The organism is Desulforapulum autotrophicum HRM2 (genome assembly GCF_000020365.1).
Lineage (GTDB): Bacteria > Desulfobacterota > Desulfobacteria > Desulfobacterales > Desulfobacteraceae > Desulforapulum > Desulforapulum autotrophicum.
In genome coordinates this window covers 5012068-5127410 of sequence record NC_012108.1, presented here as the reverse complement: position 1 = coordinate 5127410, position 115343 = coordinate 5012068, and the positions used below count along the sequence as shown (strand labels likewise).

Here is a 115343-nt window from a genome sequence, read left to right as displayed (position 1 = left end):
TTTGTCCTCATGTTCTTTGGGGTTCCCATTGGTACAGCCCTTGGCATCTCGGCCGTGGCCACCATCTACACCTTTGATCTTGGCATTGAGATGCTCGGGGTGAACTTTTCATCGGGAATAGCCTCTTTTCCCCTGCTGGCTATTCCTTTTTTTGTACTGGCCGGTGTCATACTTGACAAGGCCGGGCTTGCCAAAACCATTGCCGAATTCTTTGAACTGCTGGTGGGTAAAGCCACTGGTGGCCTTGCCATTGTTGCCGTGTGTACCTGCATGTTCTGGGGTGCCCTTTCAGGGTCCGGCCCTGCCACCACGGCTGCAGTGGGTCTGATTCTTTTTGTCCCCATGGTTCGCCATGGGTACGATAAAAGCTTTGCCGGTGCCCTGATTGCCAATGCAGCCGATCTTTCCATCATTATTCCCCCGAGCATTGCCTTTATCATCTATGGAAACATCACAAATGTCTCGGTGAGCGCGCTCTTTGTTGCGGGTATCGTACCGGGAATTCTCACGGGTCTCGGAACCATTATCGTTGCCTTTTGGGTCTCAAAAAAACGGGGATACCGGGGCAATACCCGGCGGGCGCCCGTGGGTGAAATTTTTGCAGCCCTTCGCCGGTCGATCTGGGCCCTTCTTGCCCCTGTCATCGTTCTTGGCGGCATCTATTCTGGAATCTTCACCCCCACGGAAGCGGCCGTGGTGGCGGTCTTCTACAGCCTGTTCGTGGCAGTATTCGTCTACCGATCCATTTCCTGGAATGATTTTCTCCACCTCCTGGTGGATGCATCGGTCACCAGCAGCGTCATCATGTTTCTGGTTGTGTTTGCCGGGATTTTTACCTGGGCCGCATCGGTGATCGGCATTGTGGATCGGGCCGCCGCGTTGATCCTGCACCTTTCCCCCAACGCCCTGGTGATGATCGTTCTCATCAACTTTCTGCTCCTTGGCCTTGGCATGGTCCTTGATGCCATCTCCATTTCCTATCTGATCATGCCGATTCTCATGCCCGTGCTTGTTGCCTTTAAGATCGATCCCCTCTGGTATGGGGTAATCTTTATTTCGGCACTGGCCATTGGCCAGGCAACCCCCCCGGTGGGCGTAAACCTTTTCACTGCAGCCAACCTTACCGGCGAGTCGGTTGATTCCATTGCACGTCAGGCCATTCCGTTCATCGTCATGGATGTGATCGTTTTGATCCTCCTTTCATTGTTTCCAGAGCTTTCCCTTTACCTTCCCGTGAAAGCCGGGTTATATACTCCCCAATAACCGTCATGGCCAAAACGAAGCATGAAACTCGACAATAGTAGGCAGGCGGGAACGGGTGTTGCTCTGAACGGATTAAATGGCAACGGTGGATACGAGGTCCAAGGAGTTGCCATTTCCCTCGGAGCAGGCCATGGACGGCCTGCGAGAATGAGAGAAGGGTAACACCCGTTTCCGCCTGCCGGTTGAAACGAGTTTTATATAAACGGCACGGCCGGAGCGAGTTATGGCTCCGGCCTCAACGAATTTTGAAACGCCTTCATTGACAATGCTTTGACGGGTGTTTTAAATAAAAAAGGAGATTCAGATGGTTTTATTTCGATTTATTCCATACGCCCTTGTCCTGGTTCTGACCATGGTCTGTCAGGTCCAGGCAATGGCACCGGAACCCATGACCGTGTTCGTGAGTATTGAACCCCAGGCCTATTTTGTGGAACGTATCGCAGGAGATCGGGTGGCAGTGGAGGTGCTTGTGCCGCCGGGTAAGAGCCCTGCCATTTATTCCCCCAACCCCTCCCAGATGGCAAAGCTTGCCGAGGCCGGGCTTTTTTTCACCATTGGCGTGCCCTTTGAGCGGTCGTTCATGCCCAAGATTAAAGGAGCCATCAAGGGATTGACCATCGTTGACACCACACAGGGGATTGCATTGAGGCAGTTCGCTGGTGGCGGAACAGACCCCCATGTGTGGATGAATCCCATTCTTGTGAAACGGCAGGCGGAAAATATTTGCAATGCCCTTTGTCAGGTACTTCCGGAATCATCCGACGATTTCAGGGCCAATCTTCAACTATTCCAGGCTGATCTTGACCACCTTGACCAGAACATTGCAACGGCCCTTGGGCCCGTGGCCGGTGAAACCATTTTTGTGTTTCACCCCGTGTTCGGCTATTTTGCAGACCAGTACGGGCTGATCCAGATGGCCGTTGAGGTTGAAGGAAAGGCCCCAAAGGGGAGGGCCCTGGCAGACTTTATCAAACAGGCCCGGGCCGAAAAGGCACGGGTGATCTTTGTCCAGCCCCAGTTTGATACCCGAACGGCAGACAAGATCGCAACGGCCGTCAACGGTGTGGTCATTCCCCTGGATCCTCTGGCCCGGGATTATATCAACAATTTGACGGAAATGGCTCAGACTATAAAAAGAGCATTTAACCAGGGAACCCATGACTGAAGCACAGAAAACGAGAAGAGAAAAGCGTCGGAAAAAACAGGGCAAGGTGTGCCATTGCTGCGGCAAAACCGTCATGTTCTGCTGGACATGCAGGTGCGGTTTTGCCATCTGTCAGGACTGCATGTACGAAAATCAGTGGGGTATGACCTGCAACGGCATCACCTGGGAGTGCCCTGACTGCAGTGCCCAGAACGGGTTCGGCAACCAGTGACGCCTGGCTGAAATTCCTTTGAACAGGAATCGCCGGAACCGCAATTTAAAAGCCGCCAGTTCCAAATATTCTTGGGATTGGCGGCTTTTTAACGGGGTTTTTTATTTTGTCCTGATGCGGACCGAGTTTGCATGGGCTCCAAGCCCCTCAATATTGGCCAGGACCATCACATCCTGGGCCTCACGGTCAAAGGCCTCCTTTGAATAATTGATCAGGCTGGTTCGTTTGGTGAAATTATCCACGCCCAGGGCCGATGAGAACCTGGCCGTACCGGCAGTGGGCAGCACATGGTTAGGCCCTGCAATGTAATCTCCCATGGGCTCCGGGGTGTAGGGGCCAAGGAAAACAGCGCCTGCGTTTTTGATCTTTCCCACCTGGTCAAAGGGGTTATCAACAATGAGTTCCAGGTGCTCAGGGGCAAGGCGGTTGGCAAGGGCGATTGCCGTATCAATGTCTGGAACCTTCATGATGGCACCAAAGTCATCAATGGACCGCTGGGCGATCTGTCTGCGGCCCAGGGCTTTGACCTGGATCTCCAGGGCCGCCTTTGTCCGGGTTGCCATTTCCATGGAATCGGTGACAAGGATGGCCGACGCCATGGGGTCGTGCTCGGCCTGGGAAAGAAGGTCGGCCGCAATATGGTCTGGATTGGCACCCTTGTCTGCAATAATAAGGATCTCGCTCGGACCCGCTATCATATCAATGCCGACAATTCCTGACACGATTTTTTTGGCCAGGGTGACAAAGATGTTACCTGGTCCCACGATCACATCCACCTTGGGCACGGATTCGGTGCCAAAGGCAAGGGCAGCAATGGCCCAGGCGCTTCCGGCCTTAAAGATGGCGTTGATTCCCACCCGGTCTGCCGCAACCAGCATGTAGGGGTTTATCTTGCCGTTTTCCATGGGCGGTGTCATGAGACAGCATGATTTTACGCCTGCCACCCTGGCAGGAATGCCCCCCATGAGAACGGAACTGACCAGGGGGGTTTTTCCGCCCTTTGCCCCGGGGGCATAAATGCCGGCCGCATCCACAGGGTTAACCATCTGGCCGACCATGACCCCGTTTCTGGGGGTGTCGATCCACGAATTCTGGCGTTGCCTTGAGTGGAAAGTTCCAAGTTGGTCCACGGCCCGGTCAAGGGCCCTTGAAAAATCAGAATCCACCAGGGTCTTTGCCTCTTCGATCTCCTGCTGGCTGACCTTCAGGGTGTCACGGGTCACCTGGGAAGAGTCAAATTGATTGGTGTATTCGACCAGGGCCTGGTCTCCCCTTGTTCTGACATCTTCGATATAGGCTTCAACGGCCCTCTGGTTTTCAGGGGTAAATCCAAGGCCCCGCTTCAGGGTGTCACAAATACGTTGTTCCCCCTCAGGGGAGGGGTAGGTGTAAATTTTCATCTCATATTTCCCTATGGTCTCTGGTTTCAGCTCTTTGTCAATTCGTTTATAAAGGCGTTGGATGATTCAATGGCCGTATTCATCTCCTGGATCAGTCGGTTGATGCGTTGTTCAAGGGATTTGAACTCATACTGCAGAGAACCGATGGCCTGGGCATTGAGGTTGTGCTTAAGGAACAGGACATTGTCCCTGAAGGTGATAAGCACAGGGGTCATGCTTTTCTCGGCCTTGTGCATGACCGCCAGCATTGAGCGGTAACGGGATCGTGTCCGGTTGAGCTGCTGCTGGCTTGAACGGCGAAGCTCCGGGTTCTGGTAAAGCTCAAGTTCCGATTTCCATTCATCAAACAGGGCCTGGGCAACGTCCTCGACCTTGTCGATACGGTCAGTTACTTCGACTGCAGCCCTGTCACTCTCTTCATAGGCGGAATTGAGCCGGTCATAGGCGACCTTAAGGTCACTCTCTTTGAGCTGGACCACTGACCCGAACTGTTCCAGGGCGCTTTTGAACTGCTCCTGGGCATCGGCCTGGGAGTCCCTGGCCCGTTCCACCCGGTCAACCAGGATATCGCGTTTGTGGACCCCTATTTTTTCCATGGTCTTATAATAGGTGCCAGAGCACGCGCAAAGGACCAGTGAACAAACAACCAGTACAAGCATGATTGCCGGAATAGAGGGATAATGGTCTGGACTTGCTTGTCTCTCCATGATTTCTCCTTTTTCTTATATGAAACACTCGTCAAAGCATTGTCAATGAAGGGGTTTCAAATTTTGTTGTGGCCGGAGGTTATACTTTGCTCCGGTCGTGCCGGTTATACCAGGATTTTCCAGCAGCGGTGGATGGTTTTGTTCTTGTGCTGATAATCTTCTGGAATGGTTTTGGCTGTTATTTCAAGGGTCTCTTGTACAGGGAGTGTTCCCATGCGGGGAGAAAAATTCTGGTGGTTGGTTGAAAAAAAGAGGGTTGCTCCGGGTCTCATTACCTTGACCACTGCTAAAAGCAGCTGTGGGTGGTCCCTTGATATGTCGAATTCCTCGTTGTTGTCCCTTGATGTGGAAAACGATGGGGGATCCACAACGGCAAGGTCAAAGGTCTGGTTGTTGTCTGCTGCCTGCTTTAAGAAGTCAAAGGTCGGTGCCTGGACCAAAACATTGGTTTCAGACCCAAGGCCGTTAAGTGCCATGTTCTCCCCTGCCCAGGAGATGGCCGTGTCGGAACGATCCACGGACAGGGTTGACCTTGCCCCCCCCTTTGCTGCATAGCAGGAGAACGAGCCCGTGTAGCAGTACAGGTTCAGAAAATCCTTGCCTGCAGCCATTTGCCTGACCATCTGGCGGGTGTTTCTGTGGTCTGAAAAAAGGCCTGTGTCCACATAGTCAGAGGGGTTGATGAAAAATTTTAAATCCCGCTCGTTCATGACGATTCTGGCATTGGTCTGATCGAGTCGTTCATACCGTTTTCCGTCCATTTTGCCCACCCGTCGTTCTTTGAGGTGGACGTTTTCCATGGGAACGTCAAGGGCCTGGGCAAGAGCCTCTGCCATCATGGGCAGCCATTGGGGAACCGAGTGCTGTCGGGTGTATTCGGCAATTACAAGGTGCCCAGCATACCAGTCGACAACTGCCCGGATTTCAGGTATTTCCCAGTCGTAGAGTCTGAAAATTTCGATGTTTTGCCGCTTAAACCGTTTGCTAAGGTGCTTGAACCGTTTTTTTACCCTGTTGGCAAGCATCTCTGCCTGGTGTTTTTGTTTTTCCGTTGATGCTGAATCTGCCATGCTTTCCGGTTGCCCCCTGCACTGTAACCTGTTCATAAAAATCGTAATTATAGCGGTTTGCAGGGGTACAAGTCAAGTCAATGCCAATCTCTTGTTGCTTTTCTCTTTTGATATTTATATCGTGTTCCATCGACTAGGATTAAAAGGAGAAAAGCGGGATGGTTAAAAAAATACATTTGCCTGGTTTCATCCAGATACTTCTGCTTTTATTTTTTTGTGCCAGTTGCGGTGGCGGGGGCGGTGGTGGCGCTACCGAACAAGGTGCTGAAGATGGTTCGATTGTGAATCCCTCTCCTGTTGCTTTTAGCGTGGGTGGAAAAATTGTCATATCTTCGGGTAACCTTATGGACTCGGATACCAATGACCCCAACTCTTCTGTTAAAGAAAACAATACATTCGAAACTGCCCAATCTATATCCTCCCCATCCACCCTTGGTGGATACGTTAATGAACCCTTAAAGGGGGCCACGGGCACCTCCTTTGTCCTGGGCGATCGGTCGGACATCTATGTTGTTTCTTTTACAGGCAACGAAATCATAAGCCTTTCCTTTGCCGATTCCTTGATTAATGACCTGGATCTTTACCTTTACAACGCGCTTTTTGAGATTGTTGACAGCTCAAAGGACGTTGTCGGCATTGAGACCCTCAAGGTCAATGTTCCAGGTACCTACTATATTCGGGTCTATGCCCACAGTGGCGCCTCTGCCTATGTGCTGACCCTGGGCAATGATCTTGTACCTATTTCAAATTCGCAAATGATTTTATCCCAGAAGTTTATGCCGGGTGAGGCCATTGTTGGTTTTAAACAGTCAACGGATGCGGCTGATTCCCTGTCTGTTCAGGAGACCCATGGCGGGGTGGTCCCTGTGCTGTTGAGGCTTGACAGTCCCAGCACTTATTCCATCAGCAGTCTTGCATCCCAGGTTGAAGAAATAACATCTGATACGGCTGCCCTGATTCCGGGTGCCTCTGAATCCCTTGTGGAAAAAGACAGAACCTTGAACTTGCTGAAAGCATTGAAGAGGAGGGAGGATGTGGACTATGCTGAGCCCAACTTCATCAGAAAACCCTCTGTGGTCACCCCGTCTGACCCCTATTATGTCCGCCAGTGGAACTACCCCCTCATCAATCTGCCCAATGCCTGGGGAACGACCACCGGGGACAGCGATGTCATTGTGGCCGTTATGGATACCGGGGTTCTTTTGAATCATCCTGACATGGTCGATCGCCTGACCCCTGGGTATGACTTTATCTCCAGCCCTGCCAATGGTTTGGACGGTGACGGTATTGACGATGATCCAGATGATCCCGGGGGTCAGGGTAACGGTACGACAAGCAGTTTCCACGGTACCCATGTGGCCGGAACCATTGGCGCCGCCACAAACAACAGCCTGGGAGTTGCAGGGATTTCCTGGAACACCATGATTATGCCCCTGAGGGTTATTGGCCGGGACGGGGGAACCTCCTATGATATTGTCCAGGCATTGCGGTATGCCGCAGGTCTTGAAAACGATTCAGGGCTTTTCCTCCAGCAACGGGCAGATATTATCAACATGAGTTTTGGCTCCACAGGTTATTCCCAGTCAGAACAGAATATCATCAACACCCTGACGGGTATGGGGACAATACTGGTTGCTGCCGCAGGCAATGATTCCTCCTCCCAGCCGGTCTATCCGGCTGCCTATTCGGGTGTGGTCGCAGTCGGTGCTGTTACCCTTGAAAAAAAGGCTGCCTGGTATACCAACTATGGATCATGGATTGACATTTCAGCGCCCGGGGGCGACACCTCAACAGATATCAATGGTGACGGATTTCCTGACGGGGTATTGAGCACTGGGGGTGATGATTCTTCTGAAAGCATCCGGTTCCTGTATACCTTTTTGCAGGGAACCTCCATGGCAGTCCCCCATGTGGCAGGGGTGTTTGCCCTTATGAAATCCATTTATCCGGGGCTTGATATGGATACGGTAATTGACCTTCTTGAAGAGATGCGCCTGACCGATGACACAGGATCTCCGGGACGGGATGATTTCCATGGCAATGGCCTTGTGAATGCCCAGAAATGTCTGTCTGCCGCCATTGAGCTTGCCCAGGGCGTCCAGACCCTTGACCCGCCGGTTCTTGCGGCAACCCCGGGTGCCATTAACTTTGGTGCCACTGCCAACACCATGACATTGACCATTGCCAATGGCGGAGACGGAGATCTCTGGATGGATGAGCCGGTTTCAAGCCTGTTCTGGCTTACCATCACAAGGGACCAGACCGATACCGCAAATCTTGGCACCTATCTTGTCACGGTGGACCGCTCCTTGCTGAACGAAGGTACCTCATATTCAGGTACCATAACCTTGACCTCAACGGCCAACACCCTTTCCATACCGGTAACGGTTTATCAACCATCCCAGGCATCCACGGGTATGGATCTTGGCACCCACTATATTCAGATGGTAAATACGGAAACAGACCAGGTTTTTCAGGTTGTGGCAAATGCAGAAAACGGTGAATATCCATTCTTGTTTACCGGGTTGCCGGCAGGTGCCTACCGCTTATATGCCGGCAATGATCCGGATAATGACGGATATATTCTTGGGAGCTGGGAAGCGGCCGGAGGATATAAAACAGTTGACGCTCCGACCCTGATCCATGTGAACCGTGATATCTCAGGGATTGAATTTTTTACAGGGTACAATTTTGTAATTTCTGCAGACAGTCAGGCATTGTCTTCAAACACGGGACGGACACAGGAGACAAAGAGAGTGTTACAATCTGAAGAATGAAAGATGGTCCTTACAGCTATTGTTTACCACAAAGGCTTGCCAGGATCAGGAGATGATTGAACTGCAAGCTCGTCCTTCCCTGTGACAGCCGGTCTGATCCAGACGGCGAGGGTGTTGCTGTAAAACATCTTAAGCACCGCAGGCTTTCCCCCCAATTTTTGACGGATTTCCTCCAGGAAGTGTTCTGATTCATAGCCCTTGCGGAAGGTGGTGTTGCAACCAGTCTTGATCAGGTAGCCGTCTTTGTACCTTCCAATGATATCATACTTGTTTTCCACGGGCCAGACGCCCTGCACCGTGAGGTAGGCCTTCCCTCCTGGTTTGAGGCAACGTTCAATGCAGCGGTAGACCCCATTGCGTTCGTCGGGGGGCAGGATGTTAAGGACATAGCTTGCGACTATCACGTCATAGACGGCATCCAGTACCTGCTCATCGGGGTAAAAGTTGGGGTCATAGTCGGCCACCTTGCGGGCTCCTGCTGCAAGCAGGTCTTCCCGGGCCACATATTCCCTACCCACCCCCAGGTGCAGAACCGTTCGGTCAATCACCAGGCCCTCTTTGCAAAGCAGGCGAATCGGCTGGGACGACTGTTTGGTGTGGGCAAGCGCCGTCAGTTTGGAGGCGGTGATCATGGGCGAAAGATCTTTTGCCTTGATCTGCTCCAGGTCGGTTTCCAGGGCCTGCTCCAGCTTTTCCAGGGGTACGGACCATCGGCCCGTGTCCGTGGAGAATGTGCATTTACGGGCTTTTGATGCATGCACCGTATACGAGCCGTCCCTACCAAGGACGATGTTCCATCCTGCTTTGATCATCCTTTCCGAAAGTTTCATGGCGTGTCGTTGATCTCCTCCGTAAAAGAAACTCCTGTCGAAACATCATTGTGAAAGTTTCGACTTTTGAGCCCTCTTTGGTTTCCCTGACTGGAACATTGTAAACCAAAGGGGGGTAGGATTTTTGCCCTTTCAGGCGTTAAGAAGCGCAGGCTGTTTGAGGACTTTAGCCCGCAGTTCCTGCGCTTTAGTCTGGAAGGGCAAAAATCCTCCCGACGTTTACCGTTCCGGTCAGGGTAACCAAAGGGGGCGGAATGGTACTCTCGCCTTCCCCGTATCCTCGTGTTTCTATATTCGTTGTGGCCGAATGCAAATACCTCGATTCGGCCGTGCCGGGCTCGTTAAAGACCGAAGATTAAATAATCCCATGTATTTTCCTGTACAAATTCAGGGTTGCTACCTATACTCAAATTTAAAAATTTTCATCCGATGTCCAAGCTGAAACCGGAATTAAATATACCATATTCGTCCGCAGAACCAAATGAGTGTGAAGGAGAAAAAATGGAAACAGTTGCTGTTGTAGGCGCCAGCCCTTTGAAAGACAGGTACTCAAACAAGGCCATAAATATGCTGAACGAATACGGACACACCCCTGTGCCCATCGCCTTTAAACATAAAACCATTGAAGGTGAAACCGTTTACCAGGGCCTTTCGGATATTCCCCATCCTATTGATACCGTGACCATGTACGTGGGGGTGCCCCGCCAGGAAAAAATTATCAAAGACATTTTGGCCCTTAAACCCAAGCGGGTAATTTTTAACCCAAATACGGAAAATCCGGCGGTATACGACCGGCTCAGATCTGCAGGCATTCAAGTACAGGAGGCCTGCACCCTGGTGCTGCTCAAAACAAATCAATATTGATAGATTCTTTGGTATTACCCAAGGTGCAACCCATCAAACCAAGTAGTGCCTGACTGAAAACTCTTGTTTGGATGGCTCGAAGAGGAGCTATGCTCACAAACTTGCCAAGATGCAAGGCGCGAGCAAGGCTGAAACCATTTTTTCAGCAGAGAGAAAGGTGAACCCTGCCTTTTCAATCCGTTCGTGGGACTCTTTTTTGACCCCGGGATGAAGGAAAGTCTGACCCTGAATACAGGGTTACAACGTTTACATGACCCGATTACAGGAACTTTTCAGAATGGTGACAGGCCACCTGACGGCCGGCAAGTTCCCGCAACTTTGGTGATACTTTTTTGCAAAGATCTGTCATGTGGGCGCATCGGCGGTGGAAGGTGCAGCCCGGTGGCGGATCAAGGGGAGAGGGCAGTTCACCGACGAGCTTTATCTGCTTGCGGCGGGTGTCGGGATTGACCTGGGGAGTGGCTGCAAGTAGTGCCATGGTGTAGGGATGCAGGGGATGTTCAAAGATCGACTCTTTTTCTCCCTGTTCAACAGGTCTGCCCAGGTACATCACCATGAGATCGTCCGAGATCAGTCGCACCACGGAAAGATCGTGGGAGATGAAAAGATAGGCCAGGTTCATCTCCTCCTGGAGGTCCATGAGCAGGTTTAGCACCTGGGCCTGGACCGATACGTCCAGGGCAGAAACCGGCTCGTCCGCAACAACAATCGAAGGGTGGAGCATCAGGGACCGGGCCACGGCGATTCTCTGGCGCTGGCCGCCTGAAAACATGTGGGGATAACGGTCGTACTGTTCAGGGCTCAATCCCACCTTGGCCATGATGGCAATGGCCTTGTCCTTTCGTTCAGACGCGGAAAAGGGGGTGTTTATCTTCAGGGGTTCCTCCAGGATGGTGCCGATTTTTTTCCTTGGGTTGAGGGATCCGTAGGGGTCCTGGAACACCATTTGAACCTGGGTTCTCAGCCGTTTTCTCTCTTTGGGGGTGCTCAGAATGGCATTGCTGTCGTTGATCTCAAAATATCCGGCCGTGGGACGTTCGATCATGGTGATCAGTCGGGCCAGGGTGGATTTGCCGCACCCGGATTCACCCACAACGGCAAAGGTCTTTCCGGCCTTGATGGAGAACGAGGCCCCATCCAGAGCCTTGAGGGTTTCCCTTTTTTTTATGAACCCGCCAGTTTTAACCGTATAGTATCGTTTCAGGTCCTTTGCCGTGACCACTGTCCTATCTTTCATGTTGGGGTACTCCGTTTAGCAGGGGGAAATGGCAGCGAAAAGCGGATTGTCCCTCGTGGGTTAATTTCGGAATTTCAGCTGCACAGCGCTGGGTGGCATGTCTGCACCTTGGGTGGAACAAACAGCCGGTGGGCCGGTCATATTTACCTGGGACCACCCCGGGGATGGTGGGAAGCCTTCGTGCATGGACGTTTCTTTCGGGAAGTGCGTTTAACAGGGCTTCGGTATAGGGATGCCGGGGCCGGTTAAAGATGTTGTCCGAGGTGTTTTTTTCAACCACCTGCCCGGCATACATGACCACCACATCCTCCACGGTTTCGGCAATTACAGCCATGTCATGGGTAATGAGAACAAGGGCCATGTTGTTCTTTTTCTGGAGACTGAGGAGCAGATCCAGGATCTGGGCCTGTATGGTGACGTCAAGGGCGGTGGTGGGTTCGTCCGCAATGAGAAGGGTGGGGTTGCAGGCAATGGCCATGGCGATCATCACCCGCTGGCTCATGCCGCCTGAGAGCTGGTGGGGAAAACTTTTGAGCCGTTCCTTGGGAGCAGGGATTCCCACCAGGTCCAGGAGTTCAACCGCCCGTTCCCTGCGGCTCTGGCGGGTGCCTCCTTCGTGGACCTTGAGGGCTTCGGTGAGCTGGAACTCAACGGTAAAGCAGGGGTTGAGGCTTGTCATGGGTTCCTGGAAGATCATGGCAATATCCTTGCCCGTGATTTTCCGGCGTGTTTTCTTTGGCATGGCCAGGAGATCATTGCCCTTAAAGGCAAGGGTTTCAGCCTTGATGATGCCGGGATAGGGGATGAGACCCATGAGGGCAAGCTGGCTCACGCTCTTGCCGGAACCCGATTCTCCCACAATGCCGACAACCTTTCCGGCCTCCACCGTTAAATCCACATCGTCCACGGCCTTGAATCCGTCAAAATCAACGGAGAGGTTTTTTATTTCCAGGATCGTTTCCATAGGTCTCTCTTGCTTCCTTGTTTTACCGTTTCATTTTCGGGTCCATGGCGTCCCTGAGTCCGTCGCCTGCCAGGTTGAATGCCAGTACGGTTAAAAGAATGGTCAGGCCCGGAAAGGTGACCACCCACCATGCCCGCTGGATGAACTGCAGGGCATTGGCCAGCATGGCTCCCCATTCAGGCGTGGGCGGCTGGGCCCCCATGCCGAGAAACCCAAGGGCTGCAGCGTCGAGGATGGCCGTGGAAAAACCAAGGGTTGCCTGGACAATGAGCGGCGCCATGCAGTTGGGCAAAATGACGATGAACATCATTCTAAATGCACTGGCCCCGCAGATCCTTGAGGCCGTGACGTAATCAAGGTTTTTTTCCGACATGACCGATGCCCGGGTGAGCCTGACATAATGGGGCAGCACCACAATGGCAATGGCAAGTATGGCGTTTCTGAGACTCGGGCCGAGGATGGCCACAATGGCCATGGCCAGAAGCAGGCTTGGAAGGGCCAGCATGATGTCCATGAGCCGCATGATACAGACCTCGTAATATCCGCCAAAATAGCCCGAGGTAATGCCAAGGACAATGCCGGTGGCAAGGGAAATGGTCACAACGATGCAGCCCACAAACAGGCTCAGCCTTGCCCCGTGGATAAGGCGGGAGAGGATGCAGCGGCCCACATCATCGGTTCCCAGGATGAATTTCAGGCTTCCCCCGTCCATCCAGCAGGGGGGCTGGAGAATGGCGTCTCGGAACTGGTCAAAGGGGTTGTGGGGGGCAAGGACATTGGCAAAAACAGCCGTTAAAATGGCAAGAACGATGAAATAGAGGCCCACAACAGCACCCTTGTTCTCTGAAAAGTATTTCCAGAACTCCTTGAGGGGGTGGGGCATTGTCACCGGGTTGTCAGTTGCTGGAATGGTTTGGCTCATCTCTTTTGTGTCCTAATCGTTTGGGTATGGTCAGATGTTGCTGCCTATCGGGTGTGGCGGATACGGGGATTAACGATTCCGTACAGGAGGTCTACCCCGAGGTTCACAAGGATGATCAAAGTGGCAATGATTAAAATACCGCCCTGGATGGCTGGATAATCCCGGCGATTGATGGATTCCACAATCCATTTCCCAACCCCTGGCCAGGCAAAGATGGTTTCGGTGAGGATGGCACCGGCCAGAAGCACCCCTGTTTGAAGACCAATGACGGTGATGACTGGGATCAGGGCGTTTCTAAGGGCGTGGACCATGACCACCCGGAACGGTGATAGGCCTTTGGCCTTTGCTGTTCGTACATAGTCTGCCTGGAGGACCTCGAGCATGGACGACCGGGTCATGCGGGCAATCACGGCAAGGGGGATGGTGCCAAGGACAATCGATGGCAGAATCAGGTGGCTGAAGGCGGATTTAAAGGCTCCTGGCTCGTTGGAGCGAAGGGTGTCGATGAGCATGAAGCCTGTATCCGTGTCGATCCAGAACAGGGCCGACAGCCTTCCCGACACCGGGGTCCAGCCCAGTTTGACCGAGAAGAACAGAATCAGCAGCAAACCCCACCAGAAGATGGGCATGGAATAGCCGGTCAGGGAAACCCCCATGACCGTGTGGTCAATGGGGGAACCCCTTTTTACCCCGGCAATGATGCCGGCCGGAAGTCCGAACAAGATGGCAATGACCATGGCGCACAACGAAAGCTCCAGGGTGGCCGGAAAAAGGGTCATGAACTCTTCCAGAATCGGGCGTTTGGTGACAAACGAACGCCCCAGATCCCCATGGAACACCCCGTTGATGTATTTCAGGTATTGAACGGCCAACGGGCGGTCAAGGCCCATTTCAGCCTTGAGTTTGGCATGTCGTTGGGCAGAGATGCCCCGTTCTCCTGCCCTGAGCTCAACAGGATCACCCGGGATGAGATGAATCAGGGAAAAGGTGAGCAGGGTGACGCCGATAAATGCGGGAAAAACGTAGAAAAACCGTCTTAATAAAAATTGAATCATGGCAGCGGAATCTCACCTTTAGAAGCGGCGGCACGGGTGCTGCCCGCACCGCCTGGATTGATCAAATAAAATGGATGGTTACTCTTTAAGGTCCACCCCGTAGAAGATATGACCGCCAAAGGGGTCGATTTTGTAGTTGACGACCTTCTGGCTCATGGGTTCGAAAACCACGGAATGGGCAATGGTCACCCAGGGTGCCTGCTCCTTGAATACCACCTGGGCCTCTTCATAGAGACGGGTTCTTTCGGCCGGGTCAGCCGTTATCTTGGCCTTTTGGATAAGGTCTTCAAAGGGTTTGTAGCACCACATGGCCCTGTTGCCGCTTCCAACGGCGTCGCAGCCAAGGAGAACGGCCAGGAAGTTGTCAGGATCTCCATTGTCTCCGGTCCAACCGAGCAGCACCGTCTCATGTTCACCGGCCTTGGATCGTTTCAGGTATTCGCCCCACTCATAGGTGACGATTTTGGCCTTTACACCCACCTTGGACCAGTCTTCCTGGATGATTTCAGCCATGCGCCGGGCATTTGGGTTATAGGGCCGCTGTACGGGCATGGCCCAGATGTTGGTCTCAAACCCGTTGGCATAACCTGCCTCGGCAAGCAGTGCCTTGGCCTTTGCCGGATCATAGGGGTAGTCCTTGACCGCATCGTTGTAGGACCAGATGGTCGGTGGGATGGGGTTTTTAGCTATTCTTCCCGCACCCTGGAAAACCGTGTCAATGATGTTCTGCTTGTTGATGGCCATGGAGAGGGCCTGGCGGACCTTGATGTTTTTAAAGGCTTCCACATTCTGGGTGTTAAAGGCCAGATAGCCAACGTTTAGCCCTTCTTTTTCCATGAGATTGATGGTGGGATCCTTTCTCATCTGCTCCAGGTCGGCAGGGTTGGGGTAGGGCATGAGGTGGCATTCGCCGGCCTTGAGTTTGGCAAACCGGACCGATGCGTCCGGGGTGATGGTGAAAACGAGCTTGTCGATCTTGGCACGTCCCTGCCAGTAATCATCAAAGGCCACAAACCGGATGAATGAGTCTTTCTGGTAGGATACAAAGGCAAACGGTCCGGTACCAATGGGTTTCTGGTCAAATTCGTCCGGGGTTCCAGCCGCTAGCATTTTGTCGGCATATTCGGCCGAATGGATGGAGGCAAAGTCCATGGCGAGGTTTGCAATAAAGGGAGCTTCTGGCCGGGTCAGATTAAAGACAACCGTGTAGTCGTCTTTTTTCACGATGGATTTGATCAGGTCAGGCATGCTCATGGCGTTGAAGTACTCATAGGCGCCGCCTGAAATTTTGTGGTAGGGGTGGGATGGATCCCGCTGGCGTTCAAAAGAAAAGATGACGTCGTCCGCATTGAAATCACGGGTGGGGGTGAAAAATTTGGTGGTGTGGAACTTGACCCCTTTTCTCAGGTGAAAGGTGTAGACTGTTCCGTCGTCTGAGACATCCCATGAGGTTGCAAGACCCGGGACAATCCGGGTGGTTCCCCGCTCAAAAAGGGTAAGCTTGTCAAAAATCTGCCGAGATGAGGCATCAAATGTGGTGCCGGCCGTGTAAAGACTGGGGGTAAATCCCTCGGGGCTACCTTCAGAACAATAGACAAAGGTTTTTGCCTGTGCTGTCAGGGCAACCATGCTGAACAAGGCCGCAATCAATGCGGTTTTTAAGATAGTTCGCCATTTCATCTCAATTTCCTCCTTAAATTTTACGGGTGAATAAATTTAACATGGAATAGACGGTACACTATTGAAGAAATTACAGAATCAGGCGATCGTTGTCAATGGGGCTTTTTGACCACCTTGTTAGATCTTTGTTTGACCTTTTAAATATCATTGACTTTGCCTGTCAAATACGTTCAATTATTCCTATGTTGTTTTTTTAAAGGTACTTTCTTTATGGGTGAGGTTCGGCCCTTCCCGTCAAGGCTGGGTTTGTCACTCTTTTGGGGGACTGTGAAACGTTCCTGTTCGGCAGACAGAATTATACAGGCAGAATCAAAAGGAGAAAAAATGAAAAAGACTATTTTTGCGGGTTTTATGATTTTCATGTTTTTGATTGCAGGGTTGGGTTCGGTCTCGGCGGAAACCCTTGAACTTCTCACCTGGAAAGGCTACGCCCCAAATGTCCTGGTGGAAAAGTTTGAAAAGGAAACCGGAATCACGGTAAAGGCAACCTTTACCAACAATGAGGAGATGATCGCAAAGCTTCGGGCAACAAGGGGAGCGGGCTTTGACCTTGCCCAACCGAGTCAGGATCGTATCTCGTCCGTGCAGGAGAAGTACAAGATCTATCAGCCCGTGGATTATTCAAAGATTGAGACCGGTCAGATCATTCCCTCGATGCTGGCTGCTGTAAAAAAGAATACCCTGGTTGACGGAAAGAGCCATGCAATTCCATTTTGCTGGGGAACATCGGGCCTGATTGTAAACAAAAAATTTGCTCCCCAGGCAGACGATTATTCGGCCCTTTTTGACAAAGCATATGCGGGTCGGGTGAGCTACCGTTTGAAACGGCCCACACTCATTGCTACGGCTTTCGCCCTTGGAGACGATCCCTTTGCGAAATACGGGGATGTGGATGCCTATACCGCCCTGATGGACAAGGTTCAAAATACCCTTATCCAGGCCAAGCCCCTGGTGAAAAATTACTGGGCCAATGGGGATGCCCTTCTCCAGTCCATGCGTTCCAACGAGGTTTATGTGGCAATGGCCTGGGACAACGGCGGTTGGAAACTGCACAGCGAAAATCCGGATATCGATTTTGTGGCACCCAAGAGCGGTGCCCTGGGATGGATCGATACCTTTGCCATTCCGGCAAAGGCCAAAAATATCAAGGCTGCCTATAAATGGATTAATTTCATGCTGCGGCCTGAGAATGCGGCGGTGTTTACCAATCTTGAAAAATGCGGCACCGCCTCTGATGGCGCCATCAAGCTCACCGACGTCGAGGTAAGGGATAATTTTGAACGTTCGTTTCCCCAGGCGGATATCGACAACATCAAGTGGTATCCCCCGGTTCCGGCAAAGCTTGAATCCATTGAAGGGATGATCCTCGATAAGGTCAAGGCCGCCAATTAATAAAAGGGGTCAGGCCTGGGATCAGGGCCGTTAGAGCCTGTGGTAAAAGCACAATCGTCCAAGCCTGACCCGTTCCACCGGTGTTTTTTTTCATATCAAACAGGCAAAATATGCAGATCGACCTATCGGTACAGAACGTTACCAAGAAATTTGATGCATTCACGGCCGTTGACACGGTTTCCTTTGACGTAGAGCAGGGCCATTTTTTTTCAATCCTCGGTCCTTCCGGGTGCGGCAAGACCACCCTTTTGCGGATGATTGCAGGATTTACAGAACCCACGGACGGCGTGATCGCCATCCGGGGAAAAGACATGCAGGGAATCTCTCCGAACCGGCGGCCCGTGAATCTGATTTTCCAGCACCTGGCTCTGTTTCCCATGATGGACGTGGCCGGAAACATTGCCTTTGGTCTGCAAAGACAGAAGGTTGCCCGGGCAGAGATCCAGAAAAAAATCGAAAAGATACTTGAAAGGGTCGGGTTGCCGGGATTTGGCGACAAAAAAATCGATCAGCTTTCTGGCGGGCAGAAGCAGCGGGTGGCCATTGCACGCTGCCTGGTACTGGAACCTACGGTTCTTCTCCTTGATGAGCCCCTTGGAGCCCTTGATCTTAAACTCAGGGATCAGATGAAGGTGGAGTTGAAAAAACTTCAGGCCAAGGTGGGAACCACCTTTGTTTACATCACCCATGACCAGTCTGAAGCCCTTGTGATGTCCGATTATGTGGCCGTCATGAACAAGGGCAGGTTTGAGCAGATCGATACCCCCCAGAACCTCTACAACAAACCCGCCACTCCTTTTGTCGCCCAGTTTGTGGGAGATAACAACGCCTGGTCGGGCAGGATTGCCGGGATTTCAGGGAAAATAGCCACCATTGTCACGCCCGAGGGCAATACCTTTACCATCAATACAGGGGAGAAATCCCTAACGCCGGGTTCCGGGGTTGATCTTTTTCTCAGGCCCGAGGCCATGGTCATTTCACCGGATCCGGCCATGGATAATCTGAACCGTTTTGAGGTGATGGTGAAGACAATCCTCTTTGACGGAGCAAACTCCCGCCTGCTCGTGACGCCGCTTAACTCGGAACAGGAACTCATTGTGGGACTGCCCCAGAACAGGCAGTTTGACCATATCCGGCCAAAGGACAAAATTGAAATCGGATGGCATGAGGATTCTGGTATCTGTTTTCCGGGCCGGGAGGGGGGATCATGAACAATCGGGGCCGTTGGTACCTCTTTTTTTTCCTTACTCCGATTCTGCTCTGGCTGTTTCTGCTCATTGTGCTGCCCCATATTGATCTTCTGGTCATGTCCTTCAGGGCTGAGGATGATTACGGGGACATGGTGTGGAGTTTAACGAACTATCTTAATTTTTTTAACGAACCCATCTACTGGGCCACGTTTGCACGCACGGCCATCTATTCCATCCTGGTGACCGGGATCACCTTTGCCATAGCCCTGCCGATCTCGTTTTACATCACCCATGTGGTGTCTCCTAAATTTTCCGGTGTTCTCATGGTATTGCTGCTTCTGCCCTTCTGGGTGAGTGAACTTGTAAGGGTGTACGGGTGGATGATCCTGCTGCGTGAAAGCGGGGTGATCAATCATTTTCTGGTCTCCCTTGGAATCCTTGACCACCCTGTGGAAATGCTCTACAACGATGCCACCATGATTGTCGGCCTTGTCTATACCTCCATGCTTTTCATGGTGGTGCCGTTGATTTCGGTGCTTGAAAGCCTTGACCGGGCATATATTGAGGCAGCCTTTGATCTTGGGGCAAACATGTGGACGGTGGTTGTCCGGATTATCATTCCCCATGCCATGCCCGGCATTGTCTCAGGCTCGATCGTGGTGTTCATGCTCACCCTTGGCAACTATCTCACGCCCAACCTTATGGGTGGCAAGAATTCTTTGTGGTTCACAGAGCAGATATACAACCAGTTCATTGCAAGCTTTAACTGGAACCAGGGCAGCGCCTTTGGTTTTCTGCTGCTGCTGCTCTCATCACTGATCATCTGGGTGGGCCTGAAACTTTCGGGGCAAAAGCTGGACAAGGTGGTAAAATGATACGATCCCTTCCCAATTCAAAGACATATTCAGTCAGTTTTAATCTTTATGTGACGCTTTATTTTATCTTTTTATTTGCCCCCCTTGCCGTGACATCCATTCTTGCCTTTAACGATTCCCAGTTTCCGGCCCTTCCGTGGAATGGGTTTTCCCTGGACTGGTTTTTTGCCGATTCACCCTTGCGGACGGGCATCTTCCATGATCAGCGAAACCTTGACAGTATCCTTGTGAGTGCCGAGACAGCATTCTTTGTCTCAATTCTTTCGACGGTGGTGGGAACCCTTGGGGCCTTTTTGTTTGAACAGGAGACCTTCCGGTTCAAACAGCTCCTCTATTTTCTCATGCTCGTGCCCCTGGTGGTGCCGGGGGTGATCCTCGGCATCTCCATCCTGCTGTTTTCCAACACCCTTGGCACTTTTTTCGAGGAGGCCTTTAACATTGACGTGGGGCTTTTCAGGCCAGGGTTTTGGCTGGTGGTCCTGGGGCAGTTTTCCTTTATCACCACCTTTGTCACCCTGGTGGTGTCGGCACGGTTGAAAAAGTTTGACCGGACTCTCGAAGAGGCGGCATTGAATCTCGGGGCGAACCGCATGGAGGTGATCTGGCACATCACCCTGAAGTTTTTGCGCCCGGCCCTCCTGGGTGCCTTTGCCGTGGCATTTCTCATGTCGTTTGAAAACTTCAACACTACACTTTTTCTGGTGGGGTCTGATCCAACACTGCCCATCAATCTCTATCTCCAGGTGCGTGACGGCAGTACCCCGGTGATCAATGCTGTTTCGTTCCTTTTGATCTTCGGCACCTCCCTTGCCGCCCTTGTGAATCTTTATTTCAGTCGAAAGAACGCATGATCCGGGGGCCCTGTAAACCTTGGCAGGATCAGGTCGGCTAAGCAGCTGATCGCGGGTCAGCCCGGGCCTGTTCCGTCACCAGGGCCGCCTTCAGAGCCTCGCCAATTTCATCCGCCAGGGTAAAGTCCTTGCCTGGTGGATGGTCGTCATCCAGACGGTACTGGCTGAGAAGCCCCCAGGGCAGATTCAAATCGGAAAATCGGATTCAAAATATTCAGATAGTGGACTATTTCCACCTGAAATGATAAATAGACTGAACAATTTGAAATTGTACGGGCATCCATTGTACAGGTATTAACGGTGAGAGGATAAAATGGAAAGATTTTTGGTGATTGCATTTTCTGCGGCCCTTGGGACAGCTTTTTTCCTGTGGTTTTCCCGGGCGGTCAAACAACCGTCCATGGGCAAGTATATCCTGTCACACCAGTGGTTGCTCCATCCGAACGCCATCTGCTACTGGCGGACCGCCCTTGCGACCCTGGGCTCTGTTCTTTATTTCTTTTCCCCCTGGCAGTGGCTGGCCATATTTATTTTCACCTTTGCTGCAATCCTTGATGGTGTTGACGGTGTTGTTGCCAGGGCCTGTAACCTGGGATCCACGTGGGGAGAATGGCTGGACCCCATGTGTGATAAATTGACCTATCTGCCGCCGTTAATTGGGTTTGCCCATGGGGGGATTTTATCGGTCAAGCTGATATGGATACTTGTGGCCATTGAACTTGTGGGGCAGTTTTTTGCCCGCCGGGTTCTGGCCTGGATGAAATTTTCTGTTGCCGCCAATAATTTTGGAAAGATAAAGGCTATTATCTGTTTTGGTCTTGTGATCCTGTGTGCATTGATGGATGAAAATCCGGGATTCATTAATATTGCCGATAATGTACTCATGGGCTGCATCATCCTTTCAGGGGCTTCAGTGGTCTTCAAATTTGTTCCCAACCGGCTGTATGCGGATATCCTTTCCGGGCTTAATTTTTGCTGCGGTGTGACAAGCCTTGTCCTTACCCATCACCACTATTTTGCCTGGGCCATCTGTATTATCATCATCGGACAGTTGTTTGATCTGTTTGACGGACGCATGGCTTTAAAGCATGGAGGGACGACATATGGTCCCTATCTGGACGATATCGCTGATTTTGTAAGTTTTGGGATGGCACCGGCCTATGTGATTGTGGAAAAGGGCGGTTCAGCCGCATGGCTTATCGCAGTGCTTTTTATCCTCGGGGTCGGCTTTCGCCTGGTACGGTTCATCCTAACGGACAAGAAACGGACAGACTTGCCCCAGGGTATTTTTAATGGACTGCCGAGCCCTGCGGGAGCCTTGATCGTTCTGGGAGCCTCTCTTATCTCAACGCCCCCCATACTGTGGTCGATGACCCTTGTCTCCGTGGGCCTGATGGTGAGTCATATCCGGTTTGCCCATTTTGGTCGGGTGATCCTTAAAAAAGTCCCCAAGCAGCTGTTCTTCATGATCAGTGCATCCATTATTGTGACCCTTGCATTTATTTTTAAGACAAAAAATGTCGAGATGTTTGGCTATCTGATCCTGGGAACAGTGGTGATCTATATGGCTTCAGGCCGGTTTTGGGTGCGCAGTTAGAAAAGTTGACATTATGGTGTGAATTCTATATTAAATTTGGGAAATATACGTTTGAAAATATACTCATTACAAATGAATATAGGATAAATCATGGCCATTCTGTCAAAGGCGTTTATTCAGAATAACATTGCCGATACTGCCCTTATTTTCCAGCGGGGTGAATCCATCTATCACCATGGATCTTATTTCCTTTCCCGAGAAAATTCCGATGGTTCCTTTGTATATGAAGTTGACGGAAGCTATGGAAACTATACCACCCAGGTGGCAATCAAAGGGGAGGAGGTGCTGACCTCGTGCAACTGCCCCTACCCCGGGGATGGATGCAAGCATGTTGTGGCGGCCCTTCTTAACGCAAGGGAGCTGCTCCTGAAAAGGGAAAAGGACAAGGTGACCACCCCGAACGACGATGATCCTTACCTGTCCGAGGATGAGATCCGGCAGCAGGCTCTGGCGGACAGAAAGAAACGGGCTGCCACCGAACCCTTTACCGTAATCCAGGGAGATATGTTCAAGGGCGATCACCTCGTTGTTAATAAAAACAACCGGGAGTACTGTGTCACCCTCCACAATCCAGAGCAGGGCATTGGTCATTGTACCTGTCCCGATTATCTGACCAACGGGCTGGGTACCTGCAAGCACATTCAATTCCTCGTCTCCCATCTTGAAAAAGAACCCGGATTTGCCCGACAGCTTTCAAAGGAGAGGTTTCCATTTGCCGATGTTTACTGGAACTCCCAGTGTAACGCCCCCCAGCTTTTTTCAGAACGTCTTGACCATGGGGACGGTGGGCTGAAATCCCTTTTTGAACCTTTTTTTGACGAGAACGGTCAATTTAAACCCGGGGAGATTTCCGAGATCATGACCCTTGTCAAAAGGGTGGACGGCGACAAACGGGTGCGCATCAGGGAAACCTTGCTGAATCGGGTGGACCGATATCTTCAAGGCAAACAGCTGGACGAACTCTCCCTTGAGGCCATCCCAGAACCATCCCTTAAGGCAAAACTCTATCCTTATCAGGAAGAGGGGGTCAGGTTCGGCGTGTTCAAGGCAGGGGTGCTCATCGGGGACGAGATGGGGCTTGGCAAGACCCTCCAGGCCATTGCCCTGGGCGTTTTAAAACGAGAGATTTTTGGTTTTTCAAAAATTGTTGTGGTGACTCTTTCGTCCCTGAAAGAGCAGTGGAAACGGGAAATTGAAAGGTTCTCCAGTGAAAAAGCCCTGGTGATAGAAGGCTCTCCCCTCCAGAGAAAGGCCGGATATAAAAACGATGACGCTCTGTTCAAGATTACCAACTATGAGGCGGTTCTGAGGGATGTCACTATCCTCTCAAATTTCAGGCCGGATATCATCATCCTTGACGAAGCCCAGCGCATCAAAAATTTTTCCACCAAAACGGCTGATGCCGTAAAACGGATTCCCCGACGCCACGCCATTGTGCTCACAGGGACCCCCCTTGAAAACAAGCTTGAGGATGTCTATTCCATTGTTCAATTCCTGGATCCTGATCTTTTAACACCCCTGTGGCGGTTTGCGGCAGACCATTTTCTTCTTTTGAAAAACAAGAATAACAGCATTGGTGGTTACAGGAATCTTGACCTTTTAAAGGAAAAACTCAAAGGGGTTGTGATTCGGCGTAAAAAAGAGGAGGTGCTCAAGGATCTGCCCCGGGAGGTTGTCAACAACTATTATATCGATCTTAACGACGAGCAGCTGGGAATTCATGGGGGGTATGCGCGAACCCTTGCTCCCCTGCTCAATAAAAAATATCTTACCCCCATGGACATCCGAAGAATCCAGGTGCTGCTCTTACGCATGAGAATGGTGTGCAACTCCACCTATCTGATTGACAGAGAGACCCATATCTCTCCCAAGCTCAAGGAGCTGGACAACATTATTGATGAGCTTGTGGTGCAGAACCGCCGGAAAATGGTTATTTTCAGCGAATGGACCACCATGACATTTCTCATTGCAAAACACCTGTCTGACATGGGGATCGAATTTGTGGAGCTTTCGGGTAAGGTCGCCGTTAAAAAACGCCAGAACCTCATCGATGAATTCACAAACAATCCCCAATGCAGGGTTTTTTTATCAACGGATGCGGGGGGGACCGGACTCAATCTCCAGGCTGCCGATTGCGTGGTGAACTTTGAACTTCCGTGGAATCCTGCAAAGATGAACCAGCGTATCGGGCGGGTCAGCAGGATCGGCCAGGCGAGCCAGTGCATCAACGTGATTAATTTGATTGCCAAAAACAGCATTGAAGAGAGAATCCTTGCCGGTATCCAGCTTAAGACCGATCTGTTCAAGGGGGTCTTTGACGATGACGGGCCGGACCAGGTGGCCTTCTCCAAGGAAAAAAGGGACGAGATGCTCAACCGGTTGAGATCCATGATGGGTGAGCCCCCTGAACCGGATCAGGAGAAGTATGAATCTGTGGTCCCGGAGGAAATTCCTGAAGATACCCCGGGTTATCTCAATCCTGAGGTTTTGAGCCGGGGCGAGACGGATGAAGAGGCATTGGATGAGGTTGGGCAACGGCCGACAGAGGAGGATACTGACGGGGCCGCCGGTGTTTTCAAGGCCCAGTCTCCGGAAAAGATCGAAACGGTTCTCAACTCGGGTATGGCCTTTATCTCCGGTCTCATGGAGATGGCAACCGGTCAGAAAATGGAGACGGCCCAGGGGCAGGACAAGATGATCACCATTGACAGGCAGACCGGGGAAGTGACTATGAAGTTCAAATTCCCGGGGTTCTAACTCAAAAGAGTAATGGTCTTTTTTTGTGGCAGGAAGATCCGCGTGGCAACCGCTTTGATCTTAATCATTCAACTTTTGGACTTTAGCCTAAAACGGCAACCCCGAAAGTTGAGTATTTGAATTTATAAAATCACAGAATAGAGTTTGTCCTAAAACAGATCTTTGGAATTAAATTTGGGAAATGTTGCCAAATAAGGAATAGGTTGGTTCAGGATGGTCTCCTCCTTTGCCTTTAATTCTCGGTGCAGTGCGGAATGTAAGATGAAATTTAGAAAGGCCCTCAGGTAATAATTTTCCGAGGGCCTTCTAACATACGAAATTTGATTTTGATTATTCTGCAAAAATATCTTCAGGGGAGTTATTTGAAAAAGTTGTTGCATCATCAATAATTAGATGTGAATTTGAATAAATTCCAACTGCTCCTGCCTCTGAAATCGCTGAATTATCAGAAAAATCAGAAGTTACGATCTTTGCATAGCCGCCTTCATAAACATATATTGCCCCTGAAGTTGTACCTGCAGTATTTCCTATGAATTCACAATCAGTAACCAGGACTGAAGAATAAATATCGTTAAGTAATTCCCAGGTATCATCAATTTGATCAAAATCTGTATCATTTAAGATAGATTGGGATGCACGGTCAATCACATAGATAGCTCCACCCGAAGTACCGGACTCATTATCGTTGAATTTGCAGTTATCAAATGTAGCCATTGAACCATAATCGACCAGGGCGGCACCACCTTTAAATACAACCGTATTCCCCTGGAAGTAACAATCTGTATATTTACTGTTGACTCCACCACGGTCAACAATGGCTCCACCATATACAGCTGAGTTATTAATAAATGAACAGTTCGCAACTACGGGGTTTCCGCCATGATATGTATAGATGGCTCCACCTTCCACTGCATAGTTTTCTTTGAAACTACAGTTGTTTATTATAGTATCAAATCCCAGGGTGGGCTCATAGGTGGGAATTACTCTATATCCTGCCAGATAGTTTAAAATTCCGCCACCTTTGTTATCATATATCTGACCGTCTGCAGCGTCGGCATAACCATTGGTGATGGTAAACCCGTCAATTAAGGCATTGTCTGCACCAATGACAACATGGTAATTGTTGTCCGCAGCAACATCAGGAACCCCAATATCGCCACTTAAGATTGTTGTGTTTACATCAATATTACGTTGATCTGTAGATGTTTCATCTCCGGCAAATCCACCATACAGGCTGACCCCTTCTCTTAATTGAATTGAATCAGATCTTGACTCACCCGCATAATAGGTGCCTGAAGAGACCCATACCTCAACTTTCTCACCTGTCTGTTCATATTTGGCATTGGCAAGGTCTAAAGCCGTCTGAACATCGGATAAAGCAGAACTCCAGCTATACCCGTTTCCTGAACCATCAACGCTAACGTATATCGCATGGTTAAGATAGCTGATATCAGAATCAGCCAGATAGTTTGTTACGTCTAGGGGGGTAATCTCCTCACCGCCTTCAACGGTACTCAAATATTCAATTACAGCCTTAATCTCGTCATCGGTTCTTGTTCCAGCAAACTCTGCATCATAACCGATTGCATTCCCATCTTTTCCGGCAGTGAAAGCCACTGACTTTGACGATAAACCATAGTTCGAATTATCAGCATATGTAAATAAAGGATCTTGATCTAGGACACCGTCACCTTTATAACCGCTCTCAATTATTGAATATGATGCCGTTAGGTTTGAATCGTTCCAGTTGTAGATGGATGCATAATCTTCTGGACATTCATTGTCCCAGATAATTGTATTTAACACCACTGGATCATTGAAGGGGCCTGTTCCCTGATACATTGCTGCTCCGGTTATTTCAGCAATGTTACCCACAAATGTACAGTTAACGACAACTGGATTGGAGACACCATCATTACCCATGGCGGCTGCAGATTCAGCTATATTGTTTTCAAACAGACAGTTGTAGAAGAATGGACTGCATCCAAAATCATTATAGACAGCACCTCCTTTTGATCCACACTCGTTTCCACTGAATGTCGTATCAATAAAGATAGCATCTCCACCCATGTCCAGGGAGACGCCTCCGCCTCTTGATTCAGCATAGTTGTTTTTAATGGTACAATTGATGAATTTGGGTAATGACTCGAGTTCCTTTGTCTCAATTATATAAACTGCACCAGCTTTAAGGGTCTGATTATTGGAAATAATACAGTTTTTAATTGTTGGTGCTGTTCCCCAAATTACTATTGCTCCACCATTATTAGTGGTTGTGGCATCCCCTGATAAAACTTCACCCGGTGTGGAATGTCCGCTTGAGTCAGCCCCTGTTGACGTTTCATCATCGGTTGGCATCTCACCATCGAGGGGCATTCCTTCCATGGACATTGAGGAAAAACCATTCCCGCCGGTAATTGTGAAACCATTCATAATATTATTTGCTGCAATTATAATATTATCTGTATTATCAGAGTTATCACCCGCAATACCTATGTCTCCTGAAAGAACAGTTGTATTTGTTTCCCAGTCCCTTGCACTTAATTCAGTTTCATCTCCGTTAAATCCACCATAGACATCAACATCATCAAGCATCAAAAAATACTCATTTTCATCATCGGTTGCAGATGGATAGTAAGTACCCTTAGCCACCCAAATTTGATCTCCTGCTTCTGCGGATGCCAAAGCAGCCTGCAAATCTGTATAGGCCTCACTCCAGTTTGAACCATCTCCGTCAGCCTTTGCATTGGCATCCACGTAAATTACCCCTTCTACACCGGCAACTTCTGTGGTGTCATCATCGTCAGAAGAACATCCCGTAAGTGCAAACGCAAACACAAGCATTGCGGCCAATAGTGCAATTAATTTTTTTTTCATTTTTTTCATGACTCCCTTTAGGTCTGATATTAATTAATCTTAGATTAAGGCAACTTTTTGGACCATCATAAACCGCCAGGGTAATGGTTTTTATGATAGCCATGACACGGCGGGTCTAAATTGCCCGGTGCAAAGAATCCCGTTAATTCAAATGTCGCTAAAAAATTAGCGAAAGGTCAGATCAACGGATCTGTTTTTTGAATTACATGGAAGACATACCAAGATCGAGATCCGGCAACCCGAGATAATCATTCATCAGGGTTTCTGCCTGTTGTATTGTAATGTTCAACGCCTGGGCCAGTTCTTCTGCCAGGGGCGGGGGCGGACTTCCGAACACTGCTTCCAGGTCGGCGGCTGTCATGGTAACGCCTAATCCGGATAGATAATCAACCCCGGCGTTGAAATCCAATTCAGGTGCTGCCATGTCGCTGCTGGTATCCACAATCGTTCCAGCCGGTTCTTCCCCATCACTGCCGTCATCAATGGGCATATCCATACCTGCTTCGGTATCGCCCAGGGATTCCGAACTGACATCTTCACCACTGAACTGCATGAGGGAATAAAGTTCCTTGATCGTTGGCAGTCGCCAGTCTGTATACCCTCCGGTTGTGCAGGCAGATGCATTTACCATGGCCTCATCATAGCTGTACTTGTCATTGGAAAGGATATCACCATCACCGTTTGTATCTGGAGATTTCTGCCACATCAGGCCGGTATTATTATCGGTAACGGTGCCGTTCCCATTGTCGGTATAACTTGCCTGGATGCCATTGTATTGTGCATCCTGGCCATAAAATGTTTCACCCTGTGCAGGTGCGCTGATTTCGCTGGTATTGTCCCAGTAAGTGTTCTGATTGGTGTCCACCACCACATAGGTTGGGTTTGTAACTGTTTCATCGTAGCAGACTGGACGAACATAATTGTATACGTATACCGCATCGCCCTGGGGACCATGGCCCTCTGAATAATCTGTCCCGTCATCATATTTGGGATCACTGCGCTCGCAGCCGGCGCCATGGATGTCCACCCAGCCATCTCCCATGTAGCCAAGGGCCCGGCCAAAGGCGATATAGGCACCCCATCCACCGTTTCCGTTTGAAGATTTATGGGTTGAGGCGGACCAGAAAAACCCCCAATCCTCATCACCATTATAATTGGTAAATGGGGTGATGTTGAAAAAATTTGTATCAATGGCCGCACCTGGTGTGGAAGGTGTGGTGTTATCGGTTGCATCCGGCATGCGGGTATAGTCCACAATGCTTTGAAGCTCTTTGGCGTTGGGCAGCCGCCAGTCCGTGTGGCTTGCATATTCCAGATCTTCACAATATGCCAGGGCATCCTGCCATTCCATGCCGTAACCACTGTCGTCCTGCATCCACATCAGGCCGGTTGACAGGTCGGTAATCGTTCCGTCCCCATTATCCCGGAAATTATTTACGCCGTAATTTGTGGCTTTATTGTCACGAACATAAATGACGAAGAATGTTTTATCCGCTCCGGCAAGATTCAGACCATACCCTTTAATTCGTCCGTCGGCAAAATTGACACCAAACATGTTGCCCGGATCTGAACCTGTTTCATCCATGTTATAGTAGGCGGTGGACGCATATTGAGAATCAATCAGCCGTTCACCTGTTTCGGTATCTCCGTATGCAAAATCAAAAACTATTGAATTGATGAACGGTTCATAGGCCAATCCATTATCATCCGACGAATTTTTCGAGACACCACTTTCGACGTCACGGACGCAGCGCACATAATTGTAATACCGCTCGCCGCCTTCACCCAACGCTCCGCCTTCGTATTTGGTGTCAAACCGCACCGCTCCTGCGCCGTGAAAATCAGCGCCATCCTGGCCAACGGCTGATCCAAAGGCCACGTACCAGGCATAATAGTATTCGGGACTATCTTCGCCAAAGTAGGCGCTGGTACTGGTCCAGAAGTAACCGTAATCCGGGTCGTAATCCGTTGTCCCGGACGCAAGCGCGGTGATATCAAAAAAATCCGTATCAATGGCAGGTCCCAGGTTTGCTGCATCGCCGGTACTGGGGGAGTGGGTGTAATCGACGATGCTCTGGAGCTCTTTCACCGTGGGCAGGCGCCAGTCGCTGTATCCGCCCTCGGTCAGGTTCTCGGCATAAGCCAGTGCATCTTTCCAGTCCATGACGGTTTTGCTGTTCGCCTGCTGCCACATCAGCCCTGTTGCATGGTCCGTGACCGTACCATCCCCATTCTTTTCAAAATCATTGACCCCATAAGATGAATTGCCGCGAACCGCACGGACATAGTTTCCCATGGGGCCGGATACGGTTGCCGGGTACGCCTTGATATGACCGGTGCCGTGATTTACGCCGAACGCCGCTTCTGATCCACCCTCCACGGTTGTGCCTACGTAATATTGGGTCCAGTATTGTTCATCTTTACTCACGCTTGAGCCAGCCAGGTTGAAATAGGTGGTATCCAGATAGGGCCACCCTTTTGAAACGTTACTGATGGAAAAGAGTTCCTTTGTGGTGGGTATTCGCCAGTCGTCGTAGCCGCCAAGCTCCAGTGATTCGCAATACGCTTCAGCCTCCTGGTAGTTTAAACCGCTGTTTGCCGGTATCTGCTGCCAGACCAGGCCGGTAACATTGTCCGTTACAGTGCCATCACCATTGTCGGTATAACTGGGTTGCAAGCCAACATATTGCGCATCCTGGCCGGCAAAGGCTTCCCCTGTTCCCGGACAGGTGATTTTCGCACCATCGTCATCATAACAGGCACTTTGGCCGGTATCGACAACAGGATAAGTTAATTTGACCGTGCTGGAGTCCTTTGTTTCCGAATCAACAGCCGTTAAATCACCGCTGGTGGTTGAATTTCCATTGCTTGATGAGTTGCAACCGATGACAGGCATTAGTGTCAATCCCATCAAACTCAATCTGATTAAAATTTCTGTAATCGTTTTCATTTGAATTCCCTCTTCCTTGATGAATCTGTTTTGCATTCAAATGCCTTGTATTTAATTCTAAAGATACCCCAACCATGTAAAGATAGTTTGTTGTTCATGGACAAAGTTGTAAAGGTTTTGTAAACTAATGAAATCAGGCTCAGACTCGAATTATAGCAGAAGAATGAGGAAACCATGAATCATGGAGAAACGATTTCCACAAAAATTCAAATTTTAATTGTGGATGATGACAAAAAACTGTGCCGGCTTGTGACGGACTACTTGACCCCCATGGGTTATGATGTCGCTTCAGCCCACGATGGAATAAAAGGCCTTGAAATACTCCAGAGCGGCTGCTTCCATGCGGTGATACTGGACGTCATGATGCCGAAAATGGATGGATTTGAGATGTTGAAACAATTGCGGAAACAATCGGACATCCCGGTTTTGATGCTCACTGCAATGGGTGAAGAAACCGACAGAATTGTGGGCCTTGAGATGGGGGCAGATGACTATCTTCCCAAAACATTTTCCTCCCGGGAGCTCCTGGCACGCCTTCGGGCCGTCACCCGAAGGCATCGCCTTTCGATGGACAGGACCGTTAAATCCCAGGTCAAAGACAATACCCTGACCGCGGGAGAACTTGAAATTCATCTAAAGGCCCGAACGGCATACCTGTCTGGCAAACCACTGAATCTGACGCCATTGGAGTATGATCTGTTGCTCACCCTTGCGAAATTTCCGGCCCGGGTTTTATCAAGGGATCAACTGCTGGATGCCGTGGCCGGCAGAAGCTATGATGTGTTTGATCGCTCCGTGGATGTTCATATTTCATCCCTGCGCCGTAAACTCGGAGAAGACCCTCGCAATCCCAGATTCATTCAAACGGTTCGTACTGTGGGGTACATGTTCAATGATCCCGATGCACCCCACCCATAAAACCCTGCCTGACGCTGTACACCTGCTGTCTGCTTCTTCAACCCTGCCGTGAAAAGTGTAAAGCCTTTGTAAAGAATATTGCCCCGGTGTGCTGGATGTTATAACTTTCAAAGGTAAACATTTGGAAACCGGGTTCTGGTCCTGGTCATTTTGTTAAATCACTCAAGCCATGGGGCAGATATCGACCCGGGAGCCATAATGACAAAACCATCCTCCTCTTTATTGACAAAAATTTTAGCCTGGTTCTTTTTAAACCTGGTCCTGTCTGCGGCTCTGGTGGCGCTGTTCTTTTTCTTTCAGCCCCGGGTGAACTTTTACACTGTTTTTGGACAGCAGATTTCCAATCGCCTGCGAACGGCGGGTATGTTGATCGCCCATGATCTGAATGAGAATCCCCGGAAAAACTGGCACCGGATTCTCACGAGGCACCAGGACACCCAGCAGGTGAATTTTGCACTGGTACTGGCAGACGGCTTTTGTTTCAGCTCCACAAATGGTAAACCGCCCAAAGAAGTTATCATGAGCGCAAGAAAAACCCTGGCCTTGGGACCACCTCCCGGAGAAGTCCCGCCCCATATTTTTTTTGGTCCCCAGAGTCTGGGGCCAAAAACCGGTATAATGAAAAATCCGATCCAATCCCCGCCCCCCCTGCTTGCAAAACCCCATTTGATAATGAAAACCCGGAATCCAAAACGCTATTGGACCGGTATTAAAATTCCATTGCTATTGGACCCCTCATCCGATTTGAAATCCGGTCTGCTTCTGGTTTCCTCAAATTCCATAACAGGCAACGGGTTCTTTTTTGACCCCCTGCCATGGATGATGGTGGCAGGGGGGGTATTGTTGATTTCCGTGTTGCTATGGATCCCGTTGGTCAGAAATATCACAAACCCCCTGGGTCGCATGACCCTTGCCACAGAGGAAATTGCCAGGGGGGGCTTTGATGTCACCATCCATGAACCCCGCACCGATGAAATCGGTCGGCTGGCAAAGGCCATCAACCACATGACCTCACGTCTGTCGGCATTTGTAAGGGGTCAAAGAAGGTTTCTGGGGGATGTGTCCCATGAATTGGGCTCCCCCATCTCTCGAATTCAGATGGGGCTGGCCATTCTGGAACAGCGGACCACTGGAGAAAATCAGATCCGGGTAAAGGATGTCCTTGAAGATGTTGACCAACTGGCCGGCCTGGTCAATGAATTGTTAGCCTTCTCCCGGGCGGAAATAAACAGAAAAAGCGTTAAACTGGACATTGTAAGTCTGCATCCTCTGGTCCAGGAGGTGATAAACCGTGAAGACATAGGGAACATAAACATTCTTAATGAAGTCGCCCCGGACATCCTTGTCAGGGCCACCGCAGATCTTCTGACCCGGGCCGTTGCCAATCTGATTCGAAATGCCGCCAAGTATGCAGGCACTGCTGGACCTGTTCAAATCTTTGCTGAAAAGAGAAAAGAAAATATAGCTCTGATTGTCAGGGATTCCGGTCCCGGTGTTCCTGAAACCATGGTGGATCAGCTGTTTGAACCGTTTTTTCGACCTGAGTCCTCAAGGAATCGGGATTCAGGCGGAGTCGGTCTGGGGCTGGCCATTGTCAAGACCTGTGTTGAAACCTGCCAGGGAACAGTTTCTGCCTGCAATGGCAACCCCAATGGGTTTACGGTTACCATCCTTTTAAAAAAGGGGGTATGAATGGGCGTGCGCCTTTTTTTCACAAAGGAAAAGGCCTGGAAAGGATTGTTGCTTTTTTGCCTGCCTGTCATGCTCCTTTTTTTGTTGCAAGAAAAACAGCGTGGCAGTAACCACCCTTGCCAACCCGTTTGAACGCCACTGAGAAGCCTGCCTGGGCAAGTCGTTTGATGAACCCCTCATCATGGTTTTCTCCCCACACGGCAAGGGTCCCCCCTGGGTTCAGGGCCTTGAACGATCGTTCGATGGCCCGGGAGCCGTAAAAGGGATCAGCGATTTTGTCGGTTCGGGGGTGGGGCCCCCTGTACAGATCCAGGATAATGGCGTCAAACCGATGGTCTGATTCCCCCATGGCGGCGTCTTCTATGCCCTTGGCAACGTCTTTTATCTCAACCAGAACCCTGGGGTCTGTGACGGCTCCGTTGGTGAGCTCTGCCAGGGGGCCACGGCACCAGGTGACGATCTGGGGATTGAGTTCAAACACCACAACCTCTGCCGTTAAAGGCAGGGTGTTAAGAACGGCCCTGAGGGTGATGCCCATGCCAAGACCCCCCACAAGAATCCTTGGGGCCGGATGGTTTTGAAGGGGCGCTGCCCCAAGTTCTCCCAGGGCCATCTCAGATCGCTGGGCCATGGAGTTCATGAGCACCTGGGTACCCACCAGGATAAGAAAATCATTTTTTCCCCTCTGGCGAAGCTCAAGAATGCCTTCATCTTGGGTGATAAATTGATCGACAACTTTCCAGGGTAGGGCCATGGGCTTAATCCTTTGGGTTTGAACGTTAAAATGAAAGGTTTTAGAGGGGATGGGCTGTTTTGTCAACCCGGACCACACCTATGAGCTGCATGAAAGCATCGAGCAGCCGGGCCGATTTCTTGCCCATTCTGGCCGTTTTTCGGCAAACCTCTGGTTGCCGGGCTGGTCATCATAGGGGTGGCGCATCACCTGAAGAAGTTCGGTGACCCCGGAAAAGTCGCCCTGTTCGGCCTGGTCAATGGCCAGCTGGGCAAGGTAATTTCTGAGGACGTATTTGGGATTGACTTGATTCATTCGCTGCTGCCTTGTTCCGGGATCACTGGAGTCGAGGGTGAGTCGCTGTCCATAGCGTTTGAACCAGTCGTCAAATCGGTCTACATAGGGTTTTGTGAGCTGTTCGGGTTGATAGTAGGCCGCCGAAAACTCCATGGGGGAAACCGTTTTGGAAGGATCAACCATCGCAAGCTGCCTGAAAAAAAGGGTCATGTCCGTTTCAACCAGTTGCAGCAGGTCAAGAAGCGCTGCCATCAACGCCGGGTCAGTTTCCGGTTTAAAATGGGTAAGACCCAGTTTGAGGGCCATCATGTTCTGGCTGCCGTCCTGGAAACGGTTTCTGTAGACTTCCAGGGATTGTGCCAGGGCGTCAACGTCGTTGATAATCGGAGAGATGGCTTTGGCCAGTTGAGTAAGGTTCCACAGGGCAATATCGGGTTGTTTCCCAAAACTGTAGCGGCGGCCCTGGGCATCGGTGGTGTTGGGAGTCCAGTTGGGATCATAATTTTCAAGCCACCCATAGGGACCATAGTCAATGGTCAGGCCAAGTATGGACATATTGTCCGTGTTCATCACCCCGTGAACAAATCCTACCCGCATCCAGTGAACAATCATGTCTACCGTGGTTGTGCACACCGTGTTGAACCATTCAAGGTAAACCCGGGGTGACGGTGTTCCAAGTTCTGGAAAATCGGTTTTGATGGTGTAGTCCACCAGTTTTTTTAAAAGATCCGTCTCTTCCCTTGAACTGTGGATCTGGAAGCTGCCGAACCGTGTGAAGCTCGGTGCCAGGCGTGTGACAATGGCGCCTGGCTCCATTTTGGGGTGACCATCGTAGAACATATCCCGGAGAACCTCTTCTCCTGTGGTTATAAGGCTCAAGGCACGGGTGGTGGGAACACCGAGGTGAAACATGGCTTCACTGCACAGAAATTCACGTACCGAGGATCTCAGAACGGCCAGACCGTCAGCACTGCGTGAATATGGGGTCGGGCCTGCCCCCTTGAGCTGGATGGCCCAGCGTTGGCCCTCACGATTGATGATTTCTCCGAGATTAATCGCCCTGCCGTCGCCAAGCTGACCTGCCCAGGTGCCGAACTGGTGGCCCCCATAGCAGGTTGCAAAGGGTACCATGTCGGGCAGGAGGCGGTTTCCGGAAAAGATCTCAAGGAATTCAGGGGAGTTGACGGTGTCCATTGAAAGGTCAATGAGTCCGGCCGCCTCCCTTGAGGCGGCCCCAAGCCTGGGGTTGTGAACCCTGGCCGGCTGAACAATGGAGTAGCTTGCATTTCTAACCTGGCGGCGATGATTTTCGATTTCAGGGTCGCCGGGAAGGTGGTTGATAAAACTGTTGTCAAAGATCAGCGATTCCAGTCCATTTTGTCCGTTTGTTTTTTCTTTTGTCCCCATGATTTCCCCCTGTTGGCTTATGGGTGAAAAAATAAAATAATCACTGGACAGGTATACGCAAATTTTAAGTTTCCCGGATTCTCAATTTTAATAAAAACAGGTTGCTGATATGTTGTATCCCAGGTGTAATGACCAGGGGTATCTGCCAGGTCTATTGTCGGGGCAAATCTTCCTTTATTTTTTTCAGCCGGTTTGTTAACCCGTTTTAAGGTCTCAGCCATCCTGCACTGCATCTATCCCTATACGGCGGTCAATGGTCATGGCGCCAGGGGGGGATGCCTTTGGTAATTTTTATTGACGATGCCAGCGAAAAAATGAATACTTGAAAAATAAAAACGAATTTTTTTTGACTGATGTTCTGTCGATTTTGTTCATATCTAAAAACTGATATTAACAGGGGGTACGAAAATCATGACTGAAGAATCCATCGATCCCAGGGTCTATGATCTATACGATGAATACTGTCACACTCAGATGACCCGGCGGGCTTTTTTCACCAGAGCGTCTGCCCTTGCTGTTGCAGGCGGATCCGCACTTGTCATGGCTGAAGCATTGTTGCCACGCTATACCGAAGCCCAGACAATCTCTTTTACGGATGACCGCATTAAACCCCGATATGTTGAATATGACTCTCCGGCTGGGTCATCGGGTAAGATGCGTGGATATTTGGTGACGCCTGCCGGGAAAGGCCCTTTTCCTGCTGTTCTGGTTGTTCATGAAAACAGAGGTTTGAATCCTTATATTGAAGATGTGGCGCGCAGATTTGCCGTGGAAGGGTTTTTGTCGCTTGCACCGGACGGATTGGCACCCTTGGGTGGGTATCCCGGAAACGACGATGATGGGAAAGTCATGCAGAAATCCCTGGACAAAGATAAACTTTTTACGGATATGCTGAACAGTGCCATATTCCTGAAGAATCATGAACTGTCCAATGGGAAATTTGGTGCAACTGGCTTCTGTTACGGCGGTGGTGTCGTCAATAATCTTGCCATCATTATGGGGGTAGATCTGAATGCCGGGGCGCCATTTTATGGTGTTGCACCCGCCCTTGAAAAGGTACCTGAAATCAAGGCCCCCCTCCTGATACATTATGCCGAAGATGATCCAAGGGTGAATGCTTCCCGGGAAGGCTATCGAGAAGCGTTGAAAGCAAACAGCAAAAATTTTGTCATGTATACCTATGAAGGCACCCGGCATGGCTTCCATAACAACTCAACGCCACGTTACGATGAAACACAGGCTGAATTGGCCTGGCAACGGACGGTCTCATTTTTTAAGCAGTACCTTTGAGGGTGGGTTGCCGGAATGGGTGACTCCGATCATCAAAGTTGAAGTCCGAAAGTGAGTGGGTTCGCCTGAAGGGCTCACTCACTCAACATCTATTTACCTGGAAAAGTACCAGTTGAGTAAAATAAGTCAGACTCTGTCAAGCAGGATCGAATCTGAAGATTGAATTCATCATGTTAAATCAAAAGCTTTCCATGCATGCATTAACGGTTTCAAGCATCATGACCCACACCTTTGAAACGTTAAATAAGGGTGACACACTGCAACGGGCTGCCTTGCTCATGCGTCGTTCAAAACTGGACGTATTGCCTGTCATCGGAGCAGGTGGCCGATTGCTGGGATTGATGACCAAGGCCCATCTGTATGATGCCGTAGCTGCCGGAGAAGCACCGGATAGTCCGGTGAAAAAATTTTATATTAAAAAAAATGTTGTAACCCTGCACGAAGACATGCCCTATGGTGAAGTTACGGAAATTGTAAAAAACAGCAAGGTGGGAACTGCAATTGTTCTGAATGATAAAAATGAGGTGAAGGGAATTTTCACCAAAGCCAGCTGGATAATGGCCATGTTTGAAAATGAAACCCTGCTGAATCATCAGATGCAGATTATTCTCAACAGCATGCACAACGGTGTTGTGGCCATGGATGCCTCAGGAAAAATCTCCCGTATTAATCAGGCCGCGGAAAGACTTTTTGGGATCACAACATTCCAGGCCTGGGGAAAACCGGTCTCCCTTTTTTTAAAAGGGCTTGAGCTTGACGAGGTGCTATTAAAAGGTGTTGTTTCCATAGGAATCAAATCCACCTATGGAGAACACACCCTGTTGTGCAATATCACTCCGATTATGACCATGGACAATATCAATGGAGCCATCATCATATTCCAGGATTTGACGGATCTGGAGTGCATTGCTTCGGAACTGGAAAGCGTTACCAAGCTTTACAATACTCTCCAGTCGGTTATGGAGATTGCCTATGACGGCATCATTGTCATTGATAAAAAAGGTGTTATCACCATGGCCAACCAGAGTATAGCGGATTTTTTACACAAATCCAGGGAGAATATGGTGGGAAAACCGGTGGAGGATATTATTGAGAATTCCCGACTGCGCAAGGTGATTAAAACAGGGGTAGCGGAACTCCATCAATTACAGTTCATAAACGGGAATCCCCATGTGGTGTCAAGAATGCCCATTGTGCGTGATGGAAAGGCTTTGGGCGCGGTAGGTATGATTTTATTCAGTAATTTTAAGGATGTCAGAAATCTGGCCCAGAAATTCATCCGCCTTGACCAGAAAGTGGCCTATTACAAAAATCAAATTCGCAATGACATGAGCAACAAGATCACTTTTGACCAGATTATAACATCCCATGAAGCATTTAAAAAAATTAAAGAAAGAGCTGAAATAGCCGCTCAAAGCTCTTCAAGCATTCTCATAACAGGTGAAAGCGGGACTGGCAAGGAATTGATGGCCCAATCCATACATGAAGCCGGGGTAAGCAGGGATAAACGTTTGGTCAAGGTAAATTGTGCTGCCATTCCAGCGGACCTGCTGGAATCTGAATTTTTTGGTTATGCCCCGGGAGCTTTTACCGGTGCACAAAAACAGGGCAAGCTCGGTAAATTGGCCCTTGCAGACGGTGGTACCCTGTTTCTGGATGAAATCGGTGACATGAGTCCAAATCTGCAGAGCAAACTGTTGCGGGTATTGCAGGATAAATCATTTGAACCCATCGGTTCCAACAAAACAACCCATGTCAGCTTCCGTGTGATTGCCGCCACGAATCAGGATCTGCATCAGATGGTTCAGGAAAAACGTTTCCGGGGGGATCTTTATTACCGGCTCAACGTTATTCATTTTCACATCCCCCCCCTGAGGGAACGACCCCAGGATATTATCCTTCTGGTTCATTTTTTTATTGAAAAATATAATCATATCCTTGGGTCTGCTATCCAGGATATCTCAGACGATGCCATGACTGTTTTACTTGAGCATACATGGCCGGGAAATGTCCGTGAACTGGAAAATGTGGTGGAGCGTGTTGCCAATTTTGTTAAGGGCAATCTCGTAGATATTGATGACCTGCCGCCGAATTTAAAGGAAAAGGAAAAAAAAAGTCCTTCTTTCATGGCTGGCAGCCCGCTGTCCACCAAACAACGCTTACACAAAAGCCGTGACGATCATGACAAGCTTGCCATCCAGTCGGCTTTGAGAGAGGCGGATGGAAATAAGGCCAAGGCGGCAAAGATACTGGGAATCAGCAGATCATGGCTTTACACCAAAATGGCCCGATTCGATCTTTAAGCCAATTAGTGCCTGACCGAAAACCCGTGTTTGGGCGAAAAGTTGCCCATATGCAAGGCGCAAAAAATTCTGAAACCGGAGCGTACTGCTGTACGTGAGGATTGCAGAATTTTGCAGCAACGCCGCAGATGGGTGAGTTTTCGTTCAAAAACCAATTAAAAACATTCCTCGTTAGACATCCTTTTTGACTGTCCTTGATCTGTCCTTTATAGATTACAGCTGTCCTGTTTAGCTCACACTTTTAAAACATGGAGGACATATCTTTTTTTCTGGAAAACACCTAAGACGCTGAATTTAAACATTATTAATATGTGGCACAGGCATTGCTAAATATAATCAAAGTTCAGATTTGTGGTGTCAATGCTGGGTTTGATAATTATCAGAGCCATTCTGTGGATGCCGGAGTGGGTGATGGTTTTGCAAGCCCGAAAACAGGCAGGAGAATTAAACAATGATTAAAATGATTGATGGGTTCCCGTCTACATTTGGTGATGATTATCAGTTAAATACCAATGAATTCATTCGTTATGCGGCCACCACGTTTCCAGAAGTGGAAGTGATCTCCAGAAATCTTGATGGAACGCTGATGCGTTATAATTATGAGCAGGCTTATGCAAGGGTCGGCAAACTGGCAAATGCCCTAAAGAGACTCGGGGTGAAAACGGGAGATCGGGTTGGGGTAATGGAATGGAATACACACAGATTTTTTGAACTCTACCTTGCCGTTTCCGGAATAGGTGCTGTGCTGTTGCAGGTTAATCCCCGTATTTCAAATGAGGACAGGGCCTATGTGATCAACCATGCCGGAGCAACCGTAATTTGTGTCAGTGAAAGTATGATTCCTTTTATTGAATCCATCCACAACGATTTGGGTAAAATCAGGCAATATATCATATTAAATGATGAGAAACAGAATGAAATCAGGAGTAACCTTTCCCCTATCCATGATTATGAAACGCTTCTTGAATCGGAATCTTCACATTATGACTGGCCCATGATCAACGAATGTTCGGCATATAGCGGTGCATACACATCCGGCACCACAGGTAAACCCAAAGCAGTGTATTATTCCCACCGGACCATTTGTCTGCACACCCTTTGCCTTTCCACCCTGTGCAGTATTAATTCAAGTGATGTCCTCATCAGATTGTGCCGATGTTTCATTGCCATGGCTGGGGGGTTTTCTTTTGTGCGGCATTAACCGGAGCAAAACTTGTGTTTTCCGGCCGTTACAGTGCTGAAGAGACACAACCGCTGGTGGATTTGCTCATTTCTGAAAAAGTAACCATGACCTGCGGTGCTCCGGCAATTTTTATGCCCATGCTCCATTATATAAAAACGTTAAAAGATAAGCCGCATTTTAATAATCTGCGCATGCTTTCAGGGGCAACTGCCCCACCGGTTTCTGTGATGAAGGATTATGCAGAGATGGGAGCCGATATTATCCACGCCTATGGTGCAACGGAAACCACCCCCATCGTCAGTTTGAATTTTCTTAAACCAACCCTTTCCCATCTGTCAGAAGAAGAGAAATGGACATTAAGATTGAAACAGGGTTGCCCGGTTCCCTTTGTTAGCTGGAAAATATTGGATGCAACCGGAAAAGAGGTTCCAAGGGATGGCGAAAGTGTTGGTGAGGGTCATTACAGGGGACCTTGGATTACGGCAAGCTATTACAATGATGAACGCAGTAAAGACGCATTCACCGAGGATGGTTATTGGAAAAGCGGGGATGCGTTAACCGTTGATAAGTATGGCTATCTCAAAGTTACCGACAGGTTTAAGGATGTGATTAAAAGCGGAGGGGAGTGGATCTCCTCCATTGATCTTGAAAACGCCATTATGGCCCATCCCAATGTTGTGGAAGCCTCTGTGGCGGGGATTCCACATCCGAAATGGGAAGAACGTCCCTTGGCCCTGGTGGTCCTCGCCAAAACGGGAGAAAAGGTCATGGAAGAAGATATATTGAATTTTATAATGCCTAAATTTGCCAAATGGCAGCTTCCGGACAGAATCCTTTTTGTTGATGGGATCCCCAAAACCAGTGTGGGAAAGTTTTCCAAAAAAGACATTAGAAAAGAATATGGAAACTTTTATAGCAAACAGGAGAACAGTGATCTAATTTCCTGCAAACAATAAGCAGCACGTTTTTATGGTTTTTAAGATGGAGAAAAAGCATGAGAAAAGTAGCCATTATAGGCACAGGACACACGGATTTCGGGTTTAATTCCCCCAAGACAGGGCTGGAGCTTTTTTGTGAAGCTGCAACGGAAGCCATGGTTGAAGCCAATGTGCAACCAAAGGATATTCAGGCGTTATATTGCGGTAATGGGCTAAGTGATTTTTCTGAAGGGCAGATTATGATTCAGTCGTATATCGCCGATTCCCTGGGATGTCGTCATATCCCGGCCACCCGGTTTGAAGCGGCCTGTTCGTCTGCCACAGTGGCCATACGTGACGCTTATATGTGGGTGGCATCGGGCTTTTACGATATTGTCCTTGTGGGTGGAACGGAAAAGGCCACGGCCATGGGAACGGCCCTTGCCACCCGGACCTTTGCCATGGGAACCGATGCCCGGTATGAATTCCCGGCAGGTCTTACCTTTCCCGGATTCTTTGGACTTCTGGCAAATTTATATGCAAAAAAATACAATATCCCCTTTGAAAGACTTCGGAATCAAATGTCCCTGGTTTCAGTGCAGTCCCACAGCTATGGGGTCAAGAATCCCCATGCCCAATTCAAAAAAGAGATCACCGTGGATCAGGTGGAAAAGGCATTTATGGTTGCATCTCCATTGACCTTGCTTGATTGCTGTCCCTTTTCCGATGGTGCTGCAGCACTTGTTATTGCATCGGAAGAAAAGGCCAGGGCCCTTTGTGACACTCCCATCTATATTGCCGGGGTGGGGCAGGCATCTTCGGGTATGTTAAGCTGTCAGTACAAAGATATTCCCCGGTTAAAAGCCAGGGAGATTTCCGTAAAACAGGCATATGACATGGCCGGGGTCGGCCCCCAAGACATTGATGTGTGTGAACTCCACGATTGCTTCAGCATTGCCAGCATCATCGCCGCCGAAGGTCTGGGATTTGCCGAATTTGGAAAAGGCGGCCAGCTGTGGGAAAAAGAGGAAACCCGGATCGGGGGTAAAATTCCCATTAATATTTCAGGGGGACTCAAGTCAAAGGGACATCCCATCGGGGCGACAGGGGCATCCCAGACGGTGGAAATCGTAAAGCAGCTCCGGGGGGATCTTGTGGGGCAGGAAAGGCAGGTGGAAGGGGCCAGGGTGGGACTGGTGGATACCCTGGGTGGAGATGGCATCCTCTGCAATCTTATTTTAAAAAAGGAAAGAGAATAATGGAATATCCCTTACCGTTTGAACGATACAATAGTGCATTGAAAAAAAATATCCTTCTGGGTTTGAAGTGCAGACAGTGCCAAAAAATAACCTGTCCACCCCAGATGACCTGCCAAGAATGTTCTTCCTTTGATCTTGAAATAACCGAACTTGGCGGCACTGGAACGATTCAAACATACACCACCATTTATATCGCGGCTGAAAACAGGGAAAATGAAGTTCCCTATGTGATTGTTCTGGTCGAACTGGAAGAAGGCCCCTGGATCATGGGTGAACTGTCCGCCATAAATCCTGAAGAGGCAAGCCTGGATATGATTGGGAAACGGGTCAGAATGGGAAATCGTGTGTTTCCCGGAGACAGGTATTCCAATGGTTCGGCTGCCCGTCCGGTCTTTTATCGTCTGGATTAAACAAGCGAGACCTGATCCCGTTTTACATAATTATTTCTGATAGTTCATATGGAGAAAAAAGATGTATTTCAATCTTACCAAAGAACAGAAAATGATTCAAAAAGAGGTGCATCATTTTGCAAAAAAAGAAATTGCACCCCAGGCGGAAGAGCTTGAAAAAACCGGTAAATACCCCTATGAGACCATGGCAAAGATGGCGGAACTGGGATTGATGGGGATTCCATTCCCCGAAGCATACGGGGGCATGGGCAGTGACTGGGTCAGTATGCATCTTTGTATTGAAGAGATATCCAGGGCAGATATTACCCTGGGCGCTCTGCTTGATGTCACCACAAGTGTTGTGGGGCAGGAGTTGCTGGAATTTGGCACTGAAGAACAAAAACAAAAATGGCTGGTTCCCATTGCCCGGGGCCATGAAATAGGAGCCTTTGGTTTAACCGAACCCGATGCAGGTTCCGATGCCGGTGCATTGATCACCGAGGCTGTCAGTAAAGGCGATGAATGGGTGCTTAACGGGACCAAACAGTTTATTACCAACATCGGGCTGGAAAATGCATCGGTTCTACTGGTGGCCGCCAGGCTTGAAGGTGGTGACATCGCCACATTTATTGTACCAAAAGAAACGCCGGGTTTTAAGCTGGGAACAAAATATGAGAAAATGGCATGGCGGGGGTCGGCAACCCATGAGGTCATTCTAAAAGACTGCACCATTCCCAAAGAGAACCTGCTGGGCGATCCCAAACATGGTTTTTCCCAGCACCTGGCCGTATTGGAAACCGGAAGAATAAGCATCGCCGCCGTGGCCGTGGGTGCTGCCCAGGCTTGTCTTGATGAATCCCTGCGTTATGCCATGGGCCGAAAACAATTCGGTAAGTCTATTTTTGAATTCCAGAGCATTCAGTTTAAACTGGTGGATATGGCGGTGGCCATAGAGCTTGCCAGGAACGAGTACCTTAAAGCTGCCTGGCTCAAGGATCATGGGAAAAAACATACCTTTGAGGCCACCTGTGCCAAACTTTATGCAAGTGAAATGGCGGAAAAGGTTGCAAGTGATGCCGTCCAGATCCATGGTGGCTACGGGTATATGGAAGACTCACCCGTGTCGCGCATTTACAAAAGCGTTAAGCTGCTTCAAATCGTGGAGGGCACCTCAGAGGTACAAAGACTTATTATCAGCAGACACCTAAGGGGGAAAAAGGAAATATAATTATGAATATTAAAGGATGTACAGCCGTTGTGACCGGGGGAGCCTCTGGACTTGGAGAGGCATGTGTTCGTGAATTGTCAGCCAATGGCGCAGGGGTTGCCATTTTTGATTTTGATGAAACAAGGGGCCGCAAAGCAGCATCGGAATCGGGAGATTCGATTATTTTCTGTAAGACAGATGTTTCCGATGAAAATAGTGTGAAAGCAGCCATTGCAAAAACCATTGGGGCTTTTGGAAAAATTCATTTCACCATTAACTGTGCCGGTATCGGCACCCCTGCCAGGGTGCTTTCCAAAAAAGGCCCCATGCCCCTTGAGCTGTTCAACAAAGTTCTCCAGGTGAATCTTGTGGGGACAATGAATGTGCTTCGTCTTACCGCGGAAAAGATGATAGACAACGGTCCGAACCCGGACGGTGAAAAAGGGGTTATTATCAATACCGCATCCATTGCCGCCTTTGAAGGACAAATCGGACAGGCGGCCTACAGTGCATCCAAAGGTGGCATTGTGGGGATGACTCTTCCCATTGCCCGTGAGTTTGCATCCTATGGTATCCGGGTTATGACCATTGCGCCGGGGCTGTTTGAAACACCCATGCTGGCAGGCCTTTCGAAAGAGGTAAAACAATCCATCATTGCCGACATTCCTTTTCCCAAGCGTCTGGCCAGACCTGCTGAATTTGCGCTTCTGGCGAAACATATTATTGAAAATCCGATTTTAAACGGTGAAACCATCCGGCTGGATTCATGTATTCGGCTGGGCATTAAATAAATGGCTCAGAAATATCAATCAAATCAAGGGCCTGGAATCGAAACAGCCATACATGGGGCATCATAATCCTGTTGAATCTGTTTGGCGATCATTCAGCGACAATTCGATTTCGCCCACCCTGTTTGGCCGCATATAACCGTTGATCTGCGAGAATGAACAGCGCTTCTGGAGATGTGTCTTTTTGTGGAATACAGCCTGCTAAACCAATGCTCAGCGTGACGTGGGAAGCGATGGATGACGTATGATGGGGGATCGGCTGTTCCTTCAAAGTGGTCAGAAAATGATGAAGGCTTGATAATGCCAGTTCTGGAGATGTATTGGGTAAAAGAATGGTAAACTCTTCACCACCAATTCGTGCGGCAAGATCTGATGGCCTGTTGAAGATGTTTCCCCATAGGGCCGCTATTTTTTTCAGGCAGATATCCCCTTGATTATGCCCATATGTATCGTTGTACTGTTTGAAAAAATCAATGTCACCAATCACAAGGGTCAAAAATTGTTCTTCTCGCTGGCACCGGGACCATTCTGTCTGAAATGTTTGGTCAAACTTGCGCCTGTTCGCAAGGGTGGTCAGTTCATCTCGTTCTGAAATTTCCATGAGTTCCTGTTTGTCTCGCTGGAATTGTTGATCCCGAATTTCATAGTGATATAATGTTTCTAACAATTTTTTCCGGGGAGCCTTGATCAACTCATTCATTGGCAGCGGCGTATCAAGAAAACGGATAAATTTCTTTCGAAAGATCAGATAAAACCCCAGCATTGGAACACTGTAGCAGGCGGCCATAATGGCCTTTCCTGAGACATTGCCAAAAATGATACTGACAAGTTCTGGACTGAGTCCAAAGGCCAGAATGGGAAAGAGCACGCCATCTGCACATAGAATCAAAATAAATGCAAACGTATAGATGAAGGCGAGTGCGGAGATGTTTGAAATTAACCTGCGGACCTGCAGAAAGATCAGCAAAAGGACCAGGATCTCACCCAGGATCAACACCCCTCCAATAATGAGAACCCACAGTGAAACATTAAAAATAGCTGAGGGAATGTGAACAGTGTTCAAAACGAGCTTGGAATCAAGTAACCATGCCAGGAAATTAAACCCTGCAAACACAAAGATATCCACCTGAACCACCAGCTGAATTATATTTCGGAAGGTGCTGACATCACGCTCAATAATGATCAGCATTACTGTGCTCATCATAAAGGCGCCATAGGCCAGATTGCCACCCGAGATATGAAGGGTTTCAGAGAGGGGAAATGAGTAGATAGCGCCAGCAAGTCCACCCACAACGAGTACAATGCTGATATACATGTAGAATGCCGGCGTGCGCAGGCGGGAGGTCATTGTCGTAAAATACAACGGAAAAATAGAATATAACCCGATATTAAGCAACAAGACGCCAATTGTCGTCATCATTCCTGTTGGGTTTTCCATAATGTTTCTCTCCATAAAACATCAATATGACACACAAGTGACCTGTCAAAAATGATTAATAATGGCAGAATACGATCCATTACGTCAATTTCTTTCATCACACCTTGAAAAAGGGTGACAGGAACAAAAAATGATCCCTGGGTAGGATTTTTACATCCTCTGTCTTGACAAAAGAATAAATTTAAACTAAACATTTAGTTGTTTGGCTAATTATAAAACAATAGGGAAGATATGGATAGAACGCTTTTAATACTCAAATCACTGTCTGACAAAAACCGACTCCGGGTCTTCAGCGCCTTGATGGTCCACAACGAATTGTGCGCCTGCCAGATAACCGAACTTTTAAACGTTGCAGGAGCCACAGCCTCCAGACATTTAAGCCTCATGGTAAATGCGGGTGTATTAAAGAATCGTAAACAGGGACGATGGATATATTTTTGTTTAAACAGGGAAAATCCGTTTTTGCTCCCCCTGTTTGAGTGGGTAAAGGAAAGGGTTGAAGGGTCAAAGCAGTTTGAGCAGGATTTGGAAACATTGAAAGAGATCCTGGCAATTGCTTGTGAAGAATTGAGCTGTAAACAAAGAAAAAACGGTCGTAATTCTAAATCATAAATCAAAAGGGGTTTACGATGAAAGAAAAACTTAAAATATTATTCCTTTGTACGGGAAACTCATGCCGCAGCCAGATGGCTGAAGGATGGACCCGGAAATTAAAAGCAGACGTCATTGATGTTTATTCCGCAGGTATTGAGACACATGGCCTCAATCCCCATGCTGTAAGGGTCATGGCCGAGGCAGGTGTAGATATTTCAGGCCATAAATCAAAACTGATTGATGAATTCAGCGCCATGCCCCTGGACGTGGTTATCACTGTCTGCGGCCATGCCCATGAAACCTGTCCATATTTTCCGTCCCCCAGTAAGGTCCTCCATGTCGGGTTTGACGATCCGCCGAAATTGGCTGCGGAACTTGCAAAGCAAGGGGGAAATGAAGAAAGACAATTGGACTGCTATCGAAGGGTCAGAGATGAAATCAGGGCATTTGTTGAAAAAATGCCTGAAAATATAGACGACACGATCGTGTCATCAAGCCTAGGAGCAGAAAAATGAGTGTTTACCCAGGTAATGAACGTAAAATGACCAGTGTCTTTGAGAGGTACCTGACCCTATGGGTCGGGCTGTGCATCATCGGTGGAATTCTTCTGGGCAGGATTGCTCCAGGCCTTGCCAAGTCACTGGATGCCATGTCCATTAATGTCAACGGGGCGCCTGTGGTCTCTATTCCCATTGCTGTCTGCCTTTTCTTCATGATGTATCCCATCATGGTCAAGATTGATTTTACCTCTGTTATCAAGGCCGGTAAAAGTGGAAAGCCGGTGCTTTTAACCCTTTTTATCAACTGGTGTATCAAACCCTTTACCATGTATGCGATTTCAATGTTTTTCCTGGGTTTTCTTCTAAAATCGGTGATTGGCGCCCAGGCAATGGATCTTGTCAAAATGCCTTTTGGCCTTGACCTGCCGGTGGGGGTAGCCCACGGTGCCGGCGTTGTTGTTGTCCAGGACGGTATCAAAATGCTTCAAATTCCCCTGTGGAGAAGCTATTTTGCAGGCTGCATTCTTTTGGGGATCGCGCCATGTACCGCAATGGTCCTGGTATGGAGTTATCTGTCCCGGGGCAACGACGGTTTAACACTGATTATGGTCGCCATAAATTCTCTCACCATGCTGGTTTTATATGGGGTGCTGGGTGGTTTTCTTCTGGGTGTTGGAAAACTGCCTGTCCCCTGGCAGGCATTGGTTCTGTCGGTGGGCATTTATGTGGCACTGCCCCTTGTGGCCGGTTATTTTTCACGCAAATGGATTATTTCAGCCAAGGGAAAAACCTGGTTCCAGGAAAAATTTTTAGGCGTTCTGACGCCGGTAACCATTTCAGCCCTGTTGTTGACCCTGGTGCTGCTGTTTAGTTTTAAAGGCGAGGTCATCATGGCAAATCCATTGACCATCCTTTGGATTGCCATTCCGCTGTTTATTCAAACAACCTTAATCTTTGCCGTGGGATATGCTGCTGCAAAATTTTTAAAATTAAAATACGAGGATGCGGCACCGGCGGCCATGATCGGTGCATCCAACCATTTTGAAGTTGCCATTGCAACGGCTGTCATGCTGTTTGGCCTGTCATCTGGAGCCGCCCTTGCCACTGTTGTGGGGGTACTGATTGAGGTCCCGGTAATGCTTATGCTCGTTGGGTTTTGTAAAAAAACGGCCCACTGGTTTGAAACGTAATCGGTAAATAACCTGGAGGGCTGCAAACATTTGCAACCCTCTTGCCATGGGATGAATCTTTATGGCATCGCAGACGTTGTTCTTGCCCTAGGGGGGTATCTTTTTTGAAATTCCAGTGCGATATCCTGAATTTTTTAACATAAACCTCGCAGAGAGCACATTTTCCCCCTTATATTTCTTGACCGATTCATGTATGTATATTGCCATGCACAGTTTACGGAAAAAATTTGTCAGATGAAAAGGTTTCTTTTTATAATTACATTAACCTTGGCACTGGTTTGTTCTTTAATCTGCCATGCTGACAACATTTCAACTGAAGACAAAGTCAAAGCCGCCTACCTGTATAATTTTGCAAAGTTTATCAAATGGCCCGGGCCGACATTTATCCACGAAAAATCACCCTTGCTCATCGGGGTTATGGGGGATGATTCCTTTGCAGACAAACTTGGCCCCTTAACTTCAAGAACCGTTCGCAACAGACCCTTTGAGATCAAGAAATTAAAAACATCGAAACAGGCCCAGACCTGTCACATGGTATATATCAACACCTCCAGTTCAGCCGAACTATCAAATATTCTTGAACAACTAAAAGCCAGGCCCATCATAACCGTCGGAGACAATAACAAATTTGCAGCCCAGGGAGGAATAATTCAATTTATCAAAATCAGGGATAGACTTCGCTTTATTATCAACCTGGATGCTGCAAAAATAAATCAGGTTCAAATTGATGCCCAGCTTCTTTCCCTGGCCACGGAACTCCTGGAGACAAAAGAATGACTCAATTTTTTCACAACCTCTCTGTCAAGCAAAAATTCAACACCATTATTTTAGGTGTCTGTTCAACCATACTCCTTCTAACCTTTACCATCGCCTTTATCAGTCAATGGTTTTTGTACCAACGCAATGCCCTTGAAGAACTGCAAAGCCTGTCAAAAATTATCGGCGATAACAGTACTGCTGCCCTGCTGTTCCAGGATGACGAGGCATTGGAAAACAACCTTCACTCTCTGGCCCAAAAAACCTCAATCCTTACATCCGCCATTTACAGGGCCGACGGTGCGCGGGTTGCAAGTTTTTCCAGGGGCGGCCACCAGCAGATTTCCCCACAACGGGTGAAAAATACTGAATTAGAGGAAAAGGGATATATGATCCACGATGGCCGGATACAGATCCTTACCCCAATTATTTTGGACAACGAAAGGGTTGGGACCCTTTATCTCCAGGCAAGCATGGGTGACCTCTACAAGCTTCTTTTGGAAGCGGCCGGCTACCTGGTGCTCCTTCTGCTCGGCGGGCTTGTTCTTGCTGTCGTACTGGCAAACCGTCTGCAAAAAATTATTACCGGCCCTGTCACCCAGTTGACAACGGCAATCCAGCAGATTTCAACGGAAAAAAACTATCGTCTCAGGGTGAAACATAAAAGTAAAGATGAATTTGGATTGCTGGCTGAAGGTTTCAATAATATGCTGGGCCAGATTCAACAGAGGGATGAGCACCTTGAAGAGCAGGTTCGCAATCGTACCGCAGAGCTGCAACTGACAATGGACAAAGCTATTGTCCTTGCAGATGAAGCCCAGGCTGCCAGCAAGGCCAAATCCCAGTTTCTGGCAAACATGAGCCACGAGATCCGAACCCCCATGAACGGGGTCCTTGGTATGGCTGAGATGGCCCTGGATATGAACCTGACACTTGAACAGCAAAATGCCATTGAAACCATCAAGTCATCCGGTGAATCCCTTTTGACCATTATCAACGATATCCTGGATTTTTCCAAGATAGAAGCCGGAAAGCTGGAAATTGAAACCATCAACTTCAACCTGCCGGCCCTGATTGAAGAAATTGCCCAGATTCTTGCCCATCGGGCCCATGCAAAAGGCCTTGAACTTATTGTTGATATTGCTGAAACCCTTCATCCGGATATGAGTTCCGACCCAAGCCGAATAAGGCAGGTTTTGACAAATTTATTGTCCAATGCCATTAAATTTACAGAGCAAGGAGAAGTCTATCTCAAGGTGGAGTCCCTGAAGGATATGGGTGACTCGGAACAGGTTCGTTTTCTGGTTCGCGATACCGGCATAGGAATGACTGCCGAGGAGAGAAAAAAACTCTTCCAGCCCTTCTCCCAGGCCGACGAGTCAACAACGCGAAAATATGGGGGGACAGGACTCGGACTTGCAATTTCAAGGCAGCTGGTGGAGCTCATGGATGGTCAGATCAACTGCACAGGTAACCCTGGAGAGGGTGCAGAGTTCTGGTTTGACCTGACCCTTAAAAAAACGGCAGGAACCCGGATTCTTGCCCAAACACCGACCCAGGAATTAAAGGGATTAAGTGCCCTTGTTGTTGATGACAATCAAACAAACCGTGAACTCTTGACCCACCAGATGAACTCCTGGGGCATCAAGCAGGAGGGGGCTGAAGACGGACTCAAAGGATTAACGATACTGCACCGGGCTGTGGAAGAGAAAAGGCCATTTGACATGGTGCTCCTGGATATGCACATGCCCCATATGGACGGATTGGATGTGGCCCGGCTGATTCGTAAGGATCCTACCCTCGAAAGGACAAAAATAATAATATTGACCTCGGTGGGTATCCGGGGTGATGCCCAGCTGGCCCGGGAGGCAGGAATAAACATCTATCTGACCAAGCCGGTTCGCCAGGTTGATCTTTACAACAGTCTGGTTGAACTGATGAACGGAAATTATCTGGAGAAAAAGGATTTAATCACTCAGTATCACCTTAAAAAAGAGCTGACAACCTTTAACGCCAGAGTACTCCTGGCCGAAGACAACATCATCAACCAACAGGTTGCAAAAGGCGTTCTGTGCAAGTTGGGATGCCGGGTTGAACTTGCGACAAACGGACTGGAAGCGGTTAGCGCTGCCCAAAAAGAATCCTATGACATTGTTTTTATGGATTGCCAGATGCCCCGGATGGATGGGTATGAAGCAACCGGAAAAATCCGTTGGATGGAGGATTTGAAATCGGGTCAAAAAAGGCTTCCGATAATTGCCCTGACTGCAAACGCCCTTAGCGGAGACCGGGAAAAATGTCTTGCCGCAGGAATGGATGATTATATCAGTAAACCCTTTGGAAAAGAGAAGATTATCAAAGTTCTCAAACATTGGTTACCTGAAAATCTGCATTCCCCCTCACAGGCAAACCTGTCAAAAAAGCATCCCCATGGTGTATCAGACCAATCGCCCCCCATGGAATCAAAAACGATTGACACAAAAGTTCTGAACAGTATCCGTGACCTCCAGGCAGACGGGGCTGAAGATCTTCTGACAAAAATCATAAAACTTTTTCTGGAAGATACTCCAGGGCAGCTGGAAAAGATTAAACTTGCCCTTGAGAACTCAGATATTGCAACACTTCGATTAATTTCCCACAGTTTAAAATCAGGAAGTGCCAATCTGGGGGCTTTAAATTTGTCCGCACTTTTTAGAAAAATGGAAGAGAATGCACGGAATGACTCCATGGAAGGCGCATCTGAGTTGTTCGTCCAGATTGAAAGGGAGTTCCAGAAAGCAGTTAAATCTTTATCAGCTGAAATGGTAACAGATATTGAAACAATTGATTTCAGGAATGGATAGGCATGAATTCTAAAAAAATCAGTTTAATTAAAATAACGGTTTCAATTCTGGCCACCTTTTTTATTCTCTTCTCCTTCAGCCAGGCCGATGATCTGGAGATGTTAGATATGGATCTGTCAAGCCTGATGCAGATTCAAATCACCTCAGCTGGGAGAAAGGCGCAGGATCTTGTGGATGTACCTGCCGCAGTTTATGTCATAGACCGGGACGATATTCAGAATTCGAGTGCCACTTGCGTCCCGGAACTCCTTCGCATGGTTCCCGGACTCCAGGTGGCACGGATCTCTTCCAGCAAATGGGCCATCGCTTCCCGGGGATTTAACGGCACCTTTTCCAATAAACTCCTGGTTCAGATTGACGGTCGCAGCGTCTATACCTCGGCCTATTCCGGTGTCTACTGGGATACCCTGAACCTGCCTTTAGAAAATATTGAACAGATCGAAGTCATCCGGGGCCCAGGGGCAACCCTCTGGGGAGCCAACGCCGTCAACGGCGTCATCAATATCATCACCAAAACAGCTGCTGAGACACAGGGTGGAAAGGTGACAGCCACCATGGGTAACCAGGAACGTGGCTCAGCATCATTTCGTTATGGTAAACAACTCAAAAATGACCTTTATGGCCGTTTCTATGCAAGCCACCATGCCCAGGATTCATACACCTACCTTGGGGACAAAAGTGATGCGGATGATGACTGGCAGATCACCACCGGTGGCTTCCGCCTTGACAACAATGTGGGAATAAACGACTCATGGACCTTTCAAGGGGATATCTACCACGGGGAGAATAATCAGTGGGTGGACACGCTCTGGATACCAGACCTCCCCTATTTAATCCGGGCCCAGGACCAGGTGCACACCAACGGTGGTAATCTGCTTGGCCGATGGGAACACGGCATCTCTGAAAAACAATCCTGGACCCTGCAGGTTTACTATGATTTCACAACCCGGGATGAAATATATCTGGAACAGACCAATCATATTGTCGACATTGATTTCCAGCATCGGTTCCAAGTTAAAAATTGCCACGATCTTGTCTGGGGCATGGGCTATCGAGTCGTCAAAGATGATTTCAGTAATAGCTACCAGGTTGAATTCTCCCCTGACAGCCAAACCAATAATCTTGTCAGTGCCTTTTTACAGGATGAAATTGCCCTGCTAAAAGACCGAGTCTGGCTCACCATCGGTTCAAAATTTGAGCATAACGAATATTCAGGTTTTGAAGTTCAACCAAATCTTCGCCTGCTTTGGAAACCGCAAGAAAAGCACAGTCTCTGGGCATCCATTGCAAGGGCCGTCAGAACACCCTCCCGGGCTGAAGACAGCGGCAAAGTGATCACATATATTATACCGCCACCATTTTTTACCGAGGTCTCCGTATGGGGCAATTCTGATTTTGACTCGGAAGAATTGATTGCCTACGAGGCTGGTTACCGTTATATCCCATCAAAAAACCTCTCCATTGATATGACCCTGTATTACAACGACTACAGAGATCTCCAATCCTATTCTGAGGCCTCGCCGTTCTCTCCTGTTTATTTTGTTAATTCAATGGAGGGTCAGACCTATGGACTTGAAATAACGACAACATGGACTCCTGCAGATTGGATAGACACGGAATTCTCCTACACCTATATTGATCTTTCAATGGAAGATGAAAACAATGAAAGTTTCCAATCAGCTGATATAACTGAAGGCTCATCTCCCCAGAACCAGTTCTATGCCAGGGCAAATATTAAACTTAGGGAAAATCTTCGTTTAAACCTCTGGGGACATTACACGGATCAACTAAAGGCGTCCAGTATCTCTGCGTCAAGCAGCAACACGGTTGTGGATGACTATATTAATTTTAATGCCAATATAAAATGGTCACCCAAGGAAAACCTGGAAATCACACTGGCCGGAGAAAATCTTTTCGACAACAGGCATCTTGAATTTATCCAGGAAGCGTTTACATCACCCATTGAGGTTGAGCGCAGCATCTACCTTAAAATAACCTGGGCTTTATAAGATGAGGCACCTCCTTCTTCTCCTAACTCTTACACTGGCTTTTTGCTGGTCGACACCTGGAAACACGGCTGAAAAGCCATCTGAATATAAGATCAAAGCAGCCTACCTGTATAATTTTGCCAAATTTATCCGTTGGCCAGATAGCGCCTTCACAGACGACAAGGCTCCTTTGGTGATTGGCGTTTTTGGGAAAAACCCCTTTAATGGAAACCTTGCACCATTAGGTACAAGAAGTGTAGGTAAACACCCCATTAAAATAATAGAATTCAAGACATTAAACGAGATAGGAAAATGTCACCTGCTTTTTATAGGCAAATCGGAATCCCATGGCCTGAAAACCCTCTTAAATACTCTTAAAACCAGACCTATTGTGACGATTGGAGAGCATAAAGCATTTTCAGCCCGGGGTGGAGTCATTCAATTTATTTCGGTCCGGAACCGATTACGCTTTGTTATCAATCTTAATACCGCAAAAGAGAACGAGATTCAAATTGATGCCCAGTTGCTTTCCCTTGCGACTGAAATTATAGGAGACGGTGGATGACCCATTTTATAAAACCATATCTGATTATTATAGTCACTCTTTTCACTCTACCGTCCTTCAGCCAGGCCGATGATCTGGAGATGTTCGATATGGACCTGTCAAGTCTGATGCAGATTCAAATCACCTCTGCCGGGAGAAAGGCGCAGGATCTTGCGGATGTACCTGCCGCAGTTTATGTCATAGACAAGGAAGATATTCAGAATTCGAGCGCCACTTGCGTCCCGGAACTCCTTCGCATGGTTCCCGGACTCCAGGTGGCACGGATCTCTTCCAGCAAATGGGCCATCGCTTCCCGGGGATTTAACGGCACCTTTTCCAATAAACTCCTGGTTCAGATTGACGGCCGCAGCGTCTATACCTCGGCCTATTCCGGTGTCTACTGGGACACCCTGAATCTGCCTTTAGAAGATATTGAACAGATTGAAGTCATCCGGGGACCAGGGGCAACCCTCTGGGGAGCCAACGCCGTCAACGGCGTTATCAATATCATCACCAAAACAGCTGCGGATACACAGGGTGGAAAGGTGACAGCCACCATGGGTAACCATGAACGTGGTTCAGCATCATTTCGTTATGGTAAACAACTCAAAAATGACCTCCATGGCCGTTTCTATGTAAACCACCATGCCCAGGATTCATACACCTACCTTGGGGACAAAAGCGATGCGGATGATGACTGGCAAATCACCACCGGTGGCTTCCGCCTTGACAACGATGTGGGAATAAAAGACTCATGGACCTTTCAAGGGGATATCTACCACGGGGAGAATAATCAGTGGGTGGACACGCTCTGGATACCAGACCTCCCCTATTTAATCCGGGCCCAGGACCAGGTGCACACCAACGGTGGTAATCTGCTTGGCCGATGGGAACACGGCATCTCTGAAAAACAATCCTGGACCCTGCAGGTTTACTATGATTTCACAACCCGGGATGAAATATATCTGGAACAGACCAATCATATTGTCGACATTGATTTCCAGCATCGGTTCCAAGTTAAAAATTGCCACGATCTTGTCTGGGGCATGGGCTATCGAGTCGTCAAAGATGATTTCAGTAATAGCTACCAGGTTGAATTTATTCCTGACAGTCAAACCAATAATCTTGTCAGTGCATTTTTCCAGGATGAAATTACCCTTTTAAAAGACCGGCTATGGCTCACCATGGGCTCAAAATTTGAGCATAACGAATATACCGGTTTTGAAGTTCAGCCAAATCTGCGTCTGCTTTGGAAGCCTGGCGAAAGGCATACCCTCTGGGCCTCCATTTCCAGGGCCATCAGAACACCCTCCCGGGCTGAAGACAGTGGGAAAGTGATGACATATGTCATACCTGAGCCAATTTCTTTAGAAATCCCCCTATTGGGTAATTCTGATTTAAACTCAGAACAATTGATCGCCTATGAGACCGGGTACCGTTATATCCCATCAAAGGACTTCTCCATTGATCTGTCCCTGTATTACAATGACTACAGAGAGTTGCAATCCTATTACCAGGCATCGGCGTTTTCACCCATCTATTTCGTCAACTCAATGGAAGGCCAGACCTATGGTCTTGAAATAACGACAGCATGGAAACCTGTAGACTGGATAAACACGAAATTTTCCTACACCTATATTGACCTTAAAATGGAGGCAGACAACAATCAATCGTTCCAAATAGAACAGGTAACTGAAGGTTCTTCTCCCCGGCATCAGTTCAATGCCCAGGCAAATATTAAACTCAGGGAAAATCTGCATTTAAACCTTTGGGGCCATTACACGGATCAACTGGACGCTTCCAGTCTATCCGGGCCAAGCAACACCTTGGTTGTGGATGACTATATTAATTTTAATGCCAATATAAAATGGACACCCAAGGAAAATCTGGAAATCACGCTGGCAGGAGAAAATATATTCGATAACAGGCATCTTGAATTTATCCAGGAAGAGTTTAAATCACCCGTTGAGGTTGAGCGCAGCCTTTACCTTAAAATAACCTGGGCTTTATAAGATGAGACATCTCCTTCTTATCCTAACTCTTACACTGGCTATTTGCTGGCCGGCACCTGGAAACACGGCTGAAAAACCATCTGAATATAAGATCAAAGCAGCCTACCTGTATAATTTTGCCAAATTTATCCGTTGGACAGATAGCGCCTTCACAGACGACAAGGCTCCTTTGGTGATTGTCATTTTTGGGAAAAAACCCTTTAATGGAAACCTTACACCTTAGGATTATTGCTTTTTACCTTTTATAATAATATAAAGTAGCCATGCATCCAAATATTCAAACCCATACATATTTCATCTGGTTTTCCAGAATATTAGTCAGCTTGAATATATTCTTTAGCATTCTTTTATCACCTGTCCTGGCAAATGATTTTCTGGATATGTCCCTTGAGGAGTTGATCAATCTGGAGGTGACTTCGGCAGCTAAGACACCAACCCCTTTATTAAAAACCCCTGGGGCAATCCATGTGATTACAAAGGAGGATATCCGTCGTTCAGGGGCCAACAGCATTCCCGAACTTTTAAAAATGGTACCGGGGATGAACGTTGCCCAACTCGATTCAAACCGCTGGGCCATAAGTGCCCGTGGTTTTAATGGCGAATTTGCCAACAAATTACTTGTCATGATTGATGGGCGAAGTGTTTATACTCCAGTTTTTTCAGGAGTTTACTGGGATGTCCAAGATCTGGTTCTGGCTGAAATAGAGAGAATTGAGGTTATCCGTGGTCCAGGCGCTTCCCTTTGGGGGTCAAATGCCGTCAACGGGATTATTAATATTATGACCCGTTCTGCTGAAACAACATTGGGTTCCCAGGTCTCTGCCTGGGCAGGCACTGGGGCAACCGGAGGACTGAGTGTAATGCAGGGCTCAGAGATCGGTTCAAGCAGTTATTTACGCTTGACAGCCAAAGGATTTACCCGGGGTGTGAATCAATTGAACGGCAGAGATACTGATGATGACATGACAATGGGCCGGACTGGATTTCGCTGGGATTACATTGGCAGCGATTTTACCGGAAAAACCACGGGCAGTTTTTACCAGGGCCAGGAGGGAGCCAATTTTGACCAGGTAAGCTACAAGGGTGATTACCACGACCGGTTCAATGACGATATTGATATGAAGGGGGGGCACCTGCTTTCAAGCTGGTCAAACCAGTTTAGTGAGAAATCGAGCCTCTCATTTCAAGTCTATTTTGACTACACACAACGAAAAGGCGCTTTTTACGATGAGAAACTTCAAGTCCTGGATGTTGAATTTCAGCACAATTATGAACCAGGTCCTGGCCATAAATTTACCTGGGGTGGAAATTTAAGAGCTTATTTTGATGATTTAACTGCCCATGCCAATGTGTTTATGGATCCGGAAGACGATCAGTACACTCAGTTCAGCCTTTTTGTCCAGGACGATTATCCTTTACTGAAGGATTTAACCCTGACCCTGGGAACTAAAGTTGAGCACAATGATTTTACTGGTTGGGAATTCCAGCCAAACGCTAGATTATTGTGGGAAATTTCCCAGAAAATTTCCCTATGGGGCGCTGTTTCCAGGGCGGTTCGGACCCCATCCAGGCTTGATTCTAACGGTGGGATCGTTCTGGCCCTCTATCCCCCGGGGCATGAACTCAACCCGACACCCAACGCCGAAATTCCTTTGGCGATTCCCATTATCGTAACATTCCAGGGCAATGACGAATTTGAATCAGAGGTGGTGACGGCCTATGAGCTTGGCCTTCGCTCCCTTGTTTCAGATCATGCGAGCATTGATATCGCATTGTTCTGGAATAATTATAAAAAGTTAAGAACCGGAAGCAACCTTCCTCCCAATATCGTTTTTGAAGGGGACCTGCCCGTCGCAATTGATCAGGTCAGTTTTGCCAATAATGAGCTTGAAGGTGAGACCTATGGAATTGAAGCCAGCATGGAATACCAGATGACTGATGATTGGAAACTTATTGGTGCCTATAGTTACATGGAAATGAAGTTCGATTTTGGTGGCCAGTTAGAGGAGTTTTTAAACAGCTTTTATGCCAATCACCAGGCTTCCATACAATCTCGTCTCAACCTTTCTCACAATGTTGAGGCAGATATCTGGGTTACCTATACCGATGAAATTGAGGTTCAGAACCAACCTGAACTCTGGGACCTCACCCTTCGCCTTGGCTGGCAACCATCACCAACATGGCAACTGGAGCTGGTGGGCCACAATCTTCTCCACGATCACAAAAAACAGCTCGACTCGGAGATTATCAGCATGGTTTCATCTGAGATTGAACGGGGTGTTTTTCTCCGGCTGACCTGTCAATTTTGATTAACACCTAGGAAGGCCCTGGCAGATTGAGGGGAATTTTTCGCTTAAAGAACCTGAGGGCCTGGTACTGGATGTGGTGGATGTAGAGAATCGCCGAGTAATGGCCTGACAGGAGATAGATGGTTTCGGGGTTTCCGATTTTTTTCTTGAGTTCCCTTCCGTTCTTAAAGGGGACAACCCTGTCAAACAGGGCCAGTATCATCATGGTCTTTCGGGCGTCAATGTAACGGGCATATTTCAGGGGGTCACATTGAATGGTGGTGGCCAGGGTGTTATAAAATTCATCCGGGGTGATGCCCTTCTGGGCCATGAATCTCAATCGTTTTTTTTTAATCCCTTTTTCCGTGGAAAAGGCCAGGATTTGGGCAAGGTCTCCCCCGGCAAGGGCCAGGACCGATGCCTTGATGCGTGGGTCAAGGGCCGTCACCAATGCCGCCTTGATGCCGCCCATGCTCACGCCAAATACCCCGATTTTGCCCCGGTCAAGTTCATGCCTTGTTTTGATCCAGTCCAGCACCTGCCTGTGGTCCAGCACCATCTGGCGAAGCACCAGATCCACCTTGTCCATCTGATCGAATTCCTTGTACTTTTTTTGACGATGTACGATGACTGCGGCATACCCGTTTTCAGCAAAGTGCCGTGCAAAAATACGTGCAATTTTGTTGTTACCCCCGAGGATGGGCAGCACCATGATAACCGGAACTTTTTTATCAGCGTCAACATCGTAGTAGTCAACAGTAATCGGTCCGGCCTCAAGGATATACCGGGTCGAAGGAAAGGTTATTTGCCGGATGGTAAATCGAGCCTGCCTGTCAATGATTCGTTCGTCATAGGTGCCGGTGAAGGGTGGGCAGGCATAGGCCTGTTCAAGGGCCGGTGTCAGGGGTTGAGGACCGGGATAACTCCTGTCCATGGGCACGTAGGCGCATGAAACCAGGAACAGGAGGGGGAGGCAAACAAGGGCGACGACCCGGGTTCCCATTAGAGAAGGGCGTCAACGATGATCTGGACACTCCTTGCGGTCTCATTCTTGAACTTTTCACGTTCGGCGTTTGAAAGTTCGTTGAACTTCATCAGTTCAAGCTCCTTTACATTGTTCAAAAGCTCAAGAATGCCGCTGCTGACAAGGTCGGCAAGTTTTTCCCTGGAAAGGGTGGTGTCCTCCAGGGCCTTTATGGCTGCTACCCTTTGGCTCAGGCGGTCTTCAGGGTCTTTAAACCGTTGCTCAAGAAGGGTTGAAATGATGAAGAACAGGGCATCCACCCGGTTGCTTTTGATCAGGGTGGGGCTGTGGAAAAATGAATGGTTTTTATCCACGCTCAGATCTCCCCTTCCAAGATCCAGGGATCGTTCAAACCAGTTCAGGGTATACGTTTCGTTGTTTTTGCGGGTCCACGTACCCTTTTCCCAGGCATGGGTCCGGATGATCTTTGACAGCTCGGCAAGACAGGTTTCCTGGGAGGAGAAATCATAGTTGCCAAGGAGGGCTCCTGACTGAAAGATATCCACTCCGGGCTTTGTTGCCTGGGGGGAAATCTCACCGCAGAGGATTCGTAATTCTTTGCCGGGCCGGGCAATGATCACCTTGTATGAAGGCTGGTCTTGATTGATTCGATTGAGTTCTTGGGCCGTTTCAGGCGGGGTGATAGACCGGGCAATGGCAGGGGGTAAAAACACGGCAATGAGCTGGGGCGCAAGATCTATTGCCTCCAGTGCCGCCTTGAAAACAGGAAAATCCGCCTCGTCCAGGGGGGCCACCGGTGTGAGGACCCCCGGTTTCACGTGGGCGGAAAAAAGTTCGAGCATGGCCTCAAGCCCGGCTTGCCAGTGGGCGCTCCTGGGGTCTTTGCCATTATCAATCCATTGGGCTGCTTTTGAAGAGATGGGGTCCATTTTTGTCCTTTTCAGCTACTTGTCGTTCGGGTCTGTTTGGCCCGCATTGTTTGAACATCAAACCTGTATCAAACCAGATTATAGACGGGGTTGTCAAACGGTTTTACGTCTTGATCGGTATCTGTCCATGAAGGATCTGCCTGCCATGGCGGCAAGTCCCCTGAGAGTCAGTTTATCACGTTCCCACATCTGTCCCATTGAGGCCGTGATAATGTTTTTTGGCACTTGGGGCTGGAGGGCTTCGGGTTTGCGTTCCAGATGGATGGCCTTTTCAGGGCAGGTGGAGACACAGAGTCCGCAACCGATGCAGCGGTCGAGATCCAGGACGGCACGTTTGTTTTTGATTGAAATAGCGTCCATGGGGCACCTTTTTTTACAGATACCGCAGCCGGTGCACAGACCTGGGTCTGCCTTTGCCTGAAAGGGGGATGAGATAATTTTGGCGGGTTTTGGATGGGTCTTGATGGTTCTGAGTATGCCGCAACAGCAGCCGCAGCAGCAGCAGAGCCAGGAAATTTCTTTCCCGTTGCTCGGCTGGAGTACCAGGCCCGATCTGTCGGCCTGTTTCAGGATATCAAGGGCCTGGTCAAGGGTTATACGCCGGCCGATTTTGTTCTTGATAAAGAAATCTTCATCATCACCAAAGGAGAGGCACAGGTCCATGGGTTTATTGCATCCCTTGCCCATCATCTGTTGTTCCTTGCGGCAGATGCAGGCAGAGACTGCAAAATGGCTTTTTTGTCTTAAAAGGGTTTCTGCCATTTCATGGGCAAGGATTTCAAGGGAGGTGTCAATGCTCCGGCCCACGGGAATGGTCCGCATCTGGGGGTTTTTTTTCCACACCTTTTTATCCAGCAGATCAGGCATGTAGTCGCCCATCAGCCTGGCAAGTTCCGGGGTGAGCCGTCCCACCTGGAGTTCCCAGATGCCCACCACAAACTGGGCCGCCATGTAAACGGCGGGCTTGTTCAAGGGTTTTGACCGGAAGATCAACCCCTTGGCTGCCATGGTTTCAAGGAGCTGTTCTGTCTCCACCAGGGGGGCCTTTCTGCGAAGGGCAATGGTTGCGGCTGTTTCTGCGATCAGGGTGAGCACCAGGGCAAGCCTTGCCTCCTGGTATGAAAAGAGGTGTTTGAGTATCTTTATTTCCACCCCCCGCTGGGTTGAGGGAAACCCGCCTGGCAGGTCGTCAAGGTGTTGTGCAAGTTGTTTGTAGGGCAAGGCCGGGACCGTCCTTATTCTTTAAGGTAAAAACCCATTGACCTGAAATCAGGACCATCTTACAGGGTTACAACCGTTTGCTAAGTTGTGAGATTTCCGAAGGAATCGTGAAAACATAAAACCGCTTGATCCGTTGGACTAATCGTCTTTTTTTGGAAGATAATCCTCCCGGACCGGAGCAAATACCTCAACAGCAACTGCGTCTTCCAAGATGTCGGCACCATGTTCCATTCCTCCCGGAATCATCCAGCTGTCGCCAGGTTCAATCACCTGTTCTGCTGTGCCTACCCTCAGGCGCATCTTTCCTGAAACCAGGTAGCCGGTCTGTTCATGGGGGTGGGCGTGGGTCGGCAAAAGGCTACCCCTGTCAAGGCGGAATTCGGTCATCAGGGTCTTTTCTCCATGGACCAGGGTTTTCATCCGGATTCCCTTGATCGGGGATAGGTATCCTTTTTTACTTTTTTGCTGAAACATGTGAACTCCTTTGGGCAACAGGGTTAAAGGATGATTTCGCAACGAGTATACAGATAAAACCGCTATTGTACGAGATTTTTCTCAAGCAATGAGCCGTGTCTCTGCCGGAACTGAAAGACCTCCCCTGCCTTTTTCCAGTTGCTTTAACTGTTTTGTACGTGGTAGATTCGTATTTCTAATTTCCAGATAAAAAAAGGAGCCTCCAGTGGATATTTACGTTGCAAGACAACCTATTCTGGACAGCAAACAGAGCACCGTTGCATATGAGTTGCTTTTCCGAGATGGGCTTGCCAACTCCTTTCCCGACCTGGACGGGGATACGGCAACCTTCAGACTTTTGTCCAACACCTTCTTCTCCATGGGAATCGACTGGCTTTCCATGGGAAAGCCTGCATTCATCAATTTCCCCCAGGCCCTTATTGAGCGTGGAATTCCTCTGTTCTTTCCCAAAGAGAATGTGGTCATTGAGGTCCTTGAAGATGTCCATCCCAACGCCGAGGTAATCAAGGCCGTCACCGGGTTTAAGAAAAAAGGGTTTCGCATTGCACTGGATGATTTTGTCTTCCACCAGGAGTTAACTCCCCTGATCGAACAGGCAGACATCATAAAGTTCGACTTCAGAGCCTCGACCCTGGATGAGATCGAAGGTATGATTTCAACCCTTTCAAAATATGCAAAACTTAAATTCCTGGCTGAAAAAATCGAAACCCATGAAGAGTTTCAAAAGGCCCTGGACCTGGGGTGTCATCTTTTTCAGGGCTATTTCTTTGAAAAACCCAAGGTGCTCACCAACAAAAGCATTCCGGCAGTCAAGATAAACCTCATCAGGCTCATTGCCCAGGTATCAAAGGCGGATATTGATTTTCCACGGCTGATCGAAATGATCCGGGATGATGTCTCCATGTCCTTTCGCCTGCTCAAGTTTATCAATTCAGCCTATTACCGCAGAAAGATCCCCATTGATTCGGTCAAGGATGCCATCACCCTCATGGGAGAACGGGAGATCAGGCAGTTCATCCTTCTGGTTGCATCGGCTGGTCTTGCAGAGGGAAAGCCCCAGGAGATAATCACCACCTCGATTATAACAGGGCGAATGTGTGAATTGTTGGGCAAGGAAGTTGAAACGGACTTTTTAGATGAAGAGCTGTTTACCCTTGGTCTGTTTCGAAACATTAATGCCATGCTTGACATGCCAATGGTGCAGGTTCTGAAAGATCTTCCCTTTACACCACGTATCAAGGCGGGCCTCATGGGAGAAAATCGTGTGATCAATCACCTGTTTGGTGCCATCAACGATTTCATCAGGGGAGACTGGGCCAGTGTCAACCTGTGCAGCGATCACCTGTGCCTGCTTGTCCAGACCATGAAGGATGCCTACCAGGATGCTGTGACCATGGCAGATGAGTTCATGGCTGCATCTCCGAAATAGGGCGGGTCATTGCAGGAATTCCCACGGCATTTGAGAAAGGATTGATTAGCCCTTTGTCCGTTCCCGATTAAAGGGCGTTCCAGAAATTCCACGAAATTCCGCCACCATCACTGTTCATTCCATCACTTACCTTTCCATCATAGGTAAATGCCAAAGCCTCAACCCCTGGCGGAACAGTGATTAAACGGTTAAAACTCAGGTTCAGCATGGGGATCCACCTTCGATGCGGTGCCGCGTATATAAGTGTCCGCGACACTATATTTCCTCCGGCATCCACAAAATAGAGATTCAGTCGAAGATGGTCCATTACCGTGTAATTGGTGAGGTGTTTGGAAAGGGCGATGGTCCCGTTGATTTTCAGGGTCGGTCCGGTCAAATGGTATTTGTAGGAGAGGGTCAGGTCTTTGCCCCTCCAGAAATCGGTTGTTTCACGGCCCTTTTCAAGCTGGGTAAGGTTTTTAGGGTTTAATTGCTGCTGTTTTGAACCGGTTATGGTGCCGGCACAACCTGAAATCAAGCCCGCCACCAGAATGATAAAAACTGGAAGATACGATGATGGTTTCATTGGAACCCTCCTTTATTGATTTTTTAACTCAACTTTCAGACTTCAACTTTGATGACCCCAGGTAACAGCCAATCCCGAAAGGTGAGTTTTCAATGTATTATTTCTGCACCATCTTTTCAAATTCAGCCCGGGTGAGAAGGTTGGAGAACCGTTCGCCATGGCGGCTCTTTTCCCTGTAGAACCGGATGCATTGTTTTACGATTTCAATCACCTGGGTTTGGGTATGAATTCCCGGTAGCTCCATGGCAAGTCTTGGATGGCGACCGAGTCTGCCGCCGAGTTGGACTCTATAACCTTGTGTTGCGGTGGCAAGGGTACCGGTGGGGCATGCCTTGACACATTTTGCGCACATGAGGCAGCGGTCAAAGTCAATTTCAGGTTGTTCCCCATCCCCAGTGAGGGCAATGGCACCTTCCTGGCAGGCATCCACACAGGCACCGCACCCGATACATGCTTCTTCTGTGACACCGGGACGGGCAGCTGAAATGATGCCGATTCCCTTGATCTGGGGCTGGGAGCAGCCGTTGGGACACTGGGCAACGGCTACCCGGAACTCGTGGTGAAACTTAAGATCACCCTTGACCTGCTGCCGGAGTAGAGAAAGAATATCTTCTTGTTTGAAAAGGGCCTCTATCTGTTCAACCAGATCGTCGGCCGAGGCGATCCTATTGGGGCACCCTTCGCTGCCAAAGCAGGTTTCAACCTGGTATCCCTTGATTTCAGCGTCCATGCCCGATAGAAACCGGGTCTGGGTGGCTTTGACCTCCCCCAGGGTTACCTGGTTTTTCCCGGTTTGTGCGGCTTCTTTTTCCACCCGTTTACGAACCTTTTTTCTTACAAAAAAAGGAACCTTGGCGATGGCATCTTCAGCTTGTTCTGTCCATTCCATGGGTTTTTCCATTTCCAAATGATTACAGAGTGCTCATCTCAACCGGTCGTTTTACAACGACCAGGAACATTTTAAACGGGGTCGTGGCATACAGGGCATGGGGAACATCCGCCGGCATGACAATGGTCTGTCCTGCAACGGCCGTGATTTCTTTGCCGCCCACGTTGATAAGGGCCTCACCGTCCAGAATCTGGACCATGGCGTCGCCCGATGCCGAGTGGGCGCTGATTTCTTCATCTTTGTCAAAGGCGAACAAGGTTATGCCCACAGCTTTCTGGCTTGCCAGGGTTCGGCTCACCACACGTCCCTCTTCATAGTCCACAAGGGATTTTAAATCAATGGTTTCGGAAAAAGGAATATTTTTGATCAGTTCTTTTTTATTCATGTTGTCTGCTCCTCAATTTAGCAAAGCATCTGTTTTATTCATTGGGCGATTACAGGTTCTCAAAGGTTTGAAAACGTCTGCGCGATTTCTTTCCCATTATGAATTATTAATATGGTAACGACCTTGATCTAAGTCAAAAAAATAAAAAAGATGGAAATTGTTTTTTTCCCGGGGCAATGGTAAAAACGGATAAAATCATAGGGAGGTTTCATGATGGTTAGAAAAATCACATCTCTGACACTGTTGATCGCCTTTTCACTGTTGATCCTTACCTCAATCATTCTTTATATCGTTCCCCAGGGGCGGATTGCCTTTTGGGTCGACTGGCATCTCTGGGGTCTGACAAAAAACCAGTGGGGAAATCTTCACATCAATCTTGGGGTGCTCGTGCTTGTCTCGGGCCTGGTGCATGTCTACTATAACTGGCGTGCCCTGGTCGCCTACATGAAAAACAGAGCAAAGCAGATTAAGGTATTTACCCCTTCGTTCACTGTTGCCTTGATGCTCACCCTGGGGGTTGTGGTCGGCACATACTATGAAATTGCCCCCATGGGATCTATTATTTCCCTTGGGGAAGCCATTAAGGAACGGGCTGCCATAAAGTATGGTGAACCGCCCTATGGCCATGCAGAACTTTCCCCTTTAACTGTTTTTGCCAGAAAACAGGGGCTGGATCTGGAGCTGAGTATGACCCTTCTTAAAGGGGCAGGCCTGGTTGTTGGGGGTGACAACGATACCATTGCAGAGATAGCCGATCACAACGGTCTCATCCCCCAACAGGTTTACGCGGTGATCAAGCCTGCCTTGAAAGATGAAATTTCCGGCAAGGATGGGTTGCCGGAGTCCCCGCCGCCGGGTTTCGGAAATATGACCCTTGGGGCTGTCTGCAGTGAATATAACCTTTCCCTTCCAGAAGTTATTCGCGGTTTAAACGCGAACGATATAAAAGCCGAGGCTGGGATGACGATCAAACAGATGGCCCATGCCAATGGCATCTCTCCCATGGCGGTTTTTGAACGGCTGCGTGGCCTGGATCTCCCATAAATTCATATAACCGGCACGGCCGGAGCGAAGTATCGGCTCTGGCCACAACGAATATAGAAACTCGACAGCAGAGGTGGGCGGGAACGGGTATTGCCCGCAGCGGATTAAACGGCAGCGGTCAGCATGGACGCTGAAGGAGCTGCCGTTTCCCTCGGAGCAGCCCAGGACGGGCTGCGAGAATGAGCGGAGGGTTATACCCGTTCCCGTCTACCGGTCCGACGAGAGTTTCATATAAACCCACATGTCCTGGCGGACACAACGAAATATGAAACACGATGATACAGGGCAGGCGATAGTACCATTCCGCCCCCTTTGGTTACCCTGACCGGAACGGTAAACGTCGGGGGGATTTCTGCCCTTCCAGACTAAAGCGCAGGAACTGCGGGCTAAAGTCCTCAAACAGCCTGCGCTTCTTAACGCCTGGAAGGGCAAAAATCCTATCCCCTTTGGTTTACAATGTTCCGATCAGGGAAACCAAAGAGGGCTCGAAAGTCGAGACTTTCACAATGATGTTTCGACATGAGTTTCTTATAAAAAATAACAGCCCCTGATCCAAATCTTTCGAGCTGCGTTTAGCCCCCCGAGTTTAGCCCACCCGATCCGATCAAACACAATTTTAGCATCTGGGTAATATTTTCAAAATATTACCATGGGATAGTACGTCTGTTTGATCTATCGCCTAAACACACAAGGGGTTTGTTGATAAAATGACCGCACAATTAAAAACCATTGATGGGGTGAGCTGTTCAGATTCCCGGACCGACCTTGGTTCTCTTCTGGAAATAATGGAAATAGAGACCGGGTCGACAGACGCATTTGCAGCCTCATTGCCTTTTTCAACCAGGGATGTCACTGCTGGTACGGAAAACGAATTCCAGGCTGTGGTCCTGGGAAAAAGGCAGGACCTGGATCTTGCCATCACCATCGAAGAATCCAACTACTATAAGAATATGATTCGAAGGGCTGCCTCCGGGGACACTTCCCGGAAAAAAATGCTGGGTATTGAACGTTATCTGAATCAGAAAACAGACGATGTCTGGGAAAACAGCTGGGTCAGGTTCCCGAGACATGCACTCAATACCTATGCCAGTCATATCTTTAAAACAGACCTTAAATCGGACAAGACAAGGCCGGATTCCAAAGATCGATCCGATGCCGAAGATTTTACATTTACCCGAAATGATGAGGAATTCATCCGCGTTCCTGTCAGCTATGTGCTCAAGCTTGCCCTTGCCCATGCCATTGGTGGTGATGATTGCGGCCATCCCCTGGTGCGGATTACCGGAGAAAAAATGATGGCGCATTTTTTAAATGACAACACCTCTCCTGAAATTTTTTCCTTTCACCCTGTCCGAACAAACGGTTCAGCGTCCATTGGCCGTAAAATGGCCAAAGAGACCCTGATCCGTTTTCTGTTTACCCAGCTTCTGGTGAACTATGCTGAAGAGACGTTTTGCCTGAAAGCCCATGGCCAGCAGATCAGGATCTTTTTCTCCTCGTCACCGCCGTTGATGCAAAAACAGCTTAATGACTGTATCTCAGACGCCTTTTATCGATCTCTTTTCATGAGTCCCTGTCTGTCGGGATGGACCCGGGGCCAGGAAAAACATGAATATATGAAGCTGTGCCATAAAGTCCTTTCCAGAAGTCAGATCAACGGGATTTCAAAACTCAAGGAGGCCGGCATCATCAATACCAACCTGGTGGCGCTGCCCAACAGTTCCAACATAAGCCTGGCCAACAACGGCACCCATATCAGCATGGGGAGCATTAAACTTGGCCGGTTGCTCAAGGATCCCGCCTCAGGTTTCACTGCCTTCCATGAAAAGCACCTGGGTGACCTTGTCATTAAAATTACGGAACATTTTCTGTGTCTGTTCCCCGGCTCCTACAGCGCCTCACCCCTGCGCCTCAATTTTGAAGATTTCCATCCGGAAAAGGCCCTGGGGTTTTTACCCCATGAGATCGATTATACCCACCTTCGCATGATCTGGAGACGGTGGAAGCGCAAGGCAGACATCAATATTCTGGGCCAGGCCTTGACGCCCTTTGGCCCGGTCTGGCTGGACCGGATGATCAGCCGCAGTTTTGGCCTTAAGGGCGATTTTATCCCCGATGCAAGGCTCATTGATTATTTCGTTTCCCTCATGAGCACGGATCAGAGCCCTGCCTTGAGCGGTATCCAGGGCAATGAAGAACAATTAAAAAAAGACCTGGCCCAGATGGGGGTTTTTGATGAACGAATGCCCCTGTACCAGCTTGTCCGAATCCGGAAACACGCTGGGATGGGGTACAGCGGATTTGAGCACCGTTATTTCAGCATCTTTGAAAACCTGATGACAGATATGGGGGGCGCATTGGATCTTCAGAACCTGATAACCGTGTTGGCGTACCACTACATCTTAACTGGAGAAATCACCCATGCCATGATTCCGGATACCCCGGATGTGGAAAGTGAACGCAGGCAGATCTTTTTCTGCAGCGCAATTGATCTGCCCACCTGTTATGTCAAAACCCGAACAAAGAATCTGTTTTTGCAGCACATTGTCTCAAAGATAACAAAAACCCGGATCAGCAGAAGATATCCCGGATATACGCGGATCCGGCTGATTGATTATAAAAAGGCCCTCATTCAACTGTTAAAAACAGATGCACAGGGCCTGATGGATAATTTTTCCGTGAAGGGACTGTTGCAGGATCTTGAATCAAGGATTCTCTATCCGGACGCTTTTTCAGCCTGTGGACGCCTCACCCAGGGGATCCTTGAAAAAGACAAGAAAAAAGATCCCATGGGGTTCAGGGGCGAGGTTTTCAATAAAAAAGCAGAACACTACTATATCAATGGGCTGAGGGAAAAACAGATCAATGAAGGATTTGCCGTTATGGAACAGGAATTTCGTCAAATGGATATCTGGGCCGGTTTCAATCCGTCGCCCCATGGACAGGCCATTCGGGCCATTCTCGGAGATACTGAACGCCAAGCCTTTCTGGCAGAGGCGAAACAGCTATTTTTTGAAAATCGTCTTTCTCCTGAAAATACCAAGAAACTGCTGTTTTTGATCATCTTATACGTGAACAAAGAAACCCGAGAATTTGGAAACGTCTAACCCAGGGGTGGCTGAAATGCAACGTTTTGTTCATCAATATGTCAAAAGAAAAACCAAATCCGTTGAGACCGAACGCCTTGTGGGTGACCCGGTTATTCACCTCCTGTATTCCCGCATCAGGGAAAATGCGCCTTTTCTGTTCAACCAGCTGGTATCAAAACGGGCCTCTTCTCTTTTGGGTTTTCTCAATTATGACCTTAATCATTGGCGCTTTACCAACCAGCGCCTTGCCAAAGCCGGCCCAGGCAGGGAGGATAAGCCCGTCTTTGCTGTCAGGGCATTCAAAGATCTGGACATCAACCCGGAGGAAATCTGGGGGCAGGTTGAAGATTTTGATACCTATCGAAAAATATTTGAACGTCAGATCCGGTACTGGGAATTTCGGCCCATGCCCGATGATCCCTGTTGTGTGGTCTCCCCGGCCGATGCAAGGGTTCTGACCGGTTCTTTTCCCACCCAGAAAATGTTGTTCATCAAGGAGACTTTTTTTTTCTACAACGAATTGATCGGGCCGGATAAGGCCCAGTGGCTAAAGGTCTTTTCCCAGGGAGATTATGCCATTTTCCGGCTGACCCCTGACAAATACCATTATAACCATGCACCTGTTTCAGGGCAGGTTGTGGATACCTACGAAATCGACGGAACGTATCACTCGTGCAACCCGGGCGCCGTGGTGCAGTCGGTCACTCCGTTTTCAAAAAACCGGAGGACAGTAACCATTATTGACACGGATGTGGATCGGGGAACCCGGGTGGGACGGGTGGCAATGGTGGAAATTGTGGCAATGATGATCGGCAGAATCGATCAGTGCTACAGCGTTGAACGCTATGATTTCCCGAAACCTTTGAAAACGGGCAGCTTTGTTCAAAAAGGACAGCCCAAAAGCCTGTTTGCACCGGGCAGTTCCACAACCGTGCTGATATTTGAGAAAAACAGGATACAATTTTCCCAGGACCTCCTTGCGAACCAGAACCGGTCAGATGTCAAAAGCCGTTTTACCCGGGGCTTTGAAAGGCCCCTGGTGGAAACCGATCTCAATGTAAGGGAAACAATTGGAGAAGCAATCTAATGGACCAGACCTTTTTTATCGCATTTATCGCTGTTTTAATCGCTGTGGCCATTGCATGGGGGGGGCGAATTCTGCCCCGGGAAAAATGGCAGATCCTGGCAACCCTTCCCCTGGAAAAGGGTGACAATGGACGATGGAAGGGGTTAAACCTGACCTACTACGGCCTTTTCAGCGCCAATGCCTATACCTTTGCCGTGGTCATCTTTTTTATTCTGGGTGCCTCAGCAGACATCCCTGCCCAAAAACTTTGTATTTTCATCCTTGCACTGCTTGGGGTGTGCATGCCTGCAGCTAAAATCGTTGCCCGGATTGTGGAAAAAAAGAGAGGCACCCTGACCGTGGGAGGGGCTGTATTTGTCGGAACCCTGGTGGCCCCGTGGCTGATCTGCCTGATGAATCTGATCCCGGGCCATGCCCCGGGCCATGCTTTGGGTCAGACACAGGGGGGGCAGATGAAAGTCACCATTCTGCTATCGGCCATTTGCGTCTCCTATGCCTATGGGGAAGGCCTGGGCCGTCTGGCATGCATCAGTTTCGGGTGCTGCTATGGAAAACCCATTCACCTGTGCAGCCCCTGGGTACAAAAGCTGTTTGGTCATTTTTATCTGGTCTTTACCGGAGCAACCAAAAAAATCGCCTATGCCTCTGGACTGGAAGGGGAACGAATCATTCCGATTCAGATCATCACTGCGATTCTTTATTCCATCAGTGCCCTTGTTGGAACAGGGCTTTATCTGAATGGTTATTTTGCCACAGCGTTCATGGAAACCCTGGTAGTGACCCAGGTCTGGCGGATTGCTTCTGAATTTTTCCGGGCGGATTTCAGGGGTGGTTTTAAAATCACCCCCTATCAACTCATGGCAGCAGGGGCACTGGTCTATTCCCTGGGGATTGTTCTTGTGTTTCCGGCCCAGGAGAGTGTGGTTCGACTTGGCCTGGGCCTTCGGGAACTCTGGACGCCCTGGATGCTGGTTTTTGTGGAATCCATCTGGATCATGACCTTTGTTTATACCGGAAGAAGTACAGTCACGGGAGCACAAATTTCATTTCATGTTGAAAAGGGCAAGATCTGATGAAGCTGACACTGGGTTCAAAATCATTTATCGAGGCCATGGCGTTGCTCTGGGCCTATGCCGTCTTGAAATTTCTGGTGGCATTTGACGTGCTTGGTAACCTAACCATGGCATCAATCCCTGGCTGTTTCTTTGCCTGGACACGGTAACCGTTCCAACCTACATCCTTCTTTTTTCATGGAGCTCGACGAGGAAATCGGTACATACAAACGTTATGATCAACTGATCTGCCAGATAAACCAGGCCCTTGGCCGGATTGATAATGGCAGGTTTGGCTGGTGCCAGGCAAAAAATACCGGGAAAAAGGGGAGATCTCTTTTCTCGGTATTTTTAATTTATCCTGATAAATCAGTTAGATGGATTTATGGTCTGTATGTTGCTTGCCCAACAAAAAGGCAGGGGGTATTCCCTGATGGCACGCACCTTCGGCGCTGATTCCAGAGGATGGGACAGCTGAAAATTTGTAAAAGGAGACCGACATTGAAAATTGAAAATTTCAATTTAAATCTTTTCTCGTCAAGAAGTTATTCTGAAACCACACAGCAGCAAGTTACCCGGGAATTTAAATTTATGGACCTGGTGGATCAGAAGATGAACCAAATCAGGGATCAAGCACAATCCCGTCAATCCCCTTCTCCCGGCACTGCCGAATCTTCGTCTGGCCGGAATGGTGAATGGTACCGGCCGGTTTTGGTCCAGGGTCAGGCGGCCATTGAGCTGACCGATCAGTTCCTGGCTGAAATGGAAAAAATGAAACAGATGCTGGATGCCATCATGGATGATTTTACCCATTTGAATGTGGTCCGGCAATATCCGGGAGGCTGTTTTCACCTGAGTCGAATCAGTCAGTTAAACAGACATTTATCACCGGGTGACGTCATCCAATTGCCTCCTCGACTTTCTGCCTATGAATATTCGCAATCTGTGACCCACACCTCTTTTGAATCTGAACAGACTCGGTTTTCTGCAAACGGGATTGTCAGCACCATGGACGGCAATGAAATTAATTTTTCATTTGAAATGGAAATGGCGCGCTCCTTTTTAAGGGAAGAGTCTTTTTCCTGGTCAGAAAAAGGTGTGACCTTGATCGATCCCCTGATTGTCAATGCCGGGGTCACCACCCCCCAATTTTCCGGGGTTGGTTTTTCCTTTGACCTGGATCTGGATGGAAATCCAGAGGAAATTCAGGCGACCTCATGGGGAACCGGATTTTTAGCCCTGGACAAAAACGGAGACGGTGTGATCAATGACGGCCACGAATTGTTTGGCCCCTCAACCGGAGACGGATTTGGAGAACTGGCAGCCTATGACCTTGATAAAAATTTCTGGATTGACGAAAATGATGCTGTGTTTGATGAGTTGACCCTCTATGGGCTGGATGAGGACGGGGAGATGCGCCTCACCCGGATCAAAGATGCCGGGATGGGGGCGATTTACCTTGCGGGGGTGGACACGGCCTTTGATCTGAAAGACAAGAACAATGAATTGCTGGCAAAAATTAAAAAATCATCCATTGCATTGAATGAAGATGGCAGTGTCCGAACTGTGCAGGAGGCAGACTGGACTGCCTGATATGGCGTCTGGAGATCTGTCCCGGGAGGGTTGACCTAGGACAGATCTGCAGCCCGGAATTATTTTTTAAATAAAGTCGGGCTGGAGGAGCGCTGGTTCTACAATGGCAGCCATGTTCAGTGTGCCATTGTGGGAACGACACCAGGCACGGAGAACGGTTTTTCTGTTCTGATCTTCCGGGGAACCCGGGGGCGAATCTCCAACTGGTTGTACAATCTGAGCATGGGACTCTCTTCCTGATTTACCGCGTGGCTTCTGCCAGGGACATTGTTGCAGGGGTTCTCCCGTTTTCCGGTCTTCTGCATGCAGGATAACCCCATTGCCTGCCCCACCCCAAGGCATTGGATTCCCAGCGCTCCTGGTTTGATGCCCCCGGGTTTCTGGCAGATCACTCCCCCCTGAATTACACGGTTCAATTGTAACTTTTAGGTGTAAGATTCTAGCGGCAGGTTATTCCCAAGTCTTCCGACAGAATAGTTTTATCCCTTTCGTAATCAAAGTCTTTGATATGGATGTCATTTTTTTAAAAAGAGCACTTTACTTACCCAAAAGAATGTTTTAAGGTAACGCCCTATTGAGAAGGATGGAACGGGTTAGGGTTACACGAAGAAAATGTACGACAACCCCCATTGACGTGTAATGTGAGTTGCAGCAGTCCTCCATTGCTCCCCCGGCCAAACGCACTAACGTATGGAGATTGCTTATGCTTATTTCCGATTTTATCAAAGGCCCTATGGTTTGGATTTCGTTTTTATTCTTTTTGAGTGGAACGCTCTACCAGATCATTACATTCTACTCCCTGAGCAGGGCAAGGCAGGCCGCACCCCGCCAGAATACATTGCCGGCACAGGAACAAGAACCCTCCATTTTAGATCGAACCTGCCTCCGATACAGACTTTCCAAGTTCAGGCTCACCGTGTTTGGCAGGCATCCTGTCATGATGATCGTGACTATGATTTTTCACCTGACCCTTATTGCAACCCCGTTCTTTGTGCTTGGACACAATATTCTCATGGATCTTTCCGTTGACATCAGCTTTCCGAGCCTTCCGGAAATGGTTACAGATCTTCTGGCCATGGTTGTCATTGTCTGCTGCCTGTTTTTCCTGATCAGGCGGTTTTTTGCCCCGGCCGTAAGGGCGATTACCACGCCATCTGATTATCTGATGTTGGCCATGGTGGGGACACCCTTTCTGACCGGTATTTTTGCCTACCACCATCTGGGTAATTATAATGCCATGATCCTGATACATATGGCAGCAGGAGAGGTTCTGATTATGATCCTTCCCTTTAGCAGGTTCGTCCATATGATCTACTTTTTTATCAACCGTTTTATTCTAATCCAGCAAAACAGCCTGGGCAAAGGAGGAAGCAGGGTCTGGCGGTAAATCTGCAGACTCTCCCTTATCATGAGTACACCGATTCAACCGGCTGTAGACACGGATAAAATTAACGAAATCCTTTGGACAAGGAAAAAAGAGATTCAGGTATCACTCAAGAGTTGTGCACATTGTTCCCTTTGTGCAGACAGTTGTTTTTTGTATCAGTGCCGGGAGAAAGATCCCAGGTACATGCCCTCCCACAAATTCATCAACAGCATTGGAACCCTGTACAAAAAAAAGGGAAACGTCACCCGTGAAGCCCTTGAAGAAATAAGAGACATTGTATGGAAGCGCTGCGTCCTCTGCACCAGGTGCTATTGTCCCCTTGGCATTGATATCCCTTCGATGATAGCACTTGCAAGGAAGGTCTGCAGATCCCAGAACGTTTTTTACGATTACAGTCAAGAGACAAGAGGTCCCCAGAAATGAATTCATTCAGACATTTTCTTACCCTGATTTTCTTTTGCCTTACCTTTTTCCCCCTGTCAGCCCTGGCCGATTTGGACGAAATAATGCTGAACCAGGAAACAATGCCCGAGACCCGCCAGCGTTCCGCTGTGTTTTTCCCCCATGGCCTTCACATGGATAACCTTGAATGCCTGGATTGCCACCATGTTTATGAGGGGGGTAAAAATTTACAGGACGAGGATGAACTATACGAAGACAATCCAGACATCCGGTGCCAAGACTGTCATAATACAGACGCTTCCATTGATACAACAAAGGCGTTCCATCACCAATGCATGGGCTGCCACATTAAAAGTACAAAAGAACAGGCAAAGATCAAAACCCCTGAAATGTGCGGGGACTGCCACACAAACAAAAATTAATGATGATTTTATGGTTGGAGAAGGACAATGGTTAAGGTAAAACAAAAAAACCTCAAAGAGATCATAGATGCAGTGCAAGGCTATGACAGACTCCTGATTGTGGGGTGTGGCGGCTGTGCGTCGGTATGCCTTGGCGGCGGGCAACGAGAGGTAGACCGGTTATGTATGGACCTCAACTTCTTTTTCAAATCAGAAAATCGACCTGCACGTGCAACGGGATACACCCTTGAGCGTCAGTGCAACCCACTCTTTCTTGAAGAACTCCAACCCATCATTGGAAACTATGATTGCGTTCTTTCCATGGCCTGCGGTGCAGGTTGCCAGTATCTGGCCGAAACCTATCCTGAAACACCCATTTTTCCCGCAGTCAATACCGTTGCCATTGGAATCGATCGTGAGATCGGTGTCTATGAGGAGCGGTGCCGGGCATGCGGTGCCTGTGTCCTTGGCTATACCGGCGGCGTCTGCCCTGTGACCCGCTGCGCAAAGGGGCTGTTCAACGGGCCCTGCGGCGGTACAAACAAAGGCATGTGCGAGGTAAATCCCAATGTCCCCTGTGCCTGGATAGAGATATACAATCGGTTGAAAAAACAGGACCGGCTGGACAACATCATGAAAATCACGCCGGCCATGGAATGGCAGAATCAGGTCCAGAGAACCCTTGTCCAGGAGCGGTAGGCGGTCGTCAAGCAGAATTTTCCGATTAAAATTAAAGGGCCATGGCCCCTGTGCGGCACCACAATGACTTTCATGGAGCGGGCCTTGGGGCGGGATCCCAGGAGTCAAGCACCTGTTTTGCACTGCTGACCCGGGTCTGGGCGAGCATTTTTCCGGCATATTTTTCGGCGTCTTCCATACTGAGGCCCATGACGGTCTGCTGAACCCTGGGCAGAAACCGCGGGTCAACACTCAGGCTTCGGATGCCCACACCGAGCAGAAAGGGAATATGTTTTGGTTCGTGGGCCATTTCGCCGCACACGGTCACCTCAATGCCGTGGTTGCGGGCCGCTGAGGCAATTTTGGCGATGCCTTTATTCACGGCCGGATGATGGGGGATATAGTAGTCGGCCACCATGGGGTTGGCACGGTCGGCGCCCAGCATGTACTGGATCAGGTCATTGGTGCCGATGGAAAAAAAATCTGCCTCCCGGGCAAAGGCATCAATGGTTTCAATCACGCAGGGCAGTTCGACCATCACCCCTGTTTTTATACTGTCGTTGAATTCAAGGGATTCCTGGCAAAGGGTCTCCATGCAATCAAGGACTATCTGTTTTGCCTCGATAAATTCATCAATGGAGGAAACCAGGGGAAACATTATCCCGACGTTCTTTTTTCCTGCGGCGGCCCTTAGAATGGCTCGGATCTGGGACTCAAAGAGATCCCTGTGTTCCAGGGAAAACCGGATGGACTTGAGGCCCAGTTCAGGATTTGCCTCCTTTGGCAAATTGCTGTAGGCAAGGGTCTTTTCTCCACCGGCATCCAGGGTCCTGAAGTTAACGGACATTGCTCCGGCTTCATCAAACAGCCGTTTATAGATGTGGTATTGTTCCGCCTCGGACGGAAATGAGCTCCTGATTAAAAAGGGAAATTCTGTACGGTACAGGCCGATCCCTTCGGCATTCAGCCTTCTGGCAAGGGCGATTTCCCCCAGAAGATTTATGTTTGCCAGCAGCTTGACCTGCACCCTGTCACGGGTGAGGGTCTGTTGCTCCATGGTTGTCGATCCCAACTCCTGCTCTGCTGCAACCCTTGTTTTAAAGAGCGCCAGGGTCTCTTTTTCAGGGTTAATGTAGAGGTTCCCCTGGTCGCCATCCATGAGAATGGTTGTGTCGTCTGCAAGGGTTAAAAGCCCGGGGGCTTCGGCAATAATGAGGGGGATCTGAAGGGATCTTGCCAGGATGGTCACATGGGAGGTGATGCCACCGCCTGCCAGTATGATTCCCTTGATTCCCCCTGAGACAAGTTTAAGGATATCGGAAGGGTAGATCTGCCGGGCAATGGCGATGCCACCCTTTTCATAGGCGGTCTCATCCTGTTGCACATTGAAATTATGGAGTATCCTCACGGCAAGATCTTCCACATCAAGGGCCTTTTCCTTCATGTATTCATGGGGGCTTGACGTAAAAATATCAATGTATTTTCCTGCAATTTCCCGGACGGCATCACAGGGCAGGGTGCCTTTATCCATGAGCTCACCCATCTTCCCGATGAAATTCTTGTCCTTTAATATCATGAAGTGGGCCGTGAATATCAGGGAGGCGCTTTCAGGTAATCTTCTGGCAAACGCCTGCTGGAGCTCCTTGAGGGAAAGAGCTGTTTTTTCAAGGGCCTGGAGAAAATCAGCTTTGGTAAATTGATCTTCCCCCGGCAGCCGGTCGTGGAGAATGGATTTTTGTTTTCCATCAAGGAGGATGGCTTTTCCCAGAACCTGGCCCCCGGTGGCGCCTTTCCCCTTTATAAATCCAAGGGGGCGCCCAGGGGGTTGTTCGTCCTTTGTCTGGGAAAGTTCCATAAGAAGCCTGGCGTTTTCAATGGCTCCGGAAAGCTGCGCAACAACAGCACGGATGGCCCTTTCGTCGGAGATGTCAAAGTAATTCAGCTCCTGGTGCTGGACAGCCAGAACGCCTATCTTTTCAACCCCCCGCTTTATGGGAACACAGAGAAACGAATTAAACAGATCTTCTCCGGCCTCTGGAAAATATTTAAACCCGGGGGTTTTGCTGGCATGTCCTTCCCGGATAATGGAAAGGGTCTCAAACGAACGGCCTACCAGTCCTTCTCCCGGCTCCATGTGTATCTTGTTGACAGCGTCGGATTTAAGACCCTTTGTGGCCTTGAGGGTTAAGTGGCCTGATGTCTCATTGTATAGATAGATGGAGCAGACCGGGGCGCTGAAGTGACGGGCCACAAGATCAACCGAATGGGTTAAAAAGCTTTCAAGATCCGAACTTGCCGTGACAAGGTTGGCAAGCTCGCTGATATTAAACAAAAGATCGAGGTGGGCTGCATCTTTATTGTGCATTTTGTTCGTTCTCAATTAAGGATTTAAGTCCGAGCCGATAGGCGATGTATCTCGCCACAAGGGTCATGGTCTGACTGCAGGTGTTGAACACGGGAAAACCCTGGCGTCTCAACCGGTTGTTGATGGGGTCATGGGCCTGGCCGGCATCGTTAAACACCACCACGGGTTTTGGGGATGTGGCTGCAATTTCCGGCAGAAGCGTGGCAAGACTTCCAGGGGTTGTGGTATATCCTGACGGGTCGTCCAGAGCCGGGGTGTCCCCCGTGGCAGGAGCCAGGGATCCAAGGGAGAGGACAACAGCATCAATGTTTTTGTCCTGGATCATGGCCTTGATTGCACCCACATGGACCATGTCCGGTGCGCCCGGCGTAATGTCCAGGGGGTTTTTAATGTCCATGATCTCGGTGAGACCGGCTTTGTCAAAAAGGGCGGCAATGGTTTTCTGGGTTTCCGGTTGAAATTGTGCCAGTTCAAGGCACGAGTCCCTGGACTGGAGGGAGTCGGCAATGCCGACGGTTTCAAAGCCGGCCGGGCTGAGACCCGCGATCCGGTTGCCGGTGATCTTTTTGCCATGGAGAAAAGTTGAAAGGTTCATCAACCCGTCAAACTCTTCAAGGGAGTCGGTGACCAGGGCGCCTGCCTGGCCAAGGCAGGAGGTGCAGACCATGTAATCGCCTGCCACGCTGGCCGTGTGGCCGGAGGTGGCTTGTTTTCCTTCAGGTGTGCGGCCGGCTTTGTAGACAATTACCTGCTTTCCTCTTTTAACGGCCCGTCGGATGCCCCTGCAGGCATGGAGGCCGTCCAGATCGTTGAATCCCTCCACATAGACGAAGATAATGGCGATTTCCGGTGCGTCCGCCATCCAGGTAAGAAAGTCGCCGATGGTGAGGTCGGTCTGGTTGCCCACGGTGATGGTATAGGCAGGATCTCCCGACACAAGAGCGGTCATTCGAACCAGGGCAAAGGCGCCGCTCTGGCTGATCAGGGCAGTCTTTGAAGGAGGGGTATGGCGTCGTTTGGGCGAACAGTTTTCAGGGGTGAAAAAGGTGTCCACCCCTCCCGGTCGGCTGATAATCCCAAGACAGTTTCCCCCAAGGAACAGGGGTGCGCCTTTGCCAAGGCAATGGGCCTGGTGAATCTTCGCCGCCATGGTCCGGGCCATGGTTTTGGTTCCCTGTTTTTCTCCGAGTCCGCCCGGGATCAGGATGACGCTTTTGGCCCGGTGGTTGTCGATGATATCGTCAACCAGGCCAGGGACCTGTTTTGCCCCTACGGCAATGACCAGAAGATCCACTGTTGGTAAGCGGGTCAGATCCTTGACACAGGCGATGCCGTCGATCTCTTTGGCCGTGGACGAGACAAGGGTGATCTTTTTTTCGGGAAAACCGGCCTTGACCATATTTTCAAGGATATGGCGTCCAAAGTTCATTTGGGTGGCGCTCACCCCCAGGATGGCAACGGATTCGGGGTGGAGCAGACTGTCGATATTGTCGGTTTCTCTGGGGGTGGTGGGTGTTGTCGGTTTTTTGAACCGGCACAGACCGTCCAGGGGAACCATCTCGTAATCCTTGAGGGCAAAGGGGTTGACCTCAAGCTCTTCAATGGTGTGGCACACGCCTGGGTTTAACGGTGAGAAATGGTTGCCAACGGCAATAAAGGCGCCAAAGCACTCAAGTATCTGTTCGTCGGAGACAAGCCTTTTTCCGCCCCGGGTCTGGCCGGAGAGTTTTCCATAGGCAATGGTTGTCTGGAACAGCTCAAAAAATGTCTGGGCTGTCACAAGGGCCGTGGATGCCGAGACCACGGCCTGGCCCGGGCGTAACCGTTCGGCAAACAGTTCCGTGTCGATCCCTCCCAGGCCTGCGGTAATGACCATGCCAAACTCCCGGGTCCACCTGAGGCTCACCAGCAGTTCGTTGCCCAGGGCATCGGATTCAGGGGGCAGGTATTCGGTGATGAGCACCCCCTGGATTCGATTGTTAACAGCGGTTCTCAACGCCTTGCCCGTCAGATCTTTAAAGGGTTCGGGCACCTGGTCCGGGTGGGTTTCCACAAAGGCTGCAAATCTATCGCTGACCCGGTCCACCATGCGTCGGCCTTCGCTTCTCACCTTTCCGGCAAGCTTTGGAACCACCTTGACGCCGCCCATATCGGATTTATGCACCACGTCAGGGCTGACGATTTTGAGCACCACTTTCCGACCGGGGAAGGGGGCCAGCAGATCGGATGTGAGGCGAAGGTCCCTGGCAAACAGCAGATGTTCGGGAACGGATTCAGAGCCAAGGGCCCGCAACAGGTCATAGGTTTCATGCTCAAAGAGCTGATCTCGTCCCTGGTCGGCCGCACGGCCAAAAATCCGGGTCATCCCTTGAAAATCGATGTAAAGTTTCATATCCCTCTATTACCAGTTCTCCCGTGAATATTCTATAAAAGAACGCCCTATACCAGAGTTTCAAAGGTCCGGCACCATCTCTTTAACTGCTTTACAAAACACAAAGTTTTGACATTCATCAAAAAAACCGATATAAACTTCCGTTTTGTTCGATTTTATTTATATGAAATGCCCTTTGAAGTATTTTCAATGGGGGTATTTCAAATTTCGTTGTGGCCAGGGCAGAGACCCTGCCCAGTCCATGACGGTTATACAAAATAGCAGGAGGAGACGTAAATGAAACAACGAGAACAATGGGGAACAAGGGCCGGGTTTGTACTGGCTGCCATTGGGTCTGCCATCGGCCTCGGCAATATATGGCGGTTTCCCTATGTGGCCTATGAAAATGGAGGCGGGGCTTTTTTTGTGCCCTATCTTTTTGCCATGCTGACCGCAGGCATACCCTTTTTGATACTTGAATTCGGTGTCGGCCATAAATACCGGGGATCTGCTCCCCAGATTTTTGCAAAATTATCCAGACGCTGGGAATGGCTGGGGTGGTGGCAGATCCTGGTTTCGTTTGTTATTTCAATTTATTATGTGGCCGTTGTCGGCTGGTCCATCTCCTATCTTTTTCTTGCCTTTAATCAGGGGTGGGGAGTTGATACCGGTGATTTCTTTTTCAAGGAGTTCCTGGCTCTTTCCGACGGTCCCATGGATATGGGTGGTATCCGCTGGAACATTTTTGCCTCTGTGGCTGCAGCCTGGGGTATCTGCTGGTTTGTCCTTTTCAAGGGGGTAAAACGGGGAATTGAGATGGCCGGCAAGATTTTCATGCCCCTGCTGTTTATACTGGTGCTCATTATCACAGTGCGGGCAGTGACCCTTCCCGGTTCCCTTGAGGGACTTAACTGGATGTTCAAGCCGGACTTTTCGGCCCTGCTCAACATTGACGTCTGGGTTGCCGCCTATGGTCAGCTCTTTTACTCGTTGAGCATCGGTTTTGCCATCATGCTCACCTATTCGAGTTACCTTCCAAAGGATTCGGATATCAACAACAACGCCTTTATCACTGCCTTTGCAAACTGCGGGTTCAGTATTATTTCCGGGATCCTGGTTTTTTCGGTTCTTGGAAACATGGCGTTGAACCAGGGCGTGGGCGTGGACAAGGTGGTTAAATCCGGTGTGGGACTTGCCTTTGTCACCATTCCCAAGGCCATCAATTATATGCCGAGCCCAGGACTGTTTGGAACGCTGTTTTTCATGGCCCTGATTTTTGCAGGCCTGAGTTCACAGATTTCCATCTGTGAGACCTGTGTGTCCTCCCTCATGGGTAAATTTGACATGAACCGGAAAAAAGCCGTGACCATCTATTGCCTTGTCGGCCTGTTCGCAGGAACGATCTTTGTCACCAACAGCGGACTCTATGTTCTGGATATCGTCGATCATTTTATCAATAATTTCGGGGTGCTTGCGACAGGCCTGGTGGAGATTATTTTTCTGTCATGGCTGTGCAAGCTTGAACTGTTCCAGGAGCATATCAACCACACCTCGGATTTTGCTGTGGGCAGCTGGTGGCCCTTTTGCCTCAAGTTTGTCACCCCCCTTGTGCTGGGCTACATGAGCATTGCCAACCTGGTGGGTGATTTGCGAAACGGATATGGAGGCTATCCCGGGGACGCCCTTTTCTATTTTGGATGGTTCCTTGTGGTGATGGTCGCCGTGATCGGATATCTTCTCCAGGCAACCGCCGTAACGGTCCCGGGTGAAATTACCCAGGCCGTTGAATTAAAACGCTGATCAAAGGAGAATCAACATGGAAATTTCCGCCGTTGCAATGATGGTGTTCGGCCTGGTCATCACCTGGGGTGGGGCAGCCGTGTGCATAAGCATTGCCCTGAAACGAAAGAATCTGTAGAGGTCCTTTATATTCATTCCCGGCACCATGGGGGCCGGGAAATGACAGAGATGAACGTCCGTTACAGGGCGTTCATCTGTTCAAACACCTTGTAAAGCCCCTGGGTGCCAAGATTCTCGTGGCCCAGGGCTGCGGCTGCCACGTAGAACTGGTTGGCCAGGGCAAGGCCGGGCAACGACAGGTTCATCTGTCTGGCCTCGTCCAGGGCGATGCCCATGTCTTTTATGAAATGCTTGATGTAAAAGCCTGGATCATAATCGCCCCGGGCAATGCGGGGGCCAAGATTGTTGATGGACCAGGAGCCGGCAGCCCCGCTGCCGATGACCTTGATGACCGATTCAAGATCCAGTCCGCTCTTGCAGGCATAGGCAAGGGATTCCACCGTGCCGATCATGGTGCCGGCAATGAGGATCTGGTTACTCATCTTGGTGTGCTGGCCTGCGCCGGGGCCGCCCATGAGGGCGACATTTTTTCCCATGATTTCAAACAGGGGCAGTACCCCCTCGTATACGGGTTGGTCACCGCCGACCATGATGGCCAGGGTGGCCTGTCTGGCGCCCAGGTCTCCGCCTGAAACCGGTGCGTCCAGGGCATCTACGCCTTTTGCCTTGAGGGCCGTGTGAATCTCCTTGGCAAGACCCGGGCTTGAGGTGGTCATGTCCACCACCACGGCACCGGCCTTTGCGCCCTCTATAACACCATTGGTTCCCAGGATGGTTTCCCTTACATCCTTTGGAAATCCAACGATGGAGAAGATGATGTCACTTTTTTCTGCCACCTGGGCTGGGGTCTCACACCAGACAGCCCCTTTTTCAATCAGCGAGTCCGCCTTTGCCCTGGTTCTGTTGTACAGGTGAATGTTGTGCCCTGCATCCAAAAGGTGCATACACATGGACTGTCCCATTACCCCGGTTCCGATCCAACCTATTTTGCTCATATTTATTCTGTAACTCCTTATACCGTTAAATTTTTTATGCCAGGTTTTCCTTTTCTTCAATGCAATCGGCAAACCGGAATCCGATCTGCCTGAATTGATCTTCCAGATCCATAAATGCATCTACCATATGGGGATCGAAATGAGTACCTTTTCCTTGATGAATAATATCAACTGCTTTTTGATGTTTAAACGGTGGTTTGTAAACCCGTTGGCTTATCAGGGCATCGTAGACATCTGCAACGGCCATTAATCTGCCGGAGATGGGGATTTCTTCTCTTTTTAATCCCTGGGGGTAGCCTGAGCCATCCCAGCGTTCATGGTGGGTCCGGGTCAGTTCTTTTGCAAATCGCATGAAATTAATATTTTCTTCACAATAATCTCGTTCAGAGGCGAGGATGGCCCTGTAACCGTATGTGGTATGTCGCTTGATGGTTTCAAACTCACTTTTCAGAAGTTTTGTCGGCTTAAGGAGGATGACATCGGGAACCCCGATTTTGCCGATGTCATGCAGGGGGGCTGACATGTATAAAAGATCAACGGTTTCATCTGTAAAAAAATTGGCATAGGCTGGATGGCTTTTCAAACTGTTTGCCAGCAGTTTGACATAGTTCTGGGTTCTTCTGATGTGGCCGCCTGTTTCCGGGTCCTTGCATTCAACCAGTGTCCCAATGGCTTTAAAGGCCATTTCCTGGGTCAGCTCGATCTGACGGGTTCTCTTTTTGACCAGATTTTCCAGGCGGTCCTGGTGCATTTTAAGGGCAAGGTGGTTTTTAACCCTTGCCTTGACAAGCATGGGGTTGAAGGGCTTGTGGATATAGTCCGCGGCCCCAAGGGCCAGACCCCGGGATTCGTTCTGGTGGTCGTTCAGGCCCGTTAAAAAAATAATGGGAATCTTAGCCGTTGCCGGACTTTGTTTTAACTTTGTGCACACCCCATAGCCGTCCATTCCCGGCATCAAAATATCAAGCAGGATTAAATCCGGCGGATCATCTGCTACGCTTTTCAGCGCCGCGTTACCATCCATGGCAATGTTGATGTTAAAGTCAGTTCCCAGGGTTGCAACCAGAAGATCAATATTTAAGCTGCTATCATCCACAATCAATACAATGCAATCTTTGATGTCGGTCATCTCTACTCCTTATCCGTCTGATTCTTTCAGGCTGACATTTTTCAGAACCCATTGCCTGGATGAATGGGGACGGATGGCCTCAACGTTTATTGTGTCAAGGCAAAAAATAAGGAAGGATCGTTATGGTATGGGCATAGGGTTTCACAAATTGGCTGTAAAATCAACGACAAATCAAAGGTGGATACGGTGTAAACCCTTATTGTGTTGAACAGGGGATAAAGGTGATGTACAATACATAAAAGATGAAGGCTGATATTACAGGAAAAGGAGTTTTTTATGAAAACATCGCAGAGAACATTGAAATTTAGCCAGGCATTGATTTTTTTCGCAGCAGTCGTTGCACTCTGTTTAACCGGGTGTGCCTCCAGTAGATCCGGTCAAGTTTATTCCCGGGACCAGGCAAGGCAGGTCCAGACCGTTGAAACCGGAACCGTTGAATCTGTAAGGGAAGTGCTGATCGAAGGCACAAAAACCCCCATTGGCGGTGCTGCAGGTGCTGTGACCGGTGGTGTCCTGGGCAGTACTGTAGGCGGCGGCAGTGGCAGAACAGTGGCCACTGTTATTGGTGCCCTTGCCGGAGCTGCAGCAGGAGCCGTTGCAGAAGAAGGAATCACCCGGAAACAGGGCCTTGAAATCGTGGTGAACAAAGACAACGGTCAGACCATTGTTGTGGTCCAGGAAGCCGATGTCGCGATACTGGCCGGGGACAGGGTGAGGGTTATTACGGCTGCCGATGGCACAACACGGGTTTCCAGGTAATTTAATCTATTTTGTCTATCCCTGACTGTGGAGCCATTCCACACATTTTCTGATCACCTGGTCGTGCACATCCCTGTCTGTCCTTGGATCTGATTTGGGCAGAATGAACGAGTGATCGCCTCCTTCAATGATTTCAAGTGCCCTGGGAGCACAGAGGCGTTCTAAAACAGTGGCCAGCAGGTCGAGGTCGCAGAACGGATCCCTTGTGCCTTCAAAAAAAAGCATGGGGGTTTTGATGTTGTAGAGGTGGGCATCCCTGGGGCTGTCCTTTCTGCCCGGGGCGTGGAGGGGATAGCCGAGAAATATCAGGCGATCGGGATGAATATCGCCGTTTGCCGCAGCCGTTGAGGCGATTCTGGCGCCTAATGATTTGCCAACGGCAACCAGGGTGGTAAGTGAGTTGTCTGTTTTTTGTGCAAGAAAATCAACGGCACTTTTCCAGGCTTGGATCAGTTTATGTTCGGGATCGGCAGAGCGCCGTCCCTTTTCCCGGTAGGGGAAATTAAACCTCAGGGTTGTGAATCCCTGGGCCGTAAGCCCCTCAGCCACATCTTTAATGGTGGGGTGGTTCATGTCATTGGCCATGCCGTGGGCAAAGACAAGGCCCGTTCGGGTGTTGGCATTGGCGGTGACGGGGGTGGCAAGTATGCCGGAGACGGATTCATCGTCATTGACGGGGATGGAAATGGTTTCAATGTTCATGCCTTTCTCCTTATGTTAGGCTGTGACTGGAATTATTGGTTTTTTCTTTGGCTGTGTCAATGACCTTGCCATGAAAAAACAAATAGTGGTAAGCTGTCCACCAAATCAAAAAAAACCGGATTTGCCGGGATCGCAGGTAAAACGTTGGTATGGGACGTTTCTCTGTTTGTTCCAGGGCAGTTTCAAGGATTTTCATGAAGGGAGGCAAAAAAATGAGGTTCAGGCCATGTATTGATTTGCGTAACGGTAAGGTGGTTCAGATTGTGGGGGGGACCCTGACCCGCAAAAAGGGAAAAGCGCCTGTCACCAATTTTGAGAGTATAAAATCTTCACGGGACTATGCGGAGATTTACAAGCTGGACAACCTGACAGGCGGTCATGTGATTGCCCTTGGACCTGGAAACCAGGAAGCAATGATTGATGCCGTGTCAGCCTATCCGGGCGGGCTCCAGGCCGGAGGAGGCATTACGCCTGACAATGCCCTTCGATTCCTCGATGCCGGTGCAAGCCATGTCATCGTCACCTCCTATGTGTTTTCAGCGGGCAAGGTGGACATGGAGCGATTAAAACTGCTTGTGAAAACCGTTGGAAAAGAACGGCTGGTGCTGGATCTGAGCTGCAGAAAACGCGGGGACGATTTCTGGATCGTAACCGATCGCTGGCAGACCTTTACCGATGTAACCGTCAATCCCGAAACCCTGGCCCGCCTGTCCGGCTTCTGTGACGAATTTCTTGTCCATGGGGTGGATGTGGAGGGAAGGATGCGGGGCATCCAGACCGAACTTGTGGAACTGCTTGGTAAACACGCTCCCATACCCGTCACCTATGCCGGTGGCGTCAGCACCATGGCGGACATTGACACGGTGGAACGCCTGGGCCAGGGCCGGGTGGATTTCACCATCGGCAGTGCCCTGGATATCTTTGGCGGTACCTTGCCCTATGCGGCAGTAATAAAAAAAATGGAGAATTCAGCAAAATAATGAACCCGGATCGCATGGATACCCTGGGCAGTTCCCTTGTCCAGCACGGCAAACAAAATGACCGAGTTTACCTCATGAAACTCAACCCGGATGACAGGGAGCAGATCATTGACACCCTGGACGACCTGGCAAAGGAGGAGGACTATTCCAAGATCTTTGCCAAGGTTCCGGCATCTATGGAAGAGATTTTCCTTGGGGATGATTACACGGTGGAGGCAAGGGTAAAGGGGCTTTTTAATGCAGATGAGGACGGCCTGTTCATGGGTAAATTTCTGACCCGGGACCGGGCCGTGGTCGATAACGGACAAACCATTGCCCAGGTCCTTGATCTGGCCCGGTTAAAAGCCGATGATGATAGAAAGCCTGCCCCGGGGTTCCAGGTCCAACCCATGGAAACAACCCATGCCGAAACCATGGCCGAACTGTACAGTCAGGTTTTTGATTCCTACCCCTTTCCTATTTTTGATCCTGATTTCATCAAAGAGACCATGGAATCCCATGTGCACTACTTTGGCGTTTTCCAGGGCGCTGAACTTGTGGCCCTGTCATCGGCCGAGACGGATATGACGGCGTTGAATGCCGAGATGACTGATTTTGCAACCCTTCCCCACGTCCGTGGCCAGGGCCTTGCGGACCTGCTCCTGGATACCATGGGCAGGGCTGTCGCTGACATGGGTGTACAAACGGCCTACACCATTGCCAGGGCAACCTCCCACGGCATGAACATCGCCTTTTCCAGGGCCGGTTACCGGTTTGCCGGAACCCTTGTGAACAACACCAATATTTCAGGGGGCCTTGAGAGCATGAACGTCTGGTGGCAGGATCTCAGCTGTTTGTGAACTCGGGCTCGTACCCGACCGTGAACGCGTCCGTGGTTGTGTTGCCAAGGGACAGAAAGTGGCGGTTGTTTTTGTCAAAGGGGCACAGGGGCGTGGCACACTGCCTGAACCCGAACCGTTGGTAAAATTCGGGATTGCCAAGGACAAAAAGGGGGCTTTCTTTGATCTGTTTCTGGCGCAGGGCAAATTTGACAAGCTCGCTGCCGATTCCCTGGCGCTGAAATTCAGGGGCCACGGCAAGGGGGGCAAGGTGAAGGCCGCATATTTGCTCACCCTTGTAGGCGTTTGAAAAGGCAATATAGGCAATGACCTTGTTCACATGGATGCAGACCCATTCATGGATGGGTGTCTGGTTTGCATGGAAATTTTCCACCAGTTTTTTTTCAAATTGGCTTTTGGGAAAGGCGGAACTGAGCAGGCCCGATACCTTGCTGAAGTTTTCTGTGGTGGGTTTTCGTATTTTCATCGTTCTCCTTTGTTCGGGTCAGGCATAAATTCCTTCCCTATATCAGGATTCTCTTGCTTCGACAATAATACATTCTGGGAACTCGTTCGGGTTATACCATTCCCCAGATGCTTAATTTTGGCAGGTGATGGAACGAGGGTGGGGCATTGTCCGTGATAGCTGCTGCAGCACCCATGCCGCTTTCAATGGCTGCCGCAATGCCCTCGCCCATGTCCAGGGTGGCAAGTCCTGCTGCATCCCCTGTCACAAGGGCGTTTCCGATTCTGGGATACAGTCGGGACTGCCTGAGAAAATAGGTGTGGCCCCTGGGATGGGGCGGGGCATAGGGCAAGATCGAAAGGTCCAGCAGGGTTTTTGTGAAACTTTGCCAGTGGTCCATGATGGTCCGGCCCTGGTGTTTGAGTTTGACCGCTTTTCCGCCAATGCCCACGTTCACGTACCCACCCTGCTTGGGCAGGTACCAGGCGTAGCCCGGGACCCTGTCGTGGAAAAACCAGATATGGCATCGTCTGTCACGGGTGTTGCAGCGGTACTCGGCTTCAACGGCTGTGATCAGGCCTTTTTTTGATCTGGGGTGGTCGTTGTTGAAAAAGGTTTTCTGGACCGGGCAGTGGGTACCGCCTGCACCGATGAGATAATTACAGGTGAATGTATCGTCAATGGTGTATTGCCCGTTTTTTCGGGTTATTTGTTTCACCCGGTGGGGGTATACTTTTACCCCGCTTCTTTTTACCATCCAGTGGTCAAATTCGTAGCGACGGATGGCATACTGGTGGGTCTTGACGGCCATGGTTCGTCCCAAGAGATGGAAAAAAAGCCGGTCAAACCCTGCGATGGTGTGGGGGTAGCCCTGGGGTGAAAGATCCAGAAGGTCAAGCACCCTGGGGGTGATCCAGCCGGCACACACCTTGGTCCTTGGGAATAGGGCTTTTTCTAGGATCAAGGTGTGGACAGACCGTTGTTTAAGTTCAAAGGCTGCAGCTGTTCCGGCAGGGCCTGCGCCCACTACAATGACTTCAGCGTGGATCACGGCTGCTCCTTAGGAAATCCGGGTGTCTGGGCAGGGCCTGCCCGGCTTGGTCAGGACCATTTGCCACACCTGCATGCTTCTTGCGCGAAAGCCGCCTGCCGAGCTCAGCAGGTAGTATTTCCACATGCGGTAAAAAGCGTCCGAGTAGTTTTGTTTGAGTTCAGGCCAGGTGCGGACAAAGTTGTCGTGCCAGGCCATCAGTGTTTTGTCGTAATCTTCGCCGAAGTTATGCCAGTCCTCCATGACAAAAAGGCCTTCCATGGCCTTTGACAGCTGGGCCATGGACGGCAGCATGCCGTTTGGAAAAATGTACTTTGTAGTCCATGGATTGCAGGTGATGTTGCTCACGTTGCTGCCAATGGTGTGGATAAAGACGATGCCGTCCGCCTTGACCAGCTGGTTGGCAAGCTTCATATAGGTTCGGTAGTTTTTGCACCCCACATGCTCCATCAGACCAATGGAGACGACCCGGTCAAAACTTCCTGTGGCCTTGCGGTAATCTTCCAGGTGGATGGTAATGGGCAGGTCCTTGCAGTATTGCCTTGCAAATTTTGCCTGTTCCTTTGAAACGGTGTAGCCGGTTACCTTGACCCTGTAATTTTCGGCTGCAAATCGTGCAAACCCGCCAAATCCGCAGCCCAGTTCAATGACCTCCATTCCCGGCTCAAGGGCAAGCTTCCTGCAGATAAGGTCAAGCTTTGCCCGCTGGGCCTCTTCAAGGGTATCCGCATCCTTATAATAGCCGCAGGAGTACTGCATTCTTTTGTCGAGCATTCGCTCATAGAGGTCATTGCCGATGTCGTAGTGGATTTCGCCAACCCTGAATGCCAGCCCCGGGCGCTGGAGATTGAATGCCGCAGCTTTGAGTACTTGCAGAGCCGTGGCCCAGTCTTTTTTTAAATGCTCCCGAAGGTTTGTCTGCAGGATCTTTGTGATGAACTGGTCAAGGGCCGTGCAGTCCCACCATTTTTCCATGTAGGATTCGCCCAGCCCCAGGTTCTGCTGTGTCAGGACCCTGCGGTAAAATCCGTCGTTGTGTATTCTTGGATCAAAGGGGCGATCTCCGTTGATGGTGATGCCCGCATACTGCATCAATCGTGCAAAAGTCTTTTTCTCATCATTTCCCATTGGGATACCTCCTTTTGATGAATTTAAAGTTACAGCAACCGGGAAATGAATGTCAACCCATTCTCGAGGTTATAGAGTATTTCTATTTGCCTTGTGTCTTTGATCACAAATATCAATTAGAGTTTACAGAAAAAATGTGCCATTAACCTGATTGTAAATGAGTCATGAGTCAAAACAAGCGATTTTGTCTTTTAATCCATAGTTGGAGGTGATCTGGAAATGGTTAAAAATGTTTTTGCCACCCGGTGGGGAATCATCGGTGTTGGCGCCTTTATCGGCATTGCAGCAGCCTTGCTGCAAAAATTTGGAAATCCTGGGAACATGGGTATCTGTGTGGCCTGTTTTGAGCGTGATATCGCAGGGGCCATGGGGTTTCACAGGGCAGGGGTGGTTCAATATATCCGTCCTGAAATCATCGGGTTTGTCCTGGGTTCCCTGGTTGCGGCCCTCAGCTTTAACGAATTTCGGCCAAGGTGCGGGTCAGCGCCCGTTGTACGGTTTATCCTTGGCATGATCGCCATGATCGGCGCTCTGGTATTCCTGGGATGTCCCTGGCGGGCCGTGCTTCGCATTGCCGGTGGAGACTGGAACGCGGTTGTCGGTCTTCTGGGCCTTGCTGCCGGTATCTGGATCGGGGTGCAGTTCCTGAAAAACGGCTACACCCTTGGACGGACCCAGCCAAGCCCCAGGGCCGCAGGCTTCACCCTGCCCCTTGTCATGGTCGGCCTGCTTGTCCTCATGATCATCTATCCCTTTGTGGAGGGCCAGGCCAAAACCGGAGTACTCTTTTACAGCCTCAAGGGACCGGGTGCCATGCATGCACCCCTTTTGATCTCCCTTGGTATTGCCCTGGTGGTTGGATTTATTGCCCAGAGAAGCCGGTTCTGCACCATGGGAGCCCTCCGGGACCTGATTCTGTTCAAGCAGGTGCATCTGTTCTCCGGGTTCATGGCCTTGCTTGTATTCGCCCTGGGAACCAACCTTGTTGTCGGTCAGTTTCATCCGGGTTTTGAGGGTCAACCCGTGGCCCACACAATGCACATCTGGAACTTTGCCGGCATGCTGGTTGCAGGGCTTGCCTTTGCCCTTGCAGGCGGATGTCCCGGACGTCAGCTTTTCCTTGCAGGTGAAGGCGACGGGGATGCGGCCGTGTTTGTGTTTGGCATGATTGCAGGAGCTGCTGTTGCCCACAATTTCGGACTTGCAAGTTCACCCAAGGGCGTCGGCCCCCACGGCATTGCAGGCGTGTTTATAGGGTTGGCGATTTGTCTTTTTATCGGTTTTTTCATGGGTAAAAAAGTCCAGAAGCGTTAACCAGAAGCGTTAAGAGGAGAGTTACGATGAGTGTTACCATAGATGCCAGGGGGCTTTCGTGTCCCCAACCGGTCCTGATGACCATGGATGAAATCAAGGGCGGATCAGAAAAGGAAATCAAAGTCCTGGTGGACAGCGAAGCTTCAAAGGAAAATGTCTCAAGGGCCGCCGTAAGCCAGGGATGTAAGGTTGTGGATATCGCCCAGGATGGGGAGGAATACACCATCTCGCTTGCCAGGGACTGATGGGATAAAGATGGGACGAGCCGGAATGTACCTGCCATGTTGATTCGCCGTTTTCTCAATCGGTTTAAACGGCAGGAGTCGCCACAGGACCGGGATGATCTGGGGATACTGGGGATACTTGTGTTTGAGAACACGAGCGAGGTGATCCAGGCCGAACGGGTGTTAAAGAACGGGGGATGGCCCATCCGGGTAATGGGGCCGCCGCCGGGAATCCAGAGCGGATGCGATCTTGTCATTGAGTTCCCGCTGATGGAAGAACTCCATCTTACGCGCCTGCTCACGGATGCGGGGATTCCTCCCCTTGAAGTGGTTCCGGTGAATGATCCGCTTTTAAAACCGGTGGATCTATTCCATACCAAGGATTTTGGTCGGTATCTCATGGTCAGGGCCGCCAACATGAAACTCACCGTGGACAAGGAGACGCTTGTCATCGTCAATGTTTCCGGGGGTGGATGCCCGGACGTTCCCTACCTTGCCGGTCTCATGGTGGGCCAGACCCTCAGCAATACCCCCAGACCCGGCATCATGGGCCATACCCTGTGCGGCTATGCCCTGAAACTTGCCCTTGAGGAGATCGAGCGACAATGCTTGCCATAGTTGGAACCGTTCCCGATGACTCCTTTCCCCTGGTGTCAGGCGAGGTGAGGTTAAAGGGGGATACCCTTGAAATTCAAGGCCTTGATGTGGCCGTTAACCGGGGAACCCCGGCCCTAGTGGCTGCGGTCCTCAAGGCCTGCGAAGTCCTGGATGATTGCGAGGTCACAGGATTTCTGGTGGGGGATATCGGGCTTGGCAAGGGCAGCCGAAGGCTCTACAGCCATCTTGTGGAGCACCTTCCGGCCATGGCGATTCACACCCTGGCCTTTCACTATCTTCAGCCCGACGTGGACTGGCACAACCGGATTGTTTTTGCCGTGGAAGCCATGGCGAAAAAACCGTTGATGATTGCCGATGCCGGTTTCATGTATGCGGCCAAAATGAGTGGCCAGGCCGGTTTTTATGATCTCTTTACCCCGGATGCAGGAGAGCTTGCCTTTCTTGCCGATGAGACCGCCCCCCATCCCTTTTATACCCGGGGGTTCATTCTCCATGACGAAAACAGGGCCGAAGACCTCATCCAGCGGGCCTATCTCCACAATAACGGTGCAACCCATCTCCTTGTAAAGGGAAAAATTGACCATGTGGCCAATGGGGCGGGCATTCTATCAACCGTGGACTTCCCGGCCGTTGAGGCCATGGAGGCCATGGGCGGGACCGGGGATACCCTCACGGGCATTGTAACGGCCCTGGTGGCAAGTGGCATGGCCATTCCCTTGGCCGCTGAAATTGCAGCAAAGACAAACCGCCTTGCCGGATTTTATGCCAACCCCACCCCAGCCTCGTCCATCGTTGAGGTGATACACCAGATCCCACGGGCACTTACCGAGGTGTTAGCCGCCATTCCTCATGCTTTTGACAAACCGACTCCATGACCGTGATTTGCAAATATTTGGATGGTGACGATCTGCAGACAAGATATCTTTTCATTACGGACAGGGCAACATCCGGTAGCTTATCCCACCGTTTTCCATGGAAAGCCGTTCAGAGAAAAATTATTTTTTAAAAATTGGGTTTTTCCCTGATTGCTTTTTTTTTCATCCTTATATAAGAAGTAATGTGTCAATAAAATGGATTAAATTTCAATTGTCTATACCTGCGAAAAATGTAACCCACGGGGCGGAGCTATAGAACCTGCTCTATAAATCCAAGGGGCTTTTTGTTTCCTTAATGGTTCTTGAATGGACGGTATGGGTATAAATCATTGTGGTTCGAACATCACTGTGCCCTAAAAGTTCCTGAATGGTACGAATATCATAATTTGCCTGTAGCAGATGGCTTGCAAAACAGTGGCTGAGAAAATCCAAACGTTTGGATTTTCAAAGCCACTGCTTCGCAACCCATTTACTGGAACAGGGCACTCAGACAGTCATCCTTCAGAAGATGTTCGGCCATAAATCCATCAGGACAACCGCCCGTTATATTCACATCAGTAATGATGCCATATCCAAAGTCGTCAGTCCTGCCGATGCGGTGCTCCAATGATCGCTGAGCGCTGCGATCAAAGCAGCAGACCCAAACACGAAATAGCAGATATCTTCAGGCAGGCAGGGCATCTCTTTCTGGAAAAATTCAACGCCTCACACGAACAGATAAAAGTAATGAACCGGATTATCGTCTGTCGGACAGCGGCCCTGGGAGGCCATATTGATTTTTGTTCCAACTGCGATCACCATCAAAACGCCTATAATTCCTGCCGGAACAGGCATTGTCCCAAGTGCCAGACCATGACCAAAGAACGCTGGCTGATGAACCGTCAATCAGAACTCTTGCCGGCCACCTATTACCACCTTGTATTCACGCTGCCCCACGATCTGAACCCGGTCATTCTGTGCAATATGAGACCTTTGTTGGATCTTTTGTTCTCCTCGGTTAATCTGACCATTAAACAATTTGCCGCCGATCCCCAATGGCGGCTCCAGGGCAGGCCAGGATTTATCGGCGTGCTTCACACCTGGAGCCAGACCATTCTGGATCATTTTCATCTTCATTGCCTTGTACCCGGCGGCGTACTGTCAGACGACCGAACAACCTGGACACCTTCCAAAAAAACTACCTTTTTAAAACGCGATCCCTGGTTAATGCATTCAAGGGGATCTATATCAAAGGCCTAAAGGAATTATACGAAGCCGGAGAGCTCAAGTTTCCTGGCAATACTGATAAATATGGAACATCAGCCGGATTCAACAGCCTGATCAAAACCATCCGGAAAAAGAAATGGTCCGGCTATGCCAAATCCCCCTGCTCAGGCCCTGGGAAAGTTCTTGAGTACCTGGGCAGATATACGCATCGTGTGGCCATTTCCAATCACAGAATTAAATCCTTTGAAAATGACAAAGTCGTGTTTACCTGGAAAGATCGGGCACAGAACAATGCCCTCAAAGAAATGACCCTTGATGCAGTTGAATTCATCAGAAGATTCCTGCTCCATGTTCTGCCCAAAGGATTCAAAAAAATCCGGCACTTTGGATTTTTGTCCCCCCGGTATAAGGCACAGAACATACTCCTGATAAGTCAGTTGGCCCAGAATGGTACGGAAGACAAAGCTGATCCCAGTCTTGATGAGGAATCCCTGGAAGAAATGATGCAAAGACTCACCGGTGTTAATATCAGGAAATGTCCTAAATGCGGTAAAGGACGCCTGGTAAGGCTTTATGAATTATTACCGGAGTATGTTGACTATATTTTACCCTCTCGAAAGGAGGTTGCCTGGGATACCTCTTGAATATAATCTTTAATTTGAAACAATTTACGGCAAGTAAAATGGCAGCAGGCCATCCCGGTGAGGTGCGTTTAAAAACAGGCAGCATTGTTCCTGGTTTGGCCTTCATATCAAAGCAAAATAATATGCGACAAACAACAGGTAACAATTTAAGACATTTCCTCAAAAAAAACATCATATTACCCTTGCGCAGTCAGAAGACAGGCGATATAAACCCCATAGTTGAAATAAGAACTTCTGGCCCAGATCCGCGGCATTGTTCAACAACATTTTATCACTAATCCCGCCTCACGGAACGACCGGTTCAGTTTTTCAGAAAGATTGCATCAAGTATAAACATCATGGGCTCGTCTGAGGCGGGACTATTGATAAAACGCTTTTAGTTGGGAAAAAACAAAAGTAAAAAGGGGGCGTTGTTGACTTGAAAATATGGGAGTTAAAAAAATGTGGTCATCGGTGTCCGGAGTGGCGGTCATGCAAGCTTGTCGGAGATCAAATCGAATCTAATACCGGCAGAGAATTTCCTGTAACCTGTCCTTTGAAAGATCATCCTGATTGGAATATGACTGAACAGATACTTGAAGCTCAAGATAATACCTTCACAAATATCCGCTTTTTAGAAGCCATAAAAGATAATATCGTGGCTGGGATAAACGGAGATCCAGAAGCCTTTAATCATGCGCTCGGCATGACCAAGAACCTGATAAATGAACTTGAAGAGAAGTATGAAAATTTAAAGGTTACTGAAGCTAAACGCCGTGCGGTTGATTAGCGGCTTTAGCAACAAAAAAAATATGGTAAACAATTCTTTAAAAAATAATGCAGATATCTATTAGCAATCCAATGGTGAGAGAGGCTGTTTTCCTTGCATATAAAGGTATCTGCTTTTATACAGGCAGGCCGATAAAGCGTGAAGAAATGGTTATTGACCACCTTCATCCGGTTTCTAAAGGTGGTGAAGACTCGTTTCATAATTATGTACTAACGTTTCAAGATTTCAATTTAGGAAAAAGCAACAAAACTGATTCTGACCTTATTCCGCGACTCCAATATGCTATAGAAACTGTTTATGCACCGAGAGCAATTAAAATTTATAAAAAATTAAAAAAGCTGCGAAAATCAAAACCATCACGAAAACCAAACAATTTAACCCACATAAAAAGACTTGATTTATTCTGGGCTGATGATGGTGCAATCGAAGTGTTAACAAGTTCAAAGTTAGTTACAAATGAAAATATTTACGAAATTTTGAAATCCCTTGATAGATTTCTTGAAATTGCAAGGAGGGATGATTCAGATTTTTGTTTTGATGTCTGGTTAACATCAGAATTTGGAAAGCAATTAAGAGGAATATGGTACCAAGTAGCAGGAAAGTATTTTCGCCTTGTTAGAAAAACTAAATATTATGACTCAAACTCGCCAGACAAATGGGCTTGGGTGTATTTCTCACAAGAATATCTGAATTTTTTGGAATGGATAGAGGAAGAATCTCAATATCTTGAGTCACTTTGGGAAAATGAAGATGAAACCGAGCATAAAAAGCTAATTAATGAATTCTGCTTAAAATATCCACCTCCAGAAAAGTATAAAGATCAAATATTGAACTGATATTTTAAAATTTTACGGTTACCTTTATGGATGATGAAAAAATTACTTATTCCGATTGGTCCTTCACAAATGAAATCGAAATTGAATATTCGAAAAAAGACATTTGTCAGTTGTGCGGACACAAGGGGTTGAAATATAAACATTATATGTTTTTGACTCTTAGTCTGAAAAAATTCTAACAACGAACATGCTAACGGGCAAGCCGTAGATGTTCAAGGCTGGACGAAGCCCTACGGGCGGACGGGAGAGGCAAAAAGTTACTTTACACCAAGGGAAAATATCGTGCCAGTCTCACCCGGCAAATCGGGTTCGACCAACAAATAAGTTGAAGACAGACCTCATGATTTTTTTGGTCTCGTGGAGGCTGCTTAACTTAACGTTTTAAAGAACTAATTTAGAATAAGGACTGAGAAGATAAGGAGACCCAAATCATGAAGCTCAAATGGGTTTACATCAAGAATTATCGTTCCTGCAAAGACGTACGCATCAATATAGATTCAATGCAGGCCCTCGTTGGAGCAAATAATGCCGGCAAATCATCAATCATCAGGGCATTAGATCTTCTGTTCAATCCCTCCACTACAAAAGTCGATGAAGAAACATTCTGGAATGGCGATTCTGAACTGCAGATATGGATCGAGGCCGTTTTTAATGAATTGTCCGACGCTGAGAAAGAGGACGAAAAATTGAAGCCGTTCTTAAGACCTGACGATACCTTCCATATTGCACGGTCGGCTACTTGGAAAATCGAGGAACCTGAGGAAGAAGGCGCTTCTCCAGGCGATGGGAAACCTGTCATCAGCCAGCATTTTTGCAAGCCGATGCCAAAGTATGTTTGGTTGCAGGAAGGCCAAATCAACGGAAAAAACATCACTGAATGGTGGAAAAATAAAGATGACCTGAAAGTTGGCGATGCCGATTTTCTTGGTTACACTGGCACGAGCAAGCCTGCGGTTGGAGTGTGGAAAGAAAAGGTGAAAGAATTTATTGAGGCTCATCTTACAGACGATGATTTCGAAGATGTGTGGAACGACAACCCGCAAGGTTATGCCGGAGTCCTGAAAGGGACCCTGCCGCATTTCATCTTTGTCCCTGCTGTCAGAGATATAACCGATGAGGCTAAGGTTACCAAGACCAATCCTTTCGGGAAGCTCCTCTATGCTGTCCTGGAAAGCGTAACGGCTCAGCAAAAGGCTGAGCTTGAGACAACGCTGGAAGGTCTCCAAAAACGTCTGAACCGGATCGGAGGGGCTGAGAGGTTGGAAAGCATCGTCGAGACAGAAAAGAAGCTGAACGATGTCTTGAAAGAGTATATGTCCTGTGATCTGGAGATCGAATTCCAATCCCCTTCTGTCGAGACGCTGTTGACGACTCCCCAGCTATTCGCGGATGATGGATTCCGGAATATGGTCACCAATAAAGGACACGGTCTTCAAAGAGCGATAATCTTTTCGATACTGCGCTGTTATTCCGAATTGGTCACTGGGGCCGGCGAACAGAAAAAAAAGCCTATGATCTTTGCTGTCGAAGAACCCGAGCTGTACATGCATCCACAGGCTCAGCGTAACATCCGAAAGGTTTTTAGGGGCATTGCTGATAAGGATGACCAAGTTCTCTTTTCAACGCATTCTTCTTTGCTGTTGGATGTGGCCTATTTTGATGAGGTTATCAGGGTCGAGTCGACCCAGGAGGAAATAGATGGCAAAAAAACGGTCAAGAGCAAGGTCTGGCAACTACCGATGTGGGTAATGATTGAGGATCTAAAGGCCAGGCATGGAAAGGACGCCACTGCTGAATCCATGCGCGAATTGTATTCGCATGCCTATCATCCTAACCGCAGTGAGGGTTTTTTTGCGAAAAGTATCATCCTTGTCGAAGGGGCGACTGAGCAATATTCCCTTCCCATATACGCTGAGGCGTCTGGTCACCAGCTGGACGCATTGAATATCAGTGTAGTAGATTCCGGTGGCAAAGGATCTATGGACCGGCTTTACCGAATCTTCAATGAGCTTGGAATTCCGTGTTTCATACTGTTTGATTATGACAGAGGCAACGGGGATAAAAATATAGTGGACAAATCGGTAGAGCTGCTTGGGCTGATAGGGGAACCTACTGATCCTCCTGATGCTATAATGATTCGTGATAATGTGGCCTGTTTTCCGCATAAATGGGAAACGGACCTTGCTCCTGAGATTCCAGGTGTCGAAAAGCTTACGGCGGATGCGAGAAAGGATATGGGTCTGCATGGATATTCAGGTAAGCCGTTGGTAGCAAGATACATCGCGAGAAAACTTACCTCCCAAGACCCGCCGGTTGTCCCTCCTTCAATCCATTCAATCCTGGAAAAGGCCGTGGCTGTCAAATGGGAAAAGTGCTGTCTGTGTGAACTTCAGTTAGAAGGTGATTGATAGGTGTCTATATGTGTGCGCTAAGAATTGTTCAGCATCTTACAAAGATCTATTATCATAACATTCCTCACGAATACGACTTTAATGAGGAACTTCAAGAAATACAAAACCTTCGATCGGGACATCCAGTCACGGAATCTGAAACACCTTCCAGATCCTTACTGCCACATCGAGATGCATTAACTGATTTGATGGCGCAGCTACCGGCTTCTGACTTTCCGGAGCTAATTGAGCAGATCCTCATAGAAAACCATAACCATACTCGCGGTGACATAACGGACGGGCCGGGTGATCAGAGCAGAGATATCCATACCATCACTCCAGATGGTAAAAAACACGTCACACAATGTCGGCATACTGAAAACCCTTATAAATCAAATCTTGATCGGCATGATCTCGATGAGCTTTGGTCTACAACTGGCCGCCTTAGATACGATAAAGGATTGTTGGTCACAAATGCAGATATGACCACTCCTGCAAAAGCTAACTATGTGAATGGTGATTATGAACGAGAAGGGTACCCGGAACTTAAGGTATGGAATGATAGAGACTTGTGGAATGAGATTCGAGAGAACCAGAACCTATTGAATAGGTGGTTTTCAGGATTAGCTCAACTTCATTCGGTAAAAAGATTTTCGTTCAGAGCGTTGCCTGTAAGAATGCCTGACAGGGAACCGGCGGCCATAAAAGAGTGTATAGAGGTCTTTAATGGGAAGCTAAGAGAGGATGGCTATAAAGTTGAGAGATCTGGAATAAGCTGGAAAATTGAAAATGAAGAGGTGATAATATTCGCTCGTGAATGGTTTGTTTCTGCTTCGAACTTGTTTATGCCATGCACTCTGAAGGCACCGCACGACCTTGTAACTGCACCAATTTCTATTCTTGAATTCCATGTGATCAATAAAACAAGCCGGTTTAATTATGAAAATGTGCGTGAATTTTTATGCTCTACGTTGCTGGAAAGTTTTGTAGTCGAGGAAGGCAGCTGGATCAGCATGCTTTCATCACCTTTGATGGCTCCTGTCTATATCCATGACACAGAAGATGTTGTAGTTACCGGAATAAAACCTTACACATCATTTGTTTCGGTAGCTGGTGAATTTAATGAAGAACTTGTTGCCGCTTTGTCAATCCCTGATGAGTATAAAAAGCTTGATGATGATGAGCTCGTCATAGCCAATATTGAATCCGGGATTTTGGTCTCGTTTCACTATAGCCAGCCGCTTGATGAAAATAGCGATGATATCATCAAGATAATTTCTTATAAAGCAATTGAAACCTTTAAGAAGTCGATTGTTTTTGAAGTCAGTTATAACAATGATTTTGAATGTTCGATGGCTTTGGCAAGCTCTAATTTAACTACGCTCGTATTAGAAGATCCCAAGGAAAAGAAATTGTATTTTTGTTTTGAGCGAATCGAAAATCACGACGAGCTCAAGGCTGAGTTGAAAGAGTTTCTGCATTCATTACGTGTGCAGAATATAGTATCAAAACTGTTGGAGAAAGAGGGCTTGATAGACTTATTTAGACGTATCGAGAATGAGCTTGAATTCGAGGTGCAGAGTGAAAAAGGTTGTAATACGAGAAATGGTTTGGCCCTTCCGATTAATATTAAGTCCAGGGTTATTACCTGCATAGTAGATATTGATGTTTTGGATTCCTCTGTAAGCAATGATGATCTTTTTTTTGAGCTGTTTAAATACAAGATGACTGAACAGAATAAATGCGGATATGACGAGGGCTTCAAAGTTGGTGAAAATGAAATGAGTTTCCGCCAGTTAAAAAATATTCTTTGGAGGCCCACGAAGATGACTGGAAGGGAGTCTATAAATATAGGAATCAGGGGTCCCTCTGGTTCAATAAGTTTGATGATTTATTTTAAACCTAACAGAATTGAACTGCTGGCCGATGCAATAGATTCTTGCCATAAACGGACATTAGAGCATGTCGAAAATATCAGGTCTTTCGTTAGCAAATCAAAGAAACCTGCCGACTAAGGGGAAATCAGAGACGGGTATTGAGATATTGATAAAGCGCAAAAAATCTCATAACCCAAATAATTGAGCAGGTGCCTAAAGCCGAGGCCATTCTTAAATAATTTACCAATCATATAATATTCGGTATTTTCAATGGATTTAGTTATTTAACCGGCACTGCTCATTATTATCGTTCTTTTTCAATTTGAATTTTAGAGAGGGTATTATTTATTACAGCGATATATGTTAAATCCTAAGGAAATACGGATGGCAAAAAAGGAAAAAATTGATCTTAAACCTAATGATTTTGTTTGTTCCAATTGGAGGGAAATCATTTCTTCAGGTAGCAATCATGGATATTCTTCTATTTCATCTGCTTTTGGAAGAGCGTCCAGTGAGTTAGAGAAAAGTGAAGAACACTCGAAAGCAAAGATTATGGAGTTGCTCGCAAGAACTTGTTCCATGATGTTTGATACGAAAAGTATTAATGAACCATTCAAACCAGTTTTTCAAGATTTTCGGGAAGGTATGCGATCTGCCATACCGGATGATTTTACTTTAGAGGAACTAAATTTTTTTGAGAACATTCTTGAAGAAATTGATGAACATTGGTTAAAAGCCCGCATTGCAGATATACTATGGCTTTGCAGAAAACCCAAAAATCCAGAACATGCTCGAATGGCAGTTCAAGCATATATCTCGCACCCTATTGTTGTAAAAACGTGGCGAATAGGTATCGATAAGTGCTGGAAAAGAGCGTCTCAGATTTGCATTCAAATTAGGGACTATAAAACGTTAGATGAAATTGAAACACATTTATACTCAGCTTTTAGTATCGAACATAACGATAGTCCCTTTATGACACTTTGGTTGGCTGAGTTAATGGATAAGTTAGGATTAGCAAAAGATCAATGCTCTGATATCGCGACAAAGCTATTTGAGAAGGCACAAGAATATAAAAGCAAATCTGATTATAACTGTGCTAGGTCCTACCTCGAGTTGGCATCAAAAAAATACAAGCAATCGAAAGATGATCAAGGTTGGATTGGCTGCCTTATATTAATTGCAGAGTGCTTTGAACTAGAGGCCGATGAAAGATCCCCTAATTCACAAATGGTTGCAAATTCATTTTATGAAAACGCAATTCAGGGATATAGGCGTGTTCCTGTTAAAGACCGTGCTGCTTATGGTGTTGATTCAAAATTAAAAAGTCTAAGACAAAAGTTAACAAAATCTGGTGAAGGGTCTTTGAGTGAAATGGGTATAATAAAAACACCAGGTATTGATCTTAAAGAAATGGTTGAAAACTCTCAGAACCATGTAGCAGCTAAAAAGACATTAGAAGAAGCCTTATTATATTTTTCTGGTTTGTACAGTGGACCTGACTATAATTCATTAAAACAAAATGCTGAGAATTCAATTTCAGAATCCCCTATTAGCTCTTTGTTTGGTTCGACTCATATGTCTTCAGATGGAAGAGTCGTTGCAAAAACACCTGCTATGGATTTAACCAACAAGGATAAAACCGCAAACAATATTGTAATAAAAAGACAAATCCAACAGCATTTAATGATCGATATCCAGATTGTGTGTAATGGTCAAATACTGCCTGCATTAAACCAGATTTTGATGGAGCACAGAGTGACTCATAATTTCATTAAAGCCCTTTGTTATCACTCTCCTTTTGTGCCTTCTAATAGGGAGAGCTTAACGGCCAAAGCTCTTTTGCTGGGTTTTGAATATGATTTTGCTAATGCTATTCACCTTTTGTGTCCACAATTTGAAAACATGATCAGAGCCAAACTGAAAGAAAATGGAGCCCATACTAGCAATGTTGATCCGAATGGAATTGAGCATGAAAATGGTTTAAGTACATTAATCGATCTGCCAGAAGCAATCAATATCTTCGGTCATAACGCAATATTTGAAATGAAAGCGATATTTACCGATGCGATAGGCCCAAATCTCAGGAATGAAGTGGCTCACGGTTTGCTCGACGACAATTCAGCATCCAGTATCGGAAGTATTTATGGATGGTGGATGATATTACGAATGATTATTAGATCGTTATGCGGAATAGGGAATGGTCCTCAGGCAAAGAAAGAAGAAAAAAGTTAAGCTCTGAAAATTCGAGGACATGACACCTAATTTCAACAAGTGAAATGCTGACGGATAAACTGCAGATTTCAATAGTTTTATATTTGGAATGAAATTAAATGAAAGAAATCTTATTAAAAAATTCAGTGTGGGCCTGGAATAGACTTCGCGAAGCAAGAACGCTTGGATATCAGTTAGGTGAAGAATCAATAACAGATTTTTTGATATTAAACCTAAAAAAGAATGGAGGTAAAAAATTTTTCATTAATTCATTCACGCGACATGCAGAATCGCTGAATGGTGCTGACTGGGAGTGGTGGTTTACAGGTAGTAGCGGTATGTGGTTAGTTTCTTATCTCTGATTTTCTTGTTTTTATGGCAAAAAAATCATGCTGTTTCATCATAACTCTTTGCTAATTCAGGAATTATTACCATGGTTTTCAATTTCATTCCCATGGTGATTACCTGACTGCCAAATCGTGTCAAATAGTATTTGTAAGTGTGGGCTATTTTTTTAATCATACCGTGAGTATGCAATCTTTTTAAAATTCTTGAAATTTGGCTGCTTGAGTAAGATCCAAGCTTTAATCGAATATTTCTGTTTTGAAATCCACTGATTGTAAATTCTCCAGATATTAATGAGTGTAATATCTTCATGTCATCCTCACTGAAGAAATTGAATCCTCTAAACGGCCGATCATTCTTGACAACGGTCTTTGAAACTTTTTTTAGTTTTTTAATCCCAGCACTTGGATCAACAATATCTGAGATGAATTTAAGGAACCGATTGTTGGCATTAAACAGTATTCTGGTTAAAGGCCCCAGGCTATATAAACCTTTCTTCAGAGGTGCCAATTTCATTGAAGTTGTTCCATCACGATGTTCTACCTCACGGTAGTGTTTAAAGAAAGAGACATTATTTGTGGTCGTTTCTATTCTGAGAATAATGCCGTATTTATCATACATTTTTATCGAATTTGCACCCATTTTGAATTTGACGCATGTTCCCTCTATCCTTGTCGAAAAGTTATTACCCACCTCATCTTGATATAATGGATGGAGCTTTTTTCCAAGAAAAGTAGCTATATTTTCGGGTTTAACAGAGTGAATAGCAGTTCTAGTTAAATTTTCATAAATCAGTTTTAAGTCTTCCTGACGTTTAAAAACAATGTCTGTCGCATACTCGACCTGCATAATACTCCAATGGTAACTCAAGGGGAAATGCTTGACAGCCGGACAATAAAGGCTTGCAAATCCATCGAGTTTCTCATGAATGTGCTTTATGTTTAGATCGTTACTTAATTTTTGAGCAGATTCAAATGACTCCGTTTGAAAAATTGCATTGTCCCGTATTACACTTTGAATACCTTCTTTTCTCATGGCAGAATTGAGGGCATTATGCCCATTGAAATATATTTGTAATCTAAACGGGCACCATGTAGGGACCCGGATATAGCAAAGCCCCAAATCTTCATCGATCAAATAAAAATAATAATGTAAACATTTTCCCTGGGTTCCTTTCAGGTAGGTTTTCCCAGTTTTTTTATTATGCCAGGGTCTATAGGAAGGACAAGCCTCCATAGCGGAAAGGATATGAACAAGGCCAGGATGATCACCACGTTCATTAATGACCTTTTCAATTATTTTTTCTTTGCGAACGTTTCTTTTGCGAACAAATTCAATTTCAAGGCCATTCTTTGAAGCAACGTCTTCAGCATTGTTTCGAATTTCGTCTTTAAAAGGGGCTGCAAATTTTGGATAATCAAAAATTCTGATTTTCTTCATGTAGAGATAACTTGTCATCCCAGCAGCAAAGCAGATTCCAGGAATTGTACCTTGAATAATAATGCGGTCATAACAGTGCAAAACGCCAGATATTTGATCGGAATATCTTTCAGTCAGTAACATAATTAACCTCCTTTAACATCTGCATATTTTGGAAATTATTATACTACGTATTTGGAATCATAGAAACTTTTTGAACCTGCGAGGTTAGTTTTCTGACTGGAACCATAAATTTTAAAATACGACAGCAGAGGTGAACGGAAACAGGTATCTCCCGAAGCGGGTTAAATGGCAGCGGTCAGCATGGACGCTGAAAGAGCTGCCATTTCCCTCGCAGCAGCCCATGGACGGGCTGCGAGAATGAGCGTAGGGTATACCTGTTTTCGTTCACCGGACTTATACTATTTTCATATGAATAAGGTTAACCGCACTGGCCAACCCTTTTTGGTTCTGGCTCGTCCAGGTTAGGGATGAGAGTTCAGGCTAAAATTATAAATCTACAAAGCTTGAAGTATGAGCACCTATATCATCAAAACAAACATGGATACCAAGTAGATTTGTTAATCAAAGATGCTGCTATAAATGGAGTTATCCCTTTGTACTGTCTTTATACAAATTGGGATGCAAAAAGGCATAGGGCAAAACCCATCTGTTTGAATTGCAAACCTAGTATTAGGCATTACGGTACGTCAATTCTATCTGCAAAGTCAGTTCAATGTTTTTTACCACGCAAGATTAAACATCTCGACTCTCTTTATAACGATCTAAAACCAATGCATTGCATTTTGTGCCCTAAAAGCAGACCCGCTTCTGGAGATTTGCCTGAACGATCTTTAGAGTACTTACAAAGAAATAAATTGATTGAAAATGTTAAGGAAGAAAATAACACCAAGAGCTTTTTAAGACAACAACCACCATTATATGTTACTCGTTTAATAAATAAAACATACGATATTAGAGACAATGCTGAAGATGACTATGAAACAATTGATAGCGCTTTGCCAATCGATGATCAGAGATTGAAATATATTACAATTATTGAAGAAAAACAAATATAAGCATACGTTTAACACCGTTCGCTACGCTCTCACGGACTCGTTGAAGCCGGTTAACTTAACGTTCACAAATAAGCGAAACCACACAAATGGATGAAATTCAAGAAATTATAAGCCGCTATGACGAAGCATACGTTTCGAAAAGTTTAAAATCCCTTAAGGACATAAACCGTTTCACAGGTACATTCGTTAAGGATGTGGCTGAAATATATGATTGTATAACCAGAATACGAAATATTGGACGAAATCCTACAGGGTTTTCTTTAGAGGATGCTCCGATTTTGGGTTTATTAACTCGAATGTGGAAGCTCCTAAAGGAAATCGTAATTTATTATGAAAAGGACAATGCGGAAATAATCAGCATATTGGAAAGGCCACTTATCGAGGCATCAATTACTGTTCAATATCTTTTAATCAAAGACTCATCAGTAATAGAAGACTACCGGAAATGTTCATATAAAGATCGCTTAAGAATTTTGCGCGAATTAAAAGAGGGGTCTCGTTTTTTTGAAACAAAAGCTGGTAAACGGTTACTTAAATCAGTACAGGATAAAATGGACCAGGAAGGCTTTGCCGAAGATGATTTTAAACGTCAAAAGAAAAATAGATGGCGGCTAGAAGGAAAGACCTTCTTTGATATCTTCAAAGTAAGCGCTCTATAAACCGCACCTTGTCAGCACAGGCAAATTATGAGATTTTAGGTGGGCCTGAGAGTTGGGACGGTGTCAGATACTGTGGCAACAAGGCTTTATAATCTGCCTCAGTCATGGCCTGGGGAAGATTTTCAAAAAGGAAGCGAAGATACCAATATGGCTCAAGGCCATTTGCTTTGGCAGTTTCAATAAGGCTGTAGATTCCTGCACTGGCGGTTGCTCCCTCTGGTGCTCCCGAAAATAACCAATTTTTTCGACCTATCGTAAAGGGCCTGATGCTGTTTTCAGCCATATTGTTGTCAGGGGTTACATGACTCGTTTCGACATATACAATGAGTCTGTGCCACTGATTTAAGGCGTAGCCAATAGCTTTTCCCAATAAACTTTTGGGTGGAACCTCTTCAATTTTGACATCCAACCAGCGTTTGAATTCATCCAGTACCGGTTTGGCCTTTGCCTGTCGTTCCTGGACAAGGTCTTCACCGGTTAACTCGATCAGTTTAGCTTCTTTTTCAATTCTATAGAGCTTCCGGATGTATTTCAGCGCCTGATCGGCAGCACCAGCTCTGGGTTTGCCATTCTTATTTGTTCCACCAGCCTTAACGACATCCATGAATTTACGGCGTGCATGTGCCCAGCACCCCATGTGAGAGATATTTGACTCATTATCCAGAAAGCCATAGCCAGAATACCCATCTGTCTGAACAACACCTGTATATCCCTGCAAAAACGCAACAGCAGCATCACCTGCACGGGTGGGGTGGTATTCAAAAAGGAGACCGGGATGCTCATGGGACCCTCCTCGAAATACCCACATATAGGATTTAGTTGTGTTCTTTTTTCCAGGCTCGTTGAGAACCTGGACCGGAGTCTCGTCGATCTGGATTAATGGTCCCGAAAGGATTTCGTTTTTGAGCATTGCAAAAAGTATTTCACAACTTTCGCATATTTTTTGTGCCCAGTTGCACATGGTTGCCCTGGAGATCTTTACCCCGATTCTCAGAAATTGCTTTTCCTGACGATAAAAGGGTAAAGCATCGACAAATTTGGCAGTTATAACAAAGGCAATCAGGCCCGGCGTTCCAATACATTTGGGAATAATCTGTTCAGGGAGCCGTGCAATGGCAACTGTGGGACCATCGCTTTCAACCCCTTCACACTTTTTACAGGCATATTTAGGACGGACGTTGCGAATGACCTGGATTTTTGAAGGAACAATATCGAGTTGCTCAGATACTTCTTCTCCAATGCATGTTTTCAAACAACCGCATTTACAAAGCTTTTCGGCCTCATCTATATCATGGATAACCTCTATCCGGGGAAGGTCCTCAGGGATGGGCTTGCGTCCACGCTTTTTGCGTTTGTGGCTTGGAACAACAATTTCATCGTCCTCTTCAGGCTCTTCTACTATCGAAAAATTTTCTTCCGGTAGATCAAACAGAGAGAGTTGTTTGTCGTCAACTGGCTTCTTTTCACTTTTACGGCCAAAGAGTTTGTCTTTAAGACAACGAATTTGTTCATTAAGGATGTCGATTTCAGATAAATATTCTTTTTCCTTTCTTAAGTAGGAATCGATTATTTTCTGTAATTCATTAACCTTTTCAGAGGCTATGTTGGCTTCGATAATCATGCGCACAACATAGCATAAAGAGCTGAAATTTTAAACCTTTATTATCAATAAAGTGTCGAATATTTCAAGGAATTGTGGGCCTCTTTCTGATAAATATTGAGGCCATCCATCAACCAGGTGAGCGCGGACTCGCAAATCGATGGATTGGTGGTCAATCAAAATGATGGATCCGAAGATGAATGCGCTACGCGCATGGGTATTGGGTTTTCTAAGGCATAGGCAGAAGGGCTTGAATAATGGTAAAAATGCGAGGAGGAGCGGCAATCAATAACCGCTCCTCCCCCATCATTTAGGGCATTATTCAATGCCTCCTGCACCCGGCTATCCCTCGGCAGGTTGCTCCCCAGCAGAGCCTGCTTCCGTTTCACCGGGCAATCGGTATTCCCCTGATGATCAGCAAGCCATCAATCAGAAAGGATCTTTCTGATTTTGCCGGGGCCTGGATCTACTGGGTGAGAATATTTGGAAGAACAAAGATTCGTCAATCACAGGCAATTCCTTTATAGCGGCAGCATTAAGTAATTCAGCCGCCATCTGGTTGAGCACCCTGAGATTGTTGGCCGCATGACTGGCCAAGGTACGAATCAATTCATCGGACATTAACTGACTGTTTCCCGCCTGGTCCAGTGCAAATCGTAGATAATTCTGAAGCTGCTCTGGGCTCAGGGGTTCAAGCACCAATCTTGGGCCGATTCGGCTTCCAAGGGGTAGCAGTTCCGGCGACCGGAACCTTTCTGGGAGTCTGTTGTCACCGCATAAAACGGTAAACAACAGGTTTTTTGAGTCAAATTGATGACTCTGGAGTATCCGAAGTTCTGTCAGACATTCATCTGAGACATGCTGAGCCTCATCAATAAGCAGAACCGGTTTAAATAAGGTGGTTTGGCAGTGGTGTATCCAGCGTTCACGCAGCATCTTGAACCCGCCATACCGATTGGCGGGAGAAAGCGCTACGTTAAACAATTCACCCAATTCCCTGTAAAAATCTCCTAGCTTGCTTTGGGGCCGCTGCATAACGCCTACGGTTAGATCGGGGATTCTTTCCAGACTGCAGGCCATTTTATGTAGGGTTTTGCTTTTGCCGAGTCCCGGCTCTCCGGTAATCAGGGCGAAGCCTCCCTGCTCTGCCATGGAGCGTATCCTGAGTTCAAAAATCTCCGATCCCGGCAGAGCATAAAGGGCCTCTTTGGGTATATTGGGTAAGAAAGGGTTATATTTAAGGCCGTACAGGCTTTGGATATCGATGTTATTCAATAGAAATCTCCTCCTTGGGAAGGTAAGCAGGGGGCAGGCCCGAGGCTGCGTAATCAGCCATCCACTTTTTTAACAAAGCAGGTTGTTCATGGGTCTCAACAGGGTCAGCAGGGGGGCTTTCAGATGAAACGAATCGGCGCCTTCCGGATGCATTACTTGTTTTATCCTGGGGTAAAATTCGGGCAAGAGGGGTATCGGTTTTTTCATCAACCAGTATTATCTGGCTTTTATCCCAGCTGGGTGCCAGTAGAACCACCGATTCCATATGGGCAAATCGAACCGGCAACTCATAACGGATGCCGGCGACGGCCACTGTGGCGTCGCTGCGTCTTGGTTTTCGCGTTATCCTGCGTGTAAAGGCAAGGTGCATCGTTTCGCTGTCAGGAACCTTTCTGGCAACGCTTTTATGGTTCATGAGACGATCCAAAGGCGTTGCTTTCATTTCCCGATTACATCTGCGGTGGTAGTCTTGCTCCGTCCAGGCTTGTCCGGCCTGGTTGAGATAGGAAAGCGTCAAGTCCTTCTTCTTCCGCAAAAGCTCCAAAAGGCGCCCTTCAAGCTGGCTCCAGAAGACTTCCTGCTTCCCGTTTTGATATGGTGAATAGGGCAGGGTCGTTTTATGCACGATGCCCAGACGTTCTAACCCCCGTGTGGTTTCCTCCGCCAGCATGGCAGACCCGTTATCAGTCATCAAAGCCCTGGGAAGTCCTCGTTTCATGAATGCCTGGGTTAATCCATGGACCAGACATTCTGCCGTTTCAGCCAGATAAAATTGCAGGTGGCAGCAGATGCGGGAATGGTCATCAAGGATAGCCAGAGCCATGGGCTGGAACCAATTGCCAGAGGCATCGAGAATGCGGATTTTTGCATGGTGAAAATCCAGATGCCAGAGCCCATGGACATAGGCGATTTCAAAACCCCTTATTTCTCTCTTTTCCCGGCGCTCTGAAGCCCATTTTTGCCCTTGAGTGGGCTGGGCCGGTTCATGGGAGCGCAACCAGCCGTTATCCCGCATGCAGCGTAAAACAGTCTTATAGCTGGGCAACTTGCCCCATTCCGGCTGTCCTTTTGCCAGAACTTTCAGGTTGTCGTAGTGCAGTTGCACGGTCCAGCGGGGATAGGTTTTGTATTGATTTTTCAGCGCGTTAAAAAGCGCATTGGACATGGACCAGCGAACTCCGGCATCTGATCGGATTTTGCGGCCCAGGACAGCCACTGGATCATCGGCATGTCTGGCCTTGTAATACCAGCGCTCAATGGTCGACGCTCCAAAAGTAATCTTCTGGCTTCCATTGATGGGATGCTGGTAAACTTTTTGTGCAAGCCGGGCGATGTCCTGCTGCAGGTCTCCCGTGGCAGGGGGGCAGGACAACAGCTCTCCGATAACAGCAAGCCGGAACTGACCCCAGCGCTGCCAGGTGGATGTTTGAGTATTACCCATGAAGTCTCTCCTTTCGGTTTGCTTCCTCCGGCCCCCTCCATGGGGGCAAACGGGGCCAAACCGGGAACAGACTCCTTCTAACAGATTGATTGCCGCCTGCCATCGGCCCAACTTCTGCGTGACCTCTTTCTAAGAAATAGCACCCTCAGCAATTATGGCTGTCATGGCCCCAGGGCAAGCTCCTGAAGGCAACTGGTCAGGGCGGCTTCCGGAGACGATGCTCGTTGACTGAAACGGGCTAATAAATCGTGGAGCAAGCAGTCAGATGTCTGAAGCATGATGTGTCCTGACAGAGGATGTCTGCTCCATTCTTTGGGAAAAATCTTCAGAAAATAGTCTTTCCACCTGTTGACGGTGGAACGCCATACGTCGCAAAGCCCTTTCAGTCGCTCTAGAGTGATGGCAGGATTTTTCCCTTGACGAAGTGCGGTGACCAACAACACTACAGGAGCCCAATAAACCCGCCGGCCCCAAAATCGTACCGACGGAGGCGTGGTTCGGCGGCGACAGCCTTCACGTCCACAACACAGGCTGAAACGGATTTCAAAAACCTCTTGCAGTTCAGGAGGGCCACCTCGAGGCTTGCGCTGATAGTTGGAAAAATGCAGCGGCCCCCCGCAATAGGGCAACCGGCTTCTTTTGTTTGTTCTGCCAGTTTTTGGTCTATTGCGTAAAGAAGGGAAAATAACGATTGGCGAGTGAGGGTATCAAGTGGTATCATGTTTCCTGCCATTTAGGGTTATAGTGGCAGGAGCTCCCATCGACGAACTGGCCAAAGAACGTGAGGGGGCTCCTTTATTTTTCCCTCACTGTTCTGGACCATTTTACATTTCTTTTCCATCATTTTTTTTGTCCGCACTCACCAGGTGAGTTCACGTTTCTCAATGGTCATGATCTCCTCTTTGGAAGTTGGCCATTTAAAGAAATGTTTCTCCAGCCTTTTGTGCCACAGGCAAAAACCATTCCTGTCCCAATAAAGGATTTTAATCATATTGCGTTTTCGATTGCAAAAAACAAACAGATGGCCGGAAAAGGGGTCAAGTTCCAGACGTTCACTTACCAGGATCGACAAACCGTCAATGGATTTACGCATGTCGGTAATGCCCATGGCCAGGTAGACCCGAATGTTGGATGAGGTCAAAAACATCACATTCCCTTTAAGGTCAAAATAACCTTCTCAAGAGTCACCGGTGAAAAATCATCCAGAACTTCAATGGTAAATTCAGAGTTCATAGTGATTCGAAGAGAAGGATTGCCAGTTTGCTGAAACAGCCGAGTTGATTTAACAGGCACTGAAGGAATCTGAACAAATTCCAAAGGTAAATTTTCTTTGCGAAACCTACGTTTCCAGTATCTGAAACGGGGTATATTTAAATCGTTTCTTCTGCAATATTCCGCCTGGCTTAATCCTGATGGGGACCAGGACGCTATATGGGACTTCCAAAACTGTTTACGTTCATCATCAGAAATCGATTGCTCTATCGTATCCTGCACCTGTAAAGTTCCCGTCATAATTGAATAAGCCTCCTGCTGTAGTGTGAAAGTTGGCTTAATATGCCACGGGTGGGCAGGCTTTAAAAGATGGGGTTTATAGAGCGCTTACTCTTCAAAGAAATTACAGATGAAGATCTTTATAAATATACCTATGGAATGATGTCAGAATCCATACATGGTTCATGGAACGAATCTCTGGACTGGTGTCTTCAAAAAAATGAGGACTTAACATTCTCTGTATATCCTTTTTCCCATGAAGCAGACGTAAGGTTTATTTGTCCAACTATAAAATTCTGCAATGAGCCTTACAGGTTGTGGTTAAAAAGAATCGAATGCGAAGATGAGAACATGACAAATGTTCTCGACTGGATCGAGAAAGTTAATACCAGAATATTTATGATTTTTGACCAGAAGTACGATGGTCCAAATGGTTAACATTCCATTCAACAAGGACAAACTATTATATTGTCGAATCAACTTTTTATAATTTGGATTTTATCATTAAAATAATTTAAAGTGGCAGGCACTACGATTATCAACCATGCAAGGATATCATTTTAACATAGACGAAAGACCCGTAAGTTGCTGGGATTGGAAATTAAACCTGAAAAATATGGAATTCCTTGATGGAATAGATGCTCTATATTTTCAATATATTGCAGAGCAAAACGTCAATAATCTTGATGACGATGAAAACAAGCACAAAGCAGCAATTTCTCTCAGAGTTGCATATTCCCAAAGTTTGGAGACTTTATTTGCATTACTTTGTTCTGCGGTCCAGTCTCCTCAATGTACTGTTGGTTGGATGTTAAATTACAAGAACAGTGAGCTTATCCGTATTATAAAAAAAATCTCAAAGAAAGAGTTCGTTTATTCTAGGTTAAAGGAAAAATACGTTAGCTGGTTTAATATCAGCAAAGCTATTCACCATTATTTTGGGAATGATTCTCAAAAAAAAGATATGATAATAAAAGGCTATGGATCGTTGTGGGCAAGATTCGCTTCAGAGTATACCGATTCAGCATTCAGTTATGAATATAATAGCATAAAGCATGGTTTAAGGGTTAACCCAGGTGGGTTTCAACTCGCAGTCGGGCATGAGGATATTCCTGGAAACCCTGCAGCTCCAGAAAAAATGATAAATTTAGGAGGGAGTGACTTTGGGTCTTCTTTTTTTGTTAAAGAAAAAATAACAGGAACACCAAAACATAATTTTAGACCTCGCAGATATTCACGTAATTGGGACCCTATCCATATTGCCAACAGATTATCGCTAATTTCAATGTCAATAAATAATGTTGTAAACTGGCTAAAATTGATCAACGGCAAAAAGCCAGAACGATGCAAGTTTTTGAACCCCGAAAATTTAAATCATTTAGATGAACCCTGGGATAAATTTTCCGGGCCAAGTTCAATCAGTATGGATTTGAATATTGATAAAGCTAACATAAACACCGCTACAAAAGATGAAATAATTAAATCTTATAAAAGGGAAGAGGCTTGATTAGGTAATCCATCGTTATCTTTCACTTAATAATAATTAAAAAGAATGGCAAAAACATCAAAATTTGTAAGCAGTCTATCTGATCACATTTTGCATAAAAAACAGGGTGTGGTTGCCTCACCGATGAATAATGCATTAGGTGATTCACTCAAGACTCAC

Annotated in this window: 105 protein-coding genes and 1 pseudogene (2 of these 106 only partly in view); 67 read left to right on the top strand and 39 right to left on the bottom strand. The window is 48.1% G+C overall.

The features are described 5' to 3' along the window. The 4 genes from HRM2_RS22485 to HRM2_RS22475 all read left to right on the top strand — a co-directional run. Positions 1 to 1263 carry the 3' portion of a TRAP transporter large permease gene (locus HRM2_RS22485; protein ID WP_015906328.1) on the top strand. It extends 30 nt beyond the left edge of the window, so 1263 of the gene's 1293 nt are visible here — the last part of the coding sequence; the start codon falls outside the window, past its left edge; the stop codon is at positions 1261 to 1263. A gap of 21 nt (positions 1264 to 1284) precedes the next feature. Continuing rightward, positions 1285 to 1425 carry a hypothetical protein gene (locus HRM2_RS27940; RefSeq protein ID WP_232364124.1) on the top strand — a complete coding sequence of 47 codons (141 nt, stop codon included), beginning with the start codon at positions 1285 to 1287 and terminating at the stop codon, positions 1423 to 1425. Between the two features lie 142 nt (positions 1426 to 1567). Then, positions 1568 to 2428, top strand: a complete 861-nt coding sequence (locus tag HRM2_RS22480; RefSeq protein WP_015906327.1) for a metal ABC transporter solute-binding protein, Zn/Mn family — start codon at positions 1568 to 1570, stop codon at positions 2426 to 2428. Then, the gene (locus tag HRM2_RS22475; protein ID WP_041273444.1) at positions 2421 to 2639 is read left to right on the top strand and encodes a hypothetical protein; all 219 of its coding nucleotides are present in this window, start codon (positions 2421 to 2423) and stop codon (positions 2637 to 2639) included. The genes HRM2_RS22480 and HRM2_RS22475 overlap by 8 nt, the downstream gene beginning before the upstream one ends. Positions 2640 to 2740: 101 nt before the next feature. Here HRM2_RS22475 and hisD read toward each other — a convergent pair whose 3' ends face one another. From hisD to HRM2_RS22460, 3 genes are all read right to left on the bottom strand, one after another. Further along, positions 2741 to 4039, bottom strand: coding sequence for a histidinol dehydrogenase (gene hisD / locus HRM2_RS22470; RefSeq protein ID WP_015906326.1), 1299 nt, complete (start codon positions 4037 to 4039; stop codon positions 2741 to 2743). Positions 4040 to 4065: 26 nt separating this feature from the next. Further along, positions 4066 to 4746 (bottom strand): DUF2959 domain-containing protein, encoded by a 681-nt coding sequence (locus HRM2_RS22465; protein ID WP_015906325.1) that lies wholly within the window; start codon positions 4744 to 4746, stop codon positions 4066 to 4068. 104 nt (positions 4747 to 4850) lie between these two features. Then, positions 4851 to 5816, bottom strand: coding sequence for a class I SAM-dependent methyltransferase (locus tag HRM2_RS22460; RefSeq protein WP_015906324.1), 966 nt, complete (start codon positions 5814 to 5816; stop codon positions 4851 to 4853). 158 nt (positions 5817 to 5974) lie between these two features. On the opposite strand from HRM2_RS22460, the gene HRM2_RS22455 reads away from it, so the two are divergent. Continuing rightward, the gene (locus HRM2_RS22455) at positions 5975 to 8593 is read left to right on the top strand and encodes a S8 family serine peptidase (protein ID WP_015906323.1); all 2619 of its coding nucleotides are present in this window, start codon (positions 5975 to 5977) and stop codon (positions 8591 to 8593) included. 23 nt (positions 8594 to 8616) lie between these two features. Here the strand turns inward: HRM2_RS22455 and HRM2_RS25650 are convergent, their stop codons facing one another. Beyond that, positions 8617 to 9423, bottom strand: coding sequence for a class I SAM-dependent methyltransferase (locus HRM2_RS25650; protein WP_015906322.1), 807 nt, complete (start codon positions 9421 to 9423; stop codon positions 8617 to 8619). A gap of 501 nt (positions 9424 to 9924) precedes the next feature. Between HRM2_RS25650 and HRM2_RS22445 the strand changes: the two genes are divergently transcribed. Beyond that, entirely contained in the window at positions 9925 to 10287 is a 363-nt protein-coding gene (locus HRM2_RS22445; RefSeq protein WP_015906321.1) for a CoA-binding protein, read from the top strand. A gap of 259 nt (positions 10288 to 10546) precedes the next feature. On the opposite strand, the gene HRM2_RS22440 is transcribed toward HRM2_RS22445, so the two are convergent. From HRM2_RS22440 to HRM2_RS22420, 5 genes are all read right to left on the bottom strand, one after another. Beyond that, positions 10547 to 11524: a dipeptide ABC transporter ATP-binding protein gene (locus HRM2_RS22440; RefSeq protein WP_015906320.1), complete on the bottom strand. Its 978-nt coding sequence runs from the start codon at positions 11522 to 11524 to the stop codon at positions 10547 to 10549. Beyond that, entirely contained in the window at positions 11514 to 12488 is a 975-nt protein-coding gene (locus HRM2_RS22435) for an ABC transporter ATP-binding protein (RefSeq protein WP_015906319.1), read from the bottom strand. Before HRM2_RS22435 ends, HRM2_RS22440 begins: the two co-directional genes overlap by 11 nt. A gap of 22 nt (positions 12489 to 12510) precedes the next feature. Next, positions 12511 to 13410, bottom strand: a complete 900-nt coding sequence (gene dppC / locus HRM2_RS22430; protein WP_015906318.1) for a dipeptide ABC transporter permease DppC — start codon at positions 13408 to 13410, stop codon at positions 12511 to 12513. Between the two features lie 44 nt (positions 13411 to 13454). Further along, positions 13455 to 14465, bottom strand: coding sequence for an ABC transporter permease subunit (locus tag HRM2_RS22425; protein WP_015906317.1), 1011 nt, complete (start codon positions 14463 to 14465; stop codon positions 13455 to 13457). 78 nt (positions 14466 to 14543) lie between these two features. After that, complete coding sequence (locus tag HRM2_RS22420) at positions 14544 to 16145, bottom strand: ABC transporter substrate-binding protein (RefSeq protein ID WP_015906316.1); 1602 nt, start codon at positions 16143 to 16145, stop codon at positions 14544 to 14546. Between the two features lie 324 nt (positions 16146 to 16469). Between HRM2_RS22420 and HRM2_RS22415 the strand changes: the two genes are divergently transcribed. The 4 genes from HRM2_RS22415 to HRM2_RS22400 all read left to right on the top strand — a co-directional run bounded on the left by HRM2_RS22415 (position 16470) and on the right by HRM2_RS22400 (position 20453). Then, positions 16470 to 17537 (top strand): extracellular solute-binding protein, encoded by a 1068-nt coding sequence (locus HRM2_RS22415; RefSeq protein WP_015906315.1) that lies wholly within the window; start codon positions 16470 to 16472, stop codon positions 17535 to 17537. A gap of 110 nt (positions 17538 to 17647) precedes the next feature. Further along, positions 17648 to 18748 (top strand): ABC transporter ATP-binding protein, encoded by a 1101-nt coding sequence (locus HRM2_RS22410; protein ID WP_015906314.1) that lies wholly within the window; start codon positions 17648 to 17650, stop codon positions 18746 to 18748. Next, a complete protein-coding gene (locus HRM2_RS22405) occupies positions 18745 to 19602 on the top strand; it encodes an ABC transporter permease (protein WP_015906313.1) in 858 nt (285 codons plus the stop codon). Before HRM2_RS22410 ends, HRM2_RS22405 begins: the two co-directional genes overlap by 4 nt. Then, positions 19599 to 20453 (top strand): ABC transporter permease, encoded by an 855-nt coding sequence (locus tag HRM2_RS22400; RefSeq protein ID WP_015906312.1) that lies wholly within the window; start codon positions 19599 to 19601, stop codon positions 20451 to 20453. The genes HRM2_RS22405 and HRM2_RS22400 overlap by 4 nt, the downstream gene beginning before the upstream one ends. A gap of 37 nt (positions 20454 to 20490) precedes the next feature. On the opposite strand, the gene HRM2_RS27255 is transcribed toward HRM2_RS22400, so the two are convergent. Then, on the bottom strand, positions 20491 to 20643 hold the full coding sequence (locus HRM2_RS27255) for a hypothetical protein (RefSeq protein ID WP_187149303.1): 153 nt from the start codon (positions 20641 to 20643) through the stop codon (positions 20491 to 20493). A gap of 123 nt (positions 20644 to 20766) precedes the next feature. Between HRM2_RS27255 and HRM2_RS22395 the strand changes: the two genes are divergently transcribed. Next, positions 20767 to 22050, top strand: a complete 1284-nt coding sequence (locus HRM2_RS22395; protein ID WP_015906311.1) for a CDP-alcohol phosphatidyltransferase family protein — start codon at positions 20767 to 20769, stop codon at positions 22048 to 22050. Between the two features lie 90 nt (positions 22051 to 22140). Further along, complete coding sequence (locus HRM2_RS22390) at positions 22141 to 24807, top strand: DEAD/DEAH box helicase (RefSeq protein ID WP_015906310.1); 2667 nt, start codon at positions 22141 to 22143, stop codon at positions 24805 to 24807. A 330-nt stretch (positions 24808 to 25137) separates the two neighbouring features. Here the strand turns inward: HRM2_RS22390 and HRM2_RS22385 are convergent, their stop codons facing one another. Beyond that, positions 25138 to 27681: a right-handed parallel beta-helix repeat-containing protein gene (locus HRM2_RS22385; RefSeq protein ID WP_148214694.1), complete on the bottom strand. Its 2544-nt coding sequence runs from the start codon at positions 27679 to 27681 to the stop codon at positions 25138 to 25140. 202 nt (positions 27682 to 27883) lie between these two features. Next, on the bottom strand, positions 27884 to 30631 hold the full coding sequence (locus tag HRM2_RS25645; protein ID WP_015906308.1) for an Lcl C-terminal domain-containing protein: 2748 nt from the start codon (positions 30629 to 30631) through the stop codon (positions 27884 to 27886). 174 nt (positions 30632 to 30805) lie between these two features. On the opposite strand from HRM2_RS25645, the gene HRM2_RS22375 reads away from it, so the two are divergent. Further along, the gene (locus HRM2_RS22375; protein ID WP_015906307.1) at positions 30806 to 31549 is read left to right on the top strand and encodes a response regulator transcription factor; all 744 of its coding nucleotides are present in this window, start codon (positions 30806 to 30808) and stop codon (positions 31547 to 31549) included. A 198-nt stretch (positions 31550 to 31747) separates the two neighbouring features. Then, on the top strand, positions 31748 to 33241 hold the full coding sequence (locus HRM2_RS22370; protein WP_015906306.1) for a sensor histidine kinase: 1494 nt from the start codon (positions 31748 to 31750) through the stop codon (positions 33239 to 33241). 67 nt (positions 33242 to 33308) lie between these two features. Here HRM2_RS22370 and HRM2_RS22365 read toward each other — a convergent pair whose 3' ends face one another. The 3 genes from HRM2_RS22365 to HRM2_RS22355 form a co-directional block, all read right to left on the bottom strand. Next, positions 33309 to 33995, bottom strand: coding sequence for a spermidine synthase (locus tag HRM2_RS22365; RefSeq protein WP_015906305.1), 687 nt, complete (start codon positions 33993 to 33995; stop codon positions 33309 to 33311). Positions 33996 to 34073: 78 nt separating this feature from the next. Continuing rightward, complete coding sequence (locus HRM2_RS22360; protein ID WP_015906304.1) at positions 34074 to 35678, bottom strand: protein adenylyltransferase SelO; 1605 nt, start codon at positions 35676 to 35678, stop codon at positions 34074 to 34076. A gap of 17 nt (positions 35679 to 35695) precedes the next feature. After that, positions 35696 to 35899 carry a hypothetical protein gene (locus tag HRM2_RS22355; RefSeq protein WP_148214693.1) on the bottom strand — a complete coding sequence of 68 codons (204 nt, stop codon included), beginning with the start codon at positions 35897 to 35899 and terminating at the stop codon, positions 35696 to 35698. A gap of 190 nt (positions 35900 to 36089) precedes the next feature. Here HRM2_RS22355 and HRM2_RS22350 point away from each other — a divergent pair, with 190 nt between their 5' ends. The 8 genes from HRM2_RS22350 to HRM2_RS22320 all read left to right on the top strand — a co-directional run bounded on the left by HRM2_RS22350 (position 36090) and on the right by HRM2_RS22320 (position 45017). After that, on the top strand, positions 36090 to 36968 hold the full coding sequence (locus HRM2_RS22350; protein ID WP_015906303.1) for a dienelactone hydrolase family protein: 879 nt from the start codon (positions 36090 to 36092) through the stop codon (positions 36966 to 36968). Between the two features lie 170 nt (positions 36969 to 37138). Further along, on the top strand, positions 37139 to 39271 hold the full coding sequence (locus HRM2_RS22345; protein ID WP_015906302.1) for a sigma-54-dependent Fis family transcriptional regulator: 2133 nt from the start codon (positions 37139 to 37141) through the stop codon (positions 39269 to 39271). A 451-nt stretch (positions 39272 to 39722) separates the two neighbouring features. Continuing rightward, positions 39723 to 40472: an AMP-binding protein gene (locus tag HRM2_RS28155; protein WP_015906301.1), complete on the top strand. Its 750-nt coding sequence runs from the start codon at positions 39723 to 39725 to the stop codon at positions 40470 to 40472. After that, entirely contained in the window at positions 40427 to 41410 is a 984-nt protein-coding gene (locus HRM2_RS28150) for an AMP-binding protein (protein ID WP_015906300.1), read from the top strand. Before HRM2_RS28155 ends, HRM2_RS28150 begins: the two co-directional genes overlap by 46 nt. Before the next feature lie 38 nt (positions 41411 to 41448). Further along, positions 41449 to 42630 carry a thiolase domain-containing protein gene (locus HRM2_RS22335; protein WP_015906299.1) on the top strand — a complete coding sequence of 394 codons (1182 nt, stop codon included), beginning with the start codon at positions 41449 to 41451 and terminating at the stop codon, positions 42628 to 42630. Beyond that, positions 42630 to 43040: a Zn-ribbon domain-containing OB-fold protein gene (locus HRM2_RS22330; protein ID WP_015906298.1), complete on the top strand. Its 411-nt coding sequence runs from the start codon at positions 42630 to 42632 to the stop codon at positions 43038 to 43040. Before HRM2_RS22335 ends, HRM2_RS22330 begins: the two co-directional genes overlap by 1 nt. A 61-nt stretch (positions 43041 to 43101) precedes the next feature. After that, positions 43102 to 44247: an acyl-CoA dehydrogenase family protein gene (locus tag HRM2_RS22325; protein ID WP_015906297.1), complete on the top strand. Its 1146-nt coding sequence runs from the start codon at positions 43102 to 43104 to the stop codon at positions 44245 to 44247. Positions 44248 to 44249: 2 nt separating this feature from the next. Beyond that, a complete protein-coding gene (locus HRM2_RS22320) occupies positions 44250 to 45017 on the top strand; it encodes a 3-hydroxyacyl-CoA dehydrogenase (protein ID WP_015906296.1) in 768 nt (255 codons plus the stop codon). A gap of 88 nt (positions 45018 to 45105) precedes the next feature. Here HRM2_RS22320 and HRM2_RS22315 read toward each other — a convergent pair whose 3' ends face one another. Further along, positions 45106 to 46452 (bottom strand): GGDEF domain-containing protein, encoded by a 1347-nt coding sequence (locus tag HRM2_RS22315; RefSeq protein WP_015906295.1) that lies wholly within the window; start codon positions 46450 to 46452, stop codon positions 45106 to 45108. 231 nt (positions 46453 to 46683) lie between these two features. On the opposite strand from HRM2_RS22315, the gene HRM2_RS22310 reads away from it, so the two are divergent. The 10 genes from HRM2_RS22310 to HRM2_RS22265 all read left to right on the top strand — a co-directional run bounded on the left by HRM2_RS22310 (position 46684) and on the right by HRM2_RS22265 (position 59188). Next, the gene (locus HRM2_RS22310; RefSeq protein WP_015906294.1) at positions 46684 to 47064 is read left to right on the top strand and encodes an ArsR/SmtB family transcription factor; all 381 of its coding nucleotides are present in this window, start codon (positions 46684 to 46686) and stop codon (positions 47062 to 47064) included. 17 nt (positions 47065 to 47081) lie between these two features. Continuing rightward, a complete protein-coding gene (locus HRM2_RS22305; protein ID WP_015906293.1) occupies positions 47082 to 47561 on the top strand; it encodes an arsenate reductase ArsC in 480 nt (159 codons plus the stop codon). Then, a complete protein-coding gene (arsB, locus tag HRM2_RS22300; RefSeq protein ID WP_015906292.1) occupies positions 47558 to 48736 on the top strand; it encodes an ACR3 family arsenite efflux transporter in 1179 nt (392 codons plus the stop codon). Before HRM2_RS22305 ends, arsB begins: the two co-directional genes overlap by 4 nt. A gap of 267 nt (positions 48737 to 49003) precedes the next feature. Then, positions 49004 to 49513, top strand: a complete 510-nt coding sequence (locus tag HRM2_RS22295) for a YfiR family protein (RefSeq protein WP_232364123.1) — start codon at positions 49004 to 49006, stop codon at positions 49511 to 49513. Next, positions 49510 to 52335 carry a response regulator gene (locus HRM2_RS22290; protein ID WP_015906290.1) on the top strand — a complete coding sequence of 942 codons (2826 nt, stop codon included), beginning with the start codon at positions 49510 to 49512 and terminating at the stop codon, positions 52333 to 52335. The genes HRM2_RS22295 and HRM2_RS22290 overlap by 4 nt, the downstream gene beginning before the upstream one ends. 2 nt (positions 52336 to 52337) lie before the next feature. Further along, on the top strand, positions 52338 to 54344 hold the full coding sequence (locus HRM2_RS22285) for a TonB-dependent receptor plug domain-containing protein (RefSeq protein ID WP_015906289.1): 2007 nt from the start codon (positions 52338 to 52340) through the stop codon (positions 54342 to 54344). A 1-nt stretch (position 54345) separates the two neighbouring features. Next, a complete protein-coding gene (locus HRM2_RS22280; RefSeq protein ID WP_015906288.1) occupies positions 54346 to 54888 on the top strand; it encodes a YfiR family protein in 543 nt (180 codons plus the stop codon). Next, positions 54885 to 56879: a TonB-dependent receptor plug domain-containing protein gene (locus HRM2_RS22275; protein ID WP_015906287.1), complete on the top strand. Its 1995-nt coding sequence runs from the start codon at positions 54885 to 54887 to the stop codon at positions 56877 to 56879. The genes HRM2_RS22280 and HRM2_RS22275 overlap by 4 nt, the downstream gene beginning before the upstream one ends. A gap of 1 nt (position 56880) precedes the next feature. Next, positions 56881 to 57102 (top strand): YfiR family protein, encoded by a 222-nt coding sequence (locus HRM2_RS28405; RefSeq protein ID WP_015906286.1) that lies wholly within the window; start codon positions 56881 to 56883, stop codon positions 57100 to 57102. 100 nt (positions 57103 to 57202) lie between these two features. Further along, entirely contained in the window at positions 57203 to 59188 is a 1986-nt protein-coding gene (locus tag HRM2_RS22265; protein ID WP_187149302.1) for a TonB-dependent receptor plug domain-containing protein, read from the top strand. 7 nt (positions 59189 to 59195) lie between these two features. On the opposite strand, the gene HRM2_RS22260 is transcribed toward HRM2_RS22265, so the two are convergent. The 4 genes from HRM2_RS22260 to HRM2_RS22245 form a co-directional block, all read right to left on the bottom strand. Then, positions 59196 to 60170, bottom strand: a complete 975-nt coding sequence (locus HRM2_RS22260; RefSeq protein WP_015906284.1) for an alpha/beta hydrolase — start codon at positions 60168 to 60170, stop codon at positions 59196 to 59198. After that, positions 60170 to 61081: a hypothetical protein gene (locus tag HRM2_RS22255; RefSeq protein ID WP_015906283.1), complete on the bottom strand. Its 912-nt coding sequence runs from the start codon at positions 61079 to 61081 to the stop codon at positions 60170 to 60172. The genes HRM2_RS22260 and HRM2_RS22255 overlap by 1 nt, the downstream gene beginning before the upstream one ends. A gap of 93 nt (positions 61082 to 61174) precedes the next feature. Further along, positions 61175 to 62302 (bottom strand): 4Fe-4S binding protein, encoded by a 1128-nt coding sequence (locus HRM2_RS22250; RefSeq protein WP_015906282.1) that lies wholly within the window; start codon positions 62300 to 62302, stop codon positions 61175 to 61177. Between the two features lie 138 nt (positions 62303 to 62440). Then, complete coding sequence (locus tag HRM2_RS22245; protein ID WP_015906281.1) at positions 62441 to 62776, bottom strand: cupin domain-containing protein; 336 nt, start codon at positions 62774 to 62776, stop codon at positions 62441 to 62443. A gap of 205 nt (positions 62777 to 62981) precedes the next feature. Here HRM2_RS22245 and HRM2_RS22240 point away from each other — a divergent pair, with 205 nt between their 5' ends. Next, the gene (locus HRM2_RS22240; protein WP_015906280.1) at positions 62982 to 64205 is read left to right on the top strand and encodes an EAL and HDOD domain-containing protein; all 1224 of its coding nucleotides are present in this window, start codon (positions 62982 to 62984) and stop codon (positions 64203 to 64205) included. Positions 64206 to 64272: 67 nt separating this feature from the next. Here HRM2_RS22240 and HRM2_RS22235 read toward each other — a convergent pair whose 3' ends face one another. From HRM2_RS22235 to HRM2_RS22225, 3 genes are all read right to left on the bottom strand, one after another. After that, entirely contained in the window at positions 64273 to 64770 is a 498-nt protein-coding gene (locus tag HRM2_RS22235) for a hypothetical protein (protein ID WP_015906279.1), read from the bottom strand. A 97-nt stretch (positions 64771 to 64867) separates the two neighbouring features. Then, entirely contained in the window at positions 64868 to 65659 is a 792-nt protein-coding gene (locus tag HRM2_RS22230; protein ID WP_041273442.1) for a 4Fe-4S dicluster domain-containing protein, read from the bottom strand. Positions 65660 to 65681: 22 nt separating this feature from the next. Continuing rightward, positions 65682 to 66044: a cupin domain-containing protein gene (locus HRM2_RS22225; protein WP_015906277.1), complete on the bottom strand. Its 363-nt coding sequence runs from the start codon at positions 66042 to 66044 to the stop codon at positions 65682 to 65684. 210 nt (positions 66045 to 66254) lie between these two features. Here HRM2_RS22225 and HRM2_RS22220 point away from each other — a divergent pair, with 210 nt between their 5' ends. From HRM2_RS22220 to HRM2_RS25640, 7 genes are all read left to right on the top strand, one after another. Further along, complete coding sequence (locus HRM2_RS22220; protein WP_041273441.1) at positions 66255 to 67088, top strand: DUF4405 domain-containing protein; 834 nt, start codon at positions 66255 to 66257, stop codon at positions 67086 to 67088. A 707-nt stretch (positions 67089 to 67795) separates the two neighbouring features. Further along, the gene (locus HRM2_RS22215; RefSeq protein ID WP_015906275.1) at positions 67796 to 70195 is read left to right on the top strand and encodes a hypothetical protein; all 2400 of its coding nucleotides are present in this window, start codon (positions 67796 to 67798) and stop codon (positions 70193 to 70195) included. 16 nt (positions 70196 to 70211) lie between these two features. Next, the gene (locus tag HRM2_RS22210; protein WP_015906274.1) at positions 70212 to 71264 is read left to right on the top strand and encodes a phosphatidylserine decarboxylase; all 1053 of its coding nucleotides are present in this window, start codon (positions 70212 to 70214) and stop codon (positions 71262 to 71264) included. Continuing rightward, positions 71264 to 72337, top strand: a complete 1074-nt coding sequence (locus HRM2_RS22205) for a hypothetical protein (protein WP_015906273.1) — start codon at positions 71264 to 71266, stop codon at positions 72335 to 72337. The genes HRM2_RS22210 and HRM2_RS22205 overlap by 1 nt, the downstream gene beginning before the upstream one ends. Further along, positions 72337 to 72486 (top strand): hypothetical protein, encoded by a 150-nt coding sequence (locus HRM2_RS27250; protein WP_187149301.1) that lies wholly within the window; start codon positions 72337 to 72339, stop codon positions 72484 to 72486. The genes HRM2_RS22205 and HRM2_RS27250 overlap by 1 nt, the downstream gene beginning before the upstream one ends. A gap of 28 nt (positions 72487 to 72514) precedes the next feature. Beyond that, complete coding sequence (locus tag HRM2_RS27930) at positions 72515 to 72772, top strand: hypothetical protein (RefSeq protein WP_041273440.1); 258 nt, start codon at positions 72515 to 72517, stop codon at positions 72770 to 72772. 45 nt (positions 72773 to 72817) lie between these two features. Further along, on the top strand, positions 72818 to 73909 hold the full coding sequence (locus tag HRM2_RS25640) for a hypothetical protein (RefSeq protein WP_049770500.1): 1092 nt from the start codon (positions 72818 to 72820) through the stop codon (positions 73907 to 73909). Between the two features lie 116 nt (positions 73910 to 74025). On the opposite strand, the gene HRM2_RS22190 is transcribed toward HRM2_RS25640, so the two are convergent. Next, positions 74026 to 74325 carry a hypothetical protein gene (locus HRM2_RS22190; RefSeq protein ID WP_232364122.1) on the bottom strand — a complete coding sequence of 100 codons (300 nt, stop codon included), beginning with the start codon at positions 74323 to 74325 and terminating at the stop codon, positions 74026 to 74028. A 287-nt stretch (positions 74326 to 74612) separates the two neighbouring features. On the opposite strand from HRM2_RS22190, the gene HRM2_RS22185 reads away from it, so the two are divergent. The 4 genes from HRM2_RS22185 to HRM2_RS22170 are packed head-to-tail and all read left to right on the top strand — an operon-like array spanning position 74613 to position 76798. Then, a complete protein-coding gene (locus HRM2_RS22185) occupies positions 74613 to 75296 on the top strand; it encodes a protein TmcC2 (RefSeq protein WP_015906270.1) in 684 nt (227 codons plus the stop codon). 21 nt (positions 75297 to 75317) lie between these two features. Continuing rightward, positions 75318 to 75719: a (Fe-S)-binding protein gene (locus HRM2_RS22180; RefSeq protein WP_015906269.1), complete on the top strand. Its 402-nt coding sequence runs from the start codon at positions 75318 to 75320 to the stop codon at positions 75717 to 75719. Next, complete coding sequence (locus tag HRM2_RS22175) at positions 75716 to 76120, top strand: cytochrome c3 family protein (protein WP_015906268.1); 405 nt, start codon at positions 75716 to 75718, stop codon at positions 76118 to 76120. Before HRM2_RS22180 ends, HRM2_RS22175 begins: the two co-directional genes overlap by 4 nt. 27 nt (positions 76121 to 76147) lie before the next feature. Continuing rightward, positions 76148 to 76798 (top strand): methylenetetrahydrofolate reductase C-terminal domain-containing protein, encoded by a 651-nt coding sequence (locus HRM2_RS22170; protein ID WP_015906267.1) that lies wholly within the window; start codon positions 76148 to 76150, stop codon positions 76796 to 76798. Positions 76799 to 76868: 70 nt separating this feature from the next. On the opposite strand, the gene ptsP is transcribed toward HRM2_RS22170, so the two are convergent. Together ptsP and HRM2_RS22160 are read right to left on the bottom strand one after the other, a co-directional pair. After that, the gene (ptsP, locus tag HRM2_RS22165; RefSeq protein ID WP_015906266.1) at positions 76869 to 79142 is read right to left on the bottom strand and encodes a phosphoenolpyruvate--protein phosphotransferase; all 2274 of its coding nucleotides are present in this window, start codon (positions 79140 to 79142) and stop codon (positions 76869 to 76871) included. Then, a complete protein-coding gene (locus HRM2_RS22160; protein WP_015906265.1) occupies positions 79132 to 81534 on the bottom strand; it encodes an acetate--CoA ligase family protein in 2403 nt (800 codons plus the stop codon). The genes ptsP and HRM2_RS22160 overlap by 11 nt, the downstream gene beginning before the upstream one ends. Before the next feature lie 276 nt (positions 81535 to 81810). On the opposite strand from HRM2_RS22160, the gene HRM2_RS22155 reads away from it, so the two are divergent. Continuing rightward, entirely contained in the window at positions 81811 to 83313 is a 1503-nt protein-coding gene (locus HRM2_RS22155) for a sodium-dependent transporter (RefSeq protein ID WP_015906264.1), read from the top strand. Between the two features lie 16 nt (positions 83314 to 83329). Then, the gene (locus tag HRM2_RS26755) at positions 83330 to 83431 is read left to right on the top strand and encodes a MetS family NSS transporter small subunit (RefSeq protein WP_148214692.1); all 102 of its coding nucleotides are present in this window, start codon (positions 83330 to 83332) and stop codon (positions 83429 to 83431) included. Between the two features lie 61 nt (positions 83432 to 83492). On the opposite strand, the gene HRM2_RS22150 is transcribed toward HRM2_RS26755, so the two are convergent. Further along, positions 83493 to 84368, bottom strand: coding sequence for an NAD(P)-dependent oxidoreductase (locus HRM2_RS22150; RefSeq protein ID WP_041273439.1), 876 nt, complete (start codon positions 84366 to 84368; stop codon positions 83493 to 83495). A gap of 34 nt (positions 84369 to 84402) precedes the next feature. After that, positions 84403 to 85497 carry a response regulator gene (locus HRM2_RS22145; RefSeq protein ID WP_015906262.1) on the bottom strand — a complete coding sequence of 365 codons (1095 nt, stop codon included), beginning with the start codon at positions 85495 to 85497 and terminating at the stop codon, positions 84403 to 84405. Positions 85498 to 85773: 276 nt separating this feature from the next. Between HRM2_RS22145 and HRM2_RS22140 the strand changes: the two genes are divergently transcribed. Next, the gene (locus tag HRM2_RS22140; RefSeq protein ID WP_015906261.1) at positions 85774 to 86256 is read left to right on the top strand and encodes an outer membrane lipoprotein; all 483 of its coding nucleotides are present in this window, start codon (positions 85774 to 85776) and stop codon (positions 86254 to 86256) included. 15 nt (positions 86257 to 86271) lie between these two features. Here the strand turns inward: HRM2_RS22140 and HRM2_RS22135 are convergent, their stop codons facing one another. Continuing rightward, positions 86272 to 86958 carry an alpha/beta hydrolase family protein gene (locus HRM2_RS22135; RefSeq protein WP_015906260.1) on the bottom strand — a complete coding sequence of 229 codons (687 nt, stop codon included), beginning with the start codon at positions 86956 to 86958 and terminating at the stop codon, positions 86272 to 86274. Between the two features lie 212 nt (positions 86959 to 87170). On the opposite strand from HRM2_RS22135, the gene hisA reads away from it, so the two are divergent. After that, positions 87171 to 87938 carry a phosphoribosylformimino-5-aminoimidazole carboxamide ribotide isomerase gene (gene hisA, locus HRM2_RS22125; protein WP_041274244.1) on the top strand — a complete coding sequence of 256 codons (768 nt, stop codon included), beginning with the start codon at positions 87171 to 87173 and terminating at the stop codon, positions 87936 to 87938. Continuing rightward, positions 87938 to 88777 carry a putative beta-lysine N-acetyltransferase gene (gene ablB / locus HRM2_RS22120; RefSeq protein ID WP_015906258.1) on the top strand — a complete coding sequence of 280 codons (840 nt, stop codon included), beginning with the start codon at positions 87938 to 87940 and terminating at the stop codon, positions 88775 to 88777. Before hisA ends, ablB begins: the two co-directional genes overlap by 1 nt. On the opposite strand, the gene HRM2_RS22115 is transcribed toward ablB, so the two are convergent. The 3 genes from HRM2_RS22115 to cfa form a co-directional block, all read right to left on the bottom strand. Continuing rightward, positions 88764 to 89243, bottom strand: a complete 480-nt coding sequence (locus HRM2_RS22115) for a GNAT family N-acetyltransferase (protein WP_015906257.1) — start codon at positions 89241 to 89243, stop codon at positions 88764 to 88766. The genes ablB and HRM2_RS22115 overlap by 14 nt on opposite strands. A gap of 91 nt (positions 89244 to 89334) precedes the next feature. Beyond that, a complete protein-coding gene (locus HRM2_RS22110) occupies positions 89335 to 90273 on the bottom strand; it encodes an NAD(P)/FAD-dependent oxidoreductase (protein WP_015906256.1) in 939 nt (312 codons plus the stop codon). Positions 90274 to 90282: 9 nt separating this feature from the next. Further along, complete coding sequence (gene cfa, locus HRM2_RS22105) at positions 90283 to 91401, bottom strand: cyclopropane fatty acyl phospholipid synthase (RefSeq protein WP_015906255.1); 1119 nt, start codon at positions 91399 to 91401, stop codon at positions 90283 to 90285. 219 nt (positions 91402 to 91620) lie between these two features. On the opposite strand from cfa, the gene yedE reads away from it, so the two are divergent. Genes yedE through HRM2_RS22085 form a run of 4 tightly spaced genes read left to right on the top strand, consistent with a single transcriptional unit; the run spans position 91621 to position 94432 of the window. Then, positions 91621 to 92715, top strand: a complete 1095-nt coding sequence (gene yedE / locus HRM2_RS22100; protein ID WP_015906254.1) for a YedE family putative selenium transporter — start codon at positions 91621 to 91623, stop codon at positions 92713 to 92715. Positions 92716 to 92741: 26 nt separating this feature from the next. After that, positions 92742 to 92960 carry a sulfurtransferase TusA family protein gene (locus tag HRM2_RS22095; protein WP_015906253.1) on the top strand — a complete coding sequence of 73 codons (219 nt, stop codon included), beginning with the start codon at positions 92742 to 92744 and terminating at the stop codon, positions 92958 to 92960. A 36-nt stretch (positions 92961 to 92996) separates the two neighbouring features. Then, positions 92997 to 93557: a DUF3343 domain-containing protein gene (locus HRM2_RS22090; protein WP_015906252.1), complete on the top strand. Its 561-nt coding sequence runs from the start codon at positions 92997 to 92999 to the stop codon at positions 93555 to 93557. After that, positions 93545 to 94432: an NAD(P)H-hydrate dehydratase gene (locus HRM2_RS22085; RefSeq protein ID WP_015906251.1), complete on the top strand. Its 888-nt coding sequence runs from the start codon at positions 93545 to 93547 to the stop codon at positions 94430 to 94432. The genes HRM2_RS22090 and HRM2_RS22085 overlap by 13 nt, the downstream gene beginning before the upstream one ends. 264 nt (positions 94433 to 94696) lie before the next feature. Here the strand turns inward: HRM2_RS22085 and HRM2_RS26300 are convergent, their stop codons facing one another. Continuing rightward, entirely contained in the window at positions 94697 to 94864 is a 168-nt protein-coding gene (locus HRM2_RS26300) for a tyrosine-type recombinase/integrase (protein ID WP_015906250.1), read from the bottom strand. 4 nt (positions 94865 to 94868) lie between these two features. On the opposite strand from HRM2_RS26300, the gene HRM2_RS28400 reads away from it, so the two are divergent. The 9 genes and pseudogenes from HRM2_RS28400 (at position 94869) to HRM2_RS22045 (ending at position 104730) form a co-directional block, all read left to right on the top strand. Further along, a complete protein-coding gene (locus tag HRM2_RS28400; protein ID WP_015906249.1) occupies positions 94869 to 95042 on the top strand; it encodes a tyrosine-type recombinase/integrase in 174 nt (57 codons plus the stop codon). After that, positions 95039 to 96282: pseudogene (locus HRM2_RS28395) on the top strand (IS91 family transposase). Before HRM2_RS28400 ends, HRM2_RS28395 begins: the two are co-directional and overlap by 4 nt. A gap of 14 nt (positions 96283 to 96296) precedes the next feature. Continuing rightward, positions 96297 to 96560, top strand: coding sequence for a hypothetical protein (locus HRM2_RS22075; protein ID WP_232364121.1), 264 nt, complete (start codon positions 96297 to 96299; stop codon positions 96558 to 96560). Between the two features lie 140 nt (positions 96561 to 96700). Beyond that, entirely contained in the window at positions 96701 to 97051 is a 351-nt protein-coding gene (locus tag HRM2_RS22070) for a hypothetical protein (protein ID WP_015906246.1), read from the top strand. A gap of 47 nt (positions 97052 to 97098) precedes the next feature. Continuing rightward, positions 97099 to 97887, top strand: a complete 789-nt coding sequence (locus tag HRM2_RS22065; protein WP_015906245.1) for an HNH endonuclease — start codon at positions 97099 to 97101, stop codon at positions 97885 to 97887. A 431-nt stretch (positions 97888 to 98318) separates the two neighbouring features. Continuing rightward, complete coding sequence (locus tag HRM2_RS22060) at positions 98319 to 100295, top strand: ATP-dependent nuclease (protein WP_015906244.1); 1977 nt, start codon at positions 98319 to 98321, stop codon at positions 100293 to 100295. 11 nt (positions 100296 to 100306) lie between these two features. Next, positions 100307 to 102292 carry a restriction endonuclease gene (locus HRM2_RS22055; protein WP_015906243.1) on the top strand — a complete coding sequence of 662 codons (1986 nt, stop codon included), beginning with the start codon at positions 100307 to 100309 and terminating at the stop codon, positions 102290 to 102292. Positions 102293 to 102538: 246 nt separating this feature from the next. After that, positions 102539 to 104389 carry a DUF4209 domain-containing protein gene (locus tag HRM2_RS22050; RefSeq protein ID WP_015906242.1) on the top strand — a complete coding sequence of 617 codons (1851 nt, stop codon included), beginning with the start codon at positions 102539 to 102541 and terminating at the stop codon, positions 104387 to 104389. 98 nt (positions 104390 to 104487) lie between these two features. Continuing rightward, a complete protein-coding gene (locus tag HRM2_RS22045) occupies positions 104488 to 104730 on the top strand; it encodes a hypothetical protein (protein ID WP_041273436.1) in 243 nt (80 codons plus the stop codon). A 25-nt stretch (positions 104731 to 104755) separates the two neighbouring features. On the opposite strand, the gene HRM2_RS22040 is transcribed toward HRM2_RS22045, so the two are convergent. Continuing rightward, the gene (locus HRM2_RS22040; RefSeq protein ID WP_015905485.1) at positions 104756 to 106276 is read right to left on the bottom strand and encodes a hypothetical protein; all 1521 of its coding nucleotides are present in this window, start codon (positions 106274 to 106276) and stop codon (positions 104756 to 104758) included. A 347-nt stretch (positions 106277 to 106623) separates the two neighbouring features. Between HRM2_RS22040 and HRM2_RS25620 the strand changes: the two genes are divergently transcribed. Both HRM2_RS25620 and HRM2_RS22030 read left to right on the top strand, forming a co-directional pair. Beyond that, entirely contained in the window at positions 106624 to 107211 is a 588-nt protein-coding gene (locus HRM2_RS25620) for a DUF6615 family protein (protein ID WP_049770496.1), read from the top strand. An 86-nt stretch (positions 107212 to 107297) separates the two neighbouring features. Next, complete coding sequence (locus HRM2_RS22030) at positions 107298 to 107870, top strand: DUF5677 domain-containing protein (protein ID WP_015906240.1); 573 nt, start codon at positions 107298 to 107300, stop codon at positions 107868 to 107870. 25 nt (positions 107871 to 107895) lie between these two features. Here the strand turns inward: HRM2_RS22030 and tnpC are convergent, their stop codons facing one another. From tnpC to tnpA, 5 genes are all read right to left on the bottom strand, one after another. Then, on the bottom strand, positions 107896 to 109491 hold the full coding sequence (gene tnpC / locus HRM2_RS22025) for an IS66 family transposase (RefSeq protein ID WP_012662743.1): 1596 nt from the start codon (positions 109489 to 109491) through the stop codon (positions 107896 to 107898). Positions 109492 to 109899: 408 nt separating this feature from the next. After that, a complete protein-coding gene (locus HRM2_RS22020) occupies positions 109900 to 110745 on the bottom strand; it encodes an ExeA family protein (RefSeq protein WP_015903810.1) in 846 nt (281 codons plus the stop codon). Next, complete coding sequence (locus HRM2_RS22015; RefSeq protein ID WP_015903809.1) at positions 110738 to 112186, bottom strand: IS481 family transposase; 1449 nt, start codon at positions 112184 to 112186, stop codon at positions 110738 to 110740. The genes HRM2_RS22020 and HRM2_RS22015 overlap by 8 nt, the downstream gene beginning before the upstream one ends. An 859-nt stretch (positions 112187 to 113045) precedes the next feature. Next, positions 113046 to 113333 carry an IS66 family insertion sequence element accessory protein TnpB gene (tnpB, locus tag HRM2_RS22005; RefSeq protein WP_015906238.1) on the bottom strand — a complete coding sequence of 96 codons (288 nt, stop codon included), beginning with the start codon at positions 113331 to 113333 and terminating at the stop codon, positions 113046 to 113048. Continuing rightward, on the bottom strand, positions 113333 to 113698 hold the full coding sequence (tnpA, locus tag HRM2_RS22000; RefSeq protein WP_041272989.1) for an IS66 family insertion sequence element accessory protein TnpA: 366 nt from the start codon (positions 113696 to 113698) through the stop codon (positions 113333 to 113335). Before tnpA ends, tnpB begins: the two co-directional genes overlap by 1 nt. A gap of 69 nt (positions 113699 to 113767) precedes the next feature. Here tnpA and HRM2_RS21995 point away from each other — a divergent pair, with 69 nt between their 5' ends. From HRM2_RS21995 to HRM2_RS26750, 3 genes are all read left to right on the top strand, one after another. After that, positions 113768 to 114115 (top strand): hypothetical protein, encoded by a 348-nt coding sequence (locus HRM2_RS21995; protein ID WP_015906237.1) that lies wholly within the window; start codon positions 113768 to 113770, stop codon positions 114113 to 114115. 178 nt (positions 114116 to 114293) lie between these two features. Further along, on the top strand, positions 114294 to 115184 hold the full coding sequence (locus HRM2_RS21990; RefSeq protein WP_232364120.1) for a hypothetical protein: 891 nt from the start codon (positions 114294 to 114296) through the stop codon (positions 115182 to 115184). A 45-nt stretch (positions 115185 to 115229) separates the two neighbouring features. Beyond that, positions 115230 to 115343, top strand: the 5' end (the start) of a protein-coding gene (locus tag HRM2_RS26750; RefSeq protein WP_148214691.1) for a hypothetical protein. 291 nt of this gene lie beyond the right edge of the window; 114 of the gene's 405 nt are visible here — the first part of the coding sequence; the start codon lies at positions 115230 to 115232; the stop codon falls past the right edge of the window.

Excerpts from the sequence above, each read along its gene's own strand:
- HRM2_RS22370 (WP_015906306.1), top strand. The coding sequence starts at position 31,748 with ATGACAAAACCATCCTCCTCTTTATTGACAAAAATTTTAGCCTGGTTC.
- HRM2_RS22220 (WP_041273441.1), top strand. The coding sequence starts at position 66,255 with ATGATGGTTAGAAAAATCACATCTCTGACACTGTTGATCGCCTTTTCA.
- HRM2_RS22215 (WP_015906275.1), top strand. The coding sequence starts at position 67,796 with ATGACCGCACAATTAAAAACCATTGATGGGGTGAGCTGTTCAGATTCC.
- HRM2_RS22420 (WP_015906316.1), bottom strand. The coding sequence starts at position 16,145 with ATGAAATGGCGAACTATCTTAAAAACCGCATTGATTGCGGCCTTGTTC.
- HRM2_RS22150 (WP_041273439.1), bottom strand. The coding sequence starts at position 84,368 with ATGAGCAAAATAGGTTGGATCGGAACCGGGGTAATGGGACAGTCCATG.
- HRM2_RS22090 (WP_015906252.1), top strand. The coding sequence starts at position 92,997 with ATGTTGATTCGCCGTTTTCTCAATCGGTTTAAACGGCAGGAGTCGCCA.
- HRM2_RS27940 (WP_232364124.1), top strand. The coding sequence starts at position 1,285 with ATGAAACTCGACAATAGTAGGCAGGCGGGAACGGGTGTTGCTCTGAAC.
- HRM2_RS22360 (WP_015906304.1), bottom strand. The coding sequence starts at position 35,678 with ATGGGGACAAAAGAAAAAACAAACGGACAAAATGGACTGGAATCGCTG.
- hisA (WP_041274244.1), top strand. The coding sequence starts at position 87,171 with ATGAGGTTCAGGCCATGTATTGATTTGCGTAACGGTAAGGTGGTTCAG.
- HRM2_RS26755 (WP_148214692.1), top strand. The coding sequence starts at position 83,330 with ATGGAAATTTCCGCCGTTGCAATGATGGTGTTCGGCCTGGTCATCACC.
- HRM2_RS22205 (WP_015906273.1), top strand. The coding sequence starts at position 71,264 with ATGGACCAGACCTTTTTTATCGCATTTATCGCTGTTTTAATCGCTGTG.
- tnpA (WP_041272989.1), bottom strand. The coding sequence starts at position 113,698 with ATGACGGGAACTTTACAGGTGCAGGATACGATAGAGCAATCGATTTCT.
- HRM2_RS22345 (WP_015906302.1), top strand. The coding sequence starts at position 37,139 with ATGTTAAATCAAAAGCTTTCCATGCATGCATTAACGGTTTCAAGCATC.
- HRM2_RS22235 (WP_015906279.1), bottom strand. The coding sequence starts at position 64,770 with ATGAAACCATCATCGTATCTTCCAGTTTTTATCATTCTGGTGGCGGGC.
- HRM2_RS22050 (WP_015906242.1), top strand. The coding sequence starts at position 102,539 with ATGGCAAAAAAGGAAAAAATTGATCTTAAACCTAATGATTTTGTTTGT.
- HRM2_RS21995 (WP_015906237.1), top strand. The coding sequence starts at position 113,768 with ATGGGGTTTATAGAGCGCTTACTCTTCAAAGAAATTACAGATGAAGAT.
- HRM2_RS22180 (WP_015906269.1), top strand. The coding sequence starts at position 75,318 with ATGAGTACACCGATTCAACCGGCTGTAGACACGGATAAAATTAACGAA.
- HRM2_RS22410 (WP_015906314.1), top strand. The coding sequence starts at position 17,648 with ATGCAGATCGACCTATCGGTACAGAACGTTACCAAGAAATTTGATGCA.
- HRM2_RS22275 (WP_015906287.1), top strand. The coding sequence starts at position 54,885 with ATGACCCATTTTATAAAACCATATCTGATTATTATAGTCACTCTTTTC.
- HRM2_RS22155 (WP_015906264.1), top strand. The coding sequence starts at position 81,811 with ATGAAACAACGAGAACAATGGGGAACAAGGGCCGGGTTTGTACTGGCT.
- ablB (WP_015906258.1), top strand. The coding sequence starts at position 87,938 with ATGAACCCGGATCGCATGGATACCCTGGGCAGTTCCCTTGTCCAGCAC.
- HRM2_RS22335 (WP_015906299.1), top strand. The coding sequence starts at position 41,449 with ATGAGAAAAGTAGCCATTATAGGCACAGGACACACGGATTTCGGGTTT.
- HRM2_RS22255 (WP_015906283.1), bottom strand. The coding sequence starts at position 61,081 with ATGGACCCCATCTCTTCAAAAGCAGCCCAATGGATTGATAATGGCAAA.
- HRM2_RS22390 (WP_015906310.1), top strand. The coding sequence starts at position 22,141 with ATGGCCATTCTGTCAAAGGCGTTTATTCAGAATAACATTGCCGATACT.
- HRM2_RS25620 (WP_049770496.1), top strand. The coding sequence starts at position 106,624 with ATGAGAGTTCAGGCTAAAATTATAAATCTACAAAGCTTGAAGTATGAG.
- HRM2_RS22290 (WP_015906290.1), top strand. The coding sequence starts at position 49,510 with ATGACTCAATTTTTTCACAACCTCTCTGTCAAGCAAAAATTCAACACC.
- HRM2_RS22400 (WP_015906312.1), top strand. The coding sequence starts at position 19,599 with ATGATACGATCCCTTCCCAATTCAAAGACATATTCAGTCAGTTTTAAT.
- HRM2_RS22395 (WP_015906311.1), top strand. The coding sequence starts at position 20,767 with ATGGAAAGATTTTTGGTGATTGCATTTTCTGCGGCCCTTGGGACAGCT.
- HRM2_RS22405 (WP_015906313.1), top strand. The coding sequence starts at position 18,745 with ATGAACAATCGGGGCCGTTGGTACCTCTTTTTTTTCCTTACTCCGATT.
- HRM2_RS22460 (WP_015906324.1), bottom strand. The coding sequence starts at position 5,816 with ATGGCAGATTCAGCATCAACGGAAAAACAAAAACACCAGGCAGAGATG.
- HRM2_RS28405 (WP_015906286.1), top strand. The coding sequence starts at position 56,881 with ATGAGACATCTCCTTCTTATCCTAACTCTTACACTGGCTATTTGCTGG.
- HRM2_RS22280 (WP_015906288.1), top strand. The coding sequence starts at position 54,346 with ATGAGGCACCTCCTTCTTCTCCTAACTCTTACACTGGCTTTTTGCTGG.
- HRM2_RS22060 (WP_015906244.1), top strand. The coding sequence starts at position 98,319 with ATGAAGCTCAAATGGGTTTACATCAAGAATTATCGTTCCTGCAAAGAC.
- HRM2_RS22385 (WP_148214694.1), bottom strand. The coding sequence starts at position 27,681 with ATGAAAAAAAAATTAATTGCACTATTGGCCGCAATGCTTGTGTTTGCG.
- HRM2_RS22455 (WP_015906323.1), top strand. The coding sequence starts at position 5,975 with ATGGTTAAAAAAATACATTTGCCTGGTTTCATCCAGATACTTCTGCTT.
- tnpC (WP_012662743.1), bottom strand. The coding sequence starts at position 109,491 with ATGATTATCGAAGCCAACATAGCCTCTGAAAAGGTTAATGAATTACAG.
- HRM2_RS22030 (WP_015906240.1), top strand. The coding sequence starts at position 107,298 with ATGGATGAAATTCAAGAAATTATAAGCCGCTATGACGAAGCATACGTT.
- HRM2_RS22055 (WP_015906243.1), top strand. The coding sequence starts at position 100,307 with ATGTGTGCGCTAAGAATTGTTCAGCATCTTACAAAGATCTATTATCAT.
- HRM2_RS22225 (WP_015906277.1), bottom strand. The coding sequence starts at position 66,044 with ATGAATAAAAAAGAACTGATCAAAAATATTCCTTTTTCCGAAACCATT.
- yedE (WP_015906254.1), top strand. The coding sequence starts at position 91,621 with ATGGTTAAAAATGTTTTTGCCACCCGGTGGGGAATCATCGGTGTTGGC.
- HRM2_RS22015 (WP_015903809.1), bottom strand. The coding sequence starts at position 112,186 with ATGGGTAATACTCAAACATCCACCTGGCAGCGCTGGGGTCAGTTCCGG.
- HRM2_RS28155 (WP_015906301.1), top strand. The coding sequence starts at position 39,723 with ATGATTAAAATGATTGATGGGTTCCCGTCTACATTTGGTGATGATTAT.
- ptsP (WP_015906266.1), bottom strand. The coding sequence starts at position 79,142 with ATGCACAATAAAGATGCAGCCCACCTCGATCTTTTGTTTAATATCAGC.
- HRM2_RS22160 (WP_015906265.1), bottom strand. The coding sequence starts at position 81,534 with ATGAAACTTTACATCGATTTTCAAGGGATGACCCGGATTTTTGGCCGT.
- tnpB (WP_015906238.1), bottom strand. The coding sequence starts at position 113,333 with ATGTTTTTGACCTCATCCAACATTCGGGTCTACCTGGCCATGGGCATT.
- HRM2_RS22140 (WP_015906261.1), top strand. The coding sequence starts at position 85,774 with ATGAAAACATCGCAGAGAACATTGAAATTTAGCCAGGCATTGATTTTT.
- HRM2_RS22065 (WP_015906245.1), top strand. The coding sequence starts at position 97,099 with ATGCAGATATCTATTAGCAATCCAATGGTGAGAGAGGCTGTTTTCCTT.
- HRM2_RS22175 (WP_015906268.1), top strand. The coding sequence starts at position 75,716 with ATGAATTCATTCAGACATTTTCTTACCCTGATTTTCTTTTGCCTTACC.
- HRM2_RS22170 (WP_015906267.1), top strand. The coding sequence starts at position 76,148 with ATGGTTAAGGTAAAACAAAAAAACCTCAAAGAGATCATAGATGCAGTG.
- HRM2_RS22045 (WP_041273436.1), top strand. The coding sequence starts at position 104,488 with ATGAAAGAAATCTTATTAAAAAATTCAGTGTGGGCCTGGAATAGACTT.
- HRM2_RS22325 (WP_015906297.1), top strand. The coding sequence starts at position 43,102 with ATGTATTTCAATCTTACCAAAGAACAGAAAATGATTCAAAAAGAGGTG.
- HRM2_RS22465 (WP_015906325.1), bottom strand. The coding sequence starts at position 4,746 with ATGGAGAGACAAGCAAGTCCAGACCATTATCCCTCTATTCCGGCAATC.
- dppC (WP_015906318.1), bottom strand. The coding sequence starts at position 13,410 with ATGAGCCAAACCATTCCAGCAACTGACAACCCGGTGACAATGCCCCAC.
- HRM2_RS22285 (WP_015906289.1), top strand. The coding sequence starts at position 52,338 with ATGAATTCTAAAAAAATCAGTTTAATTAAAATAACGGTTTCAATTCTG.
- HRM2_RS22365 (WP_015906305.1), bottom strand. The coding sequence starts at position 33,995 with ATGGCCCTACCCTGGAAAGTTGTCGATCAATTTATCACCCAAGATGAA.
- HRM2_RS22315 (WP_015906295.1), bottom strand. The coding sequence starts at position 46,452 with ATGGAAAACCCAACAGGAATGATGACGACAATTGGCGTCTTGTTGCTT.
- HRM2_RS22040 (WP_015905485.1), bottom strand. The coding sequence starts at position 106,276 with ATGTTACTGACTGAAAGATATTCCGATCAAATATCTGGCGTTTTGCAC.
- HRM2_RS22085 (WP_015906251.1), top strand. The coding sequence starts at position 93,545 with ATGCTTGCCATAGTTGGAACCGTTCCCGATGACTCCTTTCCCCTGGTG.
- HRM2_RS22115 (WP_015906257.1), bottom strand. The coding sequence starts at position 89,243 with ATGAAAATACGAAAACCCACCACAGAAAACTTCAGCAAGGTATCGGGC.
- HRM2_RS22475 (WP_041273444.1), top strand. The coding sequence starts at position 2,421 with ATGACTGAAGCACAGAAAACGAGAAGAGAAAAGCGTCGGAAAAAACAG.
- HRM2_RS22350 (WP_015906303.1), top strand. The coding sequence starts at position 36,090 with ATGACTGAAGAATCCATCGATCCCAGGGTCTATGATCTATACGATGAA.
- HRM2_RS28150 (WP_015906300.1), top strand. The coding sequence starts at position 40,427 with ATGTTTCATTGCCATGGCTGGGGGGTTTTCTTTTGTGCGGCATTAACC.
- hisD (WP_015906326.1), bottom strand. The coding sequence starts at position 4,039 with ATGAAAATTTACACCTACCCCTCCCCTGAGGGGGAACAACGTATTTGT.
- HRM2_RS22245 (WP_015906281.1), bottom strand. The coding sequence starts at position 62,776 with ATGTTTCAGCAAAAAAGTAAAAAAGGATACCTATCCCCGATCAAGGGA.
- HRM2_RS22355 (WP_148214693.1), bottom strand. The coding sequence starts at position 35,899 with ATGGCTGAGACCTTAAAACGGGTTAACAAACCGGCTGAAAAAAATAAA.
- HRM2_RS22330 (WP_015906298.1), top strand. The coding sequence starts at position 42,630 with ATGGAATATCCCTTACCGTTTGAACGATACAATAGTGCATTGAAAAAA.
- HRM2_RS22440 (WP_015906320.1), bottom strand. The coding sequence starts at position 11,524 with ATGAAAGATAGGACAGTGGTCACGGCAAAGGACCTGAAACGATACTAT.
- HRM2_RS21990 (WP_232364120.1), top strand. The coding sequence starts at position 114,294 with ATGGAATTCCTTGATGGAATAGATGCTCTATATTTTCAATATATTGCA.
- HRM2_RS22230 (WP_041273442.1), bottom strand. The coding sequence starts at position 65,659 with ATGGAATGGACAGAACAAGCTGAAGATGCCATCGCCAAGGTTCCTTTT.
- HRM2_RS22480 (WP_015906327.1), top strand. The coding sequence starts at position 1,568 with ATGGTTTTATTTCGATTTATTCCATACGCCCTTGTCCTGGTTCTGACC.
- HRM2_RS22135 (WP_015906260.1), bottom strand. The coding sequence starts at position 86,958 with ATGAACATTGAAACCATTTCCATCCCCGTCAATGACGATGAATCCGTC.
- HRM2_RS22145 (WP_015906262.1), bottom strand. The coding sequence starts at position 85,497 with ATGACCGACATCAAAGATTGCATTGTATTGATTGTGGATGATAGCAGC.
- HRM2_RS22185 (WP_015906270.1), top strand. The coding sequence starts at position 74,613 with ATGCTTATTTCCGATTTTATCAAAGGCCCTATGGTTTGGATTTCGTTT.
- HRM2_RS22310 (WP_015906294.1), top strand. The coding sequence starts at position 46,684 with ATGGATAGAACGCTTTTAATACTCAAATCACTGTCTGACAAAAACCGA.
- HRM2_RS22435 (WP_015906319.1), bottom strand. The coding sequence starts at position 12,488 with ATGGAAACGATCCTGGAAATAAAAAACCTCTCCGTTGATTTTGACGGA.
- HRM2_RS27250 (WP_187149301.1), top strand. The coding sequence starts at position 72,337 with ATGAAGCTGACACTGGGTTCAAAATCATTTATCGAGGCCATGGCGTTG.
- HRM2_RS22425 (WP_015906317.1), bottom strand. The coding sequence starts at position 14,465 with ATGATTCAATTTTTATTAAGACGGTTTTTCTACGTTTTTCCCGCATTT.
- cfa (WP_015906255.1), bottom strand. The coding sequence starts at position 91,401 with ATGGGAAATGATGAGAAAAAGACTTTTGCACGATTGATGCAGTATGCG.
- HRM2_RS22375 (WP_015906307.1), top strand. The coding sequence starts at position 30,806 with ATGAATCATGGAGAAACGATTTCCACAAAAATTCAAATTTTAATTGTG.
- HRM2_RS25645 (WP_015906308.1), bottom strand. The coding sequence starts at position 30,631 with ATGAAAACGATTACAGAAATTTTAATCAGATTGAGTTTGATGGGATTG.
- HRM2_RS22095 (WP_015906253.1), top strand. The coding sequence starts at position 92,742 with ATGAGTGTTACCATAGATGCCAGGGGGCTTTCGTGTCCCCAACCGGTC.
- HRM2_RS22260 (WP_015906284.1), bottom strand. The coding sequence starts at position 60,170 with ATGGGAACCCGGGTCGTCGCCCTTGTTTGCCTCCCCCTCCTGTTCCTG.
- arsB (WP_015906292.1), top strand. The coding sequence starts at position 47,558 with ATGAGTGTTTACCCAGGTAATGAACGTAAAATGACCAGTGTCTTTGAG.
- HRM2_RS22445 (WP_015906321.1), top strand. The coding sequence starts at position 9,925 with ATGGAAACAGTTGCTGTTGTAGGCGCCAGCCCTTTGAAAGACAGGTAC.
- HRM2_RS22415 (WP_015906315.1), top strand. The coding sequence starts at position 16,470 with ATGAAAAAGACTATTTTTGCGGGTTTTATGATTTTCATGTTTTTGATT.
- HRM2_RS22320 (WP_015906296.1), top strand. The coding sequence starts at position 44,250 with ATGAATATTAAAGGATGTACAGCCGTTGTGACCGGGGGAGCCTCTGGA.
- HRM2_RS25650 (WP_015906322.1), bottom strand. The coding sequence starts at position 9,423 with ATGAAACTTTCGGAAAGGATGATCAAAGCAGGATGGAACATCGTCCTT.
- HRM2_RS22305 (WP_015906293.1), top strand. The coding sequence starts at position 47,082 with ATGAAAGAAAAACTTAAAATATTATTCCTTTGTACGGGAAACTCATGC.
- HRM2_RS22210 (WP_015906274.1), top strand. The coding sequence starts at position 70,212 with ATGCAACGTTTTGTTCATCAATATGTCAAAAGAAAAACCAAATCCGTT.
- HRM2_RS27930 (WP_041273440.1), top strand. The coding sequence starts at position 72,515 with ATGGAGCTCGACGAGGAAATCGGTACATACAAACGTTATGATCAACTG.